The organism is Pelomonas baiyunensis, assembly GCF_043555935.1.
In the GTDB taxonomy this organism is placed as follows: Bacteria; Pseudomonadota; Gammaproteobacteria; order Burkholderiales; family Burkholderiaceae_C; genus Pelomonas; species Pelomonas baiyunensis.
In genome coordinates, this window is sequence record NZ_JBIGIB010000002.1 from 169,737 (window position 1) to 282,516 (window position 112,780).

Annotated in this window: 101 protein-coding genes and 2 tRNA genes (2 of these 103 only partly in view); 72 read left to right on the top strand and 31 right to left on the bottom strand. The window is 66.4% G+C overall.

Annotation, left to right across the window (positions count from 1 at the left end; genetic code table 11):
* From ACG01O_RS07145 to ACG01O_RS07220, 16 genes are all read left to right on the top strand, one after another.
* Positions 1–275: the end of a UvrD-helicase domain-containing protein gene (locus ACG01O_RS07145; protein WP_394382922.1), read on the top strand. 2,944 nt of this gene lie to the left of the window's left edge; the window shows 275 of its 3,219 coding nt (coding positions 2,945–3,219); the start codon falls outside the window, past its left edge; it ends in the stop codon at positions 273–275.
* Positions 276–351: 76 nt separating this feature from the next.
* Positions 352–428, top strand: a tRNA-Pro gene (locus ACG01O_RS07150).
* A 176-nt stretch (positions 429–604) separates the two neighbouring features.
* Positions 605–2,584 (top strand): OPT family oligopeptide transporter, encoded by a 1,980-nt coding sequence (locus tag ACG01O_RS07155; protein WP_394382926.1) that lies wholly within the window; start codon positions 605–607, stop codon positions 2,582–2,584.
* A 15-nt stretch (positions 2,585–2,599) separates the two neighbouring features.
* Positions 2,600–2,676, top strand: a tRNA-Arg gene (locus ACG01O_RS07160).
* Between the two features lie 204 nt (positions 2,677–2,880).
* Positions 2,881–3,093, top strand: coding sequence for a hypothetical protein (locus ACG01O_RS07165; protein ID WP_394382928.1), 213 nt, complete (start codon positions 2,881–2,883; stop codon positions 3,091–3,093).
* 52 nt (positions 3,094–3,145) lie between these two features.
* Positions 3,146–3,334 carry a hypothetical protein gene (locus ACG01O_RS07170; RefSeq protein WP_394382931.1) on the top strand — a complete coding sequence of 63 codons (189 nt, stop codon included), beginning with the start codon at positions 3,146–3,148 and terminating at the stop codon, positions 3,332–3,334.
* 241 nt (positions 3,335–3,575) lie between these two features.
* Positions 3,576–5,627 carry an SPFH domain-containing protein gene (locus ACG01O_RS07175; RefSeq protein ID WP_394382934.1) on the top strand — a complete coding sequence of 684 codons (2,052 nt, stop codon included), beginning with the start codon at positions 3,576–3,578 and terminating at the stop codon, positions 5,625–5,627.
* A 13-nt stretch (positions 5,628–5,640) separates the two neighbouring features.
* The gene (locus tag ACG01O_RS07180) at positions 5,641–6,933 is read left to right on the top strand and encodes a sensor histidine kinase (protein ID WP_394382937.1); all 1,293 of its coding nucleotides are present in this window, start codon (positions 5,641–5,643) and stop codon (positions 6,931–6,933) included.
* On the top strand, positions 6,930–7,616 hold the full coding sequence (locus ACG01O_RS07185; RefSeq protein ID WP_394382940.1) for a response regulator: 687 nt from the start codon (positions 6,930–6,932) through the stop codon (positions 7,614–7,616). The genes ACG01O_RS07180 and ACG01O_RS07185 overlap by 4 nt, the downstream gene beginning before the upstream one ends.
* A 163-nt stretch (positions 7,617–7,779) precedes the next feature.
* Positions 7,780–8,274, top strand: a complete 495-nt coding sequence (locus ACG01O_RS07190; RefSeq protein WP_394382943.1) for a (2Fe-2S)-binding protein — start codon at positions 7,780–7,782, stop codon at positions 8,272–8,274.
* Complete coding sequence (locus tag ACG01O_RS07195; RefSeq protein ID WP_394382946.1) at positions 8,271–10,445, top strand: xanthine dehydrogenase family protein molybdopterin-binding subunit; 2,175 nt, start codon at positions 8,271–8,273, stop codon at positions 10,443–10,445. Before ACG01O_RS07190 ends, ACG01O_RS07195 begins: the two co-directional genes overlap by 4 nt.
* A 49-nt stretch (positions 10,446–10,494) precedes the next feature.
* Positions 10,495–10,872, top strand: a complete 378-nt coding sequence (soxX, locus tag ACG01O_RS07200) for a sulfur oxidation c-type cytochrome SoxX (RefSeq protein ID WP_394382950.1) — start codon at positions 10,495–10,497, stop codon at positions 10,870–10,872.
* Positions 10,869–11,282 (top strand): thiosulfate oxidation carrier protein SoxY, encoded by a 414-nt coding sequence (locus tag ACG01O_RS07205; RefSeq protein ID WP_394382953.1) that lies wholly within the window; start codon positions 10,869–10,871, stop codon positions 11,280–11,282. Before soxX ends, ACG01O_RS07205 begins: the two co-directional genes overlap by 4 nt.
* Positions 11,282–11,605 carry a thiosulfate oxidation carrier complex protein SoxZ gene (locus tag ACG01O_RS07210; protein ID WP_394382956.1) on the top strand — a complete coding sequence of 108 codons (324 nt, stop codon included), beginning with the start codon at positions 11,282–11,284 and terminating at the stop codon, positions 11,603–11,605. The genes ACG01O_RS07205 and ACG01O_RS07210 overlap by 1 nt, the downstream gene beginning before the upstream one ends.
* Positions 11,602–12,354, top strand: a complete 753-nt coding sequence (gene soxA, locus ACG01O_RS07215) for a sulfur oxidation c-type cytochrome SoxA (protein WP_394382959.1) — start codon at positions 11,602–11,604, stop codon at positions 12,352–12,354. Before ACG01O_RS07210 ends, soxA begins: the two co-directional genes overlap by 4 nt.
* 175 nt (positions 12,355–12,529) lie before the next feature.
* The gene (locus ACG01O_RS07220) at positions 12,530–13,270 is read left to right on the top strand and encodes a hypothetical protein (RefSeq protein WP_394382962.1); all 741 of its coding nucleotides are present in this window, start codon (positions 12,530–12,532) and stop codon (positions 13,268–13,270) included.
* Between the two features lie 55 nt (positions 13,271–13,325).
* Here the strand turns inward: ACG01O_RS07220 and ACG01O_RS07225 are convergent, their stop codons facing one another.
* Positions 13,326–14,399 (bottom strand): phosphotransferase, encoded by a 1,074-nt coding sequence (locus ACG01O_RS07225; protein WP_394382965.1) that lies wholly within the window; start codon positions 14,397–14,399, stop codon positions 13,326–13,328.
* 89 nt (positions 14,400–14,488) lie between these two features.
* Complete coding sequence (locus ACG01O_RS07230; RefSeq protein WP_394382968.1) at positions 14,489–15,193, bottom strand: Crp/Fnr family transcriptional regulator; 705 nt, start codon at positions 15,191–15,193, stop codon at positions 14,489–14,491.
* A gap of 115 nt (positions 15,194–15,308) precedes the next feature.
* On the opposite strand from ACG01O_RS07230, the gene ACG01O_RS07235 reads away from it, so the two are divergent.
* Positions 15,309–17,093 (top strand): type IV pilus assembly protein FimV, encoded by a 1,785-nt coding sequence (locus ACG01O_RS07235; RefSeq protein ID WP_394382970.1) that lies wholly within the window; start codon positions 15,309–15,311, stop codon positions 17,091–17,093.
* Between the two features lie 40 nt (positions 17,094–17,133).
* Here ACG01O_RS07235 and ACG01O_RS07240 read toward each other — a convergent pair whose 3' ends face one another.
* Genes ACG01O_RS07240 through lptF form a run of 4 tightly spaced genes read right to left on the bottom strand, consistent with a single transcriptional unit; the run spans position 17,134 to position 20,664 of the window.
* Positions 17,134–18,078, bottom strand: a complete 945-nt coding sequence (locus ACG01O_RS07240; protein WP_394382972.1) for a CysB family HTH-type transcriptional regulator — start codon at positions 18,076–18,078, stop codon at positions 17,134–17,136.
* On the bottom strand, positions 18,075–18,443 hold the full coding sequence (locus ACG01O_RS07245; RefSeq protein ID WP_394382975.1) for a sirohydrochlorin chelatase: 369 nt from the start codon (positions 18,441–18,443) through the stop codon (positions 18,075–18,077). Before ACG01O_RS07245 ends, ACG01O_RS07240 begins: the two co-directional genes overlap by 4 nt.
* Positions 18,443–19,570 carry an LPS export ABC transporter permease LptG gene (lptG, locus tag ACG01O_RS07250; RefSeq protein ID WP_394382977.1) on the bottom strand — a complete coding sequence of 376 codons (1,128 nt, stop codon included), beginning with the start codon at positions 19,568–19,570 and terminating at the stop codon, positions 18,443–18,445. The genes ACG01O_RS07245 and lptG overlap by 1 nt, the downstream gene beginning before the upstream one ends.
* Positions 19,567–20,664, bottom strand: a complete 1,098-nt coding sequence (gene lptF, locus ACG01O_RS07255) for an LPS export ABC transporter permease LptF (RefSeq protein WP_394382980.1) — start codon at positions 20,662–20,664, stop codon at positions 19,567–19,569. The genes lptG and lptF overlap by 4 nt, the downstream gene beginning before the upstream one ends.
* 30 nt (positions 20,665–20,694) lie before the next feature.
* Between lptF and ACG01O_RS07260 the strand changes: the two genes are divergently transcribed.
* The 10 genes from ACG01O_RS07260 (at position 20,695) to ACG01O_RS07305 (ending at position 35,447) form a co-directional block, all read left to right on the top strand.
* The gene (locus tag ACG01O_RS07260; protein WP_394382983.1) at positions 20,695–22,158 is read left to right on the top strand and encodes a leucyl aminopeptidase; all 1,464 of its coding nucleotides are present in this window, start codon (positions 20,695–20,697) and stop codon (positions 22,156–22,158) included.
* Positions 22,159–22,161: 3 nt separating this feature from the next.
* Positions 22,162–22,584 (top strand): DNA polymerase III subunit chi, encoded by a 423-nt coding sequence (locus ACG01O_RS07265; protein ID WP_394382986.1) that lies wholly within the window; start codon positions 22,162–22,164, stop codon positions 22,582–22,584.
* 117 nt (positions 22,585–22,701) lie between these two features.
* Positions 22,702–23,844 (top strand): branched-chain amino acid ABC transporter substrate-binding protein, encoded by a 1,143-nt coding sequence (locus ACG01O_RS07270; protein ID WP_394382988.1) that lies wholly within the window; start codon positions 22,702–22,704, stop codon positions 23,842–23,844.
* 627 nt (positions 23,845–24,471) lie between these two features.
* On the top strand, positions 24,472–25,854 hold the full coding sequence (locus ACG01O_RS07275; protein WP_419964628.1) for a TIGR03013 family XrtA/PEP-CTERM system glycosyltransferase: 1,383 nt from the start codon (positions 24,472–24,474) through the stop codon (positions 25,852–25,854).
* A 123-nt stretch (positions 25,855–25,977) separates the two neighbouring features.
* Positions 25,978–28,065 (top strand): XrtA/PEP-CTERM system histidine kinase PrsK, encoded by a 2,088-nt coding sequence (gene prsK / locus ACG01O_RS07280; protein WP_394382993.1) that lies wholly within the window; start codon positions 25,978–25,980, stop codon positions 28,063–28,065.
* Positions 28,062–29,420: a PEP-CTERM-box response regulator transcription factor gene (gene prsR, locus ACG01O_RS07285; protein WP_394382996.1), complete on the top strand. Its 1,359-nt coding sequence runs from the start codon at positions 28,062–28,064 to the stop codon at positions 29,418–29,420. The genes prsK and prsR overlap by 4 nt, the downstream gene beginning before the upstream one ends.
* Positions 29,417–32,200 carry an XrtA/PEP-CTERM system TPR-repeat protein PrsT gene (gene prsT / locus ACG01O_RS07290; RefSeq protein ID WP_394382999.1) on the top strand — a complete coding sequence of 928 codons (2,784 nt, stop codon included), beginning with the start codon at positions 29,417–29,419 and terminating at the stop codon, positions 32,198–32,200. Before prsR ends, prsT begins: the two co-directional genes overlap by 4 nt.
* Positions 32,201–32,221: 21 nt before the next feature.
* Positions 32,222–33,502, top strand: a complete 1,281-nt coding sequence (locus ACG01O_RS07295; RefSeq protein WP_394383002.1) for a GNAT family N-acetyltransferase — start codon at positions 32,222–32,224, stop codon at positions 33,500–33,502.
* Positions 33,503–33,764: 262 nt separating this feature from the next.
* On the top strand, positions 33,765–34,625 hold the full coding sequence (locus tag ACG01O_RS07300) for a PEP-CTERM sorting domain-containing protein (protein ID WP_394383004.1): 861 nt from the start codon (positions 33,765–33,767) through the stop codon (positions 34,623–34,625).
* 201 nt (positions 34,626–34,826) lie between these two features.
* Entirely contained in the window at positions 34,827–35,447 is a 621-nt protein-coding gene (locus ACG01O_RS07305) for a hypothetical protein (RefSeq protein ID WP_394383006.1), read from the top strand.
* A 6-nt stretch (positions 35,448–35,453) separates the two neighbouring features.
* On the opposite strand, the gene ACG01O_RS07310 is transcribed toward ACG01O_RS07305, so the two are convergent.
* Positions 35,454–37,100 carry an FAD-binding oxidoreductase gene (locus ACG01O_RS07310; protein WP_394383008.1) on the bottom strand — a complete coding sequence of 549 codons (1,647 nt, stop codon included), beginning with the start codon at positions 37,098–37,100 and terminating at the stop codon, positions 35,454–35,456.
* A gap of 202 nt (positions 37,101–37,302) precedes the next feature.
* Between ACG01O_RS07310 and ACG01O_RS07315 the strand changes: the two genes are divergently transcribed.
* The 17 genes from ACG01O_RS07315 to ACG01O_RS07395 all read left to right on the top strand — a co-directional run bounded on the left by ACG01O_RS07315 (position 37,303) and on the right by ACG01O_RS07395 (position 58,608).
* Positions 37,303–37,902, top strand: a complete 600-nt coding sequence (locus tag ACG01O_RS07315) for an XrtA/PEP-CTERM system exopolysaccharide export protein (protein ID WP_394384187.1) — start codon at positions 37,303–37,305, stop codon at positions 37,900–37,902.
* A gap of 56 nt (positions 37,903–37,958) precedes the next feature.
* Positions 37,959–39,548, top strand: a complete 1,590-nt coding sequence (locus tag ACG01O_RS07320; protein WP_394383011.1) for an XrtA system polysaccharide chain length determinant — start codon at positions 37,959–37,961, stop codon at positions 39,546–39,548.
* Position 39,549: 1 nt separating this feature from the next.
* Positions 39,550–40,527 (top strand): XrtA-associated tyrosine autokinase, encoded by a 978-nt coding sequence (locus ACG01O_RS07325; RefSeq protein WP_394383013.1) that lies wholly within the window; start codon positions 39,550–39,552, stop codon positions 40,525–40,527.
* Positions 40,508–42,052 (top strand): TIGR03016 family PEP-CTERM system-associated outer membrane protein, encoded by a 1,545-nt coding sequence (locus ACG01O_RS07330; protein WP_394383016.1) that lies wholly within the window; start codon positions 40,508–40,510, stop codon positions 42,050–42,052. The genes ACG01O_RS07325 and ACG01O_RS07330 overlap by 20 nt, the downstream gene beginning before the upstream one ends.
* An 81-nt stretch (positions 42,053–42,133) precedes the next feature.
* Positions 42,134–43,231, top strand: a complete 1,098-nt coding sequence (locus tag ACG01O_RS07335; RefSeq protein ID WP_394384189.1) for an XrtA/PEP-CTERM system-associated ATPase — start codon at positions 42,134–42,136, stop codon at positions 43,229–43,231.
* An 11-nt stretch (positions 43,232–43,242) separates the two neighbouring features.
* Complete coding sequence (locus ACG01O_RS07340; protein ID WP_394383019.1) at positions 43,243–44,127, top strand: XrtA system polysaccharide deacetylase; 885 nt, start codon at positions 43,243–43,245, stop codon at positions 44,125–44,127.
* Between the two features lie 75 nt (positions 44,128–44,202).
* Positions 44,203–45,252: a FemAB family XrtA/PEP-CTERM system-associated protein gene (locus ACG01O_RS07345; RefSeq protein ID WP_394383022.1), complete on the top strand. Its 1,050-nt coding sequence runs from the start codon at positions 44,203–44,205 to the stop codon at positions 45,250–45,252.
* On the top strand, positions 45,186–46,442 hold the full coding sequence (locus ACG01O_RS07350) for a TIGR03087 family PEP-CTERM/XrtA system glycosyltransferase (protein ID WP_394383024.1): 1,257 nt from the start codon (positions 45,186–45,188) through the stop codon (positions 46,440–46,442). The genes ACG01O_RS07345 and ACG01O_RS07350 overlap by 67 nt, the downstream gene beginning before the upstream one ends.
* Positions 46,439–48,004, top strand: coding sequence for an exosortase A (xrtA, locus tag ACG01O_RS07355; RefSeq protein ID WP_394383026.1), 1,566 nt, complete (start codon positions 46,439–46,441; stop codon positions 48,002–48,004). The genes ACG01O_RS07350 and xrtA overlap by 4 nt, the downstream gene beginning before the upstream one ends.
* A 44-nt stretch (positions 48,005–48,048) precedes the next feature.
* On the top strand, positions 48,049–49,329 hold the full coding sequence (locus tag ACG01O_RS07360; protein WP_394383028.1) for a nucleotide sugar dehydrogenase: 1,281 nt from the start codon (positions 48,049–48,051) through the stop codon (positions 49,327–49,329).
* Entirely contained in the window at positions 49,326–50,465 is a 1,140-nt protein-coding gene (locus tag ACG01O_RS07365) for a TIGR03088 family PEP-CTERM/XrtA system glycosyltransferase (protein ID WP_394383029.1), read from the top strand. Before ACG01O_RS07360 ends, ACG01O_RS07365 begins: the two co-directional genes overlap by 4 nt.
* Positions 50,466–50,638: 173 nt before the next feature.
* Positions 50,639–52,558, top strand: coding sequence for an XrtA/PEP-CTERM system amidotransferase (locus ACG01O_RS07370; protein WP_394383031.1), 1,920 nt, complete (start codon positions 50,639–50,641; stop codon positions 52,556–52,558).
* Positions 52,559–52,577: 19 nt separating this feature from the next.
* Positions 52,578–53,894, top strand: a complete 1,317-nt coding sequence (locus tag ACG01O_RS07375; protein WP_394383032.1) for a nucleotide sugar dehydrogenase — start codon at positions 52,578–52,580, stop codon at positions 53,892–53,894.
* Between the two features lie 68 nt (positions 53,895–53,962).
* Positions 53,963–55,135: a glycosyltransferase family 4 protein gene (locus ACG01O_RS07380; protein WP_394383035.1), complete on the top strand. Its 1,173-nt coding sequence runs from the start codon at positions 53,963–53,965 to the stop codon at positions 55,133–55,135.
* A gap of 5 nt (positions 55,136–55,140) precedes the next feature.
* Complete coding sequence (locus ACG01O_RS07385; RefSeq protein WP_419964629.1) at positions 55,141–56,340, top strand: glycosyltransferase family 4 protein; 1,200 nt, start codon at positions 55,141–55,143, stop codon at positions 56,338–56,340.
* Positions 56,333–57,652 (top strand): putative O-glycosylation ligase, exosortase A system-associated, encoded by a 1,320-nt coding sequence (locus tag ACG01O_RS07390; protein WP_394383041.1) that lies wholly within the window; start codon positions 56,333–56,335, stop codon positions 57,650–57,652. The genes ACG01O_RS07385 and ACG01O_RS07390 overlap by 8 nt, the downstream gene beginning before the upstream one ends.
* Positions 57,653–57,657: 5 nt before the next feature.
* Entirely contained in the window at positions 57,658–58,608 is a 951-nt protein-coding gene (locus ACG01O_RS07395) for a polysaccharide deacetylase family protein (protein WP_394384190.1), read from the top strand.
* Positions 58,609–58,657: 49 nt separating this feature from the next.
* Here ACG01O_RS07395 and ACG01O_RS07400 read toward each other — a convergent pair whose 3' ends face one another.
* The 5 genes from ACG01O_RS07400 to ACG01O_RS07420 all read right to left on the bottom strand — a co-directional run bounded on the left by ACG01O_RS07400 (position 58,658) and on the right by ACG01O_RS07420 (position 66,041).
* Complete coding sequence (locus ACG01O_RS07400; protein ID WP_394383043.1) at positions 58,658–60,142, bottom strand: asparagine synthetase B family protein; 1,485 nt, start codon at positions 60,140–60,142, stop codon at positions 58,658–58,660.
* Positions 60,143–60,348: 206 nt separating this feature from the next.
* Positions 60,349–62,541: a GNAT family N-acetyltransferase gene (locus ACG01O_RS07405; RefSeq protein WP_394383046.1), complete on the bottom strand. Its 2,193-nt coding sequence runs from the start codon at positions 62,539–62,541 to the stop codon at positions 60,349–60,351.
* Positions 62,538–63,485, bottom strand: a complete 948-nt coding sequence (locus tag ACG01O_RS07410; protein ID WP_394383049.1) for a glycosyltransferase family 2 protein — start codon at positions 63,483–63,485, stop codon at positions 62,538–62,540. The genes ACG01O_RS07405 and ACG01O_RS07410 overlap by 4 nt, the downstream gene beginning before the upstream one ends.
* On the bottom strand, positions 63,482–64,891 hold the full coding sequence (locus ACG01O_RS07415) for a lipopolysaccharide biosynthesis protein (protein ID WP_394383052.1): 1,410 nt from the start codon (positions 64,889–64,891) through the stop codon (positions 63,482–63,484). Before ACG01O_RS07415 ends, ACG01O_RS07410 begins: the two co-directional genes overlap by 4 nt.
* A gap of 172 nt (positions 64,892–65,063) precedes the next feature.
* Positions 65,064–66,041 (bottom strand): glycosyltransferase family 2 protein, encoded by a 978-nt coding sequence (locus ACG01O_RS07420; protein ID WP_394383056.1) that lies wholly within the window; start codon positions 66,039–66,041, stop codon positions 65,064–65,066.
* Positions 66,042–66,360: 319 nt separating this feature from the next.
* On the opposite strand from ACG01O_RS07420, the gene ACG01O_RS07425 reads away from it, so the two are divergent.
* Genes ACG01O_RS07425 through ACG01O_RS07435 form a run of 3 tightly spaced genes read left to right on the top strand, consistent with a single transcriptional unit; the run spans position 66,361 to position 69,933 of the window.
* Positions 66,361–67,398, top strand: coding sequence for an NAD-dependent epimerase/dehydratase family protein (locus tag ACG01O_RS07425; RefSeq protein WP_394383059.1), 1,038 nt, complete (start codon positions 66,361–66,363; stop codon positions 67,396–67,398).
* 41 nt (positions 67,399–67,439) lie between these two features.
* Positions 67,440–68,801, top strand: a complete 1,362-nt coding sequence (locus ACG01O_RS07430) for a GMC family oxidoreductase (protein WP_394383062.1) — start codon at positions 67,440–67,442, stop codon at positions 68,799–68,801.
* A gap of 19 nt (positions 68,802–68,820) precedes the next feature.
* The gene (locus ACG01O_RS07435; protein WP_394383065.1) at positions 68,821–69,933 is read left to right on the top strand and encodes a glycosyltransferase family 4 protein; all 1,113 of its coding nucleotides are present in this window, start codon (positions 68,821–68,823) and stop codon (positions 69,931–69,933) included.
* 14 nt (positions 69,934–69,947) lie between these two features.
* Here the strand turns inward: ACG01O_RS07435 and ACG01O_RS07440 are convergent, their stop codons facing one another.
* Genes ACG01O_RS07440 through ACG01O_RS07460 form a run of 5 tightly spaced genes read right to left on the bottom strand, consistent with a single transcriptional unit; the run spans position 69,948 to position 73,513 of the window.
* Positions 69,948–70,862 (bottom strand): glycosyltransferase family 2 protein, encoded by a 915-nt coding sequence (locus ACG01O_RS07440; protein ID WP_394383068.1) that lies wholly within the window; start codon positions 70,860–70,862, stop codon positions 69,948–69,950.
* A gap of 9 nt (positions 70,863–70,871) precedes the next feature.
* Positions 70,872–71,579 carry a tetratricopeptide repeat protein gene (locus ACG01O_RS07445; protein ID WP_394383071.1) on the bottom strand — a complete coding sequence of 236 codons (708 nt, stop codon included), beginning with the start codon at positions 71,577–71,579 and terminating at the stop codon, positions 70,872–70,874.
* A gap of 13 nt (positions 71,580–71,592) precedes the next feature.
* Positions 71,593–72,441 (bottom strand): hydrolase 1, exosortase A system-associated, encoded by an 849-nt coding sequence (locus ACG01O_RS07450; protein ID WP_394383074.1) that lies wholly within the window; start codon positions 72,439–72,441, stop codon positions 71,593–71,595.
* A complete protein-coding gene (locus ACG01O_RS07455) occupies positions 72,438–73,259 on the bottom strand; it encodes a hydrolase 2, exosortase A system-associated (protein ID WP_394383077.1) in 822 nt (273 codons plus the stop codon). The genes ACG01O_RS07450 and ACG01O_RS07455 overlap by 4 nt, the downstream gene beginning before the upstream one ends.
* Positions 73,256–73,513: an acyl carrier protein gene (locus ACG01O_RS07460; protein ID WP_394383078.1), complete on the bottom strand. Its 258-nt coding sequence runs from the start codon at positions 73,511–73,513 to the stop codon at positions 73,256–73,258. Before ACG01O_RS07460 ends, ACG01O_RS07455 begins: the two co-directional genes overlap by 4 nt.
* A 123-nt stretch (positions 73,514–73,636) precedes the next feature.
* Here ACG01O_RS07460 and ACG01O_RS07465 point away from each other — a divergent pair, with 123 nt between their 5' ends.
* A complete protein-coding gene (locus ACG01O_RS07465; RefSeq protein WP_394383081.1) occupies positions 73,637–75,226 on the top strand; it encodes an acyl-CoA ligase (AMP-forming), exosortase A system-associated in 1,590 nt (529 codons plus the stop codon).
* Positions 75,223–76,485, top strand: a complete 1,263-nt coding sequence (locus ACG01O_RS07470) for a pyridoxal-dependent decarboxylase, exosortase A system-associated (protein WP_394383085.1) — start codon at positions 75,223–75,225, stop codon at positions 76,483–76,485. The genes ACG01O_RS07465 and ACG01O_RS07470 overlap by 4 nt, the downstream gene beginning before the upstream one ends.
* A gap of 1 nt (position 76,486) precedes the next feature.
* On the opposite strand, the gene ACG01O_RS07475 is transcribed toward ACG01O_RS07470, so the two are convergent.
* From ACG01O_RS07475 to ACG01O_RS07485, 3 genes are read right to left on the bottom strand one after another with little or no spacing between them, the layout of a single operon-like run.
* Entirely contained in the window at positions 76,487–77,236 is a 750-nt protein-coding gene (locus ACG01O_RS07475; protein ID WP_394383088.1) for an arginyltransferase, read from the bottom strand.
* Positions 77,233–77,964: a leucyl/phenylalanyl-tRNA--protein transferase gene (locus ACG01O_RS07480; protein ID WP_394383091.1), complete on the bottom strand. Its 732-nt coding sequence runs from the start codon at positions 77,962–77,964 to the stop codon at positions 77,233–77,235. The genes ACG01O_RS07475 and ACG01O_RS07480 overlap by 4 nt, the downstream gene beginning before the upstream one ends.
* Positions 77,964–79,766 (bottom strand): methyl-accepting chemotaxis protein, encoded by a 1,803-nt coding sequence (locus tag ACG01O_RS07485; protein WP_394383094.1) that lies wholly within the window; start codon positions 79,764–79,766, stop codon positions 77,964–77,966. The genes ACG01O_RS07480 and ACG01O_RS07485 overlap by 1 nt, the downstream gene beginning before the upstream one ends.
* A 50-nt stretch (positions 79,767–79,816) precedes the next feature.
* Here ACG01O_RS07485 and ACG01O_RS07490 point away from each other — a divergent pair, with 50 nt between their 5' ends.
* From ACG01O_RS07490 to ACG01O_RS07520, 7 genes are all read left to right on the top strand, one after another.
* The gene (locus ACG01O_RS07490; RefSeq protein WP_394383097.1) at positions 79,817–80,179 is read left to right on the top strand and encodes an arsenate reductase; all 363 of its coding nucleotides are present in this window, start codon (positions 79,817–79,819) and stop codon (positions 80,177–80,179) included.
* 199 nt (positions 80,180–80,378) lie between these two features.
* A complete protein-coding gene (locus tag ACG01O_RS07495; RefSeq protein ID WP_394384192.1) occupies positions 80,379–81,527 on the top strand; it encodes an ammonium transporter in 1,149 nt (382 codons plus the stop codon).
* Between the two features lie 49 nt (positions 81,528–81,576).
* On the top strand, positions 81,577–82,278 hold the full coding sequence (locus ACG01O_RS07500) for a riboflavin synthase subunit alpha (protein ID WP_394383100.1): 702 nt from the start codon (positions 81,577–81,579) through the stop codon (positions 82,276–82,278).
* 62 nt (positions 82,279–82,340) lie between these two features.
* The gene (locus ACG01O_RS07505) at positions 82,341–83,321 is read left to right on the top strand and encodes a magnesium and cobalt transport protein CorA (protein ID WP_394383103.1); all 981 of its coding nucleotides are present in this window, start codon (positions 82,341–82,343) and stop codon (positions 83,319–83,321) included.
* Positions 83,322–83,455: 134 nt separating this feature from the next.
* Positions 83,456–84,334: an ATP-binding cassette domain-containing protein gene (locus tag ACG01O_RS07510; protein WP_394383106.1), complete on the top strand. Its 879-nt coding sequence runs from the start codon at positions 83,456–83,458 to the stop codon at positions 84,332–84,334.
* A complete protein-coding gene (locus tag ACG01O_RS07515) occupies positions 84,331–85,887 on the top strand; it encodes a hypothetical protein (protein ID WP_394383110.1) in 1,557 nt (518 codons plus the stop codon). The genes ACG01O_RS07510 and ACG01O_RS07515 overlap by 4 nt, the downstream gene beginning before the upstream one ends.
* Positions 85,888–85,950: 63 nt before the next feature.
* Positions 85,951–87,231, top strand: a complete 1,281-nt coding sequence (locus ACG01O_RS07520) for a M28 family peptidase (RefSeq protein ID WP_394383113.1) — start codon at positions 85,951–85,953, stop codon at positions 87,229–87,231.
* Here ACG01O_RS07520 and ACG01O_RS07525 read toward each other — a convergent pair.
* From ACG01O_RS07525 to ACG01O_RS07535, 3 genes are all read right to left on the bottom strand, one after another.
* Positions 87,215–88,315, bottom strand: coding sequence for an acyltransferase family protein (locus tag ACG01O_RS07525; protein WP_394383116.1), 1,101 nt, complete (start codon positions 88,313–88,315; stop codon positions 87,215–87,217). The two genes, ACG01O_RS07520 and ACG01O_RS07525, sit on opposite strands and share 17 nt — an antisense overlap.
* Before the next feature lie 5 nt (positions 88,316–88,320).
* Positions 88,321–88,824 carry a hypothetical protein gene (locus ACG01O_RS07530; RefSeq protein WP_394383119.1) on the bottom strand — a complete coding sequence of 168 codons (504 nt, stop codon included), beginning with the start codon at positions 88,822–88,824 and terminating at the stop codon, positions 88,321–88,323.
* A gap of 95 nt (positions 88,825–88,919) precedes the next feature.
* Positions 88,920–90,005 carry a M35 family metalloendopeptidase gene (locus ACG01O_RS07535; RefSeq protein ID WP_394383122.1) on the bottom strand — a complete coding sequence of 362 codons (1,086 nt, stop codon included), beginning with the start codon at positions 90,003–90,005 and terminating at the stop codon, positions 88,920–88,922.
* A 327-nt stretch (positions 90,006–90,332) separates the two neighbouring features.
* On the opposite strand from ACG01O_RS07535, the gene ACG01O_RS07540 reads away from it, so the two are divergent.
* The 13 genes from ACG01O_RS07540 (at position 90,333) to dut (ending at position 102,324) form a co-directional block, all read left to right on the top strand.
* The gene (locus ACG01O_RS07540; protein WP_394383124.1) at positions 90,333–91,673 is read left to right on the top strand and encodes an MATE family efflux transporter; all 1,341 of its coding nucleotides are present in this window, start codon (positions 90,333–90,335) and stop codon (positions 91,671–91,673) included.
* Positions 91,674–91,776: 103 nt separating this feature from the next.
* Positions 91,777–92,763 carry a BMP family lipoprotein gene (locus ACG01O_RS07545; protein ID WP_394383127.1) on the top strand — a complete coding sequence of 329 codons (987 nt, stop codon included), beginning with the start codon at positions 91,777–91,779 and terminating at the stop codon, positions 92,761–92,763.
* Positions 92,764–92,773: 10 nt separating this feature from the next.
* Entirely contained in the window at positions 92,774–93,004 is a 231-nt protein-coding gene (locus ACG01O_RS07550; RefSeq protein WP_394383129.1) for a hypothetical protein, read from the top strand.
* Entirely contained in the window at positions 93,001–94,536 is a 1,536-nt protein-coding gene (locus ACG01O_RS07555; protein ID WP_394383132.1) for an ABC transporter ATP-binding protein, read from the top strand. Before ACG01O_RS07550 ends, ACG01O_RS07555 begins: the two co-directional genes overlap by 4 nt.
* Entirely contained in the window at positions 94,533–95,636 is a 1,104-nt protein-coding gene (locus ACG01O_RS07560) for an ABC transporter permease (protein ID WP_394383134.1), read from the top strand. The genes ACG01O_RS07555 and ACG01O_RS07560 overlap by 4 nt, the downstream gene beginning before the upstream one ends.
* Positions 95,636–96,601: an ABC transporter permease gene (locus tag ACG01O_RS07565; RefSeq protein WP_394383137.1), complete on the top strand. Its 966-nt coding sequence runs from the start codon at positions 95,636–95,638 to the stop codon at positions 96,599–96,601. Before ACG01O_RS07560 ends, ACG01O_RS07565 begins: the two co-directional genes overlap by 1 nt.
* Position 96,602: 1 nt before the next feature.
* Positions 96,603–97,019, top strand: a complete 417-nt coding sequence (gene cdd / locus ACG01O_RS07570; protein ID WP_394383140.1) for a cytidine deaminase — start codon at positions 96,603–96,605, stop codon at positions 97,017–97,019.
* Between the two features lie 8 nt (positions 97,020–97,027).
* Entirely contained in the window at positions 97,028–97,864 is an 837-nt protein-coding gene (locus ACG01O_RS07575; RefSeq protein ID WP_394383143.1) for a purine-nucleoside phosphorylase, read from the top strand.
* Positions 97,861–98,637, top strand: coding sequence for a deoxyribose-phosphate aldolase (gene deoC, locus ACG01O_RS07580; protein WP_394383146.1), 777 nt, complete (start codon positions 97,861–97,863; stop codon positions 98,635–98,637). Before ACG01O_RS07575 ends, deoC begins: the two co-directional genes overlap by 4 nt.
* 9 nt (positions 98,638–98,646) lie before the next feature.
* The gene (gene deoA, locus ACG01O_RS07585; RefSeq protein WP_394383149.1) at positions 98,647–99,960 is read left to right on the top strand and encodes a thymidine phosphorylase; all 1,314 of its coding nucleotides are present in this window, start codon (positions 98,647–98,649) and stop codon (positions 99,958–99,960) included.
* Positions 99,960–100,673: a tRNA (guanosine(46)-N7)-methyltransferase TrmB gene (trmB, locus tag ACG01O_RS07590; RefSeq protein ID WP_394383153.1), complete on the top strand. Its 714-nt coding sequence runs from the start codon at positions 99,960–99,962 to the stop codon at positions 100,671–100,673. The genes deoA and trmB overlap by 1 nt, the downstream gene beginning before the upstream one ends.
* Positions 100,673–101,875 (top strand): bifunctional phosphopantothenoylcysteine decarboxylase/phosphopantothenate--cysteine ligase CoaBC, encoded by a 1,203-nt coding sequence (gene coaBC, locus ACG01O_RS07595; protein WP_394383156.1) that lies wholly within the window; start codon positions 100,673–100,675, stop codon positions 101,873–101,875. The genes trmB and coaBC overlap by 1 nt, the downstream gene beginning before the upstream one ends.
* On the top strand, positions 101,875–102,324 hold the full coding sequence (gene dut, locus ACG01O_RS07600) for a dUTP diphosphatase (RefSeq protein WP_394383158.1): 450 nt from the start codon (positions 101,875–101,877) through the stop codon (positions 102,322–102,324). Before coaBC ends, dut begins: the two co-directional genes overlap by 1 nt.
* 102 nt (positions 102,325–102,426) lie before the next feature.
* On the opposite strand, the gene ACG01O_RS07605 is transcribed toward dut, so the two are convergent.
* Entirely contained in the window at positions 102,427–102,948 is a 522-nt protein-coding gene (locus tag ACG01O_RS07605; RefSeq protein WP_394383161.1) for an FKBP-type peptidyl-prolyl cis-trans isomerase, read from the bottom strand.
* A 41-nt stretch (positions 102,949–102,989) separates the two neighbouring features.
* On the opposite strand from ACG01O_RS07605, the gene ACG01O_RS07610 reads away from it, so the two are divergent.
* A complete protein-coding gene (locus ACG01O_RS07610) occupies positions 102,990–104,105 on the top strand; it encodes a JmjC domain-containing protein (protein WP_394383165.1) in 1,116 nt (371 codons plus the stop codon).
* Positions 104,102–104,596 carry a hypothetical protein gene (locus ACG01O_RS07615; protein ID WP_394383167.1) on the top strand — a complete coding sequence of 165 codons (495 nt, stop codon included), beginning with the start codon at positions 104,102–104,104 and terminating at the stop codon, positions 104,594–104,596. The genes ACG01O_RS07610 and ACG01O_RS07615 overlap by 4 nt, the downstream gene beginning before the upstream one ends.
* 499 nt (positions 104,597–105,095) lie before the next feature.
* Here the strand turns inward: ACG01O_RS07615 and ACG01O_RS07620 are convergent, their stop codons facing one another.
* The 7 genes from ACG01O_RS07620 to ACG01O_RS07650 all read right to left on the bottom strand — a co-directional run bounded on the left by ACG01O_RS07620 (position 105,096) and on the right by ACG01O_RS07650 (position 111,377).
* Positions 105,096–105,875: an MBL fold metallo-hydrolase gene (locus tag ACG01O_RS07620; RefSeq protein ID WP_394383170.1), complete on the bottom strand. Its 780-nt coding sequence runs from the start codon at positions 105,873–105,875 to the stop codon at positions 105,096–105,098.
* Between the two features lie 41 nt (positions 105,876–105,916).
* Positions 105,917–107,095: an outer membrane protein assembly factor BamC gene (gene bamC, locus ACG01O_RS07625; RefSeq protein WP_394383172.1), complete on the bottom strand. Its 1,179-nt coding sequence runs from the start codon at positions 107,093–107,095 to the stop codon at positions 105,917–105,919.
* A gap of 69 nt (positions 107,096–107,164) precedes the next feature.
* Complete coding sequence (dapA, locus tag ACG01O_RS07630; RefSeq protein WP_394383175.1) at positions 107,165–108,046, bottom strand: 4-hydroxy-tetrahydrodipicolinate synthase; 882 nt, start codon at positions 108,044–108,046, stop codon at positions 107,165–107,167.
* 44 nt (positions 108,047–108,090) lie between these two features.
* A complete protein-coding gene (locus tag ACG01O_RS07635; RefSeq protein ID WP_394383177.1) occupies positions 108,091–108,597 on the bottom strand; it encodes a class I SAM-dependent methyltransferase in 507 nt (168 codons plus the stop codon).
* Positions 108,594–108,719, bottom strand: a complete 126-nt coding sequence (locus ACG01O_RS07640; protein ID WP_394383180.1) for a hypothetical protein — start codon at positions 108,717–108,719, stop codon at positions 108,594–108,596. Before ACG01O_RS07640 ends, ACG01O_RS07635 begins: the two co-directional genes overlap by 4 nt.
* Positions 108,716–109,939, bottom strand: coding sequence for an MFS transporter (locus ACG01O_RS07645; RefSeq protein ID WP_394383182.1), 1,224 nt, complete (start codon positions 109,937–109,939; stop codon positions 108,716–108,718). Before ACG01O_RS07645 ends, ACG01O_RS07640 begins: the two co-directional genes overlap by 4 nt.
* A gap of 13 nt (positions 109,940–109,952) precedes the next feature.
* Positions 109,953–111,377, bottom strand: a complete 1,425-nt coding sequence (locus tag ACG01O_RS07650; RefSeq protein WP_394383184.1) for an amidohydrolase family protein — start codon at positions 111,375–111,377, stop codon at positions 109,953–109,955.
* 55 nt (positions 111,378–111,432) lie between these two features.
* On the opposite strand from ACG01O_RS07650, the gene ACG01O_RS07655 reads away from it, so the two are divergent.
* Positions 111,433–112,780 carry the 5' portion of a DNA topoisomerase IV subunit B gene (locus tag ACG01O_RS07655; protein ID WP_394383186.1) on the top strand. Its footprint extends 635 nt past the window's final position, so only the first 1,348 of its 1,983 coding nucleotides appear in the window; the start codon lies at positions 111,433–111,435; the stop codon falls past the right edge of the window.

Here is a 112,780-nt window from a genome sequence, read left to right on the forward strand (position 1 = left end):
ACCCGGCGCAGCTGCTCTGGGCCGGCAACGAGGTGCCAGTCACGGTGGACGGTGGGGAAGGGCGCATCGACCGCCTGGTGCACCGCCGCGCCACCGCCACCGAGCCGGCCACCTGGTGGGTGCTGGACTACAAGCTGGGCCTCACGCCCGAGGCGGTACCTGGCTATCACGAGCAGCTGCGAGGCTACGTGGCCGCCGTGCAGGCGCTGCAGCCGGGTGAGGGGGTGCGGGCCGCGCTCATCAGCGGCACGGGGCGTGTCATTGCGGTGGCATGAGGCCTGGCGTCACCGTCGCATCGCTCGCGGCTTGGCGCGGGGTGGGTTCAAGCTGGCATAGAATGGCGGGCTTGATCGGGGCGTAGCGCAGCCTGGTAGCGCATCTGCTTTGGGAGCAGAGGGTCGCGAGTTCGAATCCCGCCGCCCCGACCAAACCTCTTCACGAACCCGCCGCTGGCTCAGGCCACCGGCGGGTTTGTCTTTTTTGAAGCCCCGCAACCAGGGGCTCCACCCGAGGGCATCTCCCGAAGCCCGACCGAGCGGTCGGCCGGGAAAATTCCCCGCTTTGCTTCAACCCCGGCCGCGCCACAAGCGCCGCCCGAGATTCCATGGCACTCCAACACCTGACTGACGAGCAGATCGCCACCTGGACCCGCGCCCAAAAGGACGAGTGGTGGTTCAAGAACGTGTTCCGCGGCGATATGGCGCAGTTGACGCTGCGTTCGGGCTTCACCGGCTTTTTGCTGGGCGGCATTCTCTCGGCCACCGGCTTGTACATCGGCGCCAAGACCGGTATCGCCATTGGCGTGGGCCTGACTTCGGTCATCTTGGCGTTCGCGTTGTTCCGAGCCCTGCACGCCAGTGGATTCGCCCAGGACTACACGATCCTTGAAAACAACTGCACGCAGTCGATCGCGACCGCCGCGGGCTACGTGATCACGCCGCTGTTTTCCAGTCTGGCGGCGTACATGCTGGTGACGGGAGTGATTCCCTCCTGGTGGCAGCTGATGATCTGGATCTTCGTGGTGTCGATGATTGGCGTGCTGCTTGCGTTCCCGCTGAAGCGCCGCTTCATCAACGAGGACCAGGCACCGTTCCCCGAAGGCCGCGCCTGTGGCGTGGTTCTTGATTCGCTGTACCACGGTGCTGGCGACGAGGGCGTTTTCAAGGCCAAGCTGCTCGGCGTGGTGGGGGGGCTGACGGCTCTGTACCAAGCCACGGTGAGCGATGGCTGGATGAAGCTGGTTCAATTCAAGATCTTGATGCTGGACAAGTGGGCCGGACTGAAGGAACCCTGGCATCTGCATGAGCGTCTGGACCAGTACTACTACATGTGGGCTGGCAAGGATTCGTCGCTGATCCCCACCATCTTGGGCACGGACATCCGCCAGCTGGGTCTGCGTTTCACGTTGGACGCAGCGATGTTGGGCGTGGGTGGCCTGATGGGTATCGCGGTGGCCACGAGTTGCTTCCTGGGCGCTTTTGTCAACTTCGTGGTGCTGGCCCCCATCATGATTCAGGCCGGCGACATCGCACCGCGGTTGGGTGCAAACGGCGTCGCCATCCCGCTGAACCGCGGTGAAATCGTGAACCAGTGGTCCCTGTGGTGGGGTGTGACCATGATGGTCGTTGGCGCGTTGGTCAGCTTGATGGCCAAGCCCGAGATCTTCAAAAGCGCCTTCAAGCGCAAAGCACCGAAGGCAGCTGGCGCGGAAAGCGACCTCCTGCGTGACATCGAAGTGCCCCTGTGGATCAGCTACGTGGGCGTTCCGGTGTTCAGCCTGCTGGGCAGCTACGTGACGCACGCCTTCTTCGGCGTTCCGTTCTGGCTTTCGCTGGTGTCGCTGCCGCTGATCTTCGTGTTGACCGTAATCTGCACCAACTCCATGGCCCTGACGTCGTGGACGCCGACTGGCTCGCTGGCCAAGATCACGCAGTTCACGATGGGCGCGATCGACCGCACCAACCCGGGCTCCAACCTGCTGCCGGCGGGCATGACCAGCGAGATCGCCTCCAATGCCGCGAACCTGCTGTCGGACATCAAGCCGGGCTACATGCTCGGCGGCAAGCCGCGCCACCAAGCCATCGGCCACATCATCGGCAATCTGGCGGGGGTGTTGTTCTGCGTGCCGCTGTTCTTCCTGTTGTTCCTGACGCCTGACTCGAACGGCGTGCGAAGCGTGGCCACGCTGGTGTCCGACCAGTTCGCCATGCCCGCCGCGCTTCAGTGGAAGGGCGTTGCCGACATCATTGCCAAGGGCCTGAAGGGGCTGCCGTCGTCGGCGCTGATCTCCATGGCCGTGGCTGCGGTGGCCGCCGTGGCGCTGGAACTGGCGCGCATCAAGACCAAGGGCCGTTTCCCCATCTCCGCAGTTGCGGTGGGTTTGGGCGTGGTGCTGCCGCCGGAATCGGTGCTGGCCATGTTCATCGGCGCGGTCGTGTTTTTCGCCATGGGCAAGAAGCACAAGACGGCGGGCACGCCCGGCCATCGCGTTTGGGTCGAAGGCATGGAGCCGATCTGCGCAGGCCTCATTTCCGGTGCCGCTCTGATGGGCATCGGCAACGCCATCCTCAACGTGCTGATCTAATCACGCCCTCAATCGCTGTCCGTAGCTCAACTGGATAGAGCAGCTGCCTTCTAAGCAGCAGGTCGGGGGTTCGAGTCCCTCCGGACAGGCCAAGGCCTGCAAAAGCGCCCAGGTTTCAGTGAAACCGGGCGCTTTTTTCTTGGGCGCGGCGCTGACGCGTCCATCCCCCTTTGGAGGGATGCGCCGGGGGAGGGGGAGGGGCGGCGCGTGGGCCATCCCCCGCAGGCACCCCCACGGGGCGATGGCCCGTGCGCCGAGGGCTGACGAGACTGGCGGTCTGTTGCAAGGAGTACCGCATGACCGCCCACACCCTGGCCGCCTTGGCCCAAGCGTCTGTACAGCAGATGCGAGAGACGCTGCGCCGCGTCACGGCGCTTCAGCCCACGCGGGCTGACGAAGCGCTGCAAACCGCCCTGCAAGCCGAGTTCCAAGCGGGGCTGGCTGCTGGCGAGTCGCACACGGATGCCTGGGAGGAGACGTGCATCGATGTGCGTCGCTGCCATGGCTGAGGGGCTGCGCGCAGGTGCTGCGGGCCCGGCAGGCCGTGGGGAACCTGCCGGCGTGACCCACTGGGTGTTCGAGTCCTTCCCCGGCCAGATTCGCGCCTGCGGCGGCGATGGTCGGGTGCTGATGCAGTTCGGCACCGGGCCGGAGTTCGGTGCCCGGTTGGCCGAAGCCTTTCAGGCCCCGCGGGACGCCGATGCCGGAGCTTCGCTCGGGGCGATGCGGCCCTTGTGGCCGGCTTGCTGAGGGGCGGCGTGGCGCCGTGACGCGCCGTCGTCCTACACCGGCCCTGGCTGGAGTTGCCTACATTGAACCCGGGCCTTGAGCCTCCTGCTTTCCCTCCCTGAGCAGGCGCCGACCGTGGTTGCGGCGGCGGTTTGAACCCTGGCGCGTGACGCGCCGGGGTTTCTTTTTTTGCGGTCCATCCTTATGCGGCCCTGATGCGAGTCCTCCGAGAGTGGGGGCTCCTTCAACTCGCATGATCCGTATGGACATCCTGCTCTTCCCGGCCACGCATCCGTGGCTGACGCTGGTTCTCGTGGCCGCGCTGCTGGCCGTGGGGTTCTACAAGCCGTTGTTGCGCCTGTTCGGCTTCGTCATCGTGCCGGACGATTCCATCGGCACCGTCACCAAGAAGTTCGTGCTTTTCGGCCGTCACCGCGAACTGCCGCCCGGCCGCATCGTGGCCCTGTTCGGTGAAGCCGGTTTGCAGGCCGACACGCTGGCCCCGGGTCTGCACGTGGGCCTGTGGCCTTGGCAGTACGACGTGGAGTTGGTGAAGTTCACGGTCGTGCCGGACGACGCGATCGGCATCGTCGAAGCCTGCGATGGCCTGCCCCTGCCTGACGGCCGCGTGCTGGCTCGCCATGTGGACTGCGACAACTTCCAGGACGCCCGCGCCTTCCTCGCCGGGGGCGAACGCGGCTTGCAGATGACCGTGGTGCCCCCGGGCGCCTGGCGCATCAACACGCTGCTGTTCACGGTGCGTCTGGAGCGCATGACGGTGATCGAGCCCGGCAAGATCGGCATCGTGGAAGCCCGCGATGGCCGCCCGCTGGATGGCGGCCGCGTGATTGGCCGCGCCGTGCCCTGCGACAGCTTCCAGGACGCACGCGGCTTCATGGCCAGCGGTGGCGAGCGTGGCCCGCAGATGAACGTCATTCCGCAGGGCAAGTACCGCATCAACCCCAGCCTGTTCCGCGTGACGCAGGTGCCGGTGACCGACGTGCCGGACAACAAGGTGGGCATCGTCACCACGCGTGAAGGCGCGTCCCTGGCCACGGGCGAAATCGCCGGCCCGGAAGTGCCGGGCCACAACCTGTTCCAGGACCCGCAGGCTTTCGTGAATGCGGGCGGCACCAAGGGCCTGCAGGAGCAGGTACTGCTGGCCGGCCGTTACTTCATCAACCCCATGTTCGCCACCGTCGAGATCATTGACATGACCGAGGTGCCGATCGCATCCGTGGGCGTGGTGGTGGCCTTCGTCGGCAAGGCGGGGGTGGACGTGACGGGCGAGGGCTTCCGCCACGCCAACATGGTTCGCAAGGGCGAAAAGGGCGTGTGGGTGGATGTGCTCGACCCCGGCAAATACGCCATCAACACCTACACCCACAAGGTGCGCGTGGTGCCCACGGCCAACGTGGTGCTGAACTGGGCCACGGGCAAGACCGAGGCACACAAGCTCGACGCCAACCTCTCCACCATCACCGTGCGCTCGGCCGACGGCTTCACGTTCAACCTGGATGTGAGCCAGATCATCCACATCCCGCGCAACGATGCGCCCAAGGTCATCGCCCGCTTCGGCAGCATGGAAGCGCTGGTCACCCAGGTGCTGGAGCCCACCATCGGCAACTACTTCCGCAACGCGGCGCAGAACTCGGACGTCATCGACTTCCTGAAGAAGCGCAGCGAGCGCCAGGCCGAGGCCAAGGCCGCGATCTCGGCAGCGCTGAAGGCCTACGACGTGGGGGCGGTGGAGACGCTGATCGGCGACATCGTGCCCCCGGCCGAGCTGATGAAGACGCTGACCGACCGCAAGCTGGCCGAGCAGGAGAAGGTCACCTTCGAGACCCAGATGGAGGCCCAAGGCGTGCGCCAGCAACTGGAGCAAGCCACGGCCTTGGCCCGCACCCAGGCCCAGGTGGTGGACGCCGAGCGCAAGGTGGCGATTGCCGAGTTCAGCGCCCAGGCGGCGGTGAAAACGGCTGACGGCGCGGCGCGCTCCAAGAAGATCACGGCCGAGGCCGACGCCGAAGTCACGCGCGTCACGGGCCAAGCCGAGGCCGGCCGCACGCTGGCCATCGGCGAGGCCGAGGCTGAGGTCATTCGCCAGAAGATCGGCTCGATGGAGTCGGGCAACTACGCCATCGTGCAAGTGGCCCAGGCGCTGGCCGGCGCGGGCGTGAAGCTGGTGCCCGAGGTGCTGGTGGGCGCCGCTGCCGGCGGGCAGGGCGGCACGCTGGTGGATGTGTTGCTGGCCGGTCTGGTGAAGGACCGCCTGACCACTGCCGCGCCGCGCGTGGACGAGGTCGCCGCCTAAACTGGTGCGCCCCATGACTCCTCGTCTCATCGCCCCGTTCCTGCCCTGGTTGGCCATCGCCACGCTGATGGCCACCGCCTGGACGGGGTGGCGGCTTCAACGGGCCTGGCGGGGCTGGCGGGCGGCCCAGCGCGCCGCCCAGCTGGAGCGCACCTTGCGCGAGTTCGGCGAGGTGATGCGCGGCGCCGAGCGCCCCGAGGCGCATGCGCATGCCCTGCTGCAGCAGCTGGAGCGGCTGGCCGGGCGCCCGGCGGCTGCGCTCATTCGTCCGGCGCCTGACGCGCAAGACATCGTGCTGGGCGAGCCGGACGCGAATGCGCTGGCCGGCTTGCAGCTGTGCGTCACCTCCGGCCGCGCGCTGGGGCGCGGCACCGACCACCACGCCGAAGAGCCCGACCTCTACCTGCCGCTGCGCGGCCGGGACGAGGCCCTGGGCGCCGTGACCCTGCGCGGCTTGGGCACGCAAGCCCTGCCGCCGGACCTGCTGGCGCACGCCCAGGCCCTGTGCGACCAAATGGGCCTGGCCTTGCAGCGGCGCTGCGTGCAAGACGCTGCCCGCCTGGCCGGCGAGCAGGCCCAGACCCAAGCCACCCGCAACGCCTTGCTGGCGGCCATCTCGCACGACTACCGCACCCCCTTGGCCACCATCATGGGCGCGGCGTCGGCCTTGCAGGCGCAGGGCGAGCGATTGACCGCCGTGCAGCGGGACGAGCTGGCGGCGCGCATCGTCGACGAGACCGCGCGGCTCGTGCGGCTCACCGACAACACCTTGCAACTGGCCCGGCTCGACTCGCCCCGCGCAGCGCTGCGCTGCGACTGGGAATCAGCCGAGGAGATCGTGGGTGCGGCGCTGCGCCGCGTGCGCCGCCGGCCGGATGGTCACCGCGTGCACGCGCGCCTGGAGCCCGAGCTGCCGTTGCTGTGGTGTGATGCGGCCCTGATGTCTCAACTGCTCGACAACTTGATCGACAACGCCTTGAAGTACAGCCCGGCCGCCGCGCCGGTGGAGGTGCACGTGCGCCGCGTGGGGCCCGAATTGATGCTGGCCGTGCGGGACCGCGGCCCGGGCATCGAGCCGGCCTGGCGTGCGCGCGTGTTCGACGCTTTTCAACGGGGCGACCTGGCGGGCCTGGCGCAGCGGCCAGCCGGGGCCGGCGTGGGGCTGGCCGTGTGCCGCGCCATTGCCGAAGCCCATGCCGGCCGCCTCACGATGCGGCCGCGCGGCCATGGTGGCAGTGCCTTCGAGTGCCGCTTGCCGCTGCGCGACATGCCCGCGCTGCCGGCTTTGGCGGAGCCCGTCGCATGAAGCTGCTCCTGGTGGAAGACGACCGCGAGCTGCGCGCCACGCTGCGCGAGGCGCTGGCCGTGGAGGGGTACGAGGTGCTGACGGCCGCGAGCCTGGCCGACGCGTTGGCGCAGCTCGCCCACGCCGGGGCGCTGGACGCGGTGTTGCTGGACCTGGGCCTGCCCGACGGCGACGGCGAAACCCTGCTGCAGGCGCTGCGGCGCGAGCGGTCCACGCCGCTCATCGTCATCTCGGCCCGACAGGTGGAGGGGCACAAGATCCGCTTGCTGGATGCCGGCGCGGACGACTACCTCGTGAAGCCCTTCGGCATCGGCGAGTTGTTGGCGCGGCTGCGCGTGGCGCTGCGGCACCGGGGCACGGTGGCGCAGCCGGCCGTCACGTCCTACCGCCGCGCCGGGCTGGCGGTGGACCTGACCGCCCACCGCGTGCAGCGGGACGGATGCGATGTGCACCTCACCCCCACGGAGTTCAAGCTGCTGGCCCGCCTGGTGCGGCAGGCCGGGCAGGTGGTCACGCACCGGCGCCTGCTGGCCGATGTGTGGGGGGCGGACGCCACCGAACAAACCCACTACCTGCGGCTCTACATGGGCCAACTGCGGGCCAAGCTGGAGGTGGACCCGGCCGAACCCTGCGTGCTGCTCACCGAGCCGGGCGTGGGCTATCGGATCGCCGAAGCGGGCTGAGGCGCGGCCGCCGCGCGAGCCGCCGGACGGCCCCGTGCGCTGAGCCCCGTGCCCTGGGCATGGGCCGTGGCTCGCCTGGAGAAGCCATGACGCATGACAGGCCCGGGGGCTTGCTGCTAGGCTGCCCGCGCCCGCCAAGGGTGGCGGTGCTGGAGATGCGGGCATGGCGGAATTGATGGTCAATGGCCAGCGGATGCAGTTCGAGGCGGAAGCCGAGACGCCGCTGCTGTGGGTGCTGCGCGAGCAGCTCAGCTTGACGGGCACCAAATACGGCTGCGGCGTGGCCCAGTGCGGCGCCTGCACGGTGCACATCGACGGCGCCCCCGTGCGCAGCTGCGTGATGCCGGCCTCGGCGCTGACGCCGGCGCAGAAGATCACCACCATCGAAGGGCTGTCGCCCAACGCCTCGCACCCGCTGCAAAAGGCGTGGGACGCGTTGGACGTGCCGCAGTGCGGCTTCTGCCAGAGCGGCATGCTGATGGCCGCGGCGGCCCTGCTGAAGGACAAGCCCAAGCCGACCGATGCCGACATCGATGCGGCCATCACCAACATCTGCCGCTGCGGCACCTACAACCGGGTGCGCGCGGCCATCCACCTCGCCGCCGGCCATGTGCAGCGCAAGCAGATTCCCATCGTCATCGAAGGAGGCCAGGCATGAGCGCCGCGCTGTCACGCCGCGGCTTCCTCAGCACCACCACGGCGGTGTCGGGTGGGTTGATGGTGGGCTTTCATGTGCCCGCGCTGGCGCAGGCCACAGCCGGCGCGGCGCCCGAGTTGAACGCTTGGGTGCAGGTGCTGCCGGACGAGAGCGTGGTGATCCGCATCGCGCGCTCGGAGATGGGCCAGGGCACGCTGACCGGCCTGGCCCAGTTGGTGGCCGAGGAATTGGAATGCGACTGGGCGCGTGTGCGCACCGAGTACCCCACGCCAGGGCAAAACCTGGCCCGCAACCGCGTCTGGGGCAGCATGAGCACCGGCGGCAGCCGGGGCGTTCGCGAGTCCAACGACTACGTGCGCAAAGGCGGCGCCTTGGCGCGTGCGCTGCTGATTCAGGCGGCCGCCAACCGTTGGGGCGTGGGCGTGGTGGAGTGCGCCACCGCCGCAGGTTGGGTCACGCACGGCAGCAAGCGGCTGAGCTACGGCCAACTGGCCGCAGAGGCCGCGCAGCTGGCGGCGCCGGCGGACATCCCGCTCAAGCCGGCCTCGGCCTGGACGCTGGCCGGCCGCCCGCTCAAGCGGCTGGACACGCGACCCAAGCTGGACGGCTCGCAGGTCTACGGCATGGACTTGAAACTGCCGGGCCTGCTGAACGCCGCCATCAAGGACTGCCCCGTGTTCGGCGGCAAGGTGAAGAGCTTTGATGCCAGCGCCGTGCTGGGTCGCCCGGGCGTGAAGAAGGTGGTGCAGGTGGGCGACTCGGCCGTGGCCGTGGTGGCCGACACCTGGTGGCGTGCCAAGACGGCGCTGCAGGCCCTGCCCGTGGTGTGGGACGAAGGCCCCAACGCCGGCCAGAACAGTGCCGCCACCGCGGCCGTGCTGCGCGCGGGCCTGGATGCGGCAGAGGCCGCCGTGGGCAGCAGCCAGGGCGACGCCAAAGCGGCGCTGGCCGCTGCCGCGCGGCGCGTGGAGGCGGTGTACAGCTACCCCCACCAGAACCACGCCACCATGGAGGTGATGAACGCCACGGCGCTGATCACGCCCGCCAAGGCCGGTGCGGCCGAGCGCTGCGAGGTGTGGACGCCGACGCAGAACGGCGAGGCTGCGCTGGCTGCGGCGGCCGAGGCGTCGGGCCTGCCGCCTTCGGCCTGCGAGGTCTACAAGCTGCACCTGGGCGGTGGCTTCGGCCGCCGCGGCGCCGTGCACGACTGGGTGCGCCAGGCCGTGCTGATCGCCAAGGAGTTGCCGGGCACGCCGGTCAAGCTGATCTGGAGCCGTGAAGAAGACATGGCGCACGGCCGCTACCACCCGGTCACGCAGTGCAAGCTGTCAGCCGGGCTGGATGCGCAAGGCAAGCTCACGGCCCTGCACATGCGCATCTCGGGCCAGAGCATCATCGCGGGGCTGTTCCCGCAGAACATCAAGGACGGCAAAGATCCGGTGGTGTTTCAGGGTCTGAACGCCGGTGGCGCCGAGGGCGCTTTGGGCTACGCGGTGCCGAACTTGCTGATCGACCACGCCATGCGCAACCCGGCCGTGCCGCCGGGCTTCTGGCGGGGTGTGAACCTGAACCAGAACGCGGTGTACCTGGAGTGCTTTCTGGACGAAGTGGCCCACGCCGCCAAGCGGGATCCGCTGGAGTTGCGCCGCGAACTGCTGGCGGCCTCGCCCAAGCACCTGGCAGTGCTGAACGCGGTGGCGGCCAAGGCAGGCTGGGGCAAGCCGCGCGCCAAGGGGCGGCACCTGGGGCTGGCGCAGATCATGGGCTTTGGCAGCTACGTGGCGGCCTGCGCCGAGGTGTCGGTGTCCAAGAAGGGCGAGCTCAAGATCCACCGCATCGTGGCCGCCACCGACCCGGGCCACGCCGTGAATCCGCAGCAGATCGCGGCGCAGGTGGAGGGCAGCTTTGCCTACGGCCTGTCGGCCGCGTTGTTCGGAGAAATCACGATCAAGGACGGGCGCGCCGAGCAGCAGAACTTCGACACCTACCCGGTGGTCAAGATGGCAGACATGCCTGCGGTGGAGACGATCTGCATGCCCTCCGGCGGCTTCTGGGGCGGGGTGGGCGAGCCGACCATCGCGGTGGCGGCGCCGGCCGTGCTCAACGCCATCTTTGCCGCCACGGGCAAGCGCATCCGCGACCTGCCGCTGCGCAAGCACACCTTGGTCTGACGCGGGGCGGGCCGCAGCCATGACCGCACGGTGGCGAACGGCGACGCCAGTGGCGTTGACTCTGGCGCTGGCGCTTACCTTCGCTGCCCCGGCCCACGCGGGTGGCAATGCCGAGCGCGGCCGGGCCTTGCTGCAGGATCGGACCGTCAGCCTGTGCCTGCTGTGCCACGCCCTGACGGCGGCGGGCGACCCCAACCAGGGCAACCTCGCGCCGCCGCTCGACAGCGCCGCAAGCCGGCTGGGGGTGCAAGCGCTGCGGGAGCGCGTGGCCGACATGCGCCGCTTCAACCCGGCCACGGTCATGCCCCCATTCCGCGCCACGGAGGGCTTGCACGATGTGGCCCCCGCCTGGGCGGATCGGCCCGCGCTGACCGACGCGCAGCTGGACGACCTGGTGGCCTACCTCGTGCGCCTGCCCCGGCCATGATCTCGCGCCGCACGCTGTTCATGGCCGCCTCGGCGCTGGCGGCCTTGCCCCAGGCCCGCGCCACCGAGGCCGCCATGGCCGCTGCGATTCGTGCCTGGGCCGGGCAGACACCGCCTCCTGGCGTGCTGACCCTGGACATGGCCGAGCTGGTGGAGAACGGCAATGCCGTGCCTGTGCGGGTGGCAGCCGCGGAGCCGGTGGTGGGCCTGGCCCTGTTCGCGCCCCTGAACCCCGAGCCCGAGGTGTTGCAGGTGCGCTTCGGCCCGGCGGTGGCGCGGCCCGAGTTCAGCACGCGCATCCGGCTGGCGCGCAGCCAGCGCATCGTGGCGGTGGCCAAGGCGGCCGATGGCCGCTGCTGGCAGGCGGGGCTGGACGTCATCGTGACCCTGGCCGCCTGCGTGGAGCCCTGATGGCCGTGCGTGCCTTGCTGCATCTGCCCGCCGCCGTGCAGGCGGGTGTGCCCTTCGAGGTGCGGGTGACCGTCGCCCACGCGATGGAAACCGGCTACCGCAGCGATGACGCCGGCAACCGGTTGCCGCGCGACCTGGTCCGCCGCTTCGAGTGTTGGGTGGGTGAGGAGCTGGCCTTCTCGGCCGACCTGTTTGCCGCGGTGGCGGCCAATCCGTACCTGTCGTTCTGGCTGCAGGTGGAGCGCGATGCGGTGCTCCGCTTCCTTTGGCGCGGCGACCAGGGCTTCGAGCACCGTGAGCAACGGGCGGTGAGCGTGGCATGAGGGGGCGAGCAGGCTGGGGCCGTGTGCTGTGTGGGCTGGTCTTGCTGGCGTGGGCGGGCGCCGGGCAAGCCGACGAGCGGCGTTCGGGCCGCGACACCATGAGCCCCGCCCTGCGTGCCTTGCAGGCGGACGACGCGCAGCACCCGGCGCAGTTGGCGCTGGCCCTGGGGCGTGAGTTGTGGAGCGCGGGCTCGCGGTCGTGCGCCAGTTGCCACGGTCCGGTGGAGTCGCTGCGCGGCGTGGCCGCGCGCTACCCGGCGTGGGACGGTGGCGTGCTGGACCTGCCGGGCCGCGTGCAGCGCTGCCGGGTGCAGCACCAGCAGCAGCCGGCCTGGGCGGCCGAGGACGAGTCCTGGCTGGCGCTGGTGGCTTTGGTGGCGCAACAGTCTCGCGGTTCGGTCGTGCAGCCGCCGGCGCATCCGGGCTTGGACGCCGCCGCGCAGCGGGGCGAGCAGGCCTACCGCCAGCGGCGCGGCGCGCTGAACCTGTCGTGCGCCCACTGCCACGACGAGCGGGCGAGCCTGCGCCTGGGCGGCAGCGTGATCCCGCAAGGGCAGGTGGACGACTACCCGGTCTACCGCCTGGAGTGGCAAGCCCTGGGCAGCCTGCAACGTCGGTTGCGGGGCTGCTTCAGCGGCGTGCGCGCCAACGTGCCCGCGTGGGACGCGGCGTTGCTGATGGATCTGCAGGTGTACCTGTCGCGCCGCTCGGCCGGGCTGTCGATGCAGCCTCCAGGCGTGCGCCCCTGAGCGCGGGGTGAGCAAGGCTTGGACTTCGCTTGGCTGTGCTGCAGCTGTGGTGCATTGGTCACGCGGCCCGGCGCGCATCGGGGCGAAGCGCGGCAAGCGGCAGACGCATGCATACACTTGGTGCGCCGGTGTGTGCGCCGGCGGTGTTCACGGAACGGGACCGTCCCAGGGATTCATGGTCGTCAATCAAGTCAAGCACTGGTGGGTTTCACGCGCCAACGCGGCTCGCTGGCGCAGCATCCAGGAATGGGTTCAGGGGCGGGGCGGCAGCTTCGAGCAGACCGCCGACGGGGGGGGCTTCCTGGTCGAGATCGGCGGAGGCGGCGCGCTCGGCCCGTTGCGCATCGAGTGGGGCGAATCCCAGCGCAGCTACCTGCCGGGCCACGAGTTGCGCATGCGCTTGAGCCTGGGCTTGCATCCGGACTTGCAGCTGATGGTGGTGTGCCGCCATCTGATGGAAGAGCTGGAGCGCGCCGTGTTCGAGGCCTACACCGACACGCTCAAGACCCGGGTGGACACCGACACCCCCGAGGAGATGCGTTGGCTGGTGATGTTCCCGAAGTTCGAGCAAGCAGCCTCGCAGATCGTGCGTCAGCGTTACGGCGTCGTGGGTGTGACCAAGGATTTGTGCGCCGGCTGGATTGACGGGGAGTTCGGTGAGGCGCTCGTGCAAGCCAGCCAGGACTTGCTGCCCGAATGGCACCCGTTCGTGCTGATGGCGATGCGGGGCAACCTGTACCTGCGCACGTCAATGGCCGAGGCGGACGCGGCTCGAATTCAGGCCCTGGTGCGCTTGTTGGAGTCGGCCGCCCGCGCGGCCGAGGTGCTGAGCGCCCGGGTGTCTGAAACCGGGGCGTGGCCCACCACCAGCTCCATCGCCTGGAGCCACACCACGCGCCCGGGCGACGGCGCCTGAAGCGGGCAGGCGCCGGGGCCCGCCGCTGGTGTCACGCTTCCTGTGACGCCTCTCGTCACGCCTTTTGCGCGAAGCTCCAGGCCAGCTCAGCCAACGGACGCGCGCTGGCGGCGGTTTCGCGGGCCTGCGCGCTGGAGGCGGTGCCGTCCACCACGCGCTTGGCAATGCCTTGCACGATGGCCGCGATGCGGAACATGTTGTAGGCCATGTAGAAGTTCCAGTCGGCCATCACGGCGCCCACATCGCTGCGCCCGGTGCGCTCGCAGTACTGCTGCACGTAGGCGCGTTCGCTGGGAATGCCGAGTTCGGCCAGGTTCTGCCCACCCAGGCCGCGCGCGGCGCCAGAGGTCTTGATGTGCCAGCTCATGCAGTGGTAGCTGAAGTCGGCCAGTGGGTGGCCGAGCGTGGACAACTCCCAGTCCAGCACGGCAATGATGCGCGGCTCGGTGGGGTGGAACACCACGTTGTCCATGCGGTAGTCGCCGTGCACGATGCTGACCTCGGCCTCGTCGCGCGCCGAGGCCGGAATGTGGGCCGGCAGCCAGGCGAGCAGGGCGTCCATGGCCGGGTTGGGCTCGGTGACGGACGCAAGGTACTGCTTGCTCCAGCGGCCGATCTGGCGCTCGAAGTAGTTGCCGGGCTTGCCGTAGTCCGCCAGGCCCTGGGCTCGGAAGTCGACCTGGTGCAGCGCGGCGATGACGCGGTTCATCTCGTCGTAATGCGCCGCGCGGTCGGTCGTGCTCATGCCCGGCAGGCTTTGGTCCCACAGCACGCGGCCGGCCATGAAGCCCATGATGTAGAACGCCCGGCCAATCACCGATTCGTCGTCGCACAGTGCCAGCATGGCGGGTACGGGCACATCGGTGCCGGCAAGCGCCTGCATCACCTGGAATTCACGTTCGATGGCGTGCGCCGAGGGCAGCAGCTTGGCCACGGGGGCCGGCTTGCTGCGCATCACGTACTGGCAGGCTGGCGTCTTGAGCAGGTAGGTGGGGTTGGACTGGCCGCCTTTGAACTGCTCGATGCTGAGCGGCCCCTGAAAGCCGGGCACGTGCGCAAGCAACCAGGCTTGCAGCGCTTCGGTGTCCAGAGCTTGGGCGAGGGGGCGGGTGCCGGTGAATGCTTCCATGGGGTGCGCGTAACGACGTTGAACCGTCGATTGTGCGAGCCCCTCCGGGCCGCCGGTGTCTCCTGGGCGGCAACGGGCCGCCCGGAGGGTCAGCGGGCGGCGGCGGCCAGCAGGCGGTCGCGGCTGAGCACCACCAGCCGCGTGGGCTCCACACGCACCGCGCCTTCGCGCTCCAGCGCCTTGAGCTCCTGGTTGACGCGTTGGCGGGAGGCGCCCAGCAGTTGGGCCAGGTCTTCCTGCGCCAGCTGCAGGCCGATGCGCGTCTCGTCACCCTCTTGCACGCCGTAGGAACGCGCCAGCAACAGCACCTGCTTGGCCAAGCGCGCCGCCAGGGGGCGGGTGTTGAGGTCTTCGATCATGTCGAACATCAGGCGCAGGCGGCGGCAGTTCAGGCGCAGCAGGGCGTCGTACAGCTCGGAATGGGCCTGGAGCAGCGCGCGGAAGTCGGGCTTGCGCACGCACAGCAGCGTGGTGTCGCCGTGGGCGTAGGCGTCGTGCGTGCGCGGCAGGCCGTCGAACAAGGCGATGTCGCCGAACCAGGTGCCCGGCTCCACGTAGGTCAGTGAAATCTGCTTGCCGGCCAGCGACACCGAGCTGACCCGGACGGCGCCCTTGGCCACCCCGCACCATTCCTCGGCCGGCTCGCCCCGGTGAGACAGCATGGTTTCATCCGACAGCCGGCGCACGAAGGCCCGCTGCAGGATGTCGTTGCGGAGCGGCTCGGACAGGCGTGAGAACCAGGCGCCCTGGTCGATCTGCTGGCGTTCGGCGGGGGTGAGGCTGAGTGCGTTCATGACTGTGCGGCATTGTGCCGCTCCAACCCGGGTCGGCGACCGCAGGCCCCATGCTAGAGTGGCTCGCGCTGTCTATTCGAGCCGCTCAAACCCCACTCCACGCCCCCGTTTGTCAATGCCCATCCAGGCTCTGCGCCCGACTGTTCGGGGCGTCCTCACTCCCGCGCTGGCCTTGTTGCTCGGCGTGGCGTTCGACCCGGCCCAGGCTTTGGGCTTGGGGCGCCCGCAGGTGGCTTCGGCGCTGGGGCGTCCGCTGGATGTGAGCGTGCCCCTGACGCTGGCTGAGGGCGAGCAACTGTCCGATGGTTGCCTGCGCGCCGAGGTGACGGCGGGTGACGCCCGTGTGCCGGCCGGCCTGCTGCAGTTGCGCGTTGAAGGTGAGCCGGGCCAGCAGCGCATCCGGCTGCAAAGCCAGGTCCGCATCGAGGAGCCCGCGTTGCGCATCACGCTGGCGCTGGGGTGCCCGCTGCGGCTGACGCGCGAGTTCAACGCTTTCATCGACCCTCCGGCCGGTGCCGCGCCTGCCCCCGCCGCCACAGCGGCGCCGGCCCCAGCGGTGACGCCCATGGCCGCCGTGCTGCCTCCAGCTTCGCCCGCAGCCACGGTTGCCGCCGTGGAGCCGCGTGCCAAACCTCGCGCCCAGGCGGCATCGGCGACTGGCAACAGCACCAAGCCCCGGGTGCGTGCCAAGCCGCGCCCCACCGGGCCGCGCCTGACGCTGGAGCGCCCGGAAGTGCTGGTGGCCGAGGCACCGCGCCCGGTGCAGCCGGCCGCCAGCGCCGCCGACATGGAACTCACGCCAGAGCTGGAAGCCCAGATCACGCAGCTCGAGGCCACGGTGGCCCAGTTGCGCGCTGAGTTGCTGGCCCGTCAACAGGCGGAAGCCGGGGCTGCAGCGGCGAGCGCAGCCAGCTCGCCGGCGTCGGCCGCGCCGCCGGCATCGGCGGTGGTTACGGCGGCCGCCCCGGCGCCCGCGGTGCTTCACAGCGCGCGCGTGCCGGCTTACCGTGACCCGATGACCTGGGTGATGACGCTGGCCCTGAGCTTGATGGCCGGCGCCGCAGCGTTCTACGCCAGCCGCTGGCGGGATCAGCGGGCGCGCCGGGAACTGGCGTACTGGCGAGCGCTGCATGCGGCGGACGGCGCCTCGGTGCTGCCCGAGCAGCCCGCGGCAGCGCCTGCAGCGCCCAGCCAATTGGCGCCCGGCATTGCCCCGCAAGTGCACCTGGCCGACATGGTGGCGGGCGACGACAGCCTGCACCAGGCCACCCGCCCGCAGCCACGCCCCATGGCGTGGCCGCCGGCGGGCACGGCTGCACCGGAAATCCCGTCGTACATGGAGTCCACCCAGCCGATGCCCGAGGCGTCGGTGGCCGCGGCTGCCACCCCGGCGGCCATGACGGTGGCGGACGAATTGCTGGACCTGCAGCAGCAGGTCGACTTCCTGCAGTTGCTGGGGCAGCACGAATCCGCCGCCGATCTGCTCGCCGCGCGGCTGACGCAGGGGTCTGCCAGCGCCATGCCCTACCTGCTGCTGATGGAGTTGTGCCAACAGCGCGGCGAGTTGGAAGTGTTTGCCGAACTGGTGAAGCAGTTCCAGAAGCGCTTCGGCGCCCTGGCGCCGGATTGGTCGCAGAGCCTGGCCAGCGGCCGCAGTCTGGATGGTTGCCCCAGCGTCATCGCGCACCTGCAGGTGGTCTGGAGCGATCCGGCATCGGCCATGAAGATGCTGCAAGACCTGCTAAGCCAAGGGCGTGGCCCGGGCGTCAGCCTCTTCGAGTTGCCTTCGTTCCGTGATCTGCTGACGCTCTACAGCGTGGCGCGGGATTTGTACGAATCCGGGCTGCGCAGCGATGGCGTCGATTTGATGCTGCCGCTGGACTCGCGCTTCGGCGCTTGACGAGGCACACGGCCGGCCAGGCCGTCAGCCGTTCAGGTGCTCACAGACCGAAATCCGACGCGTCGCCACTCATCGCTTTTTCGATGAGTTTGCGCGGCAGGCGTTCTGACAGCAGCTCCGCGAACGCGTACACGTAGTTGCGCAGGTAGGCGCCGCGCTTGAACGCGATGCGCGTGACGTTGCTGCCCAGTAAGGCGCCCAGCGGGCGGGCGACGAGGTCGCTGCCAGCGGGCTCCTCACGCATCGCCATTTCGGCCACGATGCCCACGCCCATGCCGAGCCGGACGTAGGTTTTGATCACGTCGGAGTCGATGGCCTCCAGCACGATGTTGGGCGTGAGGTGGCGGGCGGCGAAGGCTTTGTCGATGCGGGTGCGGCCGGTGAAGCTCGGGTGGTAGGACACCAGCGGCTCCTGCGCGAGTTGCTCCAGGCTGATGCGCTCGGCGCTGGCCAGCGGGTGGTCTCGCGGCACCACCATCACGTGCTGCCATTCGTAGCAGGGGAGGGTGACCAGTTCGGCGTACTGGGCCAGCGATTCGGTGGCCAGCCCCAGGTCTGCGGTTTCGTCCACGAGCATCTTGGCCACCTGGTCCGGGCTGCCTTGGTGCAGGCTGATGCGCAGCTGCGGCAGTTGTTTGCGCAACTGGGCCACGGGTGCCGGCAGCACGTAGCGCGCCTGGGTGTGGGTGGTGGCGATGGAGAAGGTGCCGCTGTCTTGCCGCGAATACTCTTCGCCGATGCGCTTGAGGTTGCCCACCTCGCGCAAGATGATTTCAATGCAAGCCAGCACCTGCTGGCCCGGTTCGGTGATGCGGCGCAGGCGCTTGCCGTGGCGGGAGAAGATGTCCACGCCCAGCTCTTCCTCGAGTTCGAGGATGGCCTTGGACACGCCGGGCTGGGACGTGAACAGCGCCTTGGCAGTTTCAGTAAGGTTGAGGTTGCGGCGCGCCGCCTCCTGCACGAAACGGAACTGATGCAGGTTCATGGCAGCGTGTTCAGGCAGGCATCGCACATGGCTTGCAACACCGCTTCATGCTCGCCCAGCGGCGGATGCAGCACCCAGGTGACGGCCTCGCCGTGCTGAGCGCGCAGCGACTCCAACAGCGGCGGCACATCCCGGCGCACATGGCCCCCGGTGCCCAGGAACAGCGGCAGCACATGCACCCGGGTGCAGCCGGTGGCCACCAGGCTTTGCCCGGCGGTGGCGAGGTCGGGGCTCATGAACTCCAGGAACGACAACACCACCGGCGTCTCGGGGCGGGTCTGGCGCAAACGCGCCGCCACGGCCTCGAACGGGCGGGCCCACGCGGCATCGCGCGCCCCATGGGCAAACAGCAGCAGACCATCCATCAGCGGTACCTCACCAACCACGTGAAGGCCGCCATCGACAGGCCCATGTACAGCAGACTGGGTGTGGCGGCGACGACCCAGGGTGTCCAGTTCTTGAGCAGGCCCAGGTGGCCGGCCACGTTGTTCAGCAGCACAAAGCTGATGCCCAGCATGATGCCGCCGAACACTTTGAGGCTGATGCCGCCAGAGCGGCCGTGCAGGTAGGCGAACGGCAGGGCCAGCGCTACCATCACGAAGCAGGCGAAGGGGTAGAAAGCTTTGCGCCAGAACTGGATGTTGTGGGCCTGGGCGGATTGTTCTTGCGCGGACAGGTGGGCCGTGTACCGATACAGCTCCAGCGTGGACATGGACATGGCCGGCAGCACCGCCGCGGCAATCACGCCGGCGTGCAGCGAGCTTTGCCAGTCGAGATGGTCCAGCCGTTGATCGCTGATCACCACTTGGCCGACGGCCTCTGCAGCGGCGCCCGCGCTGGGGTTCCACACCGTGCGTTGAACCGACTGCAGGCGCCACAGGCCTTCGGTCGTCACGTCCGCGCGCTGCGCTTCGGTGCGGGAGAGCAGGCGGCCTTCGCTGTCGAACTCAAAGATCCGAACCTCTTCGAGGTCGCCCGAGCCGCCCACGCGGCCGACCTTCACCGAATAGCTGCGCTCTTGGCCGTCGATCTTCTGGTGGTCTTTGAGCCAGGCGCCGCGCTTGGACGGACCGCCGTCGCGGGTCAACCGGGCGCGCATCTCGTCGCTGCGGCGCTCGAACTCGGGGGCCACGTAGTCGCCCACCACAAAGGTCAGCACCGCAAACACAGCCGCCAGCCGCGCCAGCAGGCCCAGCGCCCGAGCCGGGCCCAGGCCGCCGGTGCGCAAGATGGTGAACTCGCTGCTTTGGGCGAGCCGCGCCAACGCAATGATGGCGCCAATGAGCACGGTGATCGGGAACAGCGTGTAGAAGTTGCCGGGCACCTCCATCAACGCAAACAAGGCAGCCTTGCCGGTGCCCGCGCCAATGCGGGACATGCGGTCGACTTCATCCACGAAGTCGTTGAAGAACACGAGCGCCAGGAAGGCGGTCAGCACCAGCAGCACCGAGCCGACGATGTCCTTGTAGAGCAGGCGGCGAACGGTCTTCATGCGCGGGCCTCCGCGGCGCGGCGGCGCAGGCAAAAGCGGTTGCTGTTGTCGCGCAGCCAGATGATGGCCAGCGCCAGCACCAGGGCGCTGCCGTGCAGGGCGATCAGGGCACGTTCCAGGCTCGTGCGGCCGCTGCCGACCCACGACACCGACACGTTGATCAGGTTGAAATACACGACGAAGCTCAGCAGCGCGAACAGCAGATTCCAGTTGTTGGCCCGCCGTGGGTTGGAGGCGGCCAGGCCCACGCCCAGCAGCGCCATGTTGACGCTGCACAGGATCATGCCCAGCCGCCAGGCCAGTTCGCCCTGGTTCTTCTGGGTCGGGTTGCGGAACAGGTCCAACGTGGGCGTGGCCTTGGGCGGCAGTTGGGTGGCGGTGGAGAGCACCTGCGGGTCAGTCATCACCTGGTACTGCTCGAACCGCGCCAAGCTCTTTTCGCCGGTCTTGGCCTGGGTTTCATTACGTTGACCGTGGGCCAGCACCAGGTAGCGGTCGTCGCCTTCGATTTCCAGCCGACCTCGCGAGGCGGTGGTCACCGACTCGCGGTCGTGTTGGTTCGCCAGGATGAACACATTGCGGCCGGTGGCGGCGTCGTCGCCATCGCGTTCGATGAAGAACACGCGGCTGCCGTCGCGCGAGGTCTGGAACTGGCCGGGCGCCACGCGCGACAGGTCGCCGCGCTTTTGATAGCGGTCGCGCAACTCGGCGCTGTTCTGGTTGCCCCAGGGCCACACCAGCAGCTCCAGCACCACCACCGCCAGCAACACCGGCCAGGCCATGCGCAGCACCGGACGCACGAAGCGCGACAACGGCAGCCCGCTGGCAAACCAGATGGTCATTTCCGACTCGCGGTAGAAGCGGCCGAGCGTGATCACCACTGCAATGAAGATGGACAAGATCAGCATCGTGGCCAGGTGGGCGATGGTCGCGTAGCCCATCAGCAGCACCACATCTTGCGGCGCCACATTGCCGCCGGCCGCCTGTCCCAGGGTTTTGATCAAGGTCAGCGTCAGCATGATGGTCAGGATGACCACGAGCGTGACCCCGAAGCTCTTGGCCAACTCGGACCGCGTGGATGAATCGAATAACATCAAACGCACTTCTATCTACTTCTGGTCATTATGGACTTCAAGATTCAAACCGCTGAGTTGGAAGCACTCGCGGGCGTGGGTGCAGACGCGTTGGTGGTGGTGTTGGGCGGCGATGCGCTGCCCAAGGGTTTGGATGCCGTGGTGGCCAAGCAAGTGCAGTCGGCCGTGAAGCTGGGCGACTTCGCGCTGAAGGCGGGTCAGGCGCTGACGTTGACGCAAGCCGACGGTGTCAAGGCACCGCGACTGGTGCTGGTGGCCAGCGGCAAGACGACGCTGTCTGCGGCCCGCGCTGCGCTGGCCCAAGGTCTGGCCCAGATCAAGAGCCGCGGTGCCGTGAGCGCGGCGGTGGCCTTCGCAGGCTTCGACGCATCGCTGGTCGAGGCGCTGGCCGAGCAAACGGCCGTGACGGCATCGGACGCCGTGTACGTCTACCGCCACACCAAGCCCAGCGCCCCCGCAGCGCCCAAGCTGGCCAAGGTGGCCCTGCTGGTCGGCAAGGCGGACACCAAGGCGGCCAAGCAAGGCCTGGTCCGTGGTCAAGCCATCGCTGCGGGTGTGGAGCTGGCGCGTGAATGCGCGAACCGCCCCGCCAACCACGCCACGCCCACCTACCTGGGCGAAGTGGTGCAGGGCCTGGGCAAGGCCCACGGCCTGAAGGTGGAAGTGATGGACAAGAAGGCGGTCGAGAAGCTGGGCATGGGCAGCTTCCTGGCCGTGGCCCAGGGCTCGGACGAGCCGCTGCGTTTCATCGTGGCCCGCTATGAAGGCGCTGCAAAGACCGTGGCGCCGGTGGTGCTGGTGGGCAAGGGCATCACGTTCGACACCGGCGGCATCTCGCTGAAGCCGGGCGCCGAGATGGACGAGATGAAGTTCGACATGGGCGGTGCGGCCAGCGTCATCGGCACGCTGCGTGCCGTGGCCGAGCTCAAGCCCAAGTTGAATCTGGTGATGATCGTGGCCGCGTGCGAAAACATGCCGAGCGGCCGTGCGGTGAAGCCGGGCGACGTGGTCACGTCCATGTCGGGCCAGACGATCGAGATCCTGAACACCGACGCCGAAGGCCGACTGATCCTCTGTGACGCACTCACCTATGCCGAGCGTTTCAAGCCGGCCGTGGTGGTTGACGTGGCCACGCTGACGGGTGCCTGCGTGATCGCCCTGGGCGGCGTGCGCAGTGGCATGTATGCCAGCGACGACGAACTGGCCGCTTCGCTGACCGCTGCGGGCGATGCGGCGCTGGACCCGTGCTGGCGCATGCCGTTGGACGAGGAGTACGCCGAAGGGCTCAAGAGCAATTTTGCCGACCTGCCCAACATCGCGGGGCGCGCGGGCGGCTCCATCACGGCGGCCAAGTTCCTGCAGCGCTTTGCCACGCAATACCGCTGGGGTCACCTGGACATCGCCGGCACCGCGTGGAAAAGCGGCGCCGCCAAGGGTGCAACCGGCCGCCCGGTGGGGCTGCTCACCCACTTTGTGCTGAGCCACGCGAAGTAAGGCGTGACGCTGCAAGTCAGCTTCTACAGCGATGCGGCCGAACCGCTGCACTTCGCCTGCCGGCTGGTGCGGCGGGCCTTGGCCAGCGGCAAGCCGGTGGGTGTGTGCGCCGAGCCTGCCGCCCTTGCGCGACTGGACGCGTTGCTCTGGAGCTTTGATGCCGCAGAGTTCCTGCCGCATCGGCGCTGGGTGACTGGCGAGCCGCATCTGCCCGGCGAGGTGCTGCTGGTGTCGGATGCATCGCAGTTGCCGCACCGTGGCTTGCTGGTGAATCTGTCGCATGACTTGCCGACCGCTGCATTCGAGTTCGAGCGCGTGTTGGAGGTCGTGTCGGCGGACGACGAGGCGGTGCGAGCCGGTCGCGTGCGCTACCGCGCTTACCAGCAGGTGCAAGCGCGCCTGGACCACTTTTCTGCGCGTGGTTGACAGGCCAGGGTCCACGCTTTCCCGAATGAGTGCGCACCCCCAGTTGGGGTATGTTCATTCCGTTGAAAACTCAACGTTCTCTGTTTGTTCCTCTCTCTTTCAAACTGGAGTTGATCCATGCAAATCAAGCTGAATGTCGTGGTGGGTGCAGTCGCTGCCCTGCTCAGCGGTGCTGCCATGTCGCAAGACCTGGTCGTCAAGATCGGTCATGTCGGCCCCACCAGCGGCGCGATCGCCCACCTCGGCAAGGACAACGAGCTCGGCGCTCGCCTGGCCATTGAGGAACTCAACGCCAAGGGCGTGATGATCGGTGGCAAGAAGGCCAAGTTCGAACTGCTGGCTGAAGACGACGCCGGCGATCCGAAGCAAGGCACGGCAGCTGCCCAGAAGCTGGTCGACTCCAAGGTCAACGGCGTCGTCGGCCACCTGAACTCGGGCACCTCCATTCCTGCCTCCAAGGTCTACAGCGACGCGGGCATCCCGCAAATTTCGCCGTCGGCCACCAACCCCAAGTTCACCCGCAACGGCTACAAGACGACCTTCCGCGTCGTGGCTGACGACGTGCATCTGGGTGGCACGCTGGGCAAGTACTCTGTCGCGCAACTCAAGGGCAAGTCGATCGCTGTGATCGACGACCGCACGGCCTACGGCCAAGGCGTGGCTGACGAGTTCGAAAAGGGCGTCAAGGGCGCGGGCGGCAAGGTTGTCGGTCGTGAATTCACCAACGACAAGGCCACGGACTTCACCGCCATCCTGACCTCCTTGAAGGGCAAGAAGCCCGACGTCGTGTTCTTCGGCGGCATGGACGCCGTGGCCGGCCCGATGCTGCGCCAGATGAAGCAACTGGGCATCGAAGCCAAGTTCATGGGCGGCGACGGCATCTGCACGGGCGAACTGCCCAAGCTGGCCGCTGGCACCATGGGTGACGGCCAAGTCGTTTGCGCTGAGGCGGGTGGCGTCGAAGGCGAAGCCAAGAAGTCGATGGACGACTTCAAGGCCAAGTTCAAGGCCAAGTTCAACGTCGAAGTGCAGATCTACGCTCCGTACGTGTACGACGCCGTCAACGTGATGGCTGCCGCCATGGCCAAGGCTGGCTCGGCCGACCCCGCCAAGTACCTGCCGGTGCTGGCCAAGACCGAAGGCTACAAAGGCGTGACCGGCACGATCGCCTTCGACAACAAGGGCGACATCAAGAACGGCGCTCTGACGCTCTACACCTACAAGGGTGGCGCGCGTGAGCAACTGGCCGTGGTTCGCTGATCGGCTGACTTGACGACCCAACGCCCGCTTCGGCGGGCGTTTTTATTTGGTTCGTGAATTTCGACAACTCGAATCAAACATTTGTCGCATCGAGGTGCTGTTGCGTTGGATTGATCGCCGACAAGTGCCAGTGCGTGGATATCCGGTAACTATTCCCGGTCGTGCTTCGGTGAACCGTGGGTATCCACAAGACAAGCGAAATGCTGGCTGCAATCGTTATCGACCGGTGGCAATTTGCTCGTGTGCGAAAGGCACGATTCACGCCGATCCTTCGCGCCGGGTCTCGCGGGTTTGGCTCTGAATCGGTTCTACTGCGCCGCCGCTGGATCCGCGTCCGCTCGCCAGGACGTTTTCGGAGGTCCCATGACGACGTCCTTTCATGGGGCAACGCCCCTGCAAACGGGGGGCTTTCAATGGCCAGGGGCGAGGGCATGATGCCGGCGCGGTTAGCGACCGGAGTTGCGCTTTGTTGCACTGGCGACGAGCAACTTCCGCGGTGCTGAGCGGCCTGGTGGGGTTGGCATGGAGCGCTTTGCGCCCAGTCATGTCGGGAGGAATCTCGATATTGACCGCGTGCAACGCTCGATGGGTCACCCCGGTGCAGTCAGGCGAGGGATCGGAAAGCAAATGATTCGAATATTCAATCACTATCTGCATAAACAAACGCTGTTCCAAGTGTTTTTTGACCTTGGTTTGATCGTTTTTGCAGTTATTGCAGTTGTCTTGAGCCAAGGCGAATCGGCCGAGTCGGTATTGCCATTTGCGGCCTCGCATGGCTTGTCGCTCGCGGGTTGCATGTTCGTCATCAACTCGGCGACAGGTTTCTACCAGCACGTGCACAACCGCTCGATCACGGAGTCGTGCGCTCGCGCCTTGTTCGGCCTGTTGTTCGGACTCCCTTTGGCGTACGCCATCTTCAGCCTTGTTCCGTCCGGGGCATCTCACCGTGACTTGTTGACGGTGGTGGCCATGGCAGCGGTCGCTGCGGTGATGGTTCACCGTGTGTATGCAGCGCACTCGGGTGCGCAAGGTCGTCTTCGCAGCCGCATCTTGATTTTCGGTACCGGTCCCGCCGCACGAACCGTCGGGAACACGCTGCGCGCGTCAGATCCACATGTCCAGATCGTTGGCTACTACGCGGGTCCGAACGAAGAGCAGGCGGAAGTCCCGGCGTCAGAGCTGATCCGTGGCGGCGGCAGCCTCACCGAGGCTGCGTTGAAGCACAACGTCGATGAAATCGTCGTCGCGCTGAGTGAGCGACGGGGTGGCAGCATGCCATTGCGGCAGTTGCTGGATTGCAAGCTGTCCGGCGTTCGCGTGGTGGATATCGCCACGCACTTCGAGAAGACCCTGGCTCAGATCAACATCAAGCATGTCAACGCCGGTTGGCTGGTGTTTGGCGACGGCTTCAGCCAAGGCATGCTTCGCGCTGCCATCAAGCGCGTGTGCGATGTGATCTTCGCGTTGGCCATCTTGGCGCTCACGTGGCCGATCATGCTGGTCACGGCGTTCGCCATCCGTTTCGAGTCGCGCGGTCCGGTGCTCTACCGTCAGGAACGGGTCGGCTTGAATGGCGTGCCTTTCCAGGTGATCAAGTTCCGCAGCATGCGAACCGACGCCGAGAAGGACGGCAAGCCCCGTTGGGCCAGCAAGAACGACGACCGCGTGACGCGGGTCGGGCGGTTCATCCGCAAAGTTCGAATCGATGAATTGCCGCAGCTGTTCAACGTGCTCGTCGGCGAGATGAGCATGGTGGGCCCTCGTCCGGAGCGACAGTTCTTTGTGGACGATCTGATCAGCAAGATTCCCTATTACGCGGTCCGGCACAGTGTGAAGCCGGGTGTCACGGGTTGGGCTCAGGTTCGCTATGAGTACGGGTCAACGATCGAAGACTCGGTCGAGAAACTGCAGTACGACCTGTACTACGTGAAGAACCATTCCCTGTTCCTGGACTTGCTGATCATGCTGGAGACCGTGGCTGTGGTGTTGACCGGCAAGGGCGCTCGCTGACGCTTTGCGTTTGCGCGATGGCGCAGCCCTCCAGCTCCTTGGCCGGGGCGTTCGGTTTTTCGGCATGGCTCGGGGTGGCGGTGAACCCTTGATTTCACCTGGTGGCATCCTGTGTGGGCGTCTGTGCTGAACCTCTCTGTCCTCGGTGACTTTGCGTGTGCCGGGGCTTACCTGGCGCTGTTGGCGTATTCGGTGCACCAGCTGACTCGGCTGCAGGCGCCCATTACACGCGCCGCCGTAGCGTTTCTTCTGGCACTGCTGGTCAGCGCGGCGTGGGCGCTTGGCGGTGCATGGAACGGCTTGCAGCCGCCATCGGTCCGTTGGCCAGGGTGGCTTTTTCCGTGCCTTGACGCCGCTCGATGGCTGTTTTGGTTCGTGTTCATGCGAACTTTGCTGCCTGCTGCCGCCAGCGACCGCTCGGTGAGTTGGTTGACCGGCTTTGCAGCCCTGGCGGTGTGTTCCGAGGCCCTGCTCGCATGGATGGCGGACCCGCTGCCGCTGGGTGCCTTGGCGCATGCGCAGGCATTTGCCGGGCTCGCGATCGCGGTTGTTGGCCTGGTGTTTGTGGAGCAAGTGCTCCGCAACGCGGCCGGCGATGCACGTTGGAATGCCAAGCCCCTGTGCCTTGGGCTGGGCGCCATGTTTGCGTTTGACGTGTTCACGGGTGCGCAAGCGGCCTTGTTTCAACAGTTCGATGCGGCAGCCTTGACGGTTCGCTCAATGGTGCAGGCAGCTGCAGTGCCACTTCTGTGGGTGGCCTCGCGGCGGCACGGCCACTGGCTGGGGCGCTTGCATGTATCTCGGGCGGCCGTGTTCCATTCGGCAGCCTTGCTGCTGGCGGGCGGTTACCTGCTGGTGGTTGCGGCGGTGGGTTACTACGTCCGCTACACCGGCGGGCAGTGGGGGCCGGCCTTGTCGGTCGCGCTGGTCTTTGTGGCGCTGCTGGCCCTGCTGCTGCTGCTGGCGTCAGGCTCGATGCGGGCGCGGCTGCGGGTCTACATCAGCAAGAATTTCTTCAGCTATCGCTACGACTACCGCGAGGAATGGCTGCGGTTCACGCGCATGCTGTCGTCTGGTGCTGAGCCGCAACACACCGCGGAGACCGTGATTCGCGCCTTGGCGAACCTCGTCGAGAGCCCGAGCGGCATGCTTTGGGTGCAGCGGGCAGCTGGCAGTGATTTCGTTCAGGCCGCCCGTTGGAACTTGCCCACGGAGTCAGCATCCGTTCTGCAGGACGCCCCGCTGGTGACCTACCTTCAGCAAAGCGGCTGGATCGTTGACTTGGATGAGTGGCGACGGCGGCCGTCAACCTATCCTGGCCTGGATCTTCCGCCGTGGCTGGCCGCCGAGACCCGTTGTTGGCTGCTGGTGCCTTTGGTGGTGCGCGAAGGGCTGATGGGGTTTGTCGTCTTGGGACGACCGCGGGCAGTGATCGACCTGAATTGGGAGGTGCGTGATCTGCTTCGAACGGCGGCGAGCCAAGCATCGAGCTATCTCGACCAAGCACAAGCGACAGAGGCGCTGCTCGAGGCGCGAAAGTTCGACGCGTTCAATCGCATGTCTGCGTTTGTGGTGCATGACTTGAAGAACATCGTCACGCAGCTGTCGTTGATGATGAAAAACGCCAAGCGCTTGCGCGACAACCCCGAATTCCAACAAGACATGCTCGACACCGTAGAGAACTCGTTGGAGAAGATGCGGCAACTCATGTTGCAACTTCGCGAGGGCGACAAGCCGCACGGCGTGAGCAGTGGCGTTGATCTGGAGCAATTGGCCCAACGTCTGGCCGCTTCTGCGCGCAGCAAAGGCCGGGCGCTGGAGTTGGTGCTGCAGCCTGGAGTGGCCACCCGGGGCCATGCGGACCGTGTCGAGCGCGTCGTGGGGCACGTGGTTCAAAACGCGTTCGACGCGACGCCGACCGAGGGCATGGTCCGGCTGACGTTGGATGCGCAGGGCAGCCAGGCGCGCATTCGGGTTGAGGACAGCGGCTGTGGCATGTCCCAGGAATTCATCCAGAATCGATTGTTCAAGCCGTTTCAAACCACCAAGGAGAGTGGCATGGGAATCGGCGCTCATGAAAGTTATCAGTACGTGCAGGAACTGGGGGGGAAGATCAGCGTGACCAGCGAGTTGAACCGAGGGACGACAGTTACGTTGCTGCTGCCGCTGTTCCATGCCCAATCGCCGGTGGCGGCACTGGGGGCCCGATGAGTACGCCCCGTCATGCGCCGCTGCTGATCGTGGAGGACGACCTCGCGCTGCAAAAGCAGCTCAAGTGGTCGTTGGATCGCTTTGAATCGGTCGCCGCCGATGACGTGGCCAGTGCGGTGCTGCAGTTTCGACGGCACGGCCCTGCCGTGGTCACGATGGACCTGGGCTTGCCTCCGGATCAGGACTCGGTGTCTGAAGGCTTCAAGTGTTTGGAGCGCTTGCTCGAGTTGGACCCCGCCGTCAAAGTCATTGTGCTGACGGGACAGAACGACCAGGAAAACGCGCTGCGGGCGATTCGCATGGGCGCCTACGACTTTCTGGCCAAGCCGGTGGATCCGGATGTCTTGAGCCTGACGGTCGAGCGGGCCTACCGGCTGTATGAACTGCAGCAAGAGAACCGGCGCTTGCAGCTTCAGCAAAGCAGCGATGTGTTCGGGGGGCTCATCACACGCGATGCGGGGATGCAGAAGGTCTGCCGGATGATCGAGCGCGTCGCACCGAGCGATGCCACGGTGCTGTTGCTGGGCGAAAGCGGCACGGGCAAGGAAGTGCTTGCCCAAGGGCTCCACGACGCCTCCAAGCGCAAAGGGCGCTTCGTTGCGATCAACTGCGCGGCCATTCCAGAAACGCTGCTGGAAAGTGAGTTGTTCGGGTACGAGAAAGGTGCTTTCACAGGTGCCACGAAGTCGACGCTTGGCAAGATCGAGACGGCCAATGGCGGCACGCTGATGCTTGATGAGATCGGTGACTTGCCGATGCCCTTGCAGGCCAAGTTGCTGCGCTTCTTGCAGGAGCGGGTGATCGAGCGCGTGGGCGGGCGGCAGGAGATCCCGATCGACGTGCGTGTGGTGGGCGCCACCCATCAGGACCTGAAGGCGCGCATCGCTGACGGCCGGTTCCGGGAGGACCTCTACTACCGTTTGGCAGAAATCGTCGTCGAGATTCCGCCGCTTCGAGACCGGATGGGTGACGCGGTTCTGCTGTCGCATGCGTTTGCTCGGCGCTTCGCGACCGACATGCGTCGACCCGTGCCGGCGTTGGCCGAGGATGCGGTGCGGGCGCTGGAAACGCACCGCTGGCCAGGCAACGTGCGCGAGCTGCAAAACATGCTCAAGCGCGCGGTCATCATGGCGGAAGACGACCGCATCACCGCAGCCGACTTGGGCCTGCAGGCGCGCGCAGGGTCTGAGCCCGAGCCGGTGCTGGATTTGCGGGCGATTCGAGACGAGGCCGAGCGGCGAGCCATCGTGACCGCCTTGGCGAGAACCGACGGCAACATCGTCCGCGCCGCTGAACTGTTGGGCATCAGTCGTCCAACCCTGTACGACATGATCAACCGGTTGAACATCAAATGACTTCAAACGCCTCCCGCCCATCCTCGCGGACCGCACGCTGGCTCAGCGTGGTGGCCCTGGCGTCTCTTGCGGCCTGCAGTGGTCGCGACGTGGGTCAACTGACTGCGGCCGGTATCGCGCACCTCGACAAAAAGGAGTACCGCGCAGCGCAGATCGAGTTCAAGAACGTGCTGCAGATTGAGCCGCAAAACGTGCAGGCTCGCTTTCTGCTCGGGCGCGTGTTGCTCGAGGCCGGCGACAGCATGGGCGCCTTGGTCGAGTTCAACAAATTGGCCGAAGCCGGCTACGACGTGGAGCAGCTGGCGCCTCTGTCGGCGCGGGCGATGCTCAACCAGGGCGAACTCGACAAGCTGATTGCCACATGGTCCGACACCCAGTTGAGCAGCCCAGCTTCGATTGCGCAGGTCAAGGCAACGCTGGCTGCGGCATACGGCATCAAGGGGCAGTTGGACAAAGCCGCGGCAGCCGTGCAGCAGGCGCTGGCTGCCGACGGCAACAACATGGAGGCCCGCCTCGCGCATGCGCAGGTTCTGGCCACAGGGGGCGACGCCGCGGCCGCCCTGGCGGAAGTAGAGGTGGCCGCCAAGGCGCATGGAGACTCCGCGCGTCCGTTCCTGGTGCGGGCCAAGTTGCTGCAGGACGGCCGCGCGGCACCTGCGGACGTGGCGCTGGCCTTCAACGAAGCGCTCAAGCGCGATCCTCGGAACGCTCAGGCTCGCTTGGGCCTGATCGGCTTGCACCTGCGCGCCCGGGAGATGGACGCAGCCACTGCTGAAGTGGCCAAGCTGCGCGAGGCCGACCCCAATGGCCTGCCCAGTCTGTATTTCGGCACCTTGCTCGCCCTGGACAAGAGAGACCTGAAGGCTGCTCGTGAAGGGGCGGATCAGCTCCTGAAAATGGCGCCGGAAAACGTGGCGGCCCTGCAATTGGTCGGCAGTGTCGATTACGAGACCGCGAGTTACGGACAGGCGGCAGCTCACTTCGGCAAAGCATTGCTTCGCGCGGGAGAGTCAGCCTCGTTGCGTTTGATGTTGGCACGAGCCCTGATTCGCTCCGGTGAAATGAAGAAGGCCGTGTCCACCCTTCAGCCGCTGGTGGGGGACGGTCCTAGCCCCGAAGCGCTGACTTTGGCAGCCGACGCCTACACGGCGCTTGGCGAGCCTGACAAGGCCAAACTGCTGTATCAACGCGCCGTGGCGCTCAATCCCAAGGGGACACAAGCGCGCAGCGCCTTGGCCCTGAGTGACATCAGCGAAGGGCGCCTGGATCAGGGTTTGCGGGCGTTGCAGCAGCTGGCTAAAACCACGGACTCAGCGCAGGTGGACCTGTTGCTCTTCGGTGCGAACTTGCAGGCGCGACGTTTCGATGATGCAGCCGCCGCGATCGCGCAGTTGGAGCAGCGCCAGCCTGACAGCGCGCTCGCCGCGTTCCTGAGCGGCCAGTTGGCGGTGGCCCGCGGTGAGGCGGGGCAGGCGCGGCAGGCCTTCGAAAGCGCCTTGAAGCGAGAGCCCTCGCAGCTGGGGGCCGTCGTCGCTCTGGGCGCGCTCGATGTGCAGGCCGGGCGCTCCGATGCGGCACTGGCTCGATACCAGTCGTTTGTGGAGCGAGTTCCGCGTGCGATGGAGGCCGAGTTGGCCATCGTCGCCATCAAGTCACAGCAGGGCGCGACCACCGACCAGACCCGTGCGGACCTGGACCGACTCGTCAAGAAATACCCAGAGGCCGTGGAGCCGGTCATCGCCCAGGCGCGGTTGATGCTCGACTTGAAGGATGTGAAGGCGGCACAGCAGCTCGTGCGGGACTTGGTTGCGGCCTTCCCGGACAGCACCCAGGCGTTGGACATGGCTGGCCAGGTGGAAATGGCTGCGGGGGATTTCAACCAGGCGCTTCAGACCTTCGGCAAGCTCGCTGCCATCGCGCCGCGTTCAGCAACGCCCTTGCTTCGCTTGGCTCAGGTGCAGACCGCCCGACGCGATACCGCCGCGGCGCTGACACAGCTTCGCAAGGCAGTTGCTTTGGAGCCCGGGCATCGCGATGTGCAGTTCCAGCTGGTGTCGTTGCTGGCGCGGGCGGGCAAAGCCGACGAGGCGTTGCAGCAGGCGCAGTCCGTCCAAAAAATCCTGCCGGAAGATCCGCTGGGCTGGACGATGGAAGGTGACCTTCGTGCCGGAAAGGCCAACTACGCAGGTGCGGTGGCGGCCTACGAAAAGAGCCTGTCGAAGGGCAAGGTGGGTGCGACCGCGGTCAAGCTGCATCGGGCCATGGAAGATGCGGGCAAGCTGAAAGAAGCCCAAGCGTTCGAGGACACATGGCGCCAAGCCAATCCTGACGATCCGCTTTTCAATTACTACCTGGGCGACCGCTATTTGGTGTTGAACAAGACGGATGTTGCTGAGCGCCTCTACCGCAGTGTGCTGAAGTCACAGCCGAATGACGGCGCGACGCTGAACAATCTCGCCTGGATTTTGGGCCGCAAGGGGGATGCGGAAGCGTTGAAGTTCGGTGAGCGCGCCTTGGCCGTGGCGCCGAATTCTCCTGACTTCATGGACACCGTTGCCGAACTGCATGCCAATGCTGGGCGCGCAGCTCAGGCGGTCACATTGCAGCGCCGTGCGGTCGAATTGGCGCCCACGCAGCCGCTGCTGCGGCTTCACCTTGCCCAGTACTTGATCAAGGACAACCAGCGCGCGGCGGCGCGCCGCGAGTTGGAAGGGCTGGAATCCCTCGGTACCAAGTTCGCTCGGCAAGACGAGGTCAAGCGATTGCTGGCGACGCTGTGAGCGTCGTGCGACCATTCGGCTATGGCGATCAAGCAAGCGAGTTTCCGGAAGACCGTCCACCGGTTGATGCGATCCGCAATGGCATCGCTGCCACGCGATGCCAAGTTCGCGCTGTACCGCAGGATGATCGACTGCGATCCCGCGCCCGACGGGCGGTTGGAGCTCAAGGTCGCCAACACGCAAGAGGAACTGGAAGCGTGCTTCAAGATCCTGCATGACGCCTATGTTTCGAGCGGCTTCATGAAGCCGACCGAGACCGGCATGCGGATCACGATGTACCACGCGCTGCCGACGACGACGACGTTGTGCGCCAAGTACGACGGGAAAGTCGTCGGCACCATGTCGATGATCCGGGAGGGGGTGTTCGGCTTCCCTATGCAGGCTGTGTTTGACCTGAGCGAAGTGCGGCTTCGGCAGGGGCAAATCGCGGAGATCTCTGCGCTGGCCGTTCACAAGGACTATCGCAAAACGGGCGGTGCGATCCTGTTCCCGCTCATGAAGTTCATGTACGAGTACTGCACCGAGTACTTCGATACGCGGCACTTGGTGATCGCGGTCAATCCGGATCGCATCGAAATGTACGAGTCACTCCTGTTTTTCGAGCGCATTCAGGAAAAGACGGTCGATCGATACGATTTCGCCAACGGGGCGCCGGCGATTGGGGCAACTCTTGATTTGCCCGGCGCGAAAGATACGTTTCGGCGCGTTTATAACGCTCGGACCGACCGGAAAAACCTGTACAAATACTTTGTAACGCTGAAGCTTCCGAATATCCGGCTGCCGCGTCGCAAGTATTTCACGACAACAGATCCGGTGCTGACGCCGTCCATGTTGGATTATTTTTTCAACCAACGGAGTCGAGTTTTCGATGAACTCGATGATCGACGTCGCGCGCTGTTGTGGTCCATCTACGACCAGCCCGAGTTCCGGCCCGTGCTTCCGATGGTCAGTGCGAAGCATCAAAGCTTCAGTGCCATGCGCCGGCACCAACGCTTCTCGCTGCGTTGTCCAGCACAAATCCAACTTCAAGACGACGAAGGCAAAACCGTCGTGCTGACGGTCATTGAACTGTCGCTGACCGGATTCCAGGCGCAATCGAAATTGAAGTTGCCGCTCAACGCGCACGGCGTTGCGCGCGTTGAGCTGGGTGTTGACGAGACGGCGACGCTGGACGTCACGGTTGTCCGACAGCACGTCGGAGAGCAGGGGCTCTTCTACGGTTTTCGCCTCGAGGAGGCGGATTCCGCTTGGCGGCGCTGCGTCAGCGCACTCGAGACCGGCCAGGTCGCGGAAGACCTTTGATCTCTCAATTGTTGGCGTCAGGCGGTCTTTAAGTTGCGGTGCAGCCGTGACGCTCGAGGTTCGCTGGAGCTAACGGCTTGAGCCGATGTCGGAAGTCTTTACAGGTCCGAGTTGGGTCTCCTGTGTTGCGGTGGAGATCCCCGGAATTGTCATTCAATATCAATCACTTACGGGGTTGCTCTTGCTGCTGGCACGGTGTGTGCTTTATCCCCTGCGACTGGCACTCTTGCTAGCAAGTATCTGAACCCACTGAGGAGTTCCCATGAAATCCAAGCTCGCTGCTCTCGCTCTTGGCCTCGCTGCGCTGACCGCGCAAGCGGCGCCGACGTTCAGCTTCAAAAACGTCCCCGTCGGCTGGAACGGCGCCTTCAGCATCAAGCTGGCGGGCTTCGAGTCCTTCTCGGGCAACCCGTTTGCCGCTGGCACGCAAAACTTCGGCATCCTGAAGATCACGTCGATTCAGACGATCGGCTACGGCACCACGACCATCTGGGCTGACGGCGACAACGGCGCCGAGCTGACTGGCGTGTTCGGTGGCATCACCACCGACGCTTCGAGCGGCGGTAGCTTCCTCCGCTCGACCGGCGGCTCTGCTGCGTTTTACCTGAACGCTGCCGGCTCGTACGCGGCGGCCAATGGCTCTGCTCAAGGCTTGTCTGGCTATGCAGCTGCAGGCGGTGGCTGTGTGGTCAACGCGCTCTGCTACAACGGCATCTCCAACGTGGCCAACGGCCAACTGTTCTTGTCCGCTGACTACGTGCCGGGCATCTTGGGTGGCCTGTCGCCGATCACCGTCTCTGGCTCTCTCGATGCCACGACGCCGCTGAGCGGTGTGGCGAGCGGCTACCTGAAGGTGACCGGTGGTTCCGAGTACGATCGGTTCAACACGAACTCGCTGCTGGGCGGTTTGGCTGATTTGCTCGCGAAGAACAGCTTCTGCACGGTCGACAACGGCGTCTGCGCTCTTTTGTCCGATGCGGGTGGCGCTGGCCCGAACGGTTGGCAACTGGCCATCGACGACCCGGTGAAGGGTCTGGCCAAGTTGCCTGAGCCGGCTTCTCTGGCTCTGGTGGGTGCTGCTTTGATGGGTGTTGGTATTGCCCGTCGTCGCAAGTCGGCCTAAGCTTCTTCCGCCGATGAAGAGCGACCTCGACAGAGGTCGCTTTTTTTTGCGCAATTCTTGTTTGCATTGGAGTGAGGCTCGGGGAGCTTTGTTCAAGCTTCCAGGTGGCTCATCCTCACTGAATGCGTTCGTGACATTTTGACTTTGGCGTGTGATGCAATGACTCGTGCTCGCGTCCGTGATGCTCTGCTTCAAGTGGCTGTGACGCTGTTGGTCTTGGCGTATGTGCCTGGCAACCTGACCAAAGCGATAGTTTTCTTGCTGCTTTGGACGCTGCTTTTCTGGCCGTTGCAACGCAAGGAGTTGCTGACCGCAGCCGCAATTTGCCTATTTTTTACGGGCATGAACGCTTCGGCCCTGCATCAGGGCATATTTCTATTCACGCGTCCGGATGTCCTGGGTATGCCGGTTTATGAACTCGTCATGTGGGGCTTCTACTTGACGCATGTGGATCGGCTTTGGCGTGATTCCGGCCCGGCGGTGCGCAGGCCCCTTGTCACCTGGGCGTTGGCTTTGGGCTTTGCTGCGGCCTTCTCTGTCGTCACTGACCAGCAGCTGTTGTTTTGGGTGACGGCGGTCGTGTTGTGCGTCGCGTTTGTCGTGTTTCATGAGCCGGCTGACTTTGCCTACGCCGGACACATGCTCGTTTTGGGTGCGCTGATCGAGTACGTGGGTGTTGCGTTCGGGGAGTGGCGGTATCCGTTGGATGTTCCCGGTGGTGTGCCGCCTTGGTTCATCACGATGTGGGCCGGAATCGGCTTGTTCTATCGTCGCTTGGTGATCCCCATGCTCGGCCGCAATGCGCCGCCCCGCGAGCTTTGAGCTTGGTCAGCCGTCCGACGGCGTGCGCGTTGGCGCAGTGTCGTAGCGGCCGGGCGCCAGCAAATCGTCTGGATCCAAAGCGCGTCGAAGTCGTTTGGCGAGTTGTGCGCTGGTCGCTTGCCGTTGGCCGTGCGCTTCCTGGCTTTGGATGTGCAGCCTGTACGGATAAAAGCCCAAGGATCTTCCGCTGGTGATCAAGGTTTCCAGTGCTTCCCGGGCGCTGTCGGAAGCGCTGGGGTCTTTGCGATCGAATAACAGCGGAATCGTGCTGTCGAACAAACGGTCGCCCTGGCTGGTGAGCGTGATCAAAGGCTCGAGTTTGTGATGTCGCAACGTCGCGGTTGCGAAATTGACAAACTTCCGCACACTGTCAGGTCTCATGGGGACGAGCGGGGCGTACCAAAAGAGGCCGCAGCCATCGTGAGCCGGGTTGTGCCCCGACTTGGGTTGTTCCAAGCGGCTCCGCCAATACGTGATCGGAAGCGCTGTTTCGTTGGGGCGGCCGCGTACCAGTTGCATCGAGGCCCGGAGAGTATTGGCGGTGCGTTGCAATCGGCGGCCGATTTCTCCGGGTAGTGCGCCAGCGGCTTTGGCGATCCAGTCGACGTTGGATGGACTCAAGAAAAGCAAGCGCGTTGCTGTGCCCCTCAGTTTTTGCCTGATATGACGTTGCGCCGCTTTGACGACGTCTTGGGTGCCGTACAAGGTCGCGAAGCCGGTCCAGGGGGCGATTTGATAGGCTTTCCCAAGCGCGTTGACCATGTCCTCCGGCATGAGTCCGTCCTCGTCCAGCGAGGAAGGGGCGGGGTAGGGCGCCGTCATGGCCAATACTCGGTGGCGATTCATCAGGTTGACGCCGCCAAGGATTCCCGGCAGTTCTTGGAGTAGTTCGCGAATCCGTTCGGTGGCGCGCTCCAACAGGCGGTCGTCTGCCAAATTGAACAGGCATATCTTGGTGCAGGCGGGGCGTCGGGCAAGAGCAATCGTCATTCGCGTGACGATGCCAAATCCGCTTTGCGTGAAGAGGCCGTTCAAGTAGGGGCCAATTCCCCATTTGAACAGCCGAGCGAGTTCTTCGGTGCCTGCTTCATGCAACGCACTCTTGTAAACGGTTCCGTCGGCGAGTACCGCTTCGATGTCGGTGACCGCGGCGAAGTGATCCACATGCGGGGTGATCCCGTAGCCTCGCTCAAGTGCGTTCGCCAAGACGCTGCAAGTGGGGCCTGCGCCGGTGACGGGCACCATGAAATCGTGTCCGCCGCTTTCGAGGAATGCCGCCAGCGCGCCCTGGGTGACGCCGGGTTCGACGGTCACGACGCCGAGCGCCGGGTCGAAGTGAATAATCCCCGTCAATTCCGAAAGGTCCAGCACGACGGCGGCTGGTTGATTCGGCAACGAACTGCCGTAGCCCCAGTTGTTGCCGGTGCTGATTGGGTGGACTGGGGTGCGGTGTTGTCGGGCGACCTGCAGCAGTGCCGGGATCTGATCGGCGCGCTCCACCTTCAATACCGCCGCTGGCGCATGGCCGCCGGAGGCTGTGTCCGATCGATGGTGTTGGGGGATCTCAGTGCTGCAATAGACCCGGTCGGCGCCCAGCACTTTCCTCCAGTCCGAGACCGCGGCGGTTGGCAGGGTTGAGGCAAGGTCTGGCATGGGCTTGCGGCCGGGTGGCTGGTGGTCAAACACTGTGCGCGGATTCTCCTTCAGTCACGGGGTGGCGGTGCTTTGCCCAGGTGGGCCTATGGCATCATCCGCTGCTTGTTTTCGGCCGCCTGCCGCGGCGATTGCTGCCCGTCCTTCACGGTGCAGTCGTTCCTTCTCTGGAGATCCACTCGTGAAGCTCTTCGCGCAATCCATGTTCCGCGTTCTGGCCTCGGCTGTCTTGGCGGTCGCTGCCGCTGGGTGTGCCACGCAAAACTTCGCACCGGCTCCGGCGGTTGTCGCCAATGATGACTACTCATACGTCATTGGGGCCGGTGATAGCTTGAATATCATGGTTTGGCGTAACCCGGAACTGTCCATGGCGGTGCCCGTTCGCCCAGACGGCAAGATCGCGGCGCCCTTGGTCGACGAAATGGTGGTCCAGGGCAAGACGTCCGTTCAAGTTGCGCGTGAGGTTGAGAAACAGTTGGGTAAGTATGTTCGCGACCCCGTCGTGACGGTCATCGTGACCAGTTTTGTCGGCCCCTACAGCGAGCAAATTCGCGTAGTGGGCGAGGCGGCAAAGCCCCAGTTCTTGCCGTTCAAGCAAAAGATGACGCTGTTGGACGTCATGATCGCGGTGGGCGGTCTGACAGATTTTGCCTCGGGTAACAGCGCAACTATTCTCCGCACTGCTGAAGGTAACAAGCAATATTCTGTTCGGTTGAAGGATCTGATCAAGCGTGGTGATGTTTCCGCCAACGTGGAAATGCGCCCTGGCGACATTCTGATCATTCCTCAGAGCTTTTTCTGAGTTTCTGAGTGCTTGAAGACTGGGCGGCTTTGCTGATTTAACCGAGATATTTCTGCATGGAATTGCTGATTGGCCAATTGCTGAACATCGTTCGGCGGATGTGGAAATACCGCTGGGTGGGTTTGGGTGTCGCTTGGGTTGCCGGCATCGTGGGTGCGGTCGTGGTTTTCGTGCTGCCAGATCGGTATGAGGCCAGCGCCCGGATTTACGTCGATACCCAGTCGATTTTGAAGCCGCTGATGTCGGGTTTGGCGGTGCAGCCCAACGTCGAGCAGCAGGTCACCATGCTCAGCCGAACCCTGATCAGTCGGCCGAACGTGGAAAAGCTGGTTCGGATGGCTGATTTGGACCTCAAGAACCAGTCGAAGGCGCAGCAAGAAGCGACGATCGAGACGGTGACCAGCAACCTCTCGATTCAAAGCAGTGGCCGAGACAATCTCTACATCTTGGGCTATCGCGACAGTGATCCGGAGACCGCCAAGCGCGTCGTCCAGTCGCTGGTGTCGATCTTTGTGGAATCGAGCCTCGGGGCGACCCGCAAGGACACCTCGACCGCCGCGACCTTCATCAACGAGCAGATCAAGACGTACGAGGCCAAGTTGGAAGAGGCCGAGGCTCGGCTCAAAGAGTTTCGGCTGAAAAACCTGTCCAGCATGGCCGGTGATGGCAAGGACTCTGCGGCGCGCATCTCTGAACTTGGTGCCCAGTTGGAGCGGGCGCGTCTGGAGTACCGCGAGGCACTGAACGCGCGCGACGCGGCCAAAGCGCAGTTGGAGGGCGAAAAGAGCCGCGGCGGCGGTCAGACGACGGCGCAGAGCTTGATTCAGGAATCGGTGGCCAATGTCAGCACGCCTGAGTTGGATGCCCGTTTGGCCGAGTTGCGTCGGGGTCTGGATGCGCTGCTGCAGCGCTATACCGACCAGCATCCCGACATCATCTCGACCCGCAAGCTGATCAAGGACCTCGAAGACCAAAAGAAACGCGAAATCACGGAGTTGCGCAAAGCTGCGATGAACGTGCCCACGCCGTCAGTCGGGCAGGTCGGGGGCAGTTTGGCCATGCAGGAGTTGGTCCGTATTCAGGCCACGGCCGAAGTGCAGGTGGCTGCATTGAAGGCGCGGGTGGATGAGTACTCCGCCCGCTACGCCCAGGCGCTGTCGACGATGAAAACGGCCCCACAAGTGGAGGCGGAAGCTGCTCAGTTGAACCGTGATTACGCGATCCACAAGCGCAACTACGAAGAGTTGGTGCAGCGCCGAGAGCAGGCATCTATTTCGGGCGAACTGGATGTGGCCTCCGGGGTGGCCGACTTCCGCGTGATCGACCCGCCGCGTGCCAATCCGAAGCCTGTGGCGCCGAACCGTCTGTTGTTGCTGGCTGGTGCCATGGCGGCAGCCCTGGGCATTGGTGTCTTCACCACGTTTGCTGCGAGCCAGCTGCGGCCGGTGTTCCACGATGCGGACGACTTGCGGGCGCGGGTGGAGTTGCCCATTCTTGGGGTGGTGACGCGGCTGGTCACCGATGCGGACCGGGCCCGCCAGCGGGTGGATTTGATTCGGTTCTCGGCTGGAGCCGGTGCTTTGTTGGCCATGTTTGCCGTCGCATTGACGGTGTTGGCTGTGCAGTTGAGTCGACAGGTGGTTTGAGATGACGAGCCTCATTGAGCAAGCCGCCCAGCGGTTGGAGCAACTGCGGCAAGCAGGCGTGGTGTTGCCTGGTGATGAAAGTCCGTCGGCAGCCTCCGCCCCCAGCGTGGAGACCGCTGCTGCGATGCCTGTTGACGTCGTGGCTGATGCGGCCGCCGTGTCGGGTGCGTCTGCCGCCGTGCCGGCGGTGGAAGATGCGCCGCTGTCGTCTTCCAAGCGGGTCGAATTGGATGTGGTGGCGTTGGCTGCGCAAGGCTTCTTGATGCCGCACATGCCGCGGTCGCAGACGGGTGATCAGTACCGTGTCATCAAGCGTCCGCTGATCAAGAACGCGATGGGGCGTGGCGCGGCCACGATCAACCACGCGAACCTGATGATGGTGACGAGCGCTTTGGCCGGCGAGGGCAAGAGTTTCACGTCGATCAATCTGGCGCTGAGCATCGCCGCAGAGTTGGACAACACGGTCATGTTGGTCGACGCTGACGTGGCTCGGCCCTCGGTGCTGCGCATGCTGGGCTTGCCGCAGGGGCCCGGTTTGCTGGATGTGCTCGAAGAGCGTGTCGAGATGTCGGACGTGCTGTTGCGTACCAACGTCGAGAAGCTGACGCTGCTGCCCAGTGGGACGCCGCACCCGCGGGCGACCGAGTTGTTGGCCAGTGACGCGATGCGACGCCTGGTGGACACGATGGCCAAGCGATATCCCGATCGGATCATCATTTTCGATTCCCCGCCCCTGCTGCTCACGACCGAAGCTCGCGTGCTGGCTTCGCACATGGGCCAGATCGTTGTGGTGGTGCACGCCGAGAAGACGCCGCAAAGTGCGGTGCAACAGGCCTTGGCGGCCATTGAGGCCTGCCCGGTGAAGATGATGGTGTTGAACCAGGCCAGTCCGAACGCGGCCGGTGGCTATGGCTACGGTTATGGCTACGGGTATGGCTATGGGTATGGCTACGGTGGCAATGACGCAGCGCAAACCTGAATTCCGTTGGACGGCTGCGTGCCTGGCGTTGTCTGCGTGGGCAGCGCAAGCCCAGCAGGTCGATGGCGGCGCGCCGCCGAGTGGTGGTTTGCGCCCTCGATTGAGCGTGTCCCAGTCCTGGACGGACAACCTGCGGCTGGATGACCAAAACAAGGATGCAGCGCTCGTTACGACGGTGTCGCCCGGCCTGAGTTACGTCAAGAACAGCGGCAGCATCCGAGGCTCACTGGACTACGCCCTCAATGGCATTGCTTATGTGAAGACCTCAGTCCCGTCGCGCTTCCAGAACGCGCTCTCGGCCAACTTGCAGGCGGAGGTCGTCCCTCAGACCTTGGTGGTGGATGCTCAGGCTTCCATTGGGCAGCAGAACGCTTCAGCCTTCGGGCTGCAGGCCACGCCTACTCTCGGCGCGCAAGGGTCGGTATCAGCGCTGGACAACCCGAACCGCCGGGAAACCGGCACGCTCACCGTGTCGCCCAACCTTCGCACGCAGCTTGCAGGGGCCTTGGCGGTGGATTTGCGGGCGACTGCGTCGGTGACGCAGGTTCGCGGCAGCGCTTTGGGTGACAGTCACTCGCGCGGCGCGACCTTGCGTGTGAACCCGCTGGGCGGTGGTGTATTGCGCTGGTACGCGTTGGCCAACACACAGCAAGTGGCGCCCAAGGAATCGTTGTCCAACCACACCCGGTCGGTGCTGGGTGGGGTTGATTACCAGCCTGACCCCGATTGGGCGCTGAATCTGAATGCAGGTCAGGAGTGGAACGACTACCTGGACAGGGCGTCCGGCGCGACTGGGCGGCCGACGGGAGGATTCGGCGTCGAGTGGACCCCAACGGTGCGGACCCGGCTGAGCGGGAACTGGCAGCACCACAGCTATGGTGACAGCCACGCCCTCAGCTTCCAGCACCGCATTCGCCATGCAGCGGTGCAGGCGTCTGACAGCCGTTCCGTCAGTGTGGGCACGGCGGGTGCGCCCGGTGGCATCCGAACCAATTACGACTTGTACTTTCAGTTGTTCGCGTCCCAGGAGCCAGACCCTGTGAAGCGTGACACGCTGGTGCGGGCTTACATCACGTCGTTGGGCCTCGCTCCCGACGCCTTGGCGGCGGTGGGTTTTCTTTCGTCCGGCCCGGCGCGGTTGCACAACCAGAGCCTGAGTTTCACACTCCAAGGCATTCGGGCCAACCTGACCGCCACGCTGAATCGCTCGATCACCGCCCGTGTGGCGAGTGGCTTGAATCAGGGCGATTTGGCGACCAATTCTGCGGTAGAGCAGCGCTCCTACGCATTGACCGGTAGTTATCAACTGACGCCGGTCACGGGGCTGGCATTGACCGCTTCGCAACAGCGGAGCCAGGGTGATTCAGCCCTGGCGCACACGCGCTTGCGCAGTCTGCTGGCCAATTTGAATACCCGCTTGGGTGCCCGTGTGAGCGTGCAGTTGGGGGCGCGGCACAGCCGATTCGCGAGTGCAACGCCCTACACGGAGAACGCTGCGTACGCGACGCTCACCCAACAGTTTTGACATGAATTCGTTGCCTGCCCCGTGCGGGTTGCTGAACTGCGCGCCGCCGCGTCGCGTTTGAATCCGTTCTCGGATACCGCTATGTACGAAACCTTCTACGGGCTCAGCAGCAAGCCGTTTCAGCTCAGCCCTGACCCCAATTTCTATTTCGGCAGCAAGCAGCATCGCCGCGCCAAGGCGTATCTGGACTACGGTGTCTTGCGTAACGATGGCTTCATCGTCATCACCGGCGAAGTGGGGGCGGGCAAGACCACGTTGCTGCGGGGGCTGTTGGACAGCCTGAACCGCAGCAATGTCGTGATTGGCAATGTCGTCACGACCCAGCTGGATGCTGAGGACACCCTGCGGATGGTGGGCGCAGCGTTCGGCGTGCGCGTGAAGGACGCGCCAAAGTCCGAGTTGCTGATGTCGCTGGAAGCGTTCTTCGTCAGCCAGGTGACCCAAGGCAAGCGCTGCTTGTTGATCGTTGACGAAGCCCAGAACCTGACGCCGCGTGCGGTGGAGGAACTGCGCATGCTGTCGAATTTCCAGTTCAGCAACCAGTCATTGCTGCAGACCTTCCTGGTGGGGCAGCCGGAGTTCCGGGGCATCCTGCAGAAGCCCGAGATGGAGCAGTTCCGCCAGCGGGTGGCAGCCACGTGCCATATCGGGCCCCTGGACGAAGATGAGACCCAGCGGTACATGGAGCATCGACTCAAGTGCGCTGGCTCCTCGGGCAAACCCACGTTTGAGCACGACGCTTACCCTGCCATTCACAAAGCCAGCAACGGTATTCCGCGCCGGATCAACCGCTTGTGCGACCGCCTGCTGCTGCTGGGGTTCATGCAAGGGCGCACGCATCTCACGCTCGCCGACGTCAAAGAGGTTCTGCGTGACATCGCCCAAGAGAGCGAGACGCCGCGCGCTGCCGATGCTTCGGGGCCTGACAGCCTCGCAGGCCGCTTGTCGGACAGCCGCCCCGTCGGGCTTGACAGTGCACCCATGGCCCTGGACGTCGCGCGCCTGCGCGCGGGCTTGGGGGATGCAGACGCGCTGGCAAGCGAACTGGCAAGCCTGAGCAACGAACAGTACGCAGACCGCTTGCAACGCCTGGAGCGCAGCATGATGCGTCTGGAGCGCATCAACCTGCAAACGCTGGCATTGCTGCAAAAGCTGGTCGACGCGGTCAAGCAGCAGTGAGAGGGACTGCCATGTTGATGCCCACGGCAACCACCCGGCCCCGCAACGCGATGAGCATTGACGTGGAGGACTACTTCCAGGTCTCGGCATTCGCGCCTTACATCGACCGTGATCGATGGCCGACGATCGAATGCCGTGTCGAGCAAAACATCGATCGCATCCTGGCGCTGCTGGATGAGAAGCAGATTCGGGCCACGTTCTTCACCTTAGGCTGGATTGCCGAGCGGTACCCGGCGGTCGTGAAGGCCATCGTTGCGGGCGGGCACGAATTGGCAAGCCATGGCTACGGTCACGAGCGCGCGAGTGATTTGTCGGAGCCCGCATTCCGCCAAGACTTGCTGCGCGCCAAAGGTCTGCTGGAAGACCTGGGCGGTGTGCCGATCCAGGGGTATCGCGCCCCGAGTTTCTCGATTGGCAAGAGCAATCTTTGGGCGTTTGATGTGCTGAAGGAGACCGGGCACCGGTATTCCAGCAGTGTGTACCCCATCGCGCACGACCACTACGGCATGCCCGATTCGCCGCGATTTGCCTACCCGGTGCGAGAGGGGTTGTTGGAAATTCCGGTGACCACCGTGCGCATGGGTTCTCGCAACTTGCCGAGCAGTGGCGGAGGTTATTTCCGTCTGTTGCCGTACGCGGTCTCGCGTTGGTTGATTCGGCGTGTGAACGAACGGGATGGCCAGTCCGCCGTGTTCTATTTCCACCCCTGGGAGATCGATGCGGACCAGCCCCGAGTGCCAGGCATCGACGCGAAAACCCGATTCCGGCACTACGTGAACATCAACCGTACGCATCGGCGTATCGCGCGGCTGCTGGACGATTTCGCTTGGGGGCGCATGGACGAAATCTTTCTCGGCGCCAAGGCGGGTTTGCAGCACGCGGGAGCGGGCCAATGAACCGTTGCAGCAAGTTGCATGGCCAAGGCCTAGTTTTGCCCGCCCCCGACGACGCCATGCGGCGACAGGCTTGAGATGAGCGCGCCCCTTCAACTGTCGCGCTTAGATGCGCGGGACGCGAGTTTGTCTGCGCGCTGGGACGCGTTCGTGCTCGCGCATCCGCAAGCGACTTTTTTTCACCGAAGCGGGTGGCTGCGTGTCATCGAATCGGTGTTCGGACACCGCGGCGCTTACCTGCTGGCCAGCCGTGATGGTGTCATCGCAGGCGTGCTGCCTCTGGCGCAAGTGCGCAGCCGTTTGTTCGGACATGCGTTCACCAGCGTGCCCTTTGCGGTCTATGGCGGCGTCCTGGCGACGGATTCGCAGGCGGCGCTGGCGCTTGAAGCCGAGGCGGAGCGTCTGGCCCGCGATGCTGGCGCCGATCACTTGGAACTTCGCTACTTGGGCGCACCTCGCCATGAAGAGTGGCCGCGGCAGGACCTCTACGTGACCTTTCGCAAGGAGATCCTGGAGGAGGAAGAGGCCAACATGCTGGCCATTCCGCGCAAGCAGCGCGCCATGGTGCGCAAGGCCATCAAGAACGAACTTCGCGCCGAGATCGACGTGGGCGTGGAGCGCTTCTTTGCGCTCTATGCCGACAACGTCCACCGGCACGGCACGCCGGCGTTGCCCAAGCGGTTTTTCCAAGCCCTCCTCGATGAATTCGGTCCGGATGCCGAGGTGCTGACCGTGGTGTCAGCGCAGGGGCAGCCGGTGTCGTCGGTGCTCAGCTTCTATTTCCGCGACGAGGTGCTGCCTTACTACGCGGGCGACCATCCGCTGGCGCGCGATTTGGCCGCCAATGATTACAAGTACTGGGAGCTGCTGCGTCGCGCGTGCGCACGCGGCCTGAAAGTGTTCGACTTCGGTCGAAGCAAGCAGGGCACCGGGCCGTACGCGTTCAAGAAGAACTGGGGCTTTGAGCCCCAGCCGCTGTCGTATGAATACCGGCTGTTCACACGGGACTCCGTGCCGCAGAACAACCCGAACAATCCCAAGTACCAGTTGATGATCAAGGCGTGGCGCCGGTTGCCGCTGAGCGTGGCCAACTGGTTGGGGCCCTTCATCGTGAAGAGCCTCGGATGAAGATCCTTCTGCTGGTGCACCGGCTGCCTTACCCGCCGAACAAGGGCGACAAGGTGCGGTCCTTCCATCTGCTGCAGCACCTGGCCGCGCGGCACGAGGTGCATCTCGGTACATTCGTCGACGATCCGGACGACGAGCAGCATGTGCCCAAGGTACGGGCGCTGTGCTCGAGCATGCATGTGGCGCGCCTCGAACCCAAGCGGGCCAAACTGTGGAGCCTGCGCGGCCTCTGTACCGGTGAGGCATTGAGCTTGCCTTACTACCGCGATGCGTCTTTGCAGGCCTGGGTCGACGAGACGGCTGCGCGCGTGGGGTTCGATGCCGTGGTCGTGTTCAGTGGCGTGATGGCGCAGTTCACCCAGCATCTGGGCCGGGTGCGGACCTTGGTCGATTTCGTGGATGTGGATTCCGCCAAATGGCGGGACTACGCCCCCGAGCACCCTTGGCCGCTGTCTTGGCTCTATCGGCGCGAATTCCGCAAGTTGCTGCAGTTTGAACAACGCACGGCGGCCCGGGTGGCGTGCAGTTTCTTCGTGACCGAGCAGGAGGTGGCCCTGTTCCGTTCGCTCGGAACCGACCCCGCAGCCCGCTTGGCCGCGTCGGGCAACGGCGTCAACGCGGACTTTTTTTCGCCGCAGGCTGAGTGCCCCAGCCCGTTCGCCGAGGGCGAGCTGCCGCTGGTGTTCACGGGCGCCATGGACTATTGGCCCAATGTCGACGCGGTGTGCTGGTTCGTGTCGGCCATCCTGCCGGAGCTGCGGCAACGATTCCCGCGCCTGCGCTTTCACATCGTTGGGCGCAGCCCCACGGCGGCCGTGCAGGCACTGGCGGGGGACCATGTGCGCGTCACCGGCACGGTGCCCGACGTTCGCCCCTACCTGCAGCATGCCGCGGCGGTGGTGGCGCCGCTGCGCCTGGCGCGTGGCGTGCAGAACAAGGTGCTGGAGGCCATGGCCATGTCGCAGCCCGTGGTGGCAGCAGCGAGTTGTGTGCGGGCGATCGATGCGAAGCCCGTCGAAGGTTTGAAGGCGGCCGAGTGCGAGGCCGACTACGTGGAAGCCCTGGCGGGCTGGCTGTCGGATCCTGCCAAGGCGCGTGCCGCCGGTGCCGCAGCGCGTGACTACGTGGTCCGCTCGTGTAGCTGGGACGCTCATTTGAGCGTGTTTGATCGCGAACTGGAGTCTCCATGATGGCGTTGCCTTCCCACTGGCGTCGACCGTTGGCCGTGCTCGTGGTGGCGTGGCTGGCTTTGGCTGCGTTGTACTACCCGACCGGCGCGGCCATGGTCGAGATCTGGAATCGTTCGGAGACCTTTGCCCACGCCTGGGTCGTGCCGCCGCTGTCTGTGTGGCTGGTTTGGCGGCTGCGCGGCGAACTGGCCGTGCTGGTGCCGCAATCGAGCCCGATGTGGCTCGTGGCGCTGTTGCCCCTGGGGGCGCTGTGGCTGCTGGGTGATCTGGCGTCTGCCAATGCAGCCACGCAGTTCGCGCTGGTGGGCATGGGGGTGGTGTTGGTGCCGGCGGTGCTCGGGTCCCCCATCGCATCGCGCGTGATGTTTCCGTTGGGCTTCTTGTTTTTCGCCGTGCCGTTTGGCGATTTCCTGACTCCCTGGCTGGTGGAGCGCACGGCCGACTTCACCGTGCTGGCTGTGCGTGCGACCGGCATTCCCGTGTTTCGGGAGGGAACTCAATTCGTCATCCCGACCGGCTCGTGGTCGGTGGTGCAGGCTTGCAGCGGCATCCGCTACCTGATGGCTTCGGTGATGGTGGGCACCTTGTTCGCCTATTTGAACTACCAAAGCAATCGCAAGCGTTGGGCCTTCGTCGGGGTCTCGGTGGTCACGCCTCTCGTCGCGAATTGGCTGCGCGCCTACATGATCGTCATGCTCGGTCACCTGTCGGGCAACCGTCTCGCCGTGGGGGTGGACCACATCATCTATGGCTGGGTTTTCTTCGGCATCATCATGCTGGCGATGTTCATGATGGGCGCGCGCTGGGCAGATCCAGATCCCGTGCAGCGGACCACAACGGTCCCCGAGCAGGGCGCCCGTGTCAATGGCAGCCGGTGGGCCCCGCTCACCTGGGTGGCTGCGCTGGTGCTGCTGGCTGTTCCTGCCCTGTGGCGGATGCATACGGCAGAGGTGATCGATCACGCTCAGGCCCCGGTGCTGCAGCCCGCAAAACTGGCGGGTTGGCAATGGCAGCCCGTGCCGCTGACCGGGTGGGAGCCGCATTACGTGAATCCGGCGGCCCGTCTTCACGGCCACTGGGTCGCTGACGCGGATGGCGCGACGGTTGGCCTCTATGTGGGCTACTACCGGCACCAGACGTATGGGCGCCAACTGGTCACATCCGTGAACCGTCTCGTGAATGACGAGGAATTCACCCCGTGGGCTCAAACCAGCAGTGGCGTGACCAACTTGGGTGACCAGGCTTGGCGCACGGCAGAGTTGCGTGGACAAGCGCTGAGCCAGGTCAGTGGTGATGGCAGTGGCGCGCTACGCCTTCGCGCGTTGCATGTGTATTGGGTCGGCGGACGCTACTTCGTCAGCGATTGGCAGGCCAAGCTGTACGGTGCCTGGCAGCAATTCTTGGGGCATGGCGATGACGCTGCTGCCGTGGTGGTCTATGCCAACAAGGCCACGGTTGGCCCGGACGACCGGCTGCTTCGGGACTTCCTGCGGCAGCATGGTGCGATGCTGGAGCAACAGCTCCAGGCAACGCGCGCGGCGGCGGGCCGCGCGTCGCAGTGACAATCCCCCTCAATCCAATCACATTTCCTCAGCGAACCATTCGCATGAACACGATCGCAGTCATTGGCCTGGGTTACGTAGGCCTGCCCCTGGTGGTGGAATTCGGCAAGCAGATGCGCACCATCGGGTTCGACATCGCCAAGAACAAGGTGGAAGCCTGCCAACGCGGCACCGACCCGAGCCGCGAACTCAGTGACGAAGAAGTTCAGGCCGCCAAGCATGCCGTCTACACGGCCGACCCCGCCATGTTGGGCGAGGCCGACGTCATCATCGTGGCCGTGCCCACGCCGGTGGACGAGGCGCACATCCCAGACTTCAAGCCGCTGATCGGGTCCAGCACGAGCGTCGGGCGGCACATGAAGAAGGGTGCGATCGTGGTGTACGAGAGCACGGTCTACCCTGGGGCCACGGAAGAAGTCTGCATCCCCGTGCTCGAGCGTGAATCCGGCATGAAGTGGAAGCAGGATTTCTTCGTGGGTTACAGCCCGGAGCGCATCAACCCGGGCGATAAAGAGCATACGCTCACGAAGATCCTGAAGATCGTGTCCGGCGACACCCCTGAGACCTTGGAGAAGGTGGCGCAGGTCTACGAGAAGATCATCGCCCCTGGCGTGCACCGTGCATCCAGCATCAAGACGGCCGAGGCCGCCAAGGTCATCGAGAACACCCAGCGTGACCTCAACATCGCGCTGATGAACGAACTGGCGGTGATCTTCGACAAGCTCGGCATCGACACCTCCGAGGTGCTGGAAGCGGCCGGCACCAAGTGGAACTTCCTGAAGTTCAAGCCCGGTCTCGTGGGCGGCCACTGTATTGGCGTGGATCCGTACTACCTGACGCACAAGGCCGACATGCTGGGCTACCACCCCCAGGTGATCCTGGCCGGTCGTCGCATCAACGACGGCATGGGCAAATTCATTGCAGAGCAGACCATCAAGCAGATGATCGCCAGCGGCAGCCCGATCAAGGGCGCCAAGGTCAATGTGCTGGGCCTGACGTTCAAGGAAAACTGCGGCGACCTGCGCAATTCCAAAGTCATCGACATCATCAACGAGCTCAAGACCTATGGCGTTGATGTGCACGTGACCGACGCGCAAGCCGAGGCAGAAGAAGCCATGCACGAGTACGGTGTGGCGCTGGTGCCGTTTGCTGAATTGCCGAAGGCGGACGCCATCGTGGCGGCGGTGTCGCATCGGGAATACGCGTCGCTCACCCCGGCCGCCATCGGCGAGAAGCTGGTTGCTGGCGGCGCGTTCATCGATGTGAAAGCCGCCTTTGATGCCCAGGCGCTTGCTGGCGCGGGCTTCCGCGTCTGGCGCCTGTGAGCGCGGCGGGGAGCGACCCGCGTCCGCTGGTCGTTCACCTGCTGCACCGTTTTGACACGGGCGGGTTGGAGAACGGGGTCGTCAACCTGATCAACCACCTGCCGGCGTTCCGCCACGCCGTGGTTGCGGTGACCGAGATCACCGAATTCAAGCAGCGCGTGACTGCCCCGGGCACGCAGTTCATCGCCCTGAACAAGCCGCCGGGGCAGGGCCTGTGGCTGTATCCGCGCGTCTACCGCATGTTGCGAGCGCTGCGCCCCGCCGTCGTGCACACCCGCAACTTGGGCGCCATGGAGTTCCAGTGGCCGGCGTGGGCGGCGCGTGTGCCGCTGCGCGTGCACAGCGAACATGGCTGGGACACCCATGACCTCGGTGGGGTCAGCGTCACCAACCAGCGTCTTCGGCGCGTGTACGGTGTGGGTGTGCATCGATTCGTGGCCTTGTCGCGTGCCCTGGAGGCGTATTTGACCGGGCCGGTCGGTTTCGCGCCGTCGCGGGTGCAGCGGATTTGCAATGGCGTGGACACCGCGCGGTTCACCCCGTGCGATTCGCCGCCACCGGGCTGGCCGTTTCGGCGGGCAGAGCACCTGGTGATCGGGGCGGTGGGGCGCATGCAAGCGGTGAAGGATCCGCTGAACTTGGTCGAGGCGTTTGTTCGGTTGCGCACACTGTGCCCGGTCGAGTGGCCACGCCTGCGGCTGGTCATGCTGGGGGGGGGGGCGCTCTTGGAGCAAGCGCGTCAGCGCCTCGTTGAGGCAGGTGTGGCCGATCAGGCCTGGTTGCCGGGCGACCGCAGCGACGTTGCCGCCCTTTTGCCGCACGTCGACATCTTTGCGCTGCCGTCGCAGGCGGAGGGCATCAGCAACACGGTGCTTGAGGCGATGGCTTGCGGCTGCCCGGTGGTCGCCACCGACGTGGGCGGCAATCCGGAACTCGTCGATGCGGGTGTGACGGGCCTGCTGGTGCCCGCACAAGACAGTGCTGCGCTGGCGCAAGCGCTGGCTGACATGGTTAGGCGCCCTGAGCAGCGACTTCAATGGGCCCGAGCCGGGCTGATACGCGCGCGCCAGCAGTTCAGCCTGGACAGCATGGTCGCAGCGTATGGCGACCTGTACGCTTCGGGTTCCCGCACTTGATTCCGTCGCTGGGTTGATGTGAGCGCATCCCTTGGTCGGGGGGATTCCCTGTGAGCCCTGTCACGGCCAGGCCGTCCAATGGGCAGGGGCCTTGCCAAGCTCGGTAAGAATCTGCTGTTGCCCGCGCTGAGCGCGTCGGGTCCGTTTCCACTGCTTGGATCAAGCCACTTCCCATGTGCGGCATCACTGGTTTATTTGACACCCGCGGCCAGCGTTTGCCGGAGCGCGATCGGCTGCACCGGATGAACGAGTCGCAGCACCACCGGGGGCCGGATGAAGGCGATCTGCACATCGAGCCCGGCGTGGGCTTCGGGCACCGCCGCCTGTCAGTCATCGACATCGCGACTGGACAGCAGCCCATCTTCAACGACGACAAGTCGGTGGCCCTGGTGTTCAACGGCGAGGTCTACAACTACCTCGAGTTGATGGACGAGTTGCGCGGGCACGGTTATGTGTTCCGTACCAAGAGCGACTCCGAGGCCATCGTGCGCGCTTGGGAGCATTGGGGCGAGGACTGCGTGCACCACCTGCGCGGCATGTTCGCCTTCATGATTCATGACCGGCGTCGGGATTGCCTCTTCATGGCCCGCGATCGCCTGGGCGTGAAGCCGCTGCACTACGCCGTAACGGAAGACGGCTGGCTGCTCTTCGGCTCGGAACTGAAGAGCCTGATGGCCCACGGCGGGCTGCGCCAGGAGATCGACCCGCGCGCCGTGGAAGCGTATTTCGCGCTCGGCTACGTGCCTGATCCGTGGACGATTTACCGGCACGCCAAAAAGTTGGCGCCCGGTCACCGCCTGCTCGTCAAGCGCGGGCAGCCCTTGGGCGAGCCGAATCGATACTGGGACATTCACTTCACGCTCGACGCCAAGCTGGACGAACAAGAGGCGGCCGAGGAGATGCGCCGGCGGTTGACCGAGTCGGTCAAGCTGCGGATGAAGGCCGAGGTGCCGCTGGGCGCTTTCCTTTCCGGCGGCGTCGATTCGAGTGCGGTCGTTGCGGCCATGGCCCAGCTCGACGGGCAGCCGGTGAACACCTGCTCCATTGGGTTTGACGATCCCAAGTTCAACGAGACTGAATTCGCGCAAATGGTGGCGGACCGCTACCAAACCAACCACCGGGTCGAGACCGTCAACAGCGATGACTTTGGGTTGGTGGATCTGCTGGCGCACCTGTACGACGAACCGTTTGCCGACTCGTCGGCCATTCCGACCTACCGCGTTTGTGAGCTGGCCCGCAAGCACGTCACCGTCGCGCTGAGTGGCGACGGGGGCGACGAAAGCCTGGGGGGCTATCGCCGCTACAAGATGCACTTAATGGAAGAGCGCATGCGAAGCGCCTTCCCGCTGGCCTTGCGCAAGGGCGTTTTCGGCCCGCTGGCCAAGCTGTACCCCAAGGCCGACTGGGCGCCGCGTGTGTTCCGCGCCAAGACCACATTTCAGGCGATTGCGCGCAATTCCGTCGACGCCTACTTCAACACCATGGGCCTGGTGCGAGACCCGCTGCGCCAGGCCTTGTTCAGCGACACGTTCAAACGCGAACTCCAGGGGTGGCATGCCAGCGATGTGTTCCACCAGCACGCGCGGCGCGCCAACACCGATGACCCCTTGGCGCTGATCCAGTACCTGGACATCCACACCTACCTGCCGGGCGACATCAACACCAAGGTGGACCGCGCCAGCATGGCGCACAGCCTGGAGGTGCGTGAGCCGCTGATGGATCACCCGCTGGTCGAGTGGGCGGCCACGCTGCCGTCTGGCCTGAAGCTGCGGGGCCAAGAGGGCAAGTACATCTTCAAGAAGGCCTTGGAGCCCATGCTGCCGAATGACGTGCTGTACCGACCCAAGATGGGCTTCGCGGTGCCGCTGGCGCGTTGGCTGCGCGGCCCCTTGCGCGAACAGACCCGGCAAGCCCTGCAACACGGCGCGCTGGCGCAGACCGGATGGTTCAATGCGGCCACCATTGCCCGTTTGCTGGACCAGCACGAGCGCGGCGCCATGGACCATGCGCAGCCTTTGTGGGTGCTGCTGATGTTCGATGCCTTCCTGCGCAATGCGGGTCTGGGTGCCGCGCCAGCACGTGCGGCCGCCTGAATTCAACAAGGACAACAAGATGAAGGTTTCGGTTTTCGGTCTGGGCTATGTGGGCGCCGTGTCATGCGCCTGCCTGCCCGAGCTCGGCCATGAGGTGGTGGGGGTCGACATCAACCCGCTCAAGGTGGAGCTCATTGCGTCCGGGCAGTCGCCGGTGGTCGAGGAGGGCATCGAGGAGCTGATCTCCGCCGCGGTGAAGGCCGGCAAGCTGACGGCCACCAGCGATGTGGCAGCGGCGGTCCAGGGCACCGAGGTTTCGTTGATCTCGGTGGCCACGCCGTCCCTGCCGAACTACATGCCGGACCTGACGGCGCTGGATGCCGTCGTCGGGCAGATTGGCGCCGAAATCGCCAAGAAGCCGGGGCACCACACGCTGGTGATTCGCAGCACGGTCGCGCCGGGCACCACACGCTCGCGCATCGCCCCCCGGCTCGAAGAGGCCGCCGGCCGCAAGATTGGCGATCGACTGAGCCTGGTGTTCAACCCCGAGTTCCTGCGTGAGGGATCGTCGGTCTCGGACTTCCACAACCCACCGCAAACCATCGTGGGCAGCCTGGACGACGCGGGCGTTGAGGTGATGAAGCGCCTCTACACCGGCGTGCCCGGCAGCTTTGTGGCGGCGGACGTGGGCGTGGCGGAGTCGGTCAAGTACCTTTGCAACGTGTTCCACGCCCTCAAGATCGTGTTTGCGAATGAAGCGGGCGCCGTGCTGAAGGAAGCCGGACTCGATTCGCGCGACGTGCTGGCACTGTTCTGCGAAGACAAGCAACTCAACATCTCCAAGGCCTACCTGCGCCCCGGCTTTGCCTTCGGGGGCTCGTGCTTGCCCAAAGAGGTCAAGGGCTTCCTCACCATCGCCCGTGAGCAGGGCGTGGACATCCCCGTTCTGGGCTCGTTGCTGACCAGCAATGACGCGCATATCGGGCGCGCTTACGACCTGATCGCCGCCCAAGGACGCAAGCCCGTGGCGCTGTTCGGGTTGGCGTTCAAGCCGGGCACGGATGACTTGCGCGATTCACCGCTGGTGGTGCTCGCGGAGAAGCTGCTGGGCAAGGGCTTCGACCTCGCCATCTATGACAAGTTCGTCAAGATTGCGCGCCTGCTCGGCAAGAACAAGGAATACATCGACCGCGAGATTCCGCACCTGGACAAGCTGCTGCACGAAACCCCCGACGCGGCGCTGGCGCGTGCCGAAGTGGTGGTGGTGGGCCATGCCGATGCAGAGACCCGGCAGCGCATCATCGCGCTGGCACAGGGCGCGCGTGTCGTGGACCTGAACGGCTATGCCGACCTGCGAGACGCCGGTTTCGCCGCCTACGAGGGCATTTGCTGGTGAGCGAGGCCAACGCGTCGAATTTGCCCGGTACGGCCACGCGGCCCTTGAGGCTGGCATTCATCTCGCCCGTGTTCCTGTTCCCAGCCGATGCCGGGGGCAAGATCCGCACCGGCAATATCCTGCGTGGGCTGAAGGAACTCGGCGAGTTCGACATCACGCTTGTGTCACCTGCCGATGCGCAGCAACAGTCGGCTTGGCAAGAGGCACTCAGCGGGCTGTGCCATCGCTTCGTGGGTTGGGCACCCGCACCGGCACGGCCGCGCTGGCAGCGAGCGCCGGACCTGCTTTCGGCGTTGCCGATCAATGTGGCCAGCGATCGCACGCCGGCCGCGCTCGCCGCGGTGGAGCAGTTGCTCGCGGGCGAGGCGTTCGACGTGGTGGTGTTCGACTTTGTTCACTCGGCCGTGTTGCGCCCCGCGGCGTGGTCTGGCGCCAGCGTGTGCTTCACGCACAACGTGGAAGCCGAAATCTTTGCGCGCCATGCCAAGACCGCGTCCAGCGCTTTGTTGCGTTGGCTGTGGGCCTCCCAGGCAGCCAAGATGCGCCGGTTCGAGCACGACGCCTTGGCCCGCTTCACCCGCGTGGTGACTGTCTCTGAGCGGGACGCTGAAACCTTCCAACAGAACGACGGCCTTCAAACCGCACGCGCCATTCCCACCGGCGTTGATCTGGACTTTTTCGCTTGGCAGGCGCCAACCAGTGATGCACCAGTCGTGGTGTTCACCGGGTCGATGGACTGGGAAGCCAACGTGGATGGCATCCGCTTTTACATCGAAGAGGTGTGGCCGCACGTGCTGGCCCAGGTGCCCAACGCACAGTTGCGCGTGGTGGGCAAGAACCCGCCGGCGGCCCTGGTGGAGCGGCGCGTGCCAGGCGTCAGCTTCACCGGCTTTGTGGACGATGTGCGTGACCATGCGCGCGACGCCTTGGCCTTCGTGATTCCGCTGCGGGTCGGCGGCGGCACGCGCATCAAAGCGTTTGAAGCCATGGCCATGGGGTTGCCGGTGGTGTCCACCACGATCGGCGTCGAGGGCTTGGCAGTGGCCGATGGCACGCATTTCTTGCGCGCGGATGGTGCGGCGGCGCTGGCGGAGGCCACCTTGCGGCTGCTGCGAGACACGGTGCTGCGACTGAAACTGTCGCGCGCCGCGCGCGAGTTGGTGGAATCGCAATTCGGCCATCGCGTCGCCTCGCAGGTCTTCGCACAAATCCTGCATGAGGCCGTGGAGGCTTCGCGTTGAAGCCCTTGCGCATCCTGACCTTCTCCACGTTGTTCCCCAGCAGCGTGCGGCCTGGCCACGGCATCTTCGTGGAGACCCGGCTGCGCGAGTTGCTCAAGAGCGGGCGTGTTGAGTCCCGTGTGGTGGCGCCGGTGCCCTGGTTCCCGTCGTCGGCAGCCCGTTGGGGCGAGTACGCCCAATTTGCCCGGACGCCGCGTCGTGAGCAGCGCAATGGTCTCGACGTGCTGCACCCACGCTACGTGTTGTTGCCCAAGGTCGGCATGACCTCCGCGCCGCTGCTGATGGCCCTGGGGGCGCGCGCAGCGATTCAGCAGGTCATTGATGAGGGTTTCGAGTTCGACCTCATCGATGCGCACTACTACTACCCCGACGGCGTGGCTGCCGCGTTGTTGGCGCGGTGGTTCAACAAGCCGTTGACCATCACCGCCCGTGGCACCGACCTGAACCTGATCCCGCAATACCCGCTGCCGCGCCGGCAAATCGAATGGGCGGCGCGTCGTGCTGACGGCTCCATTGGCGTGTGTTCCGCGCTGATGGACGTGTTGAGAGGTTGGGGGCACAACGCCCAGCGGCTGCACGTGCTGCGCAACGGGGTCGACCTGCAACGTTTTCGTCCCGTGCCTCAGGCTGAGGCGCGGGTCGCCGTGGGCGTTGCGGGGCAGCCGCTGCTGCTGTCGGTGGGGCATCTCATCGAGCGCAAAGGGCACCATGTCGCGATCGAGGCGCTGGCGGCCTTGCGCGTCACCCATCCTGAGGCTCGACTGGTGGTGATTGGCGAGGGGGCCGAGCGCGCGGCGCTGCAGGCCTTGGCGCATCAGTTGGGTGTTGCGGAACAGGTTCAGTTCACTGGTGCCGTGCCCAACGCGGATCTGTATCAGTGGTACAGCGCCGCCGATGCGTTGCTGCTCTGTTCCAGCCGAGAAGGCTGGGCCAACGTGTTGCTCGAATCCATGGCGTGCGGCACGCCGGTGGTGGCCACGGACATCTGGGGCACCCCCGAGGTGGTGGCCCAGCCGGCCGCGGGGCGTCTGGTGCCGCAACGAACCGGTGCTGCATTTGCAGCGGCACTGGCTGACTTGCTGTCCGGCGATGTTGACCGTGCCGCCACGCGCCGGTATGCCGAAGGCTTCAGCTGGCAGGCCACCACGGAGGGGCAACTGGCCCTGTTCGAGTCCATTCTCAGCAAGGCGGAGCGTCATGCGTGACCTGATCCTGCTCGTCATCATCGGCTGGTGCTTCCTGCAAGCCTTCCGCCGGCCTTGGATCGGGATCATGTGCTGGACCTGGCTCAGCATCATGAATCCCCACCAGCTGTCGTGGACGCTTAGAGATCAACCGTTCGCAGCAGCAATCGCGGGGTCGACTTTGCTGGGGCTGATGCTCACCAAGGATCGGCGCGACTTCTCGCTCAATCGCGAAAACATCACCCTGATGCTGTTGATGGGCTGGTTCTGCATCACCTTGCCGTTTTCAATGATCTGGGAACCCAGCTTCGACCTGTTCAAGCGGGTGATGAAGATCGACTTCATGGTGCTTGTGACGCTGGTGCTGTTGAACTCGAAGCGGCACCTGATGTTGTTCGTCTGGGTCAACGTGCTGTCCATCGGGTTTTTCGGGGTCAAGGGGGGCTTGTTCACCGTGCTCACGGGCGGCAGCTACAAGGTCTGGGGCCCGGAGAACACTTACGTGGAAGGCAACAACGAGATCGCGTTGGCCATCACGATGGTGATTCCGCTCATGCGGTTCCTGCAGCTGCAGATGCAGGCCAAGTGGGCCAAGGGCGTGATGACGTTTTGCATGGTCATGATGGCCGCCGCGGCCCTGGGCAGCCATTCCCGCGGCGCCCTCTTGGCCATCGCCTCCATGGCGCTTGTGCTTTGGTGGCGCGGCAAGAACAAGGTGATGGGTGCGGTCGGGATGGTGGTGATCGGCGGTGCGTTGCTGTCGTTCATGCCCGCCGAATGGTGGGACCGGATGCACACCATCAAGAGCTATGACCAGGACGAGTCCGCCATGGGGCGGATCAATGCCTGGTGGATGGCCTGGAACCTTGCGAAGTCGAATTTCTTTGGCGGCGGCTTCTACATTTGGACCGCGCAGATCTTTGCCCTCTATGGCCCGGACCCCAACGATGTGCACGCCGCCCACAGCATCTATTTCATGGTGCTCGGGGAGCAGGGGTTCATCGGCCTGATCCTGTTCCTGACCTTGTTTTGTTTCGCCTGGGGCTCGGCCAGTCACCTGCGGACGCAAGGCCGCTGGCAGCCGGAAACGCAGTGGCTGTCCGACTTGGGCAGCATGTTGCAGGTGGGCTTCGTTGGGTATGCGGTGGGCGGCGCCTTCCTCAGCCTGACCTATTGGGATTTGCCGTACAACATGTTGATCATGGCTGTGGTGGGGCGCCGTTGGCTGGCGCGCAAGGCATGGCTGCGTGAGCCCGAGGAGCCGCTGATCGTTTGGCCTCAATTCATGCGCGGCTGGATCAAGAACAAACGCCTGAAGGCGGAGGCGCCATGAAGGCCATGTTTCAGTTGCTGTCGCCGGCGGGGCCCCGTGCGCGGCTCACCGTGTTGATTTTTCATCGCGTGCTGTCGGTCCCCGATCCGCTATTTCCGGATGAGATGGATGCCGCGCGGTTCGATGCGCTGTTGGGTTGGGTGAAGCGCTGGTTCCGGGTGTTGCCGCTGGATGAGGCGATCGCACGCTTGAACGATGGCACGTTGCCGGCGCGGGCTGCCGCATTGAGCTTCGACGATGGCTACAAAGACAACCACGACGTGGCCTTGCCCTTGTTGCGGCAGCATGGCCTACCTTGCAGCTTCTTTGTGGCCACGGGGTTCCTGGATGGCGGCCGCATGTGGAACGACACGCTGATCGAAGCGGTCCGGCATGCGGCGTCAGACACGCTGGATTTGCGCGGTTTGGTCGATGCCGAAGGGCACGACTTGGGGCAGGTCGATTTGGGCCCGCAAGGCACCCGGCGTGAGGCGCTGCATGCGTTGATCGAACGGGTGAAGTACTTGGCACCCGAGCCCCGGCAACGTTGTGTCGACACGGCAGCGCAGCGTGCCGGTGTGGCGCCGGCGAACGATTTGATGATGTCCAGCGATGACGTCCGGCGCTTGCACGCGGCCGGCATGCAAGTGGGGGCGCACACGGTGACGCATCCCATCTTGGCGACGTTGGACGCGCGTGGCGCCGCCGATGAAATCGAGCGCAGCCGGGATGTTTTGCAATCGCTGCTGGGGGCCCCGGTGCGTCTCTTTGCCTACCCGAACGGCAAGCCTGGCACTGACTTTTTGCCCGACGTGCATCCGGCCCTGGTGCGGGAACTGGGCTTTGCTGCGGCCGTGACCACGCGGTGGGCGGCCGCTCGGCGCGGTGACGATGTCTTCCAGATTCCTCGCTTCACGCCGTGGGACCGTTCGCCAGCCAAGTTTGCGTTGCGTCTGGCGCGCAACCTCATGCACTGAGGTTTTGGGGCGCTTGGGAGCGGGGCGGGTGGGGCGCTCAGCCCTCGCGTCAGCTGACGCGGTAGTTGGGCGCGTGGCGGCGCAGCCATTGCTCCAGCATCATCAAGATCCAGACCATCTCGCCGTAGTAGCCCGCATGCTCTTTCAAGCGCTGCGTCAGCAGGCTCTCGACGAATTCCGCCCGCACGATGCCGCGAGCGACGACGCCGCGAAGTGACTCCGCAGCCAGTGCATTCAGCGCCGCGTCCTTGACGGCCCATGGGCCGAAGGGCAGCCCGAAGCCGTGCTTCTTCTTGGTCAGGATCTCGTCGGGCAGGAAGCCGCGCAGCGCCTCCTTGAAGAACCAGCGCAGCTTCAGGCCCTTGAGCTTGTAACTCGTGGGCAGCTTGAGAGAGAAGTCCAGCAGCCGGGTGTCCAGCAGCGGGAAGCCCACGTCGATCCCGGCCAGCGCGGTCGTACCGACGACCTTGGGCAAGTCGTTCTCCGCCAAGGTGTAGCGCCAATCGAAAGCCAGCATCTGGTTCACGAGGCTGGCTTCTTTCGGGCCCGCCGCCCAGGTTTGCCGCTGGTGCTCGCGAGGCCCATGAGGGTCGACTGACGCAAGAAATGCCGGGGTCAGCACGTCCGTCATGCCGAGGCGATCCAGCAGGTTGTAGCTCTGCATGCGGTCGGGCATGGGCACCCGGGCCTGGCGGATGTAGCTGGTGCCCTTCTTCAGCAACGGGATGTTGCCCGTGACCGGATTCATGAACAGCGGATTGAGCACGCCCGCGCGGAGTGGCGTGGGAATCTGGCTGTAAACATGGAAGACGCGCTCTTTGGCGTAGCGGGTGTTGCCGCCGAACAGCTCGTCACCTCCGTCGCCGGCCAGCAGCCGGGTGTAGCCGTCGGCCTTGGCCTTGCTGGCGCAGTAGAAGGCGGGCACCGCGGACGAGTTGCCGAATGGCTGGTCGTAATGCGCAGCCACGTTGGGAATGGCCTTCACCAAGTCGGCAGGCGTCACGTAGTACTCATGATGCTCCGCACCGTACGCCTTGGCGGCGATGCGTGCGTACTCCATCTCGTCATAGCCTTCGGCTTCAAATCCGATGGAGTAGCCCGCTGGCCGCTGGCCGGTCGCTTCGCCGAGCAGGCCGCAGACGGTTGAACTGTCTGTGCCGCCGCTCAGGAAGCAAGCTGTCGCCCCATTTGCGTCAAGGCGGTCTTTCACGGCGTCGCGCAGGATGCTCCTGAATTCATCGCGAAGGTCGCCAAAGTCCGGTTGAGCCAGTTCTTCGAAGCGCGGTTGCCAATACGGTGCGACCGTCAGCGCGCCATCGCGGAACAGCGCGTAATGCGCTGGAGGCAGGCGAAAGATGCCCGCATAGATGGTGCGTGGAGAAGGAATGCAGTGATGGAAGAGATAGCTGAAGATCGATTGCGGGTCGATCTCCTGGATGCCCAGGGCGCGCGCCAGGACGTCCGCGCGAGTGGCGAAATGAAGCTGGCCATCGCGCACGGCGTAGCAAAGGCTGCGGATGGCCAATCGATCCACGGCCAGGTAGCGCCCACCGTCGGGAAGGTGAAGTGCGACAGCAAATTCGCCGCTCGCTTGCGCGGCACATGCCGCACCCTGCGCCGCAAAGGCAGCTTGCCAGTCCTGAAGCGGCTCAACCGATGGTGCACCTGGCCGCAGGGCGGCGGTGGCGAAAGGGGTGTCGTGCGGCAAGTCGCGATCGTGCATAGGAGGTCGCAAGAGCATCAAGCAGTCGAATTGTCAGGGGGAAGGCTGCGTTGGGAGACCGTGCTCCGCAGGCGCCTCCAGGCGTTGCCGATGGCCTGCCTGCCCAACCCGTAGAGGCCGCGAAGGGTGGCCGGGTCGTAGGCAATCAGCCCGAACCGCTCGCGGCGGTGGCTCATCCAGGTCTTCTTGTAGGCGTCGTCACCGATGAGGTAGTCCACCTCCGTGACCTGGTCGCGGTCGATGGCCTGCTCCAGCAGCAGCGCCGTCACGAGCGTGCCAGGTGCGATGTGCTTGAAGTTCTCGTCGTAGGCGACCTTGTAAATGTGCGCTCGCGAACCGTTCACGATCCACAACTGCGCTGCGATGGGCTGATCGCCAATCCACGCGATCCCCAGGCGCAGCCAGCCGCGGCGGGCGCAGAGCCGAATGAGGCCCGGAATGAACTCCGGGTAGGGTTCCGGCACCTTCCAGCTGGCGCCGTAGACGGCCTCGTAGGCAGCAATGCCCCGGTCCACATCCGCTGCATCCTGAATGATTTCCAACCGCCCGCCGGGTTCAGCGGCGAGCCGCTTGGTCATCCGTTTGATGGTACTGCGCAGTTGGCCTGAGCGATGCTTCAGGTAGTCCGCCCAGTCGCTGTTGACTTGCAAATACCAGTTTCCGAAGGCGAAGTACTCGTGCGCTTGCAACCCAGCCAATCGGAGTGCGTCGCGGAGCAGTCCGAACTCTTTGGCGGTCGGATCCATCGGCCAAAACCGGTAGGCGTAGGCGCGATGCTGACGGCGCAACGCCACCAACAGAGGCATCAAATCCTCTGCAGAGAGATCCGCGGCCAGCGTCGGTGAGTACAGCGTGGTGTAGTAGTTGGCCAGGGCACCAATCTCGATGCCCGTGCCGCTGTCTTGCACGCCCACGGGCAGCACCGCGAGTGCGCGTCCTTGGCGGCGCAGCACATAAAGAACCACGTGGCTCTCGCCACGAAACACCGTGTCAGCAAGCAGGCCAAACCAGTCCGCACCAAACTCCACGTAGGCGTCTTCTTGCCGCCGCAGCAACGCGCGGGCGTCGTCGGGCAGGTCGCGCGGGTGCTTGAAGGTTTCTACGATCGATCCGCTGCGCTCCACCATGAAGTCTGTGTCGATGTGCCGTGGTTTCTTCTTGGCTCGCCAGATCCGAGTGCTGCGCCGAAGCGCCGCGAACAACACCGGCAGACCGGTGTGGCGGTAAAAGCTGACGTGGTGGATCCACCGTTGGGAGGTGGACCACGCCAGCAGGTCTGCCTCAGCGTTTGTGTAGAACTCGACCACGCCGCCGGGGATACGGCTGAACAGGTCTTCCAGGGTTTTGAGCAACAAAATGCGCCCAGGGGCGAAGCGCTCGAACTGTTCGTCAAAGGCTGTTTTCAGCATCACGGCCATGTCGCCGCGCAGCAGCAACAAGCGTGATGCGAGCAGAACATCGCCCAGCCACAATTCATACACCAAGGCTTGGTCTCGTGCAGCAAATCGGCTCAACACATCGACGTAAAACTGACCTTGGGGCGTGCCCGCTTGGACGGCCGTACCTTCGCGCCCCTTCCAGCCCCGGCCTTCGAGCTCGGCGTAACGGGCCACGGCTGCAGGCATGTCGGCGGCAGTCGTGATGACGCGCAGCCCATTGATGGGCGATTCGTTTTGCAGGCGTCGAAGGTAGCGACGCATGTTCTGGATCAGCTTGCGCGGGCGCTGTGCCCAGTAGTCATCAAATGAACCGCGCAAGTTGACGTTCATCGTCAGCGAGTGCGGCAGGCTGCGCTTGGGCGGGTCACCGGCCAGACTGCGGAAGTCGACAAATCGACCGTCGTTGCAGAGCAGATCCAGCTCACTCGCATAACCCGGCAACTGGGCGAACAGCCCTGTGACGTCACCATCCGGCGGTATCAGCGCAAGTCCGATTTGCGCTTGTGATGGCAAAAACGTGGCCCACACCCCGAGCCCACGGGCATGAGCGTTCAGCACCACCATCGCGGCCACCTGGCCGTCTCGCGTGCCGATCGCCAGTTGAACGCCAGGTGGGGCGAAGTGGCGGAGCATCGGTTCGACGAACTGGCTGTCCAGCATCGCGTGGCCAGCCATCAACTGCTGGTTCAGACGATCCCAAGCCTCGCGGTGGCGGCCCAGGCCGTCGCTGGGCGGCAGGCGCTCCAGATGCCAGCTCAGACTTGCGCTCATCGCGCATCGTCTCCCAGGAAATGGGCGCCCGGCGTCGCGCAAAGCTGCGCGTGACGCCGGATGCGCGGCAACTCGCTCAGCACGCGTCCCGTCGCCCAGATCGCCGCCACGAAGTCCTGCAGGTCGTGGTCGTTCAGCAGGTTGCCGAAAGGCCGCACCAGGCCGTCGGCGATGAGCCGCATCAATTGACCGGACAGGCGCCCGTCGGGTCTCTTCATGTCGATCAGCAGGCCGGACCGCGCGCGTTCGCAGCGACCTCGCGTGACCTGCCACCAGCTTTGCGGTGGTCGCGGCGACTTGGCGCGAAGGTGGACGATCCTCGAGGCCGGCAGCAAGGCCGTGCGATGGCCGTGGAAAGCAAAACGGGCGATCAGGTCGTCGTCTTCACCGTACATGAAGTACAGCGGGTCGAATCCGCCGACATTCGTCCACACCCGACTTCTCAGCATCCAAGCCGCGGCGTTGATGCCGTGGATGGGGTAGTAGGGTTGGACTTGACCGATGCAGGCGTCGGACAGATAGCGAGACGCGTATCGCTGCAGGTAGCCGCGCTGGGTTTGCGGGTCCACCTGACTCAGGTCCGGGCTGCAGTGCAAAGGGGTAACGATGTCGAAAGCGGGCTCGGCGGCGAGGAACGCCACCATGTCGCCGATGGCGTCCGGCGTCACGTAGGCATCCTGATTGAGCAGGAATACCGCGTCAGCCCGCTCGTTCAGTGCGTGCCGAATGCCGAGGTTGTTGCCGCGCCCGAAGCCGAGGTTGGCGCCGGTTTCGAGCAACACGGCTTCAGGAAACTCCCGGCGCACGATCTCGGCGGTTTGATCGGTGGACGCGTTGTCGACCACGACCGCGGTACACGGGTGTCGGCTTTCCCGCAAGGACTGCAACGCGCCGCGGATCCAGGCAGCGCCATTGAAGGTGACGATGACGACGAAGACGTTCATGACGATGTGGCTGCGCCCGCGCGTCGACGCAACATCGCGAGCAGTTCCGAGTACAGGGGGTGCCTCACCAAACGCAGCCCTGCCAGCCACAGAACGCAGGTCAGTGCAGCGCAGCCAAGCCAGGCTGGAAGGGGCAAGGCTTGGCCGGGCTGGCGCAATGCGTGACCCAGCAAGGCCGATGGCAGCAGGCACCCAGCTGCCAGGACGCCACTGCGCAGCAGTTCGCGAGCGAGCGTCTGAAAATCAGTAGGCAGGTGCCGGTGCTTGAATGCGTAGAAGTACGGGATGGCCACGACGGCCATGGCCAAGAACGCAAGGGCCAACGCGGTGAGGTCGCGCCACCACCACAGCGCCCCGACCAGCACCAGCGCCTTGACGGGTTGGATGATCAAGTCGGCCAGAGCCACCCGCTTGGCGTGCCCAGCTGCCAGCATGACCGTCGGAACGAGACTGTTCAGGACGCTGACCGCGCCTGCAATGCAGTAGATGGGCACCAGCGGCGCGGAGGCGTCCCATTGCGAGCCGAACATCAGCCGCAACACCTCGAGTGAGAACAGGGCGACGAACCCATAAAAAGGCCACGCCACGGCGCTGACCGCGGCCAGGCTCTGCACATGGCGCGCCTCCAGGTGACTGCCTTCGCGATGGGCCTGAGCGAAGGCAGGGTAGGCCACGGAGCGCACGGTGCCCATGATGTCCCGAGCAAACAGATTCATCAGCCCCTGGGCGCGGCTCGCAATGGCCACTTGGCTGAAGTCCAAGAGCTTGCCGACGGCCAAGTCGTTGATGTCCATCGAGGCCGACGTGACAACATTGGCCGCAGTGACGGGCCCGCCAAAGCCCAAGATCGCGCGCCAGTGCCGAAATTGGGGGCGGGACAGCCGGCCCCACGCTCCGGCCAGGCTCACGCCCAGTGCCATGGTGATGCTGCTGGCAATTTCACCGCAGGCCAGGCTCACGGCGCCCGCCCCGGCCCAGGCCAGCCCCAAGGTCGTGCAGCAGCTGAGGGTGGCTGCACTCACGTTGATCTTCATCAACGCGTCAAAGCGCATATCCCGCCGCAGCAAGGCGATCGAAATGGAGTTGAACGGCAGGACCAGAAAATTGATCGCGATCACGCGGATGATGTCCACCAAGCGTGGTTCGCTGTAGAACTCCGCGATGGTCGGGGCTGCGCCGAAGATCAAGGCGAACAGCAGTGTGCCCAACAGCAAGGACACGCCCAGCGCGCTGCCCACCTCCTCACGGGTCAGGTCCTTCTTTTGAATCAGGTAGCTGGCCAATCCGAAGTCGCGGATCACCTGCGCCATGCTGATCAAGGCCATGGAGACGGAGTACAGGCCAACCTCGTGTGGCGTCAGCAGCCGCGCCAGCAGGGTGAACGACACCAGCTGCAGCCCGATCATGAGGTAGCGCTCAAGGAATGCGAATCCGAGCGATCTCCGGACCGTCGTCACGTCTCAGTGCTCCGGCAGTCCGACGGGCGCGGCGCCTCGGTGCGATCGCAAGCGTCGCTGCGCTGCAGCGAAGGCGCACGGGCATTCCGAGCCAACAAGGCCACCGGCAGGCGGACCATGTTCAGTACACATCCTTGCGCTTTTGAGAGCGCGCTTTGACCCACGCTGGGTAGGCCGATGGACGCAAACGAGAGATCCAACGGCTCGCCACCGTGCCCCAGCCGCGCCAGATGCGCAGTTCGCGCAAGAACCGGCTATCGGGCGATTCGCCTCGCAAGGGGGCGACGAGCCACACCAGGCAGTCTTGAACGATCTGCCGGTACAGCCACAACGGCACCCAGCCAAGATGACGAATGCCCGGCTGCATGTCTTGCCATGGTGAGATGCCGGCCTTCAGCGACCAGCGGCGGAAATAGCGCCGCGTGAGCAGTTGGGGGTCGACCGGCGCCCGAACCACCCAGTCCGGTTCGTAGGTTACGTACACGCCGCGTTTCATGCAGCGCTGGCCGAACTCGTAATCCATGTGGCGAAAGTGCGCCTCGGAGAAGCCTCCCACCTGATCAAACAGGCCCACGCGCGCAGCCATGTTGGAGCCGGCCGGGGCGTAGGTTGAATCGGGCGGATCGAGCCTCCTGTCGCCCAGGTCCACCCCGGCCAGGATCGCCGCCATGTTGCGGTGAAACCATGCAGGCGGCCCGGCGGGGGGCCAATCGAGCAGCGTCTTGCCGCCGATCAACATCACGTGCGGGTCCTGGAAGAAACCGGCAGCCTGTTGGCACCAGCGGGGCGGGAACAGGATGTCGTCGTCAGAAAACAGCAGCAGTTCGCAGCCCAACGACCGAGCGAAGTCGATGCCGCTGTTCAAGGCGAACTGCTTGCCTTGCCGCCCCTCGAACCGGTAGTGCAGTTGGCCCACAGGCCAGTCGCTGCGCGCCGCCTCGACGACGGCACGGGTGTCGTCATTCGAGTTGTTGTCCATGACGATGAAGCTCACGGCCGTCGAGCCATCGATCTGCTGGCCTCGGAGCGAATCGAGCGTCACCCGCAGGCTTGCAGCGCGATTCCAGGTGCAGAGGATGACGGCAATGTGCAGGGGCATCGGCGGACAGTTCACGATCTCGGGACACCACGCCGTCGCAAAGCGCGGAAGGCGTCGGGATCGGGGTGCTAAGGCGTGGGCGGCATGGGGGGCCGTGCCCGACGTGGAGGGCGCAGCAGTGTAGTCTGCGCACCGAGGGCGCCCTGACTGGGGCTCCCCCATGATTGAGCAGGCCGTCACACAGAAGTTGGGCGTGGTGCCGCCGATATGATCGCCGCCGCCCCAGCGGCGCGGCGATACCGCGGTCTTCGCCGCTCCCCGCGGTACCCGGGGTGGCGCCAGTGGGCGCTGATCGCTCTGCCTCTGTTCGAGACCTCCCATGACCTCCTTGACCGTCCGCCCGACACGTTGCCTGATCACCGGGGCGACTGGATTCATCGGCTCGCGCCTGTGCGAGCGCCTGGATGGCGCAGGCCAGCAGGGTTATGTTGCGATGGCGCGATCAGCCGAGACTGCAGCGCGCGAGCGTGCGAAGGGGCGTGCAGCGGTTGCAGCAGACTTGCTGGTGCCCAGCCAGGTTGCGGCAGCCTTGCAGGGGTGCGATGCCGTCGTGCACCTGGCGCATGGCGATCGGGGCCCGGAGGCGACGCGTCGGCTGGTGGACGCAGCCGTGGCCCAGAAGGTGCGGCGCTTCGTGCACATCAGCACCATGTCGGTCCATGGGCCTGCGCCAGGCCTTGAGGCCGCACGCGAAGACACGGCACGGATCGGTCGCTACGGCAATGACTATTCAGACTCGAAGGCTGAACAAGAAGAAATCGTTCAGGCCGCCATCGACCGGGGAGATCTGCCGGCTGTGATCCTGCGCCCCACCGTGGTGTACGGCCACGGGGGGCATTTCGAGCACCAAGTGATTCGTCAAGCGCTGGCGGGCGAAGTGACACTGTTTGACGGCGGGCAGGGCGTCTGCAATGCGGTGTATGTGGACGATGTCTGTGCCGCCATCGACGCAGCCCTGGTTCGTGATGAGGCCCTCGGTCAAGCCATGTTCATCAATGGCGACGATGCGGTGAGTTGGGGCGAGTTCATTCGGCGGTTTGCCGGGCTTGTCGAACCCGCCCCCCGCTTCACCGACTTGTCCTCGGACCAAGCCCGTCGCTATTGGGCGGAGCATCCGCCCGAGCCCGTTGGTGGGCTGCCAACCCGGGTTCTGCGCAAGCTCAAGCGTTTGGCGGGTTGGCAGCCGCCCGTGGCGCCCTGGCCGCCGTTGGGGCGTGTGTTGCGTGAGACGTTCCCGATCACGTTCACCAATGACAAGGCCAAGCATTTGCTCGGCTGGACGCCAAAGGTGGATTTCGAACAGGGTTTCGGCCTGACACGGGATTGGCTGCGCGCCCATGGGCACTTGGCGCGATGAAACCTCGCGCGGTCATCGTCGGTGCTGGGCTGGGCGGCTGCATGCTTGCCCATGCGCTGCTGGCGTCACACGACGTGGTCATGGTGGAGCGTGGGGCGGACGCACTGGACCCGCGTTTTCCTGTTCTGGATACTGGCCTGTCCGCCGGACCTGACCCACATTTCGGTGGTGGGCTGGGTGGATCGACCCAGCTGTGGCACAACGGGCTGATCGAGATTGACGACGAAATCTTTGATGCCCACTGGCCTTTCGCCAAGGCCGAGCTGGCTCCGTACTACGACCAAGCCTTTCCGCTGTTGGCTGGCACTTCACTGACGCAGGTCGCCCGCGGCATCGCCGACCTGCGTCAGCGCTATCGTTCCCTCGGATTGCCGGAAGGCTTGCTGCAAGGCCTCTACTACCCGCGTTGGCCCCGCAACCTGTGGACCTCGCTGGATCTGGCGGGGCGCGTCACGCTCGTGGCCGGTGATGTGCTCGACTTCGAGCTTGACGGTTCCGGGCAGATTGCAGCCATGCAGGTGCAGGTTGGGGAGGAGCGGCAAACCGTTCGCGGCGATGTGTTCGTGCTGGCGGCCGGTGGGTTGGGGTCCCCCGTGCTGTTGCAGCGGTTGGCGCAGCGGGCACCGCTGCCCGGGTTGGTTCACGCGGGCGCCCACTACGAGGACCATCCCATGGGCTTCGTGGGCGAAGTTGAAGTGACGGTGCCGTTGTACCGACTCTGGAATTTTCACGTGCCCGGGACAGACGGGAACCTGAGACTGCCGTTGGTGGTCAAGCGAGACGGGCTGCACGTGTCGTTCCAGCTGCGGCCGGCGGCAACCTACCACCGCGCCAGCCGGCGCGAGCGCGTCGGCAGCGTGCTGAACCTGCTGCGCCGCAACCCGTGGAACCCGCTCAACTACGTGCAGCTGTTCAAGCACTGGGACGATGTGCTCGACATCCTATCGTTCAAGTTCGGCATTCGCCTGCCCACGCGCCATTACACGCTGCTGATGTGCGCCCAAATGCCGACCTCGCCCGAACTGTCGGTGTGGCTTCGTCCCGCAGAGGGCGAAGCGCCCGCGGTGCGCGTGCGCCACTGGGTTCTGACAGATGCCTTCCGGCGCGTGCTGGACGCTTCGGTGGAGGATGTGCTGGCTTGGCTGAAGCCCGTGACCCGGCGGGCGCGGGTGTTCGCCGACTGGCAGTCCGGATTGCGCAGCGCCGCGCACCACTCGGGCACGGCGCGGATGTCGGTCGGGCCGGAGGCCGGCGTGTGCAACCCCGAGTGTCGAGTCCATGGGCTGGACAATTTGTATGTGTGTGATGGTTCGGTGATCCCCTCCAGCGGGATTGCCAACACCGGCCTCACCATTGCAGCGCTGGCGCTGCGTCTGGCTGCGCATTTGCGGCAGCGGCACTGAATCTGGAAAGTCGTCACGCATGACCCTGCACGTTGGAATGGTTGCTCGCACGCTCAACGTGCCCCACTTGCGGGGCACCGGGCGGTACGTGCAAGAGGTGTTGCGCAACGTGCGCCCGCAGGACGACATCTCCTGGACGGTGTACGGCCACAACCCCGCCGTGCCGTTTCGTGTGCCCGAGCCGCTGCAGGGCCACTCGGAGGTGTTTGATTTCCGTGGCGATCGGTTCCAGTTGTGGGAGCAACTGGGCCTGCCTCTGCGATTGCGCGGCACGGATGTGCAGCTGCTGCACTGCGCCGAGAACACGGCACCGATCTGGCAGCCTGTGCCGACGATCGTGACCATTCACGACACCGTGCCCTGGGAGGAACCGACCCAAGGGTTGACTCACCACTACCTGCACCATGTGCAGAACATCGCGCTGCGGCGATGCGCAGCGGTCATCACGATCAGCGAGTCGTCCCGGCGTGACATCGCCGCTCGCTGGCCCTTTTTGGCCGATCGGTTGACCATCATTCCGCATGGCATTGCTGATGAGTTTTTCAGCGACACCCGCGCGCCACTGCCCGACACCGTGACGTCCGCGCTGGCCGGTGCACCTTACCTGCTGTATCTCGGCGGCGCCCAGAAGCGCAAGCGTTTTGACTGGGCGCTGGAACTGCTTGCCCGTTGCGGCGGAGAAGACCTGCACCTTGTCGGTTGCGGGTTCGGCGCGGGCACGCAGCCGCTGGATGCCATTCCACCAGCGTTGCGCGGACGGGTGCACTTCACGCCATTTCTTCAAGACGCAGAGCTGGTGACTCTCTATCGTGGGGCCGCCGCGGCGATCTACCCGACCCTGTACGAAGGGTTCGGTTTCCCGGCGGTCGAGGCTCAGGCGGCTGGCACGCCGGTGCTGTTCAGTCCGGTCAGCAGCTTGGTTGACCTGGTGGGGCCGCTGGCCTGGACCAACGCGCCGCTCGACTTCGAGGCGTGGCTGGCGTCCCTGCAGCAGATCTTGCAACTGCCTGCGCACGCACGCGCAGAGCGCGCCGAACAGGCGCGGGCGTGGGTTCGTCAGTTTTCATGGCGTCGCAGCGCGGAGCGGCATCTGGAGGTGTACCGCGACGTGCTGGCAAAGGCCAGCCGGTAGCGCCGTGTCAGCGTTCAGCGCTTTGGAATCCAGCGGCGCACCAGTGACTTGGCGCATTTGCTGAGCGTCGCGCCCCGCTGCGGGCCACGGGCCAGCAGGCCAGCGAACGTCTTCAGCCCCAGACCGAGGTCGCCCTTGGCGCAATGAGCGTCGGCGAAGTTGCACCACCCGCGATGTTGGAAGCGGCGCAGTGCGACCGGGTCGACATCGTGGCCCGGCGGCGAGCTCATCCCAAAGCGCTGAATCAATTCCGCCCGCATCAGTTCCGTCGTGTTCGTGGCCGGTATGCGCCGGGACAGCGACACCGGGTGCTGGCGATACAGCACGAACGATTCCGCCAGCCTCACAAAGCGGTGCTGTGTGCTCGCCCGGACCAAGTACTCCCAATCGTCTGTCTGCTGGTTGTTCGTAAGGAAACCGCCCAGTTGATCCCAGGCGGATCGGCGCCACAGCACAGATGACGGCAGCGCGTGGTTGTCCAGGATCAGCTTGGGGTAGATCCATCCTGACAAGGTTTCGTCGACCCGGCCGGCCCGCGCCGAAGCTGCAAAGTCGGGGCGTGCCTCGCCATGCCAGACCTCGAAGCCCGTGTAGCAAAAGTCGTGATCCGGCCGTTGCTGTAGGGCATGCAGTTGGAGCCGCAGCTTTTCGGGGTGCCAGATGTCGTCAGCATCCAGCAGGGCGACGAATTCCGAGTCAACCTCGGCCATGCCGCGATTGCGCGAGCGCGACATGCCCCGGTTGTCCTGCGAGATGACCCGAACGCGGGCATCGCTGGACGCCGCCCGTGCGGCCGTCGCATCTTTGGACCCATCGTCGATGATGGTGAGCTGAAAGTCTCCGGCCGTTTGATTCAGCACCGACTGCACGGTCTCGCCGATGAATGATTCGGCGTTGTAGGCCGGAACCACGATGTTGACGCGGGGCATGGGCTCGGTTCAGCGGGAGGGTTGCGAAGCGGCGTCGTCCGGCGCAGACCCTGCCTTGGCATCGGGCTCAACCCAACGCCCGACCGCCGTCAGACGCTCGCGCAACTCGGGCCGTGTCATGCCCAGGGCCATGACCTTGTGGGCCTGGATCAGGGCCTTGTCGTAGTTCTTCATGTCGACGAACAACATGCCGGCATTGAAGAGCGTGAGCGGGTTGTCGTCGGCTTGCGCCACCACGTAGTCCAAAAACTTGTTGGCTTCGTCCAATCGGTCGCGACGGATGAGGAAGCTCACGTAGAGCATCCGGAACACGTGGTCGTCCGGCGTGTAAGCCATGCCACGGGCGTAGTAGCAATCGATCGTCATGTCCGCGCCACGTGGCGGGTCCGATCGTTCCAGTGAGCTCAGGCGCTCCATCACCAAAATCGCCCGATGATGGTTCGGGAACACGGCGAGCGTGTAGCCGATGTCGTGACCGAACTCGCCGGTGGCCCGTTTGGTCAGGGTCTGAACGCCTCGGGGGAAGTGGGCGTTCTCGACCAGTGCGCGGCGGGATTCATGCGCGGTGCGGTAATCGAACGGGCCGTACAAGTTGTTGATCTCGCCGCAGCCTGCGGGCGGGGGGGCCGCGCGCTGGGCCAAGGCTGCACTGGCCCCCGTCAGCAGACTCAGTGCGGCGAGGAGCCGAACGATGGGAGCGTAGAAACCCGTTTTCATATGGCGTGTGGGTTCAGCAAGAGGATTTCAACCATGCCAAGCAGAGGCGGCTCTGCTCGGCTTGATCCGCCAGGGTCGAAAAGGTGTGGTCGGCGGTCTGCAGTTCGTTCAACGTGAGCGTCGGGCCCGTCAACAGACCCGTCCAAGCCGTCGAGGCCTCGGCATGCAGGCGAAATTCGCGCGCAGTGTAGTCATCACCGCTCAGCACCAGCAGCACCGGCCCTGCAAAGCTGCGCAAACCGTCCGCCATGCGGTCTTGATAGCTGCGCGGCCCGCTCTGGCTGGTGCGTGCACCGCGGGCCAACTTCAGATTCCGCGTCAACGTCGTCAGGGCTTTCATGCCCACGCCGCCCTTGAGCAGCTTGAGCCAGAACGCCTTTTCGCGCAGGCGGCGCCAGTAGTAGTGCTTGACGTGCGTTTGCGCCAGGGTGGCGGCGGAGCGCACCCAGGGGTTGAGCAGGGCCACGCCGGCGACGCGGGCGTCGTGCGTGGCATCCAAGTACAGCAAGGCAGCGGAAGCCGCATCGCACAGCCCCCACAGCACCACCCGGCGCAAGCCGGGGCGGGCGGCCAACAGTGCGTCGATGGCGCAGCGGATGTCGGCATCCACCCCAAGGAAGTCGCGCGCTTCGCCGGGGCTGTCGCCCATGCTGCGGTAGTCGAAGCGCAGCGCTGGGTAGCCCTGCTGGGCGAGGTCGCGCGCCAGCAGGGTGAACTGCCGGTGGCTGCCCACCCGGTACTGCGGCCCGCCGACGATGATGAGAACGCCCACCTCGGCCGACGGCACCTCGGCAGCGGGTTCGGCCAGGATGCCGACGAGCGACTCGCCTTCGCAGTCGAAGCGCAGCACCGACTCTTTCATGCCAGTGCCTCCACGGTGCGGGTGATCAGCTCTGGGGCGGTCTCGATTTCGCTGCTGGCCCAAAAGCCTGGGCCCTGAACCAGGTGGGTGCGAACGTTCCAGCCCGCCGTGCGCCATTGCTGCACGGCTTGCTCGCTGACGGGGCTGAGCGTGGCGTCGTCGCGGGTGCTGAGCTCCAGCCATTCCACGCGCCCGGTGGCGCCGGTCGGCTGCAGTCGGGCGGCCTCCAGGCCGCTGGCGAGCGCTGCGCTCAACGCGTAGCCGGCGATCTCGACCGGCCGGCCAGCGGCGAGTTCGGCCTTGAGTTGGTCCATCAGCCCTTTGCTGTTGCCCGAGGCCATTTCGGCCGCCAGCTTCAAGCGCAGGAACTGCTGCAGCGCAAGCTTGCCGCTGGTCATGGGTTGCCAGAGCAGGAGGTTCACCGCGCGGCCCCAATCGCCGCAGGCCAGCAGAGCGCCGGCGCGCAGGCCCCAGATCCAGATGGGCAGATGTGGCTGATGCGGCAGGGCAGCAGTGCGGGCGTCCAGGCAGTCCAGCGCGCGCCGGACGTCGTCTTGCCAGTCCGCCCACAAGGCGTCGCCGAAGTCGGCGGACGAGTCGCCGCAGCCGCGCAGGTCGACCTGCAGCACCGCGTAGCCGGCGTCGGCCAAGGCGCGGCAGGTCAGGGCGACCATGCGGCGCGACTTGTTCATCTCCTCGGCGAACGGGTGCAGGTACAGCACCCGGCCGCGCGGGGTGCCGGCTGGGCTGTGAAACACACACAGCCGCTGCTCGCCGCCCGGGGCGGGCAGGAAAAAGATGTCGGGCTGGGGGGTCAACCCAGGCGAGCCGACACGAAGTCGGCCAGCGAGCCCACGGTGGCGAAGGTGTCGCCGTCGATGTCGTCGTCGTCGACCACCAGCCCCAGCTGTTCCTCCAGCGCGGTGATCAGGCTGACCACGGCCATCGAGTCCAGCTCGGGCAGGGCCCCCAACAGCGCGGTGTCGCGCGTGAAGGTTTGGCTGCGGCCGTCCAGGCTGAGCACGTCGTCGAGAAGTCTCAGCACGTGGCCGAGCACCTGATCCTTGTCCATGGGCAAGCGTCCAAAAAAGCAGCCGCGCAGTTTAGCGGGCTGCCCCCTTGGCCCCGGGGAGGCGCCCCCTTGGGATCGGGGGCGCGTGAGATACTTTTTTCGACTTTGGACCCTGCCCATTCCATGCCTGAATCCACGCTGCTTCATGAGTTGGTGGCTGTTGCCGCCGAGCGCACGCCGGAGGCGCCTGCGCTGACCTATGGCGCGGCAACGCTGAGTTACGGTGAGCTGGACACCGCCGTGCGCGGCTTGGCCAGCGGCCTGGTGGAGCTGGGCCTGGCGCGCGGCGAGCGTGTGGCGATCTACCTGGAGAAGCGCTTCGAGACGGTGGTGACGAGCTTCGGCGCGCCGGCTGCGGGCGCAGTGTTCGTGCCGTTGAATCCGCTTTTGAAGCCGGACCAGGTCGGGTTCATCCTGCGCGACTGCGACGTGCGCGTGCTCGTCACCTCGCCGGAGCGCCTCGCGCAGTTGGGCGAGGTGTTGGCCCAGTGCCCCGCGCTGCGTCATGTGGTGCTGACTCACGGGGCTGGAACGGCGCACGTGCCGGTGCACGACTGGGCGCAGTTGCTGGCCACACCCGGCCGTGCGGGCCACCGGGTCATCGACACGGACATGACGGCCATCCTTTACACCTCCGGCTCCACTGGGCGGCCCAAGGGGGTGGTGCTGTCGCATCGCAACATGGTGGCTGGTGGCAAGAGCGTGGCCACCTACTTGGAAAACCGCGCGAGCGACACCTTGCTGGCGGCGTTGCCGCTGTCGTTCGACGCGGGCTTCAGCCAGCTGACGACTGCGTTCCACACGGGCGCCCGCGTCGTGCTGCTGAACTACCTGCTGCCCAAGGACGTGCTCAAGGCGATGGAGCGTGAAAAGGTGACCGGCCTGACCGCCGTGCCGCCGCTGTACATCCAGCTCACGCAACTGGAATGGCCCGCCGCCATCGACGCGAACCTGCGTTACTTTGCCAACACCGGCGGGCGCATGCCGCGGGCGACCCTGGATCTGCTGCGCGCCAAGGCGCCGTCGGCCAAGCCTTTCCTGATGTACGGCCTGACTGAGGCCTTCCGCTCCACCTACCTGCCGCCTGAGGAGGTGGACCGCCGGCCGGACTCCATCGGCAAGGCGATTCCGAACGCCGAAATTTTGGTGCTGCGCGAAGACGGCACCGAGTGCGCGCCCGACGAGCCCGGCGAGCTGGTGCACCGGGGCGCGCTGGTGGGCCTGGGTTACTGGAATGACGCCGAAAAGACCGCCGAGCGCTACAAGCCACTGCCCGTGGGCGTGGGCGGGCGTGAAGGCGGCTTGCAGCTGCCGGAGTTCGCGGTGTTCTCGGGCGACACGGTGAAGCGCGATGCCGAGGGCTTTTTGTACTTCGTGGGGCGCCGCGACGAGATGATGAAAACCTCGGGCTACCGGGTCAGCCCGACCGAGGTGGAAGAGGTGCTGTACGCCACCGGTTTGGTTGGCGAGTGCGTGGCTTTCGGCGTCTACCACGACGCTTTGGGCCAGGCCATCCAGGTCATTGCCACGCCCCCCGAGGGCGCGGCCGAGCTGAACCTGGCCGCGCTGACCGCCGCGTGCAAGGCGCGCATGCCGGCTTACATGGTGCCGCACGGCATCGAGGTGCGCAGCGGTCCGCTGCCCCGCAACCCCAACGGCAAGATCGACCGCAAGACGCTGTCGACCGACTGGCTTGAACGTCACCCCGCATGAGCGAAACCCTGCCTGTGAAGCGTGTGCTGGAGCACGCGCCCGTCCTGTTTCCCCGTGATGCACGCGGTGAGTTGCTGGTGGGCGGCCAGCGCCTGTCGGTGTTGGCCGAGCGCGTGGGCCAGACGCCTTTCTATGCCTACGACCGCGCATTGCTGAAGGCCCGCGTGGCGGAGCTGCGGGCGGCGCTGCCGCAGGGCATCGAGCTGCACTACGCGATGAAGGCCAACCCGATGCCGGCGCTCGTGCAGTGGATGGCCGGGCTCGTGGACGGCATCGACGTGGCGTCTGCGGGTGAACTGCAGGTGGCGCTGAATGCCGGGGCCGACCCGCACGAGATCAGCTTTGCCGGGCCGGGCAAGCGCGACATCGAACTGGGCCAGGCCGTGGCGGCTGGCGTGCTGGTGAACGTGGAGACGGCGCGCGAGCTCAAGGTGCTGGCTGCCGCATCCCAGCGATTGGGATTGCCCGCGCGTGTGGCACTGCGCGTGAACCCGGATTTCGAGCTCAAGGGCTCGGGCATGCGCATGAGCGGCGGACCCAAGCAGTTCGGCATCGACGCGGAAACCGTGCCGGAGGTCTTGGCCCAGGTCGGCGCGCTGGCGGGCGAGGGCGTGGCCTTTGAAGGCTTTCACTTGTTCGCGGGCTCGCAAAACCTCAAGGCCGAAGCGATTTGCGAAGCCCAGCAGAAGAGCTACGAACTGGCCCTTCGCCTGGCCGAAGCCGCACCGGCGCCCGTCAAGTTCCTGAACCTGGGCGGTGGTTTCGGCATTCCGTACTTTCCGGGCGAGACGCGCCTGGATCTGGCGCCCATTGCCGACAACCTCGCCGCCCTGCAGACGCGTGCGAAGGCGGACCTGCCGCACGCCAAGCTGGTGATCGAACTCGGCCGCTACTTCGTGGGTGAGGCGGGTGTGTACGTCAGCCGCATCGTGGACCGCAAGCTGTCGCGCGGTCAGGTGTTTTTGGTGGCGGACGGCGGTCTGCACCACCACCTGTCGGCCTCGGGCAACTTCGGGCAGGTGCTGCGCAAGAACTACCCGGCCTCCATCGAGCCGCAAGGCCGCGTGGAGACGGCGACCGAGCCCGCCAGCGTGGTGGGGCCGCTGTGCACGCCGCTGGACCTGCTGGCCGACCGCATGGACATGGCCCGTGGGGGCATCGGCGATCTGGCCGTGGTGTACCAGAGCGGCGCCTACGGCCGCAGTGCCAGCCCCGAGGGCTTCCTGGGCCACCCGGCGTGCGTGGAAGTGCTGGTGTGAGTCAGGCCGGCGCGGCGTCTTCCCAGGCGCCGTTCTTCAGCACCTGGTGCGGCCGGAAACCAGCCTTGTAGGCCATCTTCGGGCTCTCTTCGATCCAGTAGCCCAGGTAGACGTGCGGCAGCTTGAGTTCGCGCGCCTGCTCGATCTGCCACAGCACGCCATAGGTGCCGAAGCTGGCCTCGAGGTCGGGGTCGTAGAAGGTGTAAACGGCGGACAGCCCGTCGCTCAGGATGTCCAGGATGGACACCATGCGCAGCGCGCCGGGGCCGGTTTCGCCTTCAGGCACGGGCTCGCGAAACTCCACCAGCCGTGAGTTGATGCGGCTTTGCAGCAGGAACTGCGTGTATTGGTCAACGCTGTCGTGGTCCATGCCGCCGCCGCTGTGTCGGCCGGCCTGGTAGCGCAGGTACAGGGCGTAGTGCTCGGGCGAATAGGCCAGGCGCATGACCTTGGCGTCCAGCTGTTGGTGCGCCTTCCAGGCGCGCCGTTGCGAGCGGGTGGGCACAAAGCGGTCCACCGGCACGCGCAGCGGAATGCAGGCGCGGCACTGGTCGCAGTAGGGGCGGTAGGTGAACAGGCCGCTGCGGCGGAATCCGGCCGCCACGAGGTTGGAATACGCGTCGGCGTGGATCAGGTGGCTGGGCGTCGCAACCTGCGAGCGCGCCTGCCGACCGGGCACATAGCTGCACGGGTAGGCGGCGGTGGCGTAGAACTGGATCTGCGCCAGGGGCAGTTCTTTGGGGTGCGTCACGTGGGGTCGAGGAGCCGATGCCAGTGGCCCGAATGATAGGTCCAGGGCCCGACCGGGCCGGCATCCACATGGGCGGCGAGGTGGGCCTCGAAGGCGTCGCGCGGCACTTCGGCGGCGCCGAGCGAGGCCAGATGCCGGGTGTTTTGCTGGCAGTCGATCCAGGGGATGTCGAAGCTCCGGCACAGGCAGATCAGCGCGCACAGCGCGATCTTGGACGCATCGGTGCGGCGCATGAACATGGACTCGCCGTAGAACATGCGCCCCAACTGCACGCCATAGAGGCCGCCCACCAGCTCGCCGTCCATCCAGGTTTCGATGCTGTGCATGGCCGGCCACGCGAGGTAGGCCGCCTGCAGGTCCGGCACGATCCAGGTGCCGTCCTGCCCCTCGCGCGGCGTGCTGGCACAGGCGCGCAGCACGGCGGCGCGGTCGTGGTCCACCCGGATCTCGCAGCCCGGGTTCTGCGCGAAGCGCTGCACCGTCTTGCGCAAAGACCGCGACAGCTTGAAGTTCGCGGTCTGCAGCACCATGCGCGGGTCCGGCGCCCACCACAGGGCCGGTTGCCCCGGGCTGTACCAGGGGAACACACCGCGCCGGTACGCCGCCTCCAGCCGCTCCGGCGTCAGCGTGCCGCCGGCAGCCAGCAGCCCCGGCGCGTCGGTGTCGGGCCCCAGCGCCCGGTACGAGGGCGGGAAGTCGAGGGTGGCGTCGTCCAGCCAGTCGATCATCAGCGGCTGATGCGGAAGGTGGCCACGATGTGCGACAGCTGGGCGGCCTGATCCTTCAGGCTCTCGGCAGCGGCGGCCGATTGCTCGACGAGCGCGGCGTTTTGCTGGGTCATCTGGTCCAGTTGCACGACGGCGGTGTTCACTTCGCTGATGCCGCGGCTTTGCTCGGCAGCGCCGGCGGTGATCTCGGCCACGATGGTCGTCACACGTTGCACGCTGTGCAGGATGTCTTGCATGGTGCGTGCGCTCTCGTCCACCAGCCGGCTGCCGTCGCTCACGCGCTCCACGCTGCTGCCGATGAGGGCCTTGATCTCCTTGGCGGCCTCAGCCGAGCGCTGCGCCAGCGCGCGCACCTCACCGGCCACCACGGCGAAGCCGCGCCCTTGTTCGCCCGCGCGGGCTGCTTCCACGGCCGCGTTCAACGCCAGGATGTTGGTCTGGAAGGCGATGCCGTCGATGGTGCCGATGATGTCGTTGATGCGGGCCGACGCAGCGCTGATCTGCTCCATGGTGGAGGCCACCTGCTGCGCCACCTCGCCGCCGCGCCGGGCCACGGTGGCGGTGCCGTTCGCATGGCCGTTGGCCTCCTGGGCCTGGTCGGCGCTGCGTTGCACCGTCTGGGTGATGTGCTGCATGGAGGACGCGGTTTCTTCCAGGCTCGCCGCCGCGCTTTCGGTGCGGCCACTCAGGTCTTGCGCCCCAGCTGCAATCTCGCGCGAAGCGACGGCAATGGACTCGGCGCTGTGCGCCACGCCGCGCATCACGGTCTCGATCTGCGACACGAACTGGTTGAACGCGCGGGCGATGTCGCTGAGTTCGTCTTCGCCGCGGTCGTTCAGGCGCTGGGTCAGGTCACCGCCGCCGGCACTGCCGATTTGCAGCATCGCGTCCTTCACCACCACCAGCCGGTGCAGCAGCGAGTTCACCACCCAGGTTGTCAGCAGCACCCCGCCCATCAGCAGCACCAACAGGGTGAGGCCGGCGTCCCGCAGCAGGGAGTTCAACGAGGCCAGGGCCTCGCCACGTTCGGCCGCCGTCACCAGCAGCCAGTCGGTGCCAGCCACCGGGGCGGCGCGCATGAAGAAGGCCTTGTCGGCGATCTGTGCTTCCACCAAGGTGTCCGCACCGGCCTCCAGCAACCGGGCCGCACTCAACTCGGCGGCCAGGTCGGTGATGGGCTTGAGCGTCAACTGGGTGTTGGGGTGGGCAATGATCTTGCCCTGCTTGTCGGCCAGGAAGGCGAAGCCCGATGGCGTGGGCTTGAGCTGGTTCACGGTGCCGACCACCTCGTCCAGCGTCACGTCCGAGCCCACCACGCCCTGCACCTCGCTGTTGTTGCGCACGGCGAACGCAAAGGTCACCACCAGCTTCTTGGACGACGCGGCGATGTAGGGCGCGGTCAGCACCGGCTCGTTGCTGCCGGACGCGAGCTTGTACCAAGTGCGCGAGGTGGGGTCGTAGTCGGCGGCGCGCTGGCGGTCGGGCACCGACACCATGCGCTTGTCGGCCCCGCCGACGTAAGCCAAATCCAGTGCACCCGAGGTCAGGCCTTGCTGCAGGGCGGGGCGCGGGTCTTCCGCAGCCAGGGCGGGCGCCAGGGCTTGCACCACGTGCTTCTGCGCCGTGGCCCAGGCGGCGATGCGGTCGGCCTGGGCTTGGCCGTTGGCACTCAGCTGGGTGGCGAGGTCGTGCAGGATGGTGCTGCGTGCTGCGCGGTAGCTGCTCAGCGTGGCCAGCAGCACCGACACCACCATCAGCCCCAGGCAAGCGGCCATCAGGCGCGCTTTGATCGTCTTCAGCATGGCATCTCCATCGGCGAGGGGGAGTCGAGGGCATGGTAGCTTCGCCACCCATGATCACCGTCTATGGCATACCCAACTGCGACACCGTAAAAAAAGCCCGCGTCTGGCTGGCTGAGCGGGGCCTGGAAGTCGCGTTTCATGACTTCAAAAAGCAAGGCGTGCCCGCCGACCTGCTGCCGGCCTGGCTTCAGGCGTTCGGGCGCGACAAGCTGGTCAACCGCGCCGGCACCACCTGGCGCAAGCTGGACGACGCGGTCAAGGCGGCGGCCACCGCCAGCGACGCCGGCGCCGTGGCGCTGATGCTGGCCGAGCCCAGCGTCATCAAGCGGCCCGTGGTGGCTTGGCCCGGTGGGCCGTGGACGCTCGGATTCAGTGCGGATGCGTTCGAGAAAAGTGCATCCAGCGCACCATAAACGTGCGTAGTGCCGCGCATTGGTGCGCGTTGCGCGCTGAGGTGCGCCTTAAAACCGGGCATTGAATTTGCTGTTTCGGTGCAAGCCGGCTCGGCTTGGTGCATGAGGCCCAAGTCTGGTGTCGGGTGCGACGGAGACAGCGTTGGAGACATCACTCAAGCAGGGCGCCGATGCGCTCTTCATTTTGTTGGGCGCCATCATGGTGCTGGCCATGCACGCAGGCTTTGCTTTCCTGGAGCTGGGCACCGTGCGCAAGAAGAACCAGGTCAATGCGCTGGTGAAGATCCTGGTGGACTTCGCGGTGTCGACGCTGGCGTACTTCTTCGTGGGCTACCTGGTGGCCTACGGCACGCATTTCTTTGTGGGCGCCGAGCAGCTGGCGCAGAAGAACGGCTTCGAGCTGGTCAAGTTCTTCTTCCTGCTGACCTTTGCCGCGGCGATTCCGGCCATCGTGTCGGGCGGCATCGCCGAGCGGGCCCGCTTCGGCCCGCAACTGGCGGCCACCTCGGTCATCGTGGGCTTCGTGTACCCATTCTGTGAGGGCATCGCCTGGAACCAGGCGTTCGGCGTGCAGGCCTGGCTCAAGGCGGCCACGGGTGCGGAGTTCCATGACTTTGCCGGCAGCGTGGTCGTGCACGCGGTGGGTGGCTGGATCGGCCTGGCGGCGGTGCTGCTGCTCGGCCCCCGGTTGAACCGCTACCGCAAGGACGGCGCCATGAGCGCGCACCCGCCGTCGAGCATCCCGTTCCTGGCGCTGGGCGCCTGGGTGCTGACGGTGGGCTGGTTCGGCTTCAACGTGATGAGCGCGCAGACGCTGGACAAGATGTCGGGCCTGGTGGCGGTGAACTCGCTGCTGGCCATGGTGGGCGGCACGCTGGTGGCCACGCTGCTGGGCCGCAACGATCCGGGCTTTGCGTACAACGGCCCGTTGGCTGGCCTGGTGGCCGTGTGCGCGGGGTCGGACGTCATGCACCCCATCGGCGCGCTGGTCACTGGCGGTGTGGCGGGGTGGTTGTTCGTGCAGTTCTTCACCCTCACGCAAAACCGTTGGAAGGTGGACGACGTGCTGGGCGTGTGGCCGTTGCACGGCCTGTGCGGCGCCTGGGGCGGCATTGCCTGCGGCATCTTCGGCCAGACGGCCCTGGGCGGCATCGGCGGCGTGAGCTTGGGCGCGCAGGCGCTGGGCACGCTCGCGGGCGTGGCTTGGGCGCTGGCCGGGGGCTTTGTGGTGTACGGCGTGATCCGCCAGTTCGTCGGCCTGCGCCTGGATGCCGAGCAGGAGTTCGAGGGCGCGGACCTGTCCATTCACAAAATCGGCGCCACCCCCGACCGCGAGGTCAGCTGGTAAGCTGGTTCCAACGCTCCCAAAACGGCCCCTCGCGGGGCCTTTTTTCATCATGTTCACAGGCATCGTCCAGGGCGTCGCCCGCGTTGAGTCCATCCTGGCCCGCGAGGGGCTGCACACCCTGCACCTGAAGTTTCCTGAAGGCTTCGACCAGGACCTGGCCATTGGCGCCAGCGTGGCGTGCGACGGCGTGTGCCTGACCGTCACCGAGCGGCCTGCACCCGACGTGGCCACCTTCGACGTGATGGCCCAGACGCTCAACCTCACCACGCTGGGCGGCCTTCAGGCCGGCTCGGGCTTGAACGTGGAGCGGGCGGCGAAGGAGGGCGTCGAGATCGGCGGGCACCCGCTGTCGGGCCATGTGGATGTGTCGGCCCGCATTGCCGAGATCCGCCAGCCTGACAACAACCACGTGATCCGCTTCGCGCTGCCCGCGCCGTGGATGCGTTACGTGTTCGCCAAGGGCTACATCGGCGTCAACGGCTGCAGCCTGACGGTGGCGGAAGCCCACCGCGAGCGTGACGGCTCCGGCTGGTTCGAGGTGTGGCTGATTCCCGAAACCCTGCGCATGACCACCTTCGGCGCCAAGACCGTGGGCGACGTGGTGCACATCGAGATCGAGCGCAGCACCCAGGTGGTGGTGGACACCGTGCGCGACGCGCTGGACGAAAAGCTCGGCCCCTTGCTGCCGGTGCTGGAAGCGCTGGCGCGCGAGCGCGGCATCGACCTCGATGGGCTGGCCCTCAAGCGCTGACGCTGCGCTGATCCCGCACTGATCCTGCCGGCCACGCGCACCCACACCCCACACCTCCGCCCATGCTGATCAACTGCGTCCTGTACGACGACGGCCGCGTCGTGGCCGAGCCCGGCCTGGCTGGGGTGTCGGAGGCGCTGGCGCGGCAATCGGGCTTTGTGTGGATCGCGCTGAAAGACCCGGACGACGCCGAGCTGGCGCTGCTGCAATGCGAGCTCAACCTGCCGCCGCTGGCGGTGGAAGACGCCCGCAAGGGCCACCAGCGGCCCAAGCTGGAGGAGTACGGCGACCTGCTGTTCGCCGCCATGCACCTGGTGGAGCCCGCGCAAGACGGCGAGCCCGGTGAGTTGCAGGTGGGCGAGGTGCACGTGTTCGTCGGCGCGCGCTTTGTGGTGTCGGTGCGGCACCGCAGCACCCAAGGCTTTCTCGGCGTGCGGGACCGGGCCCAGCGCGAGCCGCATCTGCTGCGCATGGGGCCGGGCTTCGTGTTCTATGCCCTCATGGACGCCGTGGTGGACCGGTACTTCCCACTCATGGATGCCGTTGAGGCCGAGCTGGAGCAGCTGGAAGAGACCATGTTCCAGAAGGGGCGGGACCGGCAGGCTGTGGTGCAACAGCTCTTCGCGCTGAAGCAGCGGTTGGCGGTGCTGCGCCACGCGGTCAGCCCGCTGCGCGAAGTGGCCGGCAAGCTGCACGGCGGTCGCGTGCCCCAGGTGTGCCGCGCGATGGAAGAGTATTTCCGCGACGTGGATGACCACCTCGTGCGGCTGCAGGGCAGCATCGAAGCCGCCCGTGAAACCATCATCGCGGCCACCCAGGTCAACCTCACGCTGGTCACCATCGACGAGTCTCTCGTCACCAAGCGGCTGGCCGCGTGGGCTGCGATCTTTGCCGCGTCCACCGCACTGGCCGGCATCTGGGGCATGAACTTCGAGGGCATGCCCGAACTGAAATGGGCCTACGGCTACCCGATGGCACTCGGGGCGATCGCCACCGTCAGCGGTTTGCTGTTCTGGCGCTTCCGTCGCCTGGGCTGGCTCTGAGCCCCCCGCCCGCGCCCAGCCGCCTGTCCGCGCCCACGGCCGCCTGATCCGCCGGCACGCCGGCCTGTCGTGTGCCCGTTGGCCCGCAGGCCTGTGCTGCCTAACCTGCCTCGCATCGAGGACAGGAGGTGCCCATGCTGCACATCGACAACGTGTACAAGACCTACGGCAGCCGCACGGCGGTGGACGGCGTCACGCTGCAACTCACGCCCGGTGTGGTCGGTTTGGTGGGGCACAACGGGGCGGGCAAGAGCACTCTGCTGCACCTGCTGGCCACGCTGACGCGGCCCACGCGCGGGCAGCTGTTGCTGGACGGGCAAGACATCGTGGCCCGGCCCGACGTGATGCGGCAGCGCCTGGGCTACCTGCCGCAAGACTTCGGCGTGTACCCGCACCTCACGGCGCTGGAGTTCTTGTCGTACTTCGCGGCGCTGAAGGGCGTGCGCAACGCCGCCCGCCTGCATGAACTGCTGGCGCTGGTGAACCTGCAAGACCAGGCCCACCAGCCGGCCATTGCGTTCTCGGGCGGCATGCGCCAGCGCCTGGGCATTGCGCAGGCGCTGCTCAACGACCCCGACGTGCTGATCGTGGACGAGCCCACCGCGGGGTTGGACCCGGAGGAACGGCTGCGGTTTCGGCGGCTGCTGGGCGACCTGGGGCAGCGGCGCCTGGTGCTGCTGTCCACCCACATCGCGTCCGACATTGAAAACCTCGCCTCCCGCATCGCTGTGATGCGCCAGGGCCGGCTGCTGGCGTTCGAGTCGCCGCAGAGCTTCATCGAGGCCGCCCAGGGGCGCGTCTGGCGGGTGCAGCTGTCGTCGGCCGCGGCGGGCCGCCTGCCGGCCACGGTACAGATGCTTCAAGCCCAGCCGGTGGGCGACGGCCTGCTGCTGCGTCTGGCGCACGACACCCGCCCCTGCATGGACGCCGAGCCCGTTCAGCCCACGCTGGAAGAGGCCTTGGCGCTGCTTCAAGCGCAGGCGGGCGCTGACCGCGTGGCGGAGGCCGCATGAGCGCCGCCGGCATGTGGGCTCTGGTGCTGCACGAGTGGCGTTTGCGCAGCCGCCGCGGCAGCAGCCTGGTGGCCTTGCTGGCCGTGGTGGCGCTGACCTGGGCCATGGTGCTGGACCCGGCCTCGGGCGCGGCGTTGATGGTGGTGCACCGCCAGCGCATGGCCTACGACAGCCAGGCGCTGGCCTTCGCCACCACGCTGATGGGGGCCTTGCTGTTCGGCCTGGCGGGCTTCTACCTGACCCGCGGGCGCACCGAGGAAGACCTGCGATGCGGCACCGCTGCGGTGCTGGCCGCCACGCCCGCGCGGCCGCTGCAACTGCTGGGCGCACGCTGGCTGGGCGGGGTGGCCTACCTGCTGGGCCTGGGCACGCTGGCCATGCTGACCGTGTGGGTGCTGCAACTGCTGCGGGGCGAGGGCCCGCTGCAGCCCACGCCCTACCTGCAGATGCTGCTGCTGGGCCTGCTGCCGGGCTTGATGTGGTGCGCGAGCCTGGCCGTGCTGGCCGATGCCTGGGCCCCGCTGATCGCCAAGCGCGGCGACGTGCTGTATTGGTTGCTGTGGCTGGGGCAGATGGCCTTCATGCCGGTGTTCTTGAGCCAGGGGCGGCTCGCGCTCAGTGGTTGGCAGGTGTTTGACTTCCAGGGCAGCTCGGTGCTGGTGGTGGGGCTGAGCGAGCTGCTGGACGTGGCGCACGTGACGGTGGGCGGTGGCCCGTTCGATGCGGCGCTGCCCGTGCTGCGCATGCCCGCCGGCTTGTGGACGCGCGAGCTGGTGGCGCTGCGCCTGGGCTCCATGCTGCTGGCGATGCTGCCCCTGGGGCTGGCCGCCGCGGTGTTCCATCGCTATGCGCCAGACCGCGTTCGGCCCCGTGCTTCAGCGCGTGCCGGGGTGCTGCAGCGGGCGTTGAACGTCATCCGACAGCCCTTGCGACGCGGGGCGGGGCGCATGTGGCTGGGTGCGGTGCGCCTGCCGCGGCCGTGGGGGCCGGCGCTGGCCGAGCTGACGCTGGTGTGGCATGCGCAGCCGTTGTTGGCGGCGGCCGCCGTCGCCGGGGCGCTGGCCGGTGCCACGGTGCCGGCGCTGGCCTTGCCCGGCGTGATGGCCGCCACGCTGGCGGCCTGGGGGCTGGCGTTGGCGGACATTGCCTCGCGCGAGTGGCAATCGGGCACCACGGGGCTGCTGGCCGCCGCGCCCGGCGGCGCCAGCGCCCGCGGGCTGCGGCTGGTGGGCGTGGCTGTGGCCTGGGGGTGGGTGTTGTTGCTGCCTGCCGCCTGGCGCAACGACGCGGCCTGGGGTGTGGGTGGGTTTGCCTGCGCGGCCGGCGTGGCCTGTGCGGGGGCGCTTGCGGTGTTGCTGGGGCGGTTGACGCGCGGTTCACGGGCGTTCTTGGCGGCCTTTTTGTTTGCGCTGTACCTCAACTTGCAACGCACGGGCGTGCCGGCGCTGGACCTGTTCGGCCTGTTGGGGCAGGCCACCCTGGGCAGCGCCGCGGCCTACGGTGCGGCCGCGGTCTTGGTGGTGGCGTTGGTGCACCGGCTGAACCGGGCGTGACCTCCGGCGCGTGGGCAGGGGGCGCCTAGCATCCCCCGCCCGATGAACCGTTCTTGCGTTGCCATGCTGCGAATCTTGTTGCCCCTTGCCCTGGGCCTGACCCTGCCGCCCGCCGCGGTGCAGGCGCAAACCCAACTTGCCACCGGCACCGCCGCCGCCACTGCGGCGACGCCTGACCCTGTGGCACATCTCGTGGGCCAGCTGGACCTGAGCGCCTACAAGGCCACCATCAAAGGCCTGACGCAGTTCGGTGACCGCCGCCAGGGCACCGCCCGCAACCGCGCCGCGCTGGACTGGATCGAAGCCCAGCTGCGGGCCTACGGCTGCACGCCGGTGGAGCGCCTGCGCTACGACTTCACCGAGCCGGCGCGCCGCGGGCCCGTGGCCTTGCAACCGCGCCGTGCGGCCGGGCCGGCGGCGCAAGGCGGGGGCACGCTGTTTGGCAACCGCGCCGCCATCGGCGTGAACGCCGACCCCATGGCGCAGCCCGACGAGCGCCTGCGCGCCCTGAACGCCGAACTCACGCCCGTGGGCACCTCGCCGCGCGAGAGCGTGTACTGCACCAAAGTCGGCACCACCCGGCCCGACGAGATGTACCTCGTGTCCGCCCACATGGACGGCCTGGGCTTTGGCGAGGCCGCCAACGACGACGGCTCCGGCACCGCGCTGGTGATGGAGCTGGCCCGCATCTTCAGCGCGCCGGGCGTGAGCACCGAGCGGTCCATCCGCTTCATCTTGTGGAACAACGAAGAGACCGGCCTCAACGGCGCGCAGGCCTACATCGCGCAGCGCAAAGACCTGCAGGGGCTGGAGTCGCCCCCGGGCTCGGGCCGCTACCCCGAGCCGCGCTGGTTGGGCCTCATCCAGCACGACATGCTGCTGTTCGACCACGGCATGCCCGTGCCCCAGCTGGATGACCAGGGGCGGCCCAAGCTGGATGCACGCGGCCTGCCGCTCTACACCGCACCCAAGGAGCAGCGGGCGGAGGCCGACGTCAACATCGAGTTCCAGATCAACTCCAAGCAGGCGGACGCCTCGGCCAAGCTGGCCTGGCACCTGCGCAGTGCCAACGAGTTCTACGCCACCGACTACCCCGCCGCCGTGGGGCATCGCATGACGAACACCGACTCGGTGCCCTTCATGGACCTGATCCCGGCGGTGTCGTTGCGTGAGAACGAGCGCGGCATGCACATCGGCGCTGGCTGGAACCCGCACTGGCACCAGCCGACCGACCTGTACAGCACTTACTCCGACAAGGACTTCCTGCTGGGCCTGAACGCGGCGCAAACCACGCTGGCGGGCATCGCCCAGCTGGCTGGCGCCAAGGTCAAGCCGCAACCCTGAGCGGGCGCCGCACGCGGTCGCGCAGCAGCAGGCCCGGCCGCTCCACGCCGTAGTGCAGCGCGGCACCCAGCGCCGCAATCGCGAGGGCGTACACCGGCACCATGGCCAGGCCTTGCCAGCCCAGGGCCGGCGCCACCCAGGTGTGCACCGCGTGCAGGGCCAGCTTGTGGCTCAGGTACAGGCTGTACGACAGGCCCGCCAGCCAGGCCATGCCCGGCACGGCCGGCAGGCGCGGCGAGGCGGCGGCCAGCACCAGGCAGGCCAACCCCGCTGACAGCAGCGGCCAGCCCACGGCATTGGCGGGCAGCCCGGTGCGGTGGTCGAACAGCGAGAACGCCGCGGCCAGCAGCAGGCCCCCCGCAACAGCCCAGCGCCCGGGTTGGGCTTGCAGCCGTTGCCACAGCGCGGGGCGCGCCACCCGCAGGGCGGCCAGGCCCACGCCGGCCAGCAGGCCGTCCAGCCGCGTCCACGTGGGGTAGTACAGGTCTTCAATGAACCAGGGGCGGTCGGACTGGGTGGCGTTTCCGTGCCACCACAGCGCGGTACGCAGTGCAATGCCGCCCAGCACCACCGCAGCGCCCGCCAGCGCCACGCCGCGCGCGGTGGCGCGCCGGTTCAGGGCGAGGGCCAGCACCGGGAACAGCAGGTAGAAGTGCTCCTCCACGCACAGCGACCAGGCATGCGAGAACGCCTGGTTCTGCGCGTAGTCGATGCACAGGTTCAGCGTGAAGGTCAAAAACTGCCACAGCGGCGCCAGGCCCGGCGCCTCGCGCAGCGCCGGGGCACTGGCATACACGGCCACCACCACCAGGTAGGCCGGCAGGATGCGCCACGCACGGCGCAGGTAGAAGTCGCGCAAGCGCACCGGCTCGCGCCGTTGCAGGGCGCCCAGCCATTGCGAGCCGATCAGAAACCCGCTGAGCACGAAGAACAAGTCCACCCCCGCCCAACCGAAGCGCGTGATGGCATCCCATGGCGCGCCCAGCCCGCCAATGAGAAAGGTGTGGAACAGCATCACCCAGACGATGGCCAGGCTGCGCAGGAGGTCCAGCCCGGGGAGTCGGGCTTCGGGGGCGGCGCTCATGGCCGTCAACGCGCCAGGCGCACCGTGCCGCAGTCTTGCTCCCAGCCTTGGTGGCGGTCGCGCGGGCGCGGCGCCGGCCCGTCGGTGATGACGTCGTGCCAGCGCCATTGGGCCTTGAGCTCCAGCGGGCCTTGGGCGGGCAGGGCGTACGCGTCGTTCAGCGTCAGGCTGGCCTGCAGTTGTTGGCCGGCGCGCAGCAGCAGGTAGTCCCCCGCGGCCGGGTCACCACGCTTGCGCAGGGCGCCCTGAAACGGCACCTCACCCTGCGGGCCGCGCACCTGCACGAATCGGCCGAACCAGCCGCCTTCAAACGGGCTGCCCCAACGCAGCAACTGCAGGTCATGCAGGCCCTGGTTCACCAGCGTGAAGTGCAGGTGCACGAGGCCGGCAGGGTTGGATTCGGCCCGGAAGCGGCAGGCGAGGTCGGCGGCTTGAGGGGTGGCGGCCAGGGTCATGGCGGGGCTGGCCAGCAGGCACAGCGCTGCGGCGAGTTGGCGGGGCAGGGGCATGGGGCGCAAGCCTAGCGGAAGGGGCCGCCTGTGGAGTGGCGGCTTCCCATGAAAAACGCCACCCGAAGGTGGCGCGGAATGACGGCAGTCGCCGTTCAGTTCTTGAACGGGTTGTTCTCGGTGAAGTACTCGTGGCTGTCGGAGTTGTCCAGCGCCTTGGTGGGGTTGGACTTGGCCAGACTCAGAGCCGCGCTTTGGCCGTAGGCCCAGTCATCCGTGCCGGCAATCACGTTGAAGTGCATCATTTCGTGCACCAGCGTGCCGCCCTTGCTGTCGGTGCCGGTCATGGGGGCGTTCCAGAAGGCGCCGCACACGTAAATCTTGTACGGCTGCGTCGGGTACACGTAGGCAAATGTGCCGGTGTCCTTGCAACTGCAATCCAGCGTCAGCGCGGCCGTTTGGAATGCGTTGCGGGCCTTCACGAAGTGGTCCTTGGCGGTGTTCCAGCGCGCCAGCGTGTAGGCGCCAAACCAACTGGTGTAGCGCGCCGTGGCCGAGGGCGTGCCGCTCAGGTAGGCCGCCGAGTTGGTGGCGTAGTTGGTGGCTGCGGTCACGGCGGAGGCCAGCGTGGACTTTTGCGTGGTAGTGCAAGCGCCGGTGTAGGAGATGCTGGCCGCTGCGGCCGTGGCCGTGGGGGCGGCCAGGGCGGTGGCAGCGTCCGTGCTGGCGGCGGCGCTGCCTTGGGCGTCCAGCTTTTCGTTGCGGTTTTGTGCCCACAGGTAGTGAGCTGCGGTGCTGTGCATCGTTTGTGCGCCGGCGCCGTGGGTGCCACGGTCACTCAGGAACTCGATGGCATAGCGGCCGTTGCGATTGAAGTCGTAATGGCCGGTCAGTTCAACCTTGTAGTTCAGTGTGGCACCGGCGGCGATCTCGACGTAGTCCTTGGCGGTGGGCGCTGCACGCTTGACGACGGCGCCGGTGTAGCGCACCGGGGCGTCGTCGCGGGTCACGCGGAACAGCGCGCCGCTCATCTGATCGCTAGGCAGTTGCCAGCGCAGCACCTGCACCGCGGTGCGGCAGACGTTGGTGATGGCCACGTCCACGTGCACGTCCACGTCGCCGTTGACGATGGGGGATGCGCTATTGACGCGCACGTCCAGGCAGTTGGTGTTGGCCGCGTGGGCGGCGCCGGTGGCGGCCACGGCCAGGGCGGTGGCGGTCAGCTTGAACCAAGTCTTCATGCGAGCTCCTGTGGCGCCCAAGGCCGGGCGCGGGTTGGAAGAAGCGGCGCATTCTGGTGAGCCGCCCCGCCCGCGCAGAGTGGGACAAACCTGTCACCTGAATCAGCGGGGCGCGCCTGTCGGGCGCAGCCGACAGACTTCGGGAAACACCCGGCGACGCAGGGGCAACGGGGCCGGTATTCGGGCGCACGAATTCGCGTCGGACTGCACGCGGGTATTCGGGTTTGCCCGGTTTCAGGTGGGTTACGTCGATACCATCTGCCACCTTTGCCCCGGCCTGCCTGTGAACCTTGTTCTCCCCGTCGTGACGTCTGCTCGGAGCGCGGCATGACAGCCCGTCCGCGCCTGTTTCCGCTGACCTGGCCCCTGCTGCTGGAGCTGTTGCTGGGCATTGGCATCGGCGTGATCGGCACGGCGCTGGCGGGTCGCCTGTCTGACCAGAGCGGCGCGGCGTTTGGCATCGCCAATCAGGTGTTTGCCGCCCTGTTCGTGCTGTTCCGGGTGATCGGGGCGGGCGTGAGCGTGGCGGTCACGCAGGCCCTGGGCGCTGGCCGCCGCGACCAGGCCGACGCCGTAGCCCGGGCCGTGGTGGGCGCCAGCACCTGGCTGGGGCTGGCTGGCGCTGCGGCGGCGCTGCTGGCCGCGGGGCCGATGTTGCAGATGGTGAACACCCCGGCCGACGTGGCGCCGCTGGCGCGCACGCTGCTGCAAGCGCTGGCGCCGGCCCTGCTGCTGGATGCCTGGAACGCCAACATGTCCAGCGTCATGCGGGCGCACCTGCGCAGCCGCGAGGCCTTGGTGGTGGTGGTGGTCATTCAAATCATCACGCTCACCGTGGCGCTGCTGGCCATGCCGCACCTGGGGCTGCCGGGCTACGCGCTGGCGTGCATCCTGGGGCGCGGGGTGGGCCTGGGCCTGCACATCACGCTGTGGCGCAGCCGGCTGGACTTGCGGTTGCTGTGGGCGGATTGGTGGCGCCTGGTGCGTGCGCCGCTGGCCACCGTGCTGCACATCGGCATTCCCGGCGCGGCGGAAAACATCGCCTGGCGGGCAGCGTTCATGACCAGCCTGGCGGCCGTGGCGCAGATGGGTTCGCACGCCCTGGCCACGCACGCTTACACGATGCAGTTCCTGCATGTGATCCTGATGTTCGGCCTGGCGATCGGCTTTGCCGTGGAAATCCTGGTCGGCCACATGATTGGCGCGGGCGAGTTGCACGCGGCGCACCGCCTGGTGCGCAAGTCGTTGGCGCTGGGCATCGTGGTGGCGTTCGTCGTGGCGGGCAGCTTTGCGCTGGCGGGGCCGTGGCTGGTGTCGCGCTTCACGTCGGACCCGCAAATCATTGCGCTGGGCTGCACCCTGCTGTGGTGGACGGTGCTGGTGGAGCCGGGGCGGACCTTCAACCTCGTGGTCATCAATGCGCTGCGTGCCACCGGCGACGCCCGCTACCCGGTGATCGCCGGAGCGGCGTCCATGGCGGTGGTGTTGGCGGGCGGCAGCTGGTTCCTGGGCGTGCACCTGGGCTGGGGCCTGGTGGGCGTGTGGATCGCCTACGCGGCGGATGAGTGGATTCGAGGCCTGCTGATGTGGCGGCGATGGGCGACACTGGGGTGGCTGCCCCATGCCCGCGCGGCGCATCGAAAACTGCGTCACGCGCAGCCAGGCTGAGCCGGGCGCCGCCCTGTAGGCGGGGCTCAGTGTTTTCCTAGTCAGTAAAACTTGAGGGATGTTTTCTACAATGCGCCCCTTTCGCCTCGCTCGCACCCAGCCCATGACCTCTTCTTTGCTCTCTGCACGGACCCTGGCCGCTTTGTCGCTGTGGGCCGTGTCGGCCGTGGCCCAGGCTCAGCAGCCTGCGGTGATCTTCGACATGGGCGGCAAGTTCGACAAATCCTTCAACCAGGCCGGCTACCAAGGCGCCGAGCAGTGGAAGAAGGAGTCGGGCAAGGCCTATCTCGAGTTCGAGATCAGCAACGACACCCAGCGCGTGCAGGCCCTGCGCCGCATGGCCGAGCGGGGCGCCAGCCCCATCATCAGCATCGGCTTTGCCCAGGCGTCAGCGCTGCAGCAGGTGGCCAAAGACTTCCCCAAGACGCAATTCGCCATCATCGACGCCCAGGTGAACCTGCCCAACGTGCAGTCCGTGCTCTTCAAGGAGCAAGAGGGCAGCTACGTGGTCGGCGCCATGGCCGCACTCGTCAGCAAGAGCGGCAAGGTGGGCTTCGTGGGCGGCATGGACATCCCGCTGATCCGCAAGTTCCAGTGCGGCTACGAGCAGGGCGCCAAGGCGACCAACGCCAAGATCGAAGTGTTCTCGAACATGACCGGCACCACCTCCACTGCCTGGAACGACCCCACACGCGGCGGTGAACTGGCCAAGGCGCAGTTCGCCAAGGGCTCGGACGTGGTGTTCGCCGCGGCCGGCGGCACGGGCATCGGCGTGTACCAGGCCGCCAAGGATGCGGGCAAGCTGGCCATCGGCGTGGACAGCAACCAGAACCACGTGCAGCCCGGCACCATGCTGACCTCCATGGTCAAGCGCGTGGATGTGGCCGTGTACAACGTGCTCAAGGGCTGGAAGCCCGGCGTGCAGGTGCTCGGCCTGAAGGAAGGCGGCGTGGACTACGCCGCCGACGAGCACAACGCCAAGCTGCTGACGCCGGCCCTCAAGACCAAGGTCGACGCCATCAAGGCAGACATCATCTCCGGCAAGGTGAAGGTGGCTGACTACATGGCCGACAACGCCTGCAAGTTCTGATTTCACCGCGATGAGCAAGCGTGTGCTGGTGGCGCTGCTGGGCGCCGTGGTGCTGGGCGGATTGACCTGGCTGCTGTGCGTCATGGTCATGGCCGCCTTGATGCAGTGGTTCGCAACGCTCCCGCCAGAAACCGGGCGCACCCTGAACGTCGCGCTGCGCGTGGTGTTCCCGCTGCTGCTGGGCGGCGCGGGCTGGCTGGTGTGGTGGCGCGGCCGCGCCAAGCGGGTGCAGGCGCCATGAGCACGCCGGCAGTTCGCCTGCGGGCGATTTCCAAGCGCTTCGGCGCCGTGCAAGCCAACCGCGAGGTGTCGTTCGACATCGCCGCAGGCGGTGTGCATGGCCTGGTGGGCGAAAACGGCGCCGGCAAGAGCACGCTGATGGCCATCCTCTACGGCTACTACCACGCCGACGCGGGTCACATCGAGATTGACGGCCAGCAGGTTCACATCGCCAACAGCCAGCAGGCCATCGAATTGGGCATCGGCATGGTGCACCAGCACTTCATGTTGGTGGACACGCTGACCTGCCTGGAAAACATCATGCTGGGCGCGGAGGGCGGGTTCTTCCTGGCGCCGTCCAAGGCCAAGGTGCGCGCCAAGCTGGACGCGCTGATGGCTGAAACCGGCCTGCACGTGCAGCTGGACGCGGTGGTGGCCGATTTGCCCGTGGGCGAGTTGCAGCGGCTGGAAATCCTGAAGGCGCTGTACCGCGGCGCCAAGATCCTGATCCTGGACGAGCCCACCGCGGTGCTGACCCCGCAGGAGACCGACCAGCTCTTCGTGACCCTGCGCAAGCTGCAGGCCCGCGGCACCACGCTGATCCTGATCACGCACAAGCTGCGCGAGGTGATGAGCCTGTGCAGCGCGGTGACCGTGATGCGGGCCGGCCAAGTGGTGGAAACGCGCCCGATTGCCGACTGGAGCGAAGAAGCGCTGGCCGAGAGCATGGTGGGGCGCAAGGTCACGCTGGGCCGCCCCGCCGGCCTGGAAGTGCATGCCGGCTCAGTGCGCTTGCAGGCCACGGGCCTGGGGCTCAAGCATGCCAACGGCGTGCCGGCCTTGAAGGACGTGAGCCTCACGCTCAAAGCGGGCGAAATCGTCGGCGTGGCGGGCGTGTCGGGCAACGGGCAGAGCGAACTGCTCGAAGTGCTGTCGGGCTTGCGTGCGCCGGACGCCGGGCGGCTGGAGCTGGGCGGTCAAACCTTTGCGCCTGACGCGTGGCTGAACACCGCCCAAGCCCGGCCGCTGCGTCTGGCCCATGTGCCGGAAGACCGGCATGCCGTGGGTTTGGTGATGAGCTTCCCGGCCTGGGAATCAGCCGTGCTGGGTTATCAGAACCTGCCGAAGTACCGCAAGGGCGCGGCCATGAACCATGCGGTGATGCAGGCGGCCACGCGCGGGATGCAGGAGCGTTTTGACGTGCGCCCGCGCGACGAACACCTGGGTTCTTCCAAGTTTTCCGGCGGCAACCAGCAAAAGTTGATTTTGGCGCGCGAGATCGGCGAGCAGCCGACGGTGTTGCTCGTGGGCCAGCCCACGCGCGGTGTGGACATCGGCGCCATCGAATTCATCCACAACCAGCTGCGCGCCTTGCGCGACGCCGGCTGCGCGGTGCTGCTGGTCAGCAGCGAGCTGGATGAAATCCTGGCGTTGGCCGACCGTGTGGTCGTGATGAACGCAGGCCGCATCACCGGCGAACTCGCCATCGAAGATTGCGATGAAAAGCGCCTTGGCCTGCTGATGGCCGCTCAAGAAGAACGAGTCGCTGCATGAGCCAGCCCATTCAACTCCCCCGCTGGATCGACATCGGCCTGCTGCCGCTGTGGAACCTGGCCATCGCCTTGGTCGTGGCCGGCCTGGTGGTGCTGGTCATCGGCCACAGCCCCTGGCAGGCGCTGACCGTGCTGCTCAACGGCGCGCTGGGCAGCGTGCGCGGCCTTGGGTACTCGCTGTACTACGCCACCACCTTCATCTTCACCGGCCTGGCTGTGGCGGTGGCCATCCATGCCGGCCTGTTCAACATCGGCGGCGAGGGCCAAGCCACGCTCGGCGGCGTTGGCGTGGCACTGGTGGCGCTGTGGCTGGGCGCCAAGCTGCCGGCCGTGGTGCTGCTGCCGCTGCTGGTGGTGGCGGCGGCCGTGTTCGGCATGCTGTGGGCGGCCTTGCCGGCTTACCTGCAGGCCTGGCGCGGCAGCCACATCGTCATCACCACCATCATGTTCAATTTCCTGGCGGCGGGCCTGAACGGCTACCTGCTGGTGAACTGGCTGCGCCCGGCGGGCAGCATGGCGGTGGAGTCGGCCGAGTTCGCCGACAGCGCCCGCATGCCGGCGCTGCACCAGATCGCCGCAGCGGTGGGCATCGAGCTGCCCTCGTCGCCGTTGAATCTGAGCTTGGTCATTGCCTTGCTGGCCTGCGTGTTCGTCGCGTGGTTCCTCTGGAAGAGCGCCGCCGGCTACGCCGTGCGGGCCGTGGGCAGCGCGCCGCGGGCGGCGCATTACGCCGGCATTGCGCCGCGCAAGCAGGTGCTGCTGGCGATGGCGCTGTCCGGCGCGCTGGCGGGCATGGTGGGCATCAATGAAATCTCGGGCGTGCAAGGCAAGCTGACGCTGGACTTCGTGGCCGGCGCCGGGTTCACCGGCATCGCCGTGTCGCTGATGGGCCGCAACCACCCGGTGGGCATCGTGCTGGCGTCGCTGCTGTTCGGCGTGCTGTACCAGGGTGGGGTGGAAGTGAGCTTCGAGTTGCAAGGCTTCAGCCGTGAGATGGTGGTGACGGCCCAGGGCTTGATCGTGCTGTTCTCCGGGGCCATGGCCACGGTGAGCGCGCCGCTGTTCGCCCGCGTCTACGCCGCGATGAAGGGAGGCCGCTGATGGATGACGTGCTGATCGCGTCGGTGCTGGCGTCCACCTTGCGGGTGTCGGCGCCCTTGCTGCTGTGCGCCATGGCCGGTGTGCTGTCCGAGCGTGCCGGGGTGGTGGACTTGGGCCTGGAGGGCAAGATGCTGTTCGCCGCGTTTGCCGCGGCGGCGGTGGCCGCGGTCACGCAGTCCACCGTGTACGGCGTGCTGGCGGCCATTGCCGTGGCATGTGTGGCGTCGGTGCTGCATGGCTTTGCATGCGTCACGAACCGGGGCGACCAGGTCGTGTCGGGTGTGGCCCTCAACATGATCGCTGCGGGCTTGACCGTGGTGCTGGGCATCGCCTGGTTCGCGCAAGGCGGGCAAACGCCCCCGATCGCGCCCGAGGTTCGCTTGACCGCGCTGGCCCCGGCTTTTGCCGAACCCCAACCGGGTCACTGGTTCGCATCGGTGGTGGGCCATGGGTTCCTGAGTCACAACGTGCTGGTGTACGTCGCGTTCCTGATGGTGGCGGCGGTGTGGTTCTTCCTGGAGCGCACGCGCCCGGGGCTGCGCCTGCGCGCCGTGGGCGAGAACCCGGCCATGGTGGAGGCGGCTGGCATGTCGGTGCAGCGGCTGCGTTACCAGGCGCTGTTGATGAACGGCGTGCTGTGCGGTCTTGCCGGCGCCTATTTGACGTTGGCGCAAAACGCATCGTTCTCCCCCAACATGACCGCAGGTCGCGGCTTCATCGCCCTGGCCGCCATGATCTTCGGCAAGTGGAAGCCGCTGCCGACCATGGGCGCCTGCTTGCTGTTCGGCTTCCTGGACGCGATGGCCATTCGCCTGCAAGGCGTGCAACTGCCCGGCGTGGGCGAGGTGCCGGTGCAGTTGATCCAGGCGCTGCCCTACATCCTGACGGTGGTGCTGCTGGCTGGCTTCATCGGCTCCGCGATCGCCCCCAAGGCCCTCGGCCGCCCCTACGTGAAGGAGCGCTGAGATGGAGCTGACCCAGGAGCTGTTGGACCGCCTGCTGGCCGAATCGCTGCGCGCCCGCGAGTTCTCGCACGCGCCGTATTCCAAGTACCGGGTCGGTGTGGCCCTGCTCGACGAACAGGGCCGCATCCACATCGGCGCCAACGTCGAGAACGCGTCGTTTCCACAAGGCTGGTGCGCCGAGCCGTCGGCGCTGACCGCCATGATCATGGCCGGCGGCAAGCAGGCCAAGGTGGCGCTCGTCACCGGGCCGGGCCCGGACATCATCACGCCGTGCGGCGGCTGCCGCCAAAAGCTCCGGGAGTTCTCCGTGCCCGATGAGCTTGTCATCATTGCCGGCGATCCTGGCGGCATCCGCCAGCGCTGGACCCTGGCCGAACTGTTGCCCCACAGCTTCGGGCCCTCTCATCTCAATTTCTGAGGTTTTCCATGATCGACAACAAGACCCTCGACGTCGCGATCCGCGCGAGCGTCGAGAAGCTGCAATCCCTGTTCGGCGCTGCGCCGGAAGTCGCCGTGGTGCTGGGCTCGGGCTGGGCCGGTGCGGTGAGCCATGTGCAAGACGGCCAAAACCTGCCGTACACCGAACTGCCGGCCTTCCCGCAGCCCAAGGTGGAAGGGCACGTGAATGAGATCGTGGTCGGCCACATCGGTGGCCAGCGCGTGGTGTTCCTGCGGGGCCGTGCGCACACCTACGAGTCGGGCGAATGCACCGGCATGGCCGGCGCCCTGCGCACCCTGAAATCCTGGGGCGTGAAGGTGCTGGTGCAGACCAATGCATCGGGTTCACTGCGCGGCCACATGCCGCCGGGCAGCCTGATGCTGATTTCGGATCACATCAACGCCCCGCAGCGCAGCCCGCTGGTGGGCGAGCAGGGCAGCCACCGCTTCGTCGACATGGTCAACGCCTACGACGCCGACCTGCGCAAGCACGCGCTGGCCCTGGCCAAGCGCGAGAACCTGATGCTGGGCGAGGGCGTGTACTGCTGGGCGCTGGGCCCGCAGTTCGAGACAGCGGCCGAGATCCGCATGTTCGCCGCGTGGGGTGCCGACGCCGTGGGCATGAGCACCGTGCCGGAAACCATCCTGGCGCGCCATGCCGGCTTGAAGGTGATGGGCATCGCCCTGATGACCAACATGGCGGCCGGCCTGTCGGCCGAAGCCCTCACGCACGACCTGACCCTGAAGCAGGCGCAGGTGTCCGGCGAGCGGGCCGCAGGCTTCCTGGCCGCGCTGGTGGCCAGCCTGAAGGACGTGGCGCTGTGACCACCGCGCACGCCCAGGACCTCCAGGCCGCCGCCCGCATTGCGCTGGCCTGCTTGGACCTGACCAGCCTGAACGACGGCGACACGGCGGCCGACATTGACGCCCTGTGCCAGCGCGCGCAGACCGCGAACGGCCCCGTGGCCGCGGTGTGCGTGTGGCCGCGCTTCGTGGCACAGGCGCGTGCAGCCTTGCCCGCCGCCGTCAAGGTGGCGGCCGTGGCGAACTTCCCGGACGGCGCACTCGATCTGACCCGCACACTGGCCGATGTGGCCGCCATCGGGCAGGCCGGCGGTGACGAGGTGGACGTGGTGCTGCCGTACCGCGCGCTGCTGGCCGACCGGGCCACCGAAGTGGCGGAATTCCTGTCTGAGGTGCGCTTCGCGTCGCGGCCGCTCACCCTGAAGGTCATCATCGAATCTGGCGCCCTGGCCACGCCCGAGCGCATCGCCCAGGCCACGCGGCTGGCCCTGGCGGCCGGTGCGGACTTCGTCAAAACCAGCACCGGCAAAACCTCGACTGGCGCCACGCCGGCCGCGGCGGCCGTGATGCTGAAGGAAATCAAGGCCAGCGGCCTGTCGGCGGCCGGCTTCAAGGCGTCGGGCGGTGTGCGTTCCGTGGCCGATGCCGCGGGCTACATCGCTCAGGTGGAAGCCACGCTGGGCGCCGGCGCGCTGAACCCGCAGCGCTTGCGCTTTGGCGCCAGCGGTCTGCTGACTGACATCGAGGCGGTGCTCAGCGGTGCGGCCTCCACCGCGTCCACCGCTGCTTACTGATCTGCATCCATGCTTGCCCAAGAAATCATCCGCGCCAAGCGCGACGGCCTGGCGCTGAACGAAGCGCAAATCAACCATTTCGTCCGCGGCCTGGTGGACAACTCCTGGAGCGAAGGCCAAGTGGCGGCCCTCGGCATGGCCGTATTTCTGCGCGGCATGGGCCGCGATGAAGCCGTGCTGCTGACGCGCGCGATGATGAACTCCGGGCGCGTGATGCGCTGGCCCGACATGCCGGGCCCCATCCTGGACAAGCACAGCAGTGGCGGCGTGGGCGACAAGGTCAGCCTGATGCTGGCGCCCATGGTGGCGGCCTGCGGTGGCTACGTGCCCATGATCGCCGGCCGGGGCCTGGGTCACACGGGCGGCACCGTGGACAAGCTCGAAGCCATTCCCGGCTACAGCACAACGCCTGACCCCGCCAAGTTCGACCAACTCGTGCGGTCCTTGGGCTGCGCCATCATCGGCCAGACGGCTGACCTCGCGCCCGCAGACAAGCGTTTCTACGCCACGCGCGACGTGACGGCCACGGTCGAGAGCGTGCCGCTGATCACCGCCAGCATCCTGTCCAAGAAACTGGCCGCCGGCCTGGAAGGCTTGGCCATGGACATCAAGTGCGGCAACGGCGCCTTTGCGTCCACGCCCGACTTCGCGCGCGAACTGGCCGAGAGCATCGTGGCCGTGGCCGGTGGCGCCGGACTCAAGACCCGCGCGCTGATCACCGACATGAACCAGATCCTGGGCACCGACGTCGGCAACGCGCTGGAAATCTGGGAGACGGTGCGATACCTGAAGGGTGACGGCCCGCGCGAGGCCCGCCTGCACGAGGTGACGCTGGCGCTGTGCGCCGAGATGCTGGTGCTGGGCAAGCTGGCGCCCGATGCGGCCGCCGCCCGCGTGAAGCTGCAGGCGGCGCTGGACAGCGGCGCTGCAGCCGAGAAGTTCGCGCAGATGGTGGCCGCGCTCGGCGGCCCGGCTGACCTGCTCGACAAACCCGCCCAGTACCTCGCCGCTGCACCTGTCGTGAAGCCCGTGCCGGCGCCGCGTGCCGGCATGCTGCAGGCCATGGCCACGCGAGATCTGGGCGTGCTCATCGTCGAATTGGGTGGCGGTCGCCGCAAGGCGGGCGATGCGATCGACATGCGTGTGGGCTTCTCTGCGGTGCAGCCTGTGGGCACCCGGTTTGCCGCCGGTGAACCACTGGCCCTGGTGCATGCCGCCGATGAAGCCGCTGCCGACCGCGCCGTGGCGTCGTACCTGGCGGCTTGCACGCTGGGCGATGCCGACGTGGCCACCGCGCCCATGGTGATGGCGACAATCGGGTGATGGACGACCCGAACACTCCCGCTTCCTCCGACGCGCAGCAGGACCCGCCCCGGCGCGCTATCAAGAGCTTCGTCACCCGCGCCGGCCGCATGGGCACGGGCCAGATCAAGGCTTTGGCCGAGTTGGGCCCGAAGTTCGTGCTGCCCTACAAGGCTGACAAGCTGGACCTCGCCGCCACCTTCGGCCGCCAGGCGCCGGTGGTGCTGGAGATCGGCTTCGGCATGGGCGGTGCCACCGCCGAGATCGCGAAGACCCTGCCCGACCACGATTTCATCGGTTGCGAGGTGCACGAGCCCGGCGTGGGCGCGCTGCTCAAACTCATCGACGAGAAGCAGATACCCAACATCCGCATCGTGCAGCACGACGCGGTCGAGGTGCTGCGCGACATGGTGGGGGAGGGCGTGCTTGCTGGCGTGCACATTTTCTTTCCCGACCCCTGGCACAAGAAGCGCCACAACAAGCGCCGGCTGATCCAGCCCGAATTTGTTGCTAACCTGGTGAAGCACCTGGCGCCCGGGGGCTACCTGCACTGTGCGACCGACTGGCAGCCTTACGCCGAGCAAATGCTCGAAGTGCTGTCGGCGGAAGGCGCGCTGCAGAACACCTCTGCAGGCTACGCTGAAAAGCCCGCCTATCGGCCGTTGACCAAGTTCGAGGCACGCGGCCTGCGCCTCGGCCACGGTGTGTGGGATCTGGTGTTCAGGAAGAAGTGATGACGAGTCCCCTTCACGGCAAACACATCCTGCTCGCGATGACCGGCGGCATTGCTGGCTACAAGATCGCGGAGCTGGCGCGCTTGCTCGTGAAGGCTGGTGCCACTGTGCAGGTCATGATGACCGAGGCGGCGGAGCAGTTCATCACGGCGGTCACGATGCAGGCGCTGTCTGGGCGGCCGGTCTACACCTCGCAGTGGGACAGCCGCCCCGCCAACAACATGGCCCACATCAACCTCAGCCGGGAGGCCGATGTGATGCTGGTGGCGCCCGCCAGCGCCGACGCGATCGCCGCCTTGGCCCAAGGGCGGGCGGACGACCTCATCAGCCTGACCGCGCTGGCCCGCCGCATCGACGCGTGCCCGCTGCTGGTGGTGCCGGCCATGAACCGCGAGATGTGGGCCCACCCGGCCACGCAGCGCAACGTGGCGCAGATCCTGGCGGATGGCGCCACCGTCATCGGCCCCGCCAGCGGTGACCAAGCCTGTGGCGAGGTGGGCGATGGCCGCATGCTGGAGGCGCAGGAGATCTTCGACGACGTCGAGGCCTTCCTCGCGCCCAAGACGCTGCGCGGCAAGAAGTTGCTCATCACCGCCGGCCCCACGTTCGAGCCCATCGATCCGGTGCGAGGCATCACGAACCACAGCAGCGGCAAGATGGGCTTTGCCATCGCACGGGCTGCGGCCGAGGCCGGGGCCGAGGTCACGGTGGTGGCCGGCCCCGTGCACTTGCCCACGCCACGCGGCGTGAAGCGCATCAACGTGCAGTCGGCTCAGCAGATGTTCGATGCCGTGCTGCCGCTGGCGGCGCAGCAGGACGTCTTCATCGCCAGCGCGGCAGTGGCCGACTGGCGGCCGGCGCAAAGCCATGAGCACAAGATGAAGAAGGCCGAGGGCGGCGTCACGGCGCCCACCATTGCCATGGCCGAGAACCCCGACATCCTGGCCGCGGTGGCCCGGCTGCCGCAGCCGCCCTACTGCGTCGGCTTTGCCGCTGAGAGCGAGAAGCTGGCCGAGTACGCCGAGGCCAAGCGGCGCCGCAAAGGCATTCCGCTGATCGTGGCCAACCTGGGCCCGGCCACGTTCGGTCGGGACGACAACGCGTTGCTGCTCATCGATGAGCAGGGCCAGCGCGAGCTGCCGCGATCCGACAAGCTCAGTCTGGCGCGTGAGCTGATCCAAGACCTATCGAAGCGACTCTGATGACCGCGATTGACCTGCAAGTGCTCGATGCCCGCATGGCCGAGCAGATTCCCGCCTACGCCACTCCCGGCAGCGCCGGCCTGGACCTGCGCGCCTGCCTGGATGCAGCCCTGACGCTGGTCCCTGGCCAGACGACGCTGATCCCTACGGGCTTGGCCATTCACATCGGCGATCCGGGCCTGGCCGCGATCATCCTTCCGCGCTCCGGCCTGGGCCACAAGCATGGCATCGTGCTCGGCAACCTGGTCGGTCTCATCGACAGCGACTACCAGGGCCAGCTCATGGTCAGCTGCTGGAACCGCGGCCAGACCGAGTTCACCATCCAGCCGTTCGATCGCATCGCGCAGCTCGTCATCGTGCCGGTGGTGCAGGCCACGTTCCGGCGCGTGGACAGTTTCGATGCGTCGTCCCGCGGCGCAGGGGGCTTTGGCTCCACGGGCAAGGGCTGACATCCCCGCCGTGCAAACAACAAGGGCGCCTCTGCAGGCGCCCTTTGTCTTTGGTGCCATGGCCGCGCGCATCGGCGCGTGAGCCACCCGTTGGCCTCAGCCTCAGTGCAGCGGCTCGTCCGGCGGCGCGCCGGTTTGCACCATGAAGATGGGCTCACCCACCGAACCGGCTTCCACCTCTTCCTCGGTGGCCGTGCGCACGTCCAGCAGCACCAAGTGCATGCGCAGGCCGATGCCCGCCAGCGGATGGTTGCCGTCCAGCACGACGTGCTCGGGGTAGACCTCGGTCACCGTGTACACCGCTTCTGCGGGCATGCCTTCGGTGGCGGCACCTTCCGGCAAACCTTCGAATTGCATGCCAGGCTGCACGTCCTGCGGGAACAGCTTGCGCGCTTCAAAGCACACCAGATTGGAGTCGTAGTCGCCGAAGGCTTCTTCGGGCTGCAGCGCCAGGTCGGTTTCGAAGCCGGCCTCCTGGCCCTCCAGGGCCGACTCGACCTTGGCAAAGAGGTCGTCACCCCCCACCAGAAATTCCATCGGTTCGGTCAGTTCGTCGATCAACTGGCCTTGGGCATCGTCCAGTCTCCAGCGCAGGGAGACGACACAGGGGCGGGTCACTTGCATGAAATCAATTTTCCCACAGGCCCTCTCGGCACAATGGCTGGATGCAGATCGATCTCCCCACCCCCATGCTCGCCGGCCTGAGCCCGGCCCAGTTCATGCGCAAGCACTGGCAGAAAAAGCCGTTGCTCGTGCGCCAGGCGTTTCCTGAGGCCGTGCCGCCGGCGTCGCTGAAGGAACTCGCCGCACTGGCGGCGCGGGACGACGTGGAGTCGCGCCTGGTCACGGCGTTTGACGGGCAGTGGAAGCTCAAGCACGGCCCGGTGGCCAAACTGCCGGCCATGTCCAAGCCCGGCTGGACTTTGCTGGTGCAGGGGCTGGACCAGCACCTGTCCGCCGCGCGAGCTTTGATGGACCGGTTCCGCTTCGTGCCCGATGCGCGTCTGGACGACCTGATGCTGTCCGTCGCCAGCGACGGCGGCGGCGTGGGCCCGCACTTCGATTCCTACGACGTGTTCCTGATCCAGTTGGCGGGGCGCCGCCGCTGGCGGATCGCGCCGCAAAAGGACGCGGTGCTGCGCGACGATGTGCCTCTCAAGATCATTGCCAACTTCAAGCCGGAACAGGACTACGTGCTGGAGCCCGGCGACATGCTGTACCTGCCGCCGGGCTGGGCGCACGACGGGGTGGCGGTGGGGGCGGGGTGCATGACTGGCTCGGTGGGCTTTCGTGCCTCGACCGCTGAAGGGCTGGCCGCGGAACTGCTGCCGCGCCTGCTCGACGACGTGGACGCCGCGGGCAAGCTCTATGCCGACCCCAAACAGCCCGCATCCGTTCAACCCGCCGAGGTGCCGGCCGACCTGCTGGCCTTTGCCCGCAAGGCCGTCGAGGCGGCCGTGCAGCGCCCGCATGCCTTGGAGCGCGCGCTGGGTGAGGCCTTGACCGAGCCGAAGGCCCAGGTGTGGTTCGAGCCGGGCGATGTGGTGCCGCCGGGCGCGGGGGTGAGGTTGGATCGCAAAAGCCGCATGCTGTATGACGCGGCCCATGTGTTCCTCAACGGCGAGAGCTTCCGCGCCGGTGGGCGCGACGCGCGCCTGATGCGGCAACTGGCGGATCAGCGGCAGTTGTCGGCGGCGGATGTGGCGCGGCTGTCGGACGGTGCGCGCGAACTGCTCGATCAGTGGGCGGAGGACGGCTGGGTGCAGCCGGATGCGTCATGAACGCGCAAAGCTTCGCCGGCCGTGCGGACTTTCAGCGTCTGGTGGCGGAGCTCGTGGCCTGGGCGGCCGAGCAGCGGGTGCGGGAAATCCGTGCGTGGGACGCCACGTTCGCTGAGTGGCCCTGGTCGCAGCCGTCGGTGCTGGACAGCTTGGGTCGTTGGGTGGGGCCGGGGCGGCAGTTGCACCTGCTGGCGCTGCAGTACGACGACGTGCAGCGCGTCCATCCGCGCTTCGTGCGCTGGCGGCGAGATTTCGCCCACTGTGTGACGGCGCGGGCGGTCGATCCGGAGTTGCGGCTGGAGTCGGTGCCCGAAGCGCTGTTGTTGCTGAGCAGCGCGGACCTGTCGCTGAGCTTGCGGCTGTTCGATCATCATTTCTGGCGCGGTGAGCTTTCCATCGACCGCGCCGCCTGGGTGCGCCATGGGGAGACCTATGACGCCCTAGTACAACGGTCCAGCGACTCTTTTGCGCCAACGACTTTGGGGTTGTGAGTGAATTCGACACGCAAACCCCTATAATCGTGGGCTAGGCGAGGGAAGCGCTCGAGGTTTTCCGCGTCTTGTTCTGCTGGGGTCGGCAGTCGGTGCAAGAAGCCCCGGCGCACGACCCCAAAATTATGGTGTGCACCGTCGTTTAAACGTTTTGAGGACAAGTATGAATAAGTCGATCGTGTTGGCTTCCCTGCTGGCTGCTGTTGCCCTGACCGCTTGCAGCAAGAAGGCTGAAGAGCCCAAGGTTGAGGCTCCTGCTGCTGTTGCCGCTCCGGCTTCCGCCGCTACCGAAGCCGCTTCTGCTGCTGCCAGCGCTGTGGACGCCGGCGCTTCGGCTGTCGACGCTGCCGCCTCCGCCGCCTCGAAGTAATCACTTCGTTCGCTCGGAAAGAGCCGCCGCTGCGCAAGCAGCTGCGGCTTTTTTCTTTTTTGCGACGTGTGCCGGGCGTCTGTAGGCGCAGTTACAAAACTTTGCGTCGCACTGGCGTGCGGGCGGTCTTCAGCCCAGCGACAGCCAATCGAGCCCCAATTTCGGATCGGCGACGCGAATATCTGATCGGTCGGTGCCGATGGCGTTTTGCAGGGCTGCCACGGCGAGATCGGGGCGGTTGTTGTGTTCGCTCAGGTGGGCTGCAGCAATGCAGCTCAGGTCTGCATGCCAGCATTGCTGGAGCAGCAGCGCTGCGGCCTCGTTCGACAAATGACCGTGCGTGCCCAGAATCCGCCGCTTGAGCGATGGCGGATAGCGCCCTGCACGCAGCATCGCCTCGTCATGGTTGCACTCCAGCAGCAGGGCATCACAACCCTGCAAGGCGCTGACCACTGAGGCAGGGGCACTCCCGAGATCCGTGACCACGCCCAGGCGACGGGCACCATCGGTGGCTGTCAATTGCAAGGGCTCGTTCGCGTCATGCGGCGCGCTGAACGGGTGTAGGAGCAAATCGCCCAGATCGACGGCCGTGCCGTGCTGAACGGGCACGTGCCGTACATCCGGCGTCGCCTTGTCGCGCACAGCCAGCCAAGTGCCGCGGCTGGTGAGCACGGGAACCCGGTGCAGCGCGGCAAAGCCCAGCGCGCAACCGATGTGGTCGCCGTGCTCGTGGGTGATGAAGAGGGCGTCGATGCTGTCCGGCTCGCAGCCTGCGCGCAGCAGACGCCTGTTCAACTCCCGCAGGCTGAATCCCGCATCGACCAGCACCCGCGTGCGCGTGATGCCTTGGCTCGCTTCGATCAGCGTGGCGTTGCCGCCGCTGCCGCTGCCGAGATTGCAAAACCGCACGGGGCCAAGCACTCGGCGCGCCGTGGGCGCGCCGACGCCGTTTACTTCAGGTCGTTCATCAGCAGCGACAGGATGCGCTTGGCGTTGTCGTCTGCGATGGGCTGGCCGCGGTCATCCAGGATGCGCACGGTGCTCTTGACGCCTTCAGCCTTGACCGAGACGCGGTAGCGCACCGGCGTCAGTGCCTTGGCGCCGAACAGTTTCTGGAAGAAGTTGGGCTCGTCTTGGCCGGCCTTCTCGGGGTCGGCGTAGCGCAGGTAGAACAGGCCGGCGGCGCGGTCGCGGTCTTCGATGGTGAAGCCATGGCGGTCCAGCGACAGACCCACGCGGCGCCAGGCACGCTCGAAGCCGTCGTTCACGCTCAGGCTGTCAGGCACTTCGGACAGCGGGCGGCGCTCGGCGCGTGCCGGTTCCGCCCCGGGCTTGAGCGCGCTGGGCGATGCGGCGGGTGCGGGCTTGCCGGCATCGGCCACCAAGGCCTTTGCAGCCTCTTCCTTGCCGCCGAGCTTGAGCATCAGGCGCGACAGCATTTCAGCTTCGAGGTACGGGTCGGTTGGGCGAACCTGCCAGGCGGTGGAATCACGGCCTTGCGTCGTGTAGACCTCTTGCATGCCGCGATGGCTGATGAAGATGTCAGTGCCGGTTGCGCTGCGTTCCACGCGGGTGCGGTACATGTCGCGCTCGCCGGTGGAGTAGAGGCCGTCGAACACCTTGCCGATGGTGGAGCGGATGAAGTCCTGCGGCAGCTTGGCGCGGTTTTCGCCCCAATTGGTTTCCATGGTGCCGACTTCCGGCTGCTCCTTGACCACTTCCAGGCCACGCTCTTGCCAGAACGTGCGGATTTGCGGCCACAGCTGCTCGGGCGTGGCCGAGGTGTGCAGCCAGCGGTCGGTGCCGCTGCGCTCCAGGCGGATGTCGCCCACCGCGTTGGTGGCCACGCTGCCCGGCACCAGCGATTGCGCGTTGGTGGAGTTCGCGGGCTTGACGGCCGACAGGGCCGACGCCGTGATGGCGCCGCCTTGCACCTGCGCCCGGTTGTCCTTGGCCAGTTGCGTCAGGTCGGGCGGCACGTCCAGACCCTGGGTCTGGCGCGAGGCGGCCTTGTAGTCGACCTTGTCGGTCGAGAACATGTTGTCGAGGGTGCTGCAGCCGGCGAGCGACAGAACAAAGGCCGTGGCGGCCAGACGGGTCGCCGTGGGGCGGAGCGAGGAAACGGACATCACGCTGGAAATCTCCGGGGAACTAGAGCGCCGGGCAAGGCCGGCGCAGCGGCGCATTAGACCAGAGGCTCAGAGCAGTCCGGCCTCGACCATCGCCTGGCCGACGCTGGCTTGCCCCGCCGGGGTGAGCGGGGTGATCGGCAGGCGAAGTGCCGCGCCGCACCGACCCAGGCGAGACAGGGCCCACTTGGCCGGGCCGGGGCTCGGCTCGCAGAACAGCTGCTTGTGCAGACCCAGCAGCTTGAAGTGGATCTTGCGGGACTCGATCGCATTGCCAGCCATGGCCAGGCGGCACATTTCGGCCATCTCGGCGGGCGCCACGTTGGCCGTGACGCTCACGTTGCCGTGGCCGCCCAGCAGCATCAGGGTCACGGCGGTGCCGTCATCACCCGAGTAGACGTGAAAGCCCTGCGGCGCGTGCTTGATCAGGTACGCCGCGCGTTCGATGTTGCCCGTGGCTTCCTTGATGCCGAAGACGCCTGGCAACGTGGCGCAGCGCAGCGTGGTTTCGGGCAGCATGTCTGCCACGGTGCGGCCGGGCACGTTGTAGAGCATCATGGGGATGTCCACGGCCTCGGCGATGGCCTTGAAGTGCTGGTAGATGCCTTCTTGCGACGGCTTGTTGTAGTACGGCACGACCGACAGCGTGCAGTCCGCGCCCACTGCCTTGGCATAGCGGCTCAGCTCGATGGCCTCGGCCGTGGAGTTGGCGCCCGTGCCCGCCAGGATGGGAATGCGGCCCTTGGCATGCTCCACCGCGACGCGAATGATTTCGCGGTTTTCTTCCATGCTGACCGTGGGCGACTCACCGGTGGTGCCCACCACACCCACGCAAGCCGTGCCGGCTTCGACATGCCAGTCGATCAGTCGACGCAGGGCCGGGTAGTCGATGCTGCCGTCGTCGTTCATGGGCGTGACGAGGGCGACGATGCTGCCGAGGATGGGCTTCATGGTGAGGAATTCGAAGTGAGACAAAGATTTTAGGGGGGGCGGTTTCACGCCGCCGGCGGCTTGACCGCCGCAACGCGCTGGACGTAGCGCGGGTTGACGCCGGACTCGAAGACGTCTTCGTAGGCCACGATGTGCCAGTCGTTGAAAACACGCAGCAACTCGCCGCGCTGCAGCAGAAATTCCGGTCGGCGTGGGCGGCCGATGTGCTGCTGGCCGTCGGCAAAGGTTTCCCAGATCAACCATCCGCTGGGTTTCACGCTGGCGCGAATCGCCTCCAGGCAGGGGCGCCACAGATAGTTGCAGACCAGCACCAGGTCGAACGACTCGCCCGGCAGCGGCCAGGGGGCGGATTCGATGTCGGCCTGCACGATGCGGGCGAGGGATGCCAACGGCGCGATGGCGGCTTCATCCCGGTCAACACCCGTCACGCGCCAGCCCGCCTGCGCCAGCCACCGCAGGTTGCGCCCACCGCCGCAGGCGACGTCCAACGCCGTGCCTGGGCCCCCCGCCACGTGCGGCGCCCAGCGCTGCAGCCAGTCGGACGGGTTCATCCGACGCAGCTCCACAGTTGATCGGCCAGTTGCACCATCACGGCCGGGTGCAGGTAGGCCGCGGCTGCTGCAAAGGTCAGCGCCGAGAGCAGGATTGGCAGCAGCCAGCGCCGAGGCTTCATGCGGGCTGGGGCTGGGGTGCCCGCGCAATCGCCGACTCGCGCACCGGCAGGTTGGCCAGCATGGCCATCACGCCCAGCGCAATCGCCAGGTACCAGACGACGTCGTAGCTGCCGGTGGCGTCGTACAGCCGCCCGCCCAGCCACACGCCCAGGAAGCTGCCGATTTGGTGGCTGAAGAACACGAAGCCGCTCAACATCGACAAATGCTGGGCCCCGAAGATTTGCGCCACCACCGCGTTGGTGGGCGGCACGGTGGACAGCCACAGGAAGCCGATGACGGCCGCGAACACGTAGACGCTCAGCGGCGTCAATGGCACGGTGATGAACACGACGATGGCCACGGCACGCAGCCCGTAGATGGCCGACAGCAGGTAGCGTTTGGGGAAGCGCTGGCCCAACAGGCCGGCGGTGTAGGTGCCGAAGATGTTGAACAGGCCGATCAGCATCAGCGCCCCGGTGGACACGCCCAAGCCCAGGCCGTGGTCCTTCAGGTAGCTGGGCAGGTGCACGCCGATGAACACCACCTGAAAGCCACAGACGAAGTAGCCCAGCATCAACAGTTGGAAGCTGCGGTAGCCGAAGGCTTCCTTCAAGGCCTGACCGATGCTTTGGTGCCCCGCGGCGCGCGCTTGGCCGGCCGGTTCGCGCAGGCCCAGCGCGAGTCCCATGATCAGCAGGGCCGTGGCCGCCAGCAAGAACAGTGCGCCTTGCCAGCCCAGGTGGCTGATGAGCCAGGTCTCGACTGGAATCATCACGAACTGCCCGAACGAGCCGGCCGCCGCTGCCACGCCGAATGCCCAGGAGCGCTTCTCGGGCGACACCGCGCGGCCCAGCACGCCGTAGATGACGGCGTAGGTCGAGCCGGATTGAGCGATGCCGATGAGCACGCCGGCGCTGAGCGTGAACGTCAGCGGTTGCGCGGACACAGCCATCAGCAACAGCCCCATTGCGTACAGCAAGCCACCGGCCACGAGCACCTTCCAGGCGCCAAAGCGGTCGGCCAGCATGCCGGTGAACGGGCCCGCCGCACCCCAGGCGAGGTTTTGCACCGCCATGGCGAAGGAGAAGGTTTCGCGGGTCCAGCCGCGCTCGGTGATGATGGGCTGGAGCCAGAAGCCGAAGCCGTGGCGGATGCCCATGGACAAGGTCACGATGAGCGCGCCGCACAGCAGCACCTGCTGCACGGACAGGCCGCGGGCGACCGGGGTCGGGGTGTTCATCGGCGGACTGTACTCAGCGCTGCTTGGCCTTGCCTGACGCCTTGCTTTGCACCTTGGCCTTGGAGCTGCTGGCGCCTGCGGCACCCTTGGCCGTGGGCTTGCCCTTCGTGGCCTTCTTCTTGCCGGTCGTCTTGGGCGCGTCGGCAGTGGAGGCGCTGGCCTGCGAGCTGGAGGCCGCCACATCGGCGAGCCGGGTCAGCAGGCGACCTTGCTTGACGCGCAGCATGGGCCGGTCGATCTGGGTCAGGTCGGCAATCGGGTCGCCGCCCAGCACCAGAAAGCTCGCCTCGCAGCCGGCGTCAAAGCAGCCGAGCTTGCGGCGCGGGAACAGGGCGCGGGGGGTGTCCACCGTGGCCAGGCGCAGCAGCAGGGTGCGGTCCAGGCCGAGCGCGTCGAGGGCATGCAACTCGGTGCGAGCGGTGCCAATGAACACATCCGAGCCGATGCGCAGCGGCACGCCAGCGGCCTGCAACAACGTCAAGTTCGTGCGTTGCACCTCGCGCAGGGCGTCCAGCGGCGCGCCTTCGAGTTTGAACAGCGCGGTGGCAGCTGTGGTGGTGATGACGGCCGTGCGCTGCTGGGCGGCGCGGGCTGCCAGTGCCGGCGTTAGGGCGAATTGCTCGGGCGCGTCGTCCAGCGTGTTGGCGTAGCCCGGCAGGTGTGCAATGGCGTCCACCCCCGCCGCCAGGGCTGCCTCAAAGTCGGCGGCGGTTTCCACATGGGCCACCACGTGCCGGCCGTCGGCGTGGGCCAGTCGGGTCAGTGCGGCGGCGGTTTCCGGGGTGAGGCCGAGGCGGCCGAAATGCTCGGTCTTCTGGCGCAGGTCCGGCCGTTCGCTATGCGCCAGCACCAGGCGGATCCAGTCACCGCCCCGGGCCCGGATGGCTGGCCATTTCTGTGCGGCCTCGTCCGGGCTGTCCACCAGCACGATCAACTGCTGCCGGGCGGCGGCTTCGGCGCTGGGCTCGGGCAGCACGGCTGCCAGCGGATAACCGTCGCTGGAGGTGATGCATGCGGTCACGAAGTTCACGTCGGGCGCTGCGGGTGTGGCCGCCAGCGGGCGCACTTCAGCCACGCCGGCCGGGTCGCCGCACAGCATGGCGGCATAGAACACGCCTTCGTCGATGTATTGGTCGGCGTATTGGTTCCAGCCCCAGGCGGTTTGCAGGTTGTGGTTGTGCGCCTCGGCCAGCGGCGGCAGCAGCACCTGGCCGCGCATGTCCATCTTGCGGTTGACCTTGGGCGGCTTCTTGGCCACGAACACGCCGTTCTCGACGTACAGGTTGCCGCGCTGGATGCTGCGCCCGTCGAACCACCGGGCGTTTTTCAACTCCCAGCTCAGCGGCGCGCTGGCCTGGTAGGGCTGCTGCGGGGGTGTTGTTGGCTGGGCCTGTGAAAAAATACAGGTCATCAACAAGCAGGCAATCAGGAATCTCACGCGGCAGGACTCGCTTTCGGGGGCCGCAAATCCTACTTCTTAGAATCCCGCCCCTATGTCCAGCCGTCCCCCGTCCACTCCCGCCTCGTACGGCGAAGCCTCGATCCGCGTTCTGAAGGGCCTGGAGCCCGTCAAGCAGCGCCCGGGCATGTACACCCGCACCGACAACCCCTTGCACATCATTCAAGAGGTGATCGACAACGCGGCCGACGAAGCCCTGGCCGGGTTCGGCAAGCGCATCGACCTGACCTTGCACGTGGACGGCTCGGTGTCGGTGGCGGACGATGGCCGCGGCATCCCGTTCGGCCTGCACCCGGAAGAAGGCGTGCCGGTCGTGGAGATCGTGTTCACGCGCCTGCACGCCGGCGGCAAGTTCGACAAAGGCTCGGGCGGCGCCTACAGCTTCTCGGGCGGCTTGCACGGCGTGGGTGTGTCCGTGACGAACGCGCTGGCCAAGCGGCTTGAAGTGGCCGTGTGGCGCGACAAGCAGGTGGCCGGCATCGCGTTCGAGCATGGCGATGTGGTGCAGCCCGTGGCGGCGCGCCCGGCGGCCAGCGGCGATCGCAAGCAAGGCACGACGGTGCGGGTCTGGCCGGAGGCCAAGTACTTCGAGAGTGCCGAGCTGCCGCGCCACGAGCTGGTGCACCTGCTGCGCTCCAAGGCGGTGTTGATGCCCGGTGTCATCGTCACGCTGCGCGTGGAGAAGACCAACGAGGTCACCACCTGGCAATACAAGGCCGGTCTGCGCGACTACCTGGCCCAGGCCATGACGGCCGATCCGCTGATTCCGCTGTTTGAAGGCGAGGGCTTTGCCGGCGCCGGCGAAAGCGAAAACTTCGCCGAAGGGGAGGGCGCCTCGTGGTGCGTGGCCTTCACCGAAGAAGGCGCGCCGCTGCGCGAGAGTTACGTCAACCTGATTCCGACGGTGGCGGGCGGTACGCACGAGTCGGGTCTGAAGGATGGCCTCTTTGGGGCGGTCAAGGGCTTCATCGAGATGCACTCGCTGTTGCCCAAAGGCGTGAAGCTGATGCCCGACGACGTGTTCTCGCGCGCCAGCTTCGTGCTGTCGGCCAAGGTGCTGGACCCTCAGTTCCAGGGCCAGACCAAGGAGCGACTGAACTCGCGCGACGCGCTGCGGCTCGTGTCCGCCTACGTGAAGCCGGCGCTGGAGCTGTGGCTGAACCAGCACGTGGAGCACGGCAAGAAGCTGGCCGAGTTGGTCATCAAGCAGGCGCAAACCCGCCAGCGCGCCAGCCAGAAGGTGGAAAAGCGCAAGGGCTCCGGCGTGGCCGTGCTGCCCGGCAAACTGACCGATTGCGAAAGCCGCGACCTGACGCTCAATGAAGTGTTCCTGGTGGAGGGCGACTCGGCCGGCGGCAGCGCCAAGATGGGGCGCGACAAGG

What these genes read in the sequence shown, in the direction of transcription:
- ACG01O_RS07155 (WP_394382926.1), top strand. Translation starts at nt 605, where the DNA reads ATGGCACTCCAACACCTGACTGACGAGCAGATCGCCACCTGGACCCGC.
- ACG01O_RS07165 (WP_394382928.1), top strand. Translation starts at nt 2,881, where the DNA reads ATGACCGCCCACACCCTGGCCGCCTTGGCCCAAGCGTCTGTACAGCAG.
- ACG01O_RS07175 (WP_394382934.1), top strand. Translation starts at nt 3,576, where the DNA reads ATGGACATCCTGCTCTTCCCGGCCACGCATCCGTGGCTGACGCTGGTT.
- ACG01O_RS07180 (WP_394382937.1), top strand. Translation starts at nt 5,641, where the DNA reads ATGACTCCTCGTCTCATCGCCCCGTTCCTGCCCTGGTTGGCCATCGCC.
- ACG01O_RS07185 (WP_394382940.1), top strand. Translation starts at nt 6,930, where the DNA reads ATGAAGCTGCTCCTGGTGGAAGACGACCGCGAGCTGCGCGCCACGCTG.
- ACG01O_RS07190 (WP_394382943.1), top strand. Translation starts at nt 7,780, where the DNA reads ATGGCGGAATTGATGGTCAATGGCCAGCGGATGCAGTTCGAGGCGGAA.
- ACG01O_RS07195 (WP_394382946.1), top strand. Translation starts at nt 8,271, where the DNA reads ATGAGCGCCGCGCTGTCACGCCGCGGCTTCCTCAGCACCACCACGGCG.
- ACG01O_RS07205 (WP_394382953.1), top strand. Translation starts at nt 10,869, where the DNA reads ATGATCTCGCGCCGCACGCTGTTCATGGCCGCCTCGGCGCTGGCGGCC.
- ACG01O_RS07210 (WP_394382956.1), top strand. Translation starts at nt 11,282, where the DNA reads ATGGCCGTGCGTGCCTTGCTGCATCTGCCCGCCGCCGTGCAGGCGGGT.
- soxA (WP_394382959.1), top strand. Translation starts at nt 11,602, where the DNA reads ATGAGGGGGCGAGCAGGCTGGGGCCGTGTGCTGTGTGGGCTGGTCTTG.
- ACG01O_RS07220 (WP_394382962.1), top strand. Translation starts at nt 12,530, where the DNA reads ATGGTCGTCAATCAAGTCAAGCACTGGTGGGTTTCACGCGCCAACGCG.
- ACG01O_RS07225 (WP_394382965.1), bottom strand. Translation starts at nt 14,399, where the DNA reads ATGGAAGCATTCACCGGCACCCGCCCCCTCGCCCAAGCTCTGGACACC.
- ACG01O_RS07230 (WP_394382968.1), bottom strand. Translation starts at nt 15,193, where the DNA reads ATGAACGCACTCAGCCTCACCCCCGCCGAACGCCAGCAGATCGACCAG.
- ACG01O_RS07235 (WP_394382970.1), top strand. Translation starts at nt 15,309, where the DNA reads ATGCCCATCCAGGCTCTGCGCCCGACTGTTCGGGGCGTCCTCACTCCC.
- ACG01O_RS07240 (WP_394382972.1), bottom strand. Translation starts at nt 18,078, where the DNA reads ATGAACCTGCATCAGTTCCGTTTCGTGCAGGAGGCGGCGCGCCGCAAC.
- ACG01O_RS07245 (WP_394382975.1), bottom strand. Translation starts at nt 18,443, where the DNA reads ATGGATGGTCTGCTGCTGTTTGCCCATGGGGCGCGCGATGCCGCGTGG.
- lptG (WP_394382977.1), bottom strand. Translation starts at nt 19,570, where the DNA reads ATGAAGACCGTTCGCCGCCTGCTCTACAAGGACATCGTCGGCTCGGTG.
- lptF (WP_394382980.1), bottom strand. Translation starts at nt 20,664, where the DNA reads ATGTTATTCGATTCATCCACGCGGTCCGAGTTGGCCAAGAGCTTCGGG.
- ACG01O_RS07260 (WP_394382983.1), top strand. Translation starts at nt 20,695, where the DNA reads ATGGACTTCAAGATTCAAACCGCTGAGTTGGAAGCACTCGCGGGCGTG.
- ACG01O_RS07270 (WP_394382988.1), top strand. Translation starts at nt 22,702, where the DNA reads ATGCAAATCAAGCTGAATGTCGTGGTGGGTGCAGTCGCTGCCCTGCTC.
- ACG01O_RS07275 (WP_419964628.1), top strand. Translation starts at nt 24,472, where the DNA reads ATGATTCGAATATTCAATCACTATCTGCATAAACAAACGCTGTTCCAA.
- prsR (WP_394382996.1), top strand. Translation starts at nt 28,062, where the DNA reads ATGAGTACGCCCCGTCATGCGCCGCTGCTGATCGTGGAGGACGACCTC.
- prsT (WP_394382999.1), top strand. Translation starts at nt 29,417, where the DNA reads ATGACTTCAAACGCCTCCCGCCCATCCTCGCGGACCGCACGCTGGCTC.
- ACG01O_RS07295 (WP_394383002.1), top strand. Translation starts at nt 32,222, where the DNA reads ATGGCGATCAAGCAAGCGAGTTTCCGGAAGACCGTCCACCGGTTGATG.
- ACG01O_RS07300 (WP_394383004.1), top strand. Translation starts at nt 33,765, where the DNA reads ATGAAATCCAAGCTCGCTGCTCTCGCTCTTGGCCTCGCTGCGCTGACC.
- ACG01O_RS07310 (WP_394383008.1), bottom strand. Translation starts at nt 37,100, where the DNA reads ATGCCAGACCTTGCCTCAACCCTGCCAACCGCCGCGGTCTCGGACTGG.
- ACG01O_RS07315 (WP_394384187.1), top strand. Translation starts at nt 37,303, where the DNA reads ATGTTCCGCGTTCTGGCCTCGGCTGTCTTGGCGGTCGCTGCCGCTGGG.
- ACG01O_RS07320 (WP_394383011.1), top strand. Translation starts at nt 37,959, where the DNA reads ATGGAATTGCTGATTGGCCAATTGCTGAACATCGTTCGGCGGATGTGG.
- ACG01O_RS07325 (WP_394383013.1), top strand. Translation starts at nt 39,550, where the DNA reads ATGACGAGCCTCATTGAGCAAGCCGCCCAGCGGTTGGAGCAACTGCGG.
- ACG01O_RS07330 (WP_394383016.1), top strand. Translation starts at nt 40,508, where the DNA reads ATGACGCAGCGCAAACCTGAATTCCGTTGGACGGCTGCGTGCCTGGCG.
- ACG01O_RS07335 (WP_394384189.1), top strand. Translation starts at nt 42,134, where the DNA reads ATGTACGAAACCTTCTACGGGCTCAGCAGCAAGCCGTTTCAGCTCAGC.
- ACG01O_RS07340 (WP_394383019.1), top strand. Translation starts at nt 43,243, where the DNA reads ATGTTGATGCCCACGGCAACCACCCGGCCCCGCAACGCGATGAGCATT.
- ACG01O_RS07345 (WP_394383022.1), top strand. Translation starts at nt 44,203, where the DNA reads ATGAGCGCGCCCCTTCAACTGTCGCGCTTAGATGCGCGGGACGCGAGT.
- xrtA (WP_394383026.1), top strand. Translation starts at nt 46,439, where the DNA reads ATGATGGCGTTGCCTTCCCACTGGCGTCGACCGTTGGCCGTGCTCGTG.
- ACG01O_RS07360 (WP_394383028.1), top strand. Translation starts at nt 48,049, where the DNA reads ATGAACACGATCGCAGTCATTGGCCTGGGTTACGTAGGCCTGCCCCTG.
- ACG01O_RS07370 (WP_394383031.1), top strand. Translation starts at nt 50,639, where the DNA reads ATGTGCGGCATCACTGGTTTATTTGACACCCGCGGCCAGCGTTTGCCG.
- ACG01O_RS07375 (WP_394383032.1), top strand. Translation starts at nt 52,578, where the DNA reads ATGAAGGTTTCGGTTTTCGGTCTGGGCTATGTGGGCGCCGTGTCATGC.
- ACG01O_RS07390 (WP_394383041.1), top strand. Translation starts at nt 56,333, where the DNA reads ATGCGTGACCTGATCCTGCTCGTCATCATCGGCTGGTGCTTCCTGCAA.
- ACG01O_RS07395 (WP_394384190.1), top strand. Translation starts at nt 57,658, where the DNA reads ATGTTTCAGTTGCTGTCGCCGGCGGGGCCCCGTGCGCGGCTCACCGTG.
- ACG01O_RS07405 (WP_394383046.1), bottom strand. Translation starts at nt 62,541, where the DNA reads ATGAGCGCAAGTCTGAGCTGGCATCTGGAGCGCCTGCCGCCCAGCGAC.
- ACG01O_RS07410 (WP_394383049.1), bottom strand. Translation starts at nt 63,485, where the DNA reads ATGAACGTCTTCGTCGTCATCGTCACCTTCAATGGCGCTGCCTGGATC.
- ACG01O_RS07415 (WP_394383052.1), bottom strand. Translation starts at nt 64,891, where the DNA reads ATGATCGGGCTGCAGCTGGTGTCGTTCACCCTGCTGGCGCGGCTGCTG.
- ACG01O_RS07420 (WP_394383056.1), bottom strand. Translation starts at nt 66,041, where the DNA reads ATGCCCCTGCACATTGCCGTCATCCTCTGCACCTGGAATCGCGCTGCA.
- ACG01O_RS07425 (WP_394383059.1), top strand. Translation starts at nt 66,361, where the DNA reads ATGACCTCCTTGACCGTCCGCCCGACACGTTGCCTGATCACCGGGGCG.
- ACG01O_RS07430 (WP_394383062.1), top strand. Translation starts at nt 67,440, where the DNA reads ATGCTTGCCCATGCGCTGCTGGCGTCACACGACGTGGTCATGGTGGAG.
- ACG01O_RS07435 (WP_394383065.1), top strand. Translation starts at nt 68,821, where the DNA reads ATGACCCTGCACGTTGGAATGGTTGCTCGCACGCTCAACGTGCCCCAC.
- ACG01O_RS07440 (WP_394383068.1), bottom strand. Translation starts at nt 70,862, where the DNA reads ATGCCCCGCGTCAACATCGTGGTTCCGGCCTACAACGCCGAATCATTC.
- ACG01O_RS07445 (WP_394383071.1), bottom strand. Translation starts at nt 71,579, where the DNA reads ATGAAAACGGGTTTCTACGCTCCCATCGTTCGGCTCCTCGCCGCACTG.
- ACG01O_RS07450 (WP_394383074.1), bottom strand. Translation starts at nt 72,441, where the DNA reads ATGAAAGAGTCGGTGCTGCGCTTCGACTGCGAAGGCGAGTCGCTCGTC.
- ACG01O_RS07460 (WP_394383078.1), bottom strand. Translation starts at nt 73,513, where the DNA reads ATGGACAAGGATCAGGTGCTCGGCCACGTGCTGAGACTTCTCGACGAC.
- ACG01O_RS07465 (WP_394383081.1), top strand. Translation starts at nt 73,637, where the DNA reads ATGCCTGAATCCACGCTGCTTCATGAGTTGGTGGCTGTTGCCGCCGAG.
- ACG01O_RS07470 (WP_394383085.1), top strand. Translation starts at nt 75,223, where the DNA reads ATGAGCGAAACCCTGCCTGTGAAGCGTGTGCTGGAGCACGCGCCCGTC.
- ACG01O_RS07480 (WP_394383091.1), bottom strand. Translation starts at nt 77,964, where the DNA reads ATGATCGACTGGCTGGACGACGCCACCCTCGACTTCCCGCCCTCGTAC.
- ACG01O_RS07485 (WP_394383094.1), bottom strand. Translation starts at nt 79,766, where the DNA reads ATGCTGAAGACGATCAAAGCGCGCCTGATGGCCGCTTGCCTGGGGCTG.
- ACG01O_RS07490 (WP_394383097.1), top strand. Translation starts at nt 79,817, where the DNA reads ATGATCACCGTCTATGGCATACCCAACTGCGACACCGTAAAAAAAGCC.
- ACG01O_RS07495 (WP_394384192.1), top strand. Translation starts at nt 80,379, where the DNA reads ATGGTGCTGGCCATGCACGCAGGCTTTGCTTTCCTGGAGCTGGGCACC.
- ACG01O_RS07500 (WP_394383100.1), top strand. Translation starts at nt 81,577, where the DNA reads ATGTTCACAGGCATCGTCCAGGGCGTCGCCCGCGTTGAGTCCATCCTG.
- ACG01O_RS07505 (WP_394383103.1), top strand. Translation starts at nt 82,341, where the DNA reads ATGCTGATCAACTGCGTCCTGTACGACGACGGCCGCGTCGTGGCCGAG.
- ACG01O_RS07510 (WP_394383106.1), top strand. Translation starts at nt 83,456, where the DNA reads ATGCTGCACATCGACAACGTGTACAAGACCTACGGCAGCCGCACGGCG.
- ACG01O_RS07515 (WP_394383110.1), top strand. Translation starts at nt 84,331, where the DNA reads ATGAGCGCCGCCGGCATGTGGGCTCTGGTGCTGCACGAGTGGCGTTTG.
- ACG01O_RS07520 (WP_394383113.1), top strand. Translation starts at nt 85,951, where the DNA reads ATGCTGCGAATCTTGTTGCCCCTTGCCCTGGGCCTGACCCTGCCGCCC.
- ACG01O_RS07525 (WP_394383116.1), bottom strand. Translation starts at nt 88,315, where the DNA reads ATGAGCGCCGCCCCCGAAGCCCGACTCCCCGGGCTGGACCTCCTGCGC.
- ACG01O_RS07530 (WP_394383119.1), bottom strand. Translation starts at nt 88,824, where the DNA reads ATGCCCCTGCCCCGCCAACTCGCCGCAGCGCTGTGCCTGCTGGCCAGC.
- ACG01O_RS07535 (WP_394383122.1), bottom strand. Translation starts at nt 90,005, where the DNA reads ATGAAGACTTGGTTCAAGCTGACCGCCACCGCCCTGGCCGTGGCCGCC.
- ACG01O_RS07540 (WP_394383124.1), top strand. Translation starts at nt 90,333, where the DNA reads ATGACAGCCCGTCCGCGCCTGTTTCCGCTGACCTGGCCCCTGCTGCTG.
- ACG01O_RS07545 (WP_394383127.1), top strand. Translation starts at nt 91,777, where the DNA reads ATGACCTCTTCTTTGCTCTCTGCACGGACCCTGGCCGCTTTGTCGCTG.
- ACG01O_RS07550 (WP_394383129.1), top strand. Translation starts at nt 92,774, where the DNA reads ATGAGCAAGCGTGTGCTGGTGGCGCTGCTGGGCGCCGTGGTGCTGGGC.
- ACG01O_RS07555 (WP_394383132.1), top strand. Translation starts at nt 93,001, where the DNA reads ATGAGCACGCCGGCAGTTCGCCTGCGGGCGATTTCCAAGCGCTTCGGC.
- ACG01O_RS07560 (WP_394383134.1), top strand. Translation starts at nt 94,533, where the DNA reads ATGAGCCAGCCCATTCAACTCCCCCGCTGGATCGACATCGGCCTGCTG.
- ACG01O_RS07565 (WP_394383137.1), top strand. Translation starts at nt 95,636, where the DNA reads ATGGATGACGTGCTGATCGCGTCGGTGCTGGCGTCCACCTTGCGGGTG.
- cdd (WP_394383140.1), top strand. Translation starts at nt 96,603, where the DNA reads ATGGAGCTGACCCAGGAGCTGTTGGACCGCCTGCTGGCCGAATCGCTG.
- ACG01O_RS07575 (WP_394383143.1), top strand. Translation starts at nt 97,028, where the DNA reads ATGATCGACAACAAGACCCTCGACGTCGCGATCCGCGCGAGCGTCGAG.
- deoA (WP_394383149.1), top strand. Translation starts at nt 98,647, where the DNA reads ATGCTTGCCCAAGAAATCATCCGCGCCAAGCGCGACGGCCTGGCGCTG.
- trmB (WP_394383153.1), top strand. Translation starts at nt 99,960, where the DNA reads ATGGACGACCCGAACACTCCCGCTTCCTCCGACGCGCAGCAGGACCCG.
- coaBC (WP_394383156.1), top strand. Translation starts at nt 100,673, where the DNA reads ATGACGAGTCCCCTTCACGGCAAACACATCCTGCTCGCGATGACCGGC.
- dut (WP_394383158.1), top strand. Translation starts at nt 101,875, where the DNA reads ATGACCGCGATTGACCTGCAAGTGCTCGATGCCCGCATGGCCGAGCAG.
- ACG01O_RS07605 (WP_394383161.1), bottom strand. Translation starts at nt 102,948, where the DNA reads ATGCAAGTGACCCGCCCCTGTGTCGTCTCCCTGCGCTGGAGACTGGAC.
- ACG01O_RS07610 (WP_394383165.1), top strand. Translation starts at nt 102,990, where the DNA reads ATGCAGATCGATCTCCCCACCCCCATGCTCGCCGGCCTGAGCCCGGCC.
- ACG01O_RS07615 (WP_394383167.1), top strand. Translation starts at nt 104,102, where the DNA reads ATGAACGCGCAAAGCTTCGCCGGCCGTGCGGACTTTCAGCGTCTGGTG.
- bamC (WP_394383172.1), bottom strand. Translation starts at nt 107,095, where the DNA reads ATGTCCGTTTCCTCGCTCCGCCCCACGGCGACCCGTCTGGCCGCCACG.
- dapA (WP_394383175.1), bottom strand. Translation starts at nt 108,046, where the DNA reads ATGAAGCCCATCCTCGGCAGCATCGTCGCCCTCGTCACGCCCATGAAC.
- ACG01O_RS07635 (WP_394383177.1), bottom strand. Translation starts at nt 108,597, where the DNA reads ATGAACCCGTCCGACTGGCTGCAGCGCTGGGCGCCGCACGTGGCGGGG.
- ACG01O_RS07640 (WP_394383180.1), bottom strand. Translation starts at nt 108,719, where the DNA reads ATGAAGCCTCGGCGCTGGCTGCTGCCAATCCTGCTCTCGGCGCTGACC.
- ACG01O_RS07645 (WP_394383182.1), bottom strand. Translation starts at nt 109,939, where the DNA reads ATGAACACCCCGACCCCGGTCGCCCGCGGCCTGTCCGTGCAGCAGGTG.